Source organism: Brevibacterium limosum (assembly GCF_011617705.1).
In the GTDB taxonomy this organism is placed as follows: domain Bacteria; phylum Actinomycetota; class Actinomycetes; order Actinomycetales; family Brevibacteriaceae; genus Brevibacterium; species Brevibacterium limosum.
Map to the genome: position 1 here is coordinate 230,686 of NZ_CP050154.1, position 114,015 is coordinate 344,700.

At 65.5% G+C, this 114,015-nt stretch carries 99 protein-coding genes and 5 pseudogenes (2 of these 104 cut by a window edge); 54 read left to right on the plus strand and 50 right to left on the minus strand.

From position 1 onward, the window contains the following. On the plus strand, nt 1-601 hold the end of the coding sequence (locus tag GUY37_RS01010; RefSeq protein ID WP_166821103.1) for an N-acetylglucosamine-6-phosphate deacetylase. It extends 626 nt beyond the left edge of the window; only the last 601 of its 1,227 coding nucleotides appear in the window; its start codon lies beyond the left edge, outside the window; the stop codon is at nt 599-601. A gap of 173 nt (nt 602-774) precedes the next feature. On the opposite strand, the gene GUY37_RS01015 is transcribed toward GUY37_RS01010, so the two are convergent. After that, a complete protein-coding gene (locus GUY37_RS01015) occupies nt 775-2,487 on the minus strand; it encodes an HNH endonuclease signature motif containing protein (RefSeq protein WP_166821105.1) in 1,713 nt (570 codons plus the stop codon). A 309-nt stretch (nt 2,488-2,796) separates the two neighbouring features. On the opposite strand from GUY37_RS01015, the gene GUY37_RS01020 reads away from it, so the two are divergent. The 4 genes from GUY37_RS01020 (at nt 2,797) to GUY37_RS01035 (ending at nt 6,299) form a co-directional block, all read left to right on the plus strand. Then, nucleotides 2,797-3,390: a hypothetical protein gene (locus GUY37_RS01020; protein WP_166821108.1), complete on the plus strand. Its 594-nt coding sequence runs from the start codon at nt 2,797-2,799 to the stop codon at nt 3,388-3,390. A 67-nt stretch (nt 3,391-3,457) separates the two neighbouring features. Beyond that, nucleotides 3,458-4,153, plus strand: a complete 696-nt coding sequence (locus tag GUY37_RS01025; protein WP_166821111.1) for a hypothetical protein — start codon at nt 3,458-3,460, stop codon at nt 4,151-4,153. A 180-nt stretch (nt 4,154-4,333) separates the two neighbouring features. Continuing rightward, nucleotides 4,334-4,999: a copper chaperone PCu(A)C gene (locus tag GUY37_RS01030; RefSeq protein ID WP_166821114.1), complete on the plus strand. Its 666-nt coding sequence runs from the start codon at nt 4,334-4,336 to the stop codon at nt 4,997-4,999. Continuing rightward, the gene (locus tag GUY37_RS01035; RefSeq protein WP_166829104.1) at nt 4,953-6,299 is read left to right on the plus strand and encodes a Dyp-type peroxidase; all 1,347 of its coding nucleotides are present in this window, start codon (nt 4,953-4,955) and stop codon (nt 6,297-6,299) included. Before GUY37_RS01030 ends, GUY37_RS01035 begins: the two co-directional genes overlap by 47 nt. Nucleotides 6,300-6,414: 115 nt before the next feature. Here the strand turns inward: GUY37_RS01035 and GUY37_RS01040 are convergent, their stop codons facing one another. From GUY37_RS01040 to GUY37_RS19070, 4 genes and pseudogenes are all read right to left on the minus strand, one after another. Further along, nucleotides 6,415-6,657, minus strand: a complete 243-nt coding sequence (locus tag GUY37_RS01040) for a glycine betaine ABC transporter substrate-binding protein (protein ID WP_208094735.1) — start codon at nt 6,655-6,657, stop codon at nt 6,415-6,417. 85 nt (nt 6,658-6,742) lie between these two features. Then, nucleotides 6,743-7,504: an ATP-binding protein gene (locus GUY37_RS01045; RefSeq protein WP_166821117.1), complete on the minus strand. Its 762-nt coding sequence runs from the start codon at nt 7,502-7,504 to the stop codon at nt 6,743-6,745. After that, nucleotides 7,501-9,123: an IS21 family transposase gene (gene istA / locus GUY37_RS01050; protein WP_166821120.1), complete on the minus strand. Its 1,623-nt coding sequence runs from the start codon at nt 9,121-9,123 to the stop codon at nt 7,501-7,503. Before istA ends, GUY37_RS01045 begins: the two co-directional genes overlap by 4 nt. A 119-nt stretch (nt 9,124-9,242) precedes the next feature. Further along, nucleotides 9,243-9,446, minus strand: a pseudogene (locus GUY37_RS19070) (glycine betaine ABC transporter substrate-binding protein); the annotation flags it as partial. 343 nt (nt 9,447-9,789) lie between these two features. Here GUY37_RS19070 and GUY37_RS01060 point away from each other — a divergent pair. After that, a pseudogene (locus GUY37_RS01060) lies at nt 9,790-10,115 on the plus strand (transposase); the annotation flags it as partial. A 77-nt stretch (nt 10,116-10,192) separates the two neighbouring features. Here GUY37_RS01060 and GUY37_RS01065 read toward each other — a convergent pair. The 7 genes and pseudogenes from GUY37_RS01065 to GUY37_RS01095 form a co-directional block, all read right to left on the minus strand. Then, nucleotides 10,193-10,618: a hypothetical protein gene (locus GUY37_RS01065; protein ID WP_166821126.1), complete on the minus strand. Its 426-nt coding sequence runs from the start codon at nt 10,616-10,618 to the stop codon at nt 10,193-10,195. Nucleotides 10,619-11,922: 1,304 nt separating this feature from the next. Beyond that, a pseudogene (locus tag GUY37_RS01070) lies at nt 11,923-13,320 on the minus strand (IS1380 family transposase); the annotation flags it as partial. A 121-nt stretch (nt 13,321-13,441) separates the two neighbouring features. Continuing rightward, nucleotides 13,442-13,693 (minus strand): annotated as a pseudogene (locus GUY37_RS19075) (MGMT family protein); the annotation flags it as partial. A 512-nt stretch (nt 13,694-14,205) separates the two neighbouring features. Beyond that, nucleotides 14,206-15,126 (minus strand): glycine betaine ABC transporter substrate-binding protein, encoded by a 921-nt coding sequence (locus GUY37_RS01080; protein WP_166821129.1) that lies wholly within the window; start codon nt 15,124-15,126, stop codon nt 14,206-14,208. 53 nt (nt 15,127-15,179) lie between these two features. Next, complete coding sequence (locus GUY37_RS01085; RefSeq protein WP_166821132.1) at nt 15,180-16,082, minus strand: ABC transporter permease; 903 nt, start codon at nt 16,080-16,082, stop codon at nt 15,180-15,182. Continuing rightward, nucleotides 16,082-17,392, minus strand: a complete 1,311-nt coding sequence (locus GUY37_RS01090; RefSeq protein WP_166821135.1) for a quaternary amine ABC transporter ATP-binding protein — start codon at nt 17,390-17,392, stop codon at nt 16,082-16,084. Before GUY37_RS01090 ends, GUY37_RS01085 begins: the two co-directional genes overlap by 1 nt. Nucleotides 17,393-17,723: 331 nt before the next feature. Continuing rightward, entirely contained in the window at nt 17,724-18,524 is an 801-nt protein-coding gene (locus GUY37_RS01095; RefSeq protein ID WP_166829110.1) for an alpha/beta fold hydrolase, read from the minus strand. Nucleotides 18,525-18,581: 57 nt separating this feature from the next. Between GUY37_RS01095 and aroD the strand changes: the two genes are divergently transcribed. Then, the gene (gene aroD, locus GUY37_RS01100) at nt 18,582-19,373 is read left to right on the plus strand and encodes a type I 3-dehydroquinate dehydratase (RefSeq protein WP_166821138.1); all 792 of its coding nucleotides are present in this window, start codon (nt 18,582-18,584) and stop codon (nt 19,371-19,373) included. A gap of 245 nt (nt 19,374-19,618) precedes the next feature. Here the strand turns inward: aroD and GUY37_RS01105 are convergent, their stop codons facing one another. Further along, nucleotides 19,619-19,918, minus strand: a complete 300-nt coding sequence (locus GUY37_RS01105; RefSeq protein ID WP_101546637.1) for a DUF4235 domain-containing protein — start codon at nt 19,916-19,918, stop codon at nt 19,619-19,621. Between the two features lie 246 nt (nt 19,919-20,164). Between GUY37_RS01105 and GUY37_RS01110 the strand changes: the two genes are divergently transcribed. Continuing rightward, the gene (locus GUY37_RS01110; protein ID WP_166821141.1) at nt 20,165-20,365 is read left to right on the plus strand and encodes a hypothetical protein; all 201 of its coding nucleotides are present in this window, start codon (nt 20,165-20,167) and stop codon (nt 20,363-20,365) included. Between the two features lie 72 nt (nt 20,366-20,437). Here the strand turns inward: GUY37_RS01110 and GUY37_RS01115 are convergent, their stop codons facing one another. Together GUY37_RS01115 and GUY37_RS01120 are read right to left on the minus strand one after the other, a co-directional pair. Beyond that, a complete protein-coding gene (locus tag GUY37_RS01115) occupies nt 20,438-21,325 on the minus strand; it encodes an aminotransferase class IV (protein ID WP_166821144.1) in 888 nt (295 codons plus the stop codon). Continuing rightward, on the minus strand, nt 21,322-22,425 hold the full coding sequence (locus GUY37_RS01120) for a VIT1/CCC1 transporter family protein (protein WP_166821147.1): 1,104 nt from the start codon (nt 22,423-22,425) through the stop codon (nt 21,322-21,324). Before GUY37_RS01120 ends, GUY37_RS01115 begins: the two co-directional genes overlap by 4 nt. A 434-nt stretch (nt 22,426-22,859) precedes the next feature. Here GUY37_RS01120 and GUY37_RS01125 point away from each other — a divergent pair, with 434 nt between their 5' ends. From GUY37_RS01125 to GUY37_RS01150, 6 genes are all read left to right on the plus strand, one after another. Beyond that, nucleotides 22,860-24,950 carry a M28 family peptidase gene (locus GUY37_RS01125; protein ID WP_166821150.1) on the plus strand — a complete coding sequence of 697 codons (2,091 nt, stop codon included), beginning with the start codon at nt 22,860-22,862 and terminating at the stop codon, nt 24,948-24,950. Nucleotides 24,951-25,177: 227 nt separating this feature from the next. Beyond that, the gene (locus tag GUY37_RS01130) at nt 25,178-25,912 is read left to right on the plus strand and encodes an SDR family NAD(P)-dependent oxidoreductase (protein ID WP_166821153.1); all 735 of its coding nucleotides are present in this window, start codon (nt 25,178-25,180) and stop codon (nt 25,910-25,912) included. A 63-nt stretch (nt 25,913-25,975) separates the two neighbouring features. Further along, nucleotides 25,976-27,133 carry an alcohol dehydrogenase family protein gene (locus tag GUY37_RS01135; protein ID WP_166821155.1) on the plus strand — a complete coding sequence of 386 codons (1,158 nt, stop codon included), beginning with the start codon at nt 25,976-25,978 and terminating at the stop codon, nt 27,131-27,133. Between the two features lie 4 nt (nt 27,134-27,137). After that, complete coding sequence (locus GUY37_RS01140) at nt 27,138-27,599, plus strand: DUF3817 domain-containing protein (RefSeq protein ID WP_166821158.1); 462 nt, start codon at nt 27,138-27,140, stop codon at nt 27,597-27,599. A gap of 200 nt (nt 27,600-27,799) precedes the next feature. Beyond that, on the plus strand, nt 27,800-29,575 hold the full coding sequence (locus GUY37_RS01145) for a flotillin family protein (protein WP_166821161.1): 1,776 nt from the start codon (nt 27,800-27,802) through the stop codon (nt 29,573-29,575). Between the two features lie 171 nt (nt 29,576-29,746). Next, nucleotides 29,747-30,655, plus strand: a complete 909-nt coding sequence (locus GUY37_RS01150) for a cation diffusion facilitator family transporter (RefSeq protein ID WP_166821164.1) — start codon at nt 29,747-29,749, stop codon at nt 30,653-30,655. A gap of 6 nt (nt 30,656-30,661) precedes the next feature. Here GUY37_RS01150 and menC read toward each other — a convergent pair whose 3' ends face one another. Then, entirely contained in the window at nt 30,662-31,786 is a 1,125-nt protein-coding gene (gene menC, locus GUY37_RS01155) for an o-succinylbenzoate synthase (RefSeq protein WP_166821166.1), read from the minus strand. Between the two features lie 129 nt (nt 31,787-31,915). Between menC and GUY37_RS01160 the strand changes: the two genes are divergently transcribed. Continuing rightward, entirely contained in the window at nt 31,916-32,926 is a 1,011-nt protein-coding gene (locus GUY37_RS01160; protein ID WP_166821168.1) for an FkbM family methyltransferase, read from the plus strand. 176 nt (nt 32,927-33,102) lie between these two features. Here the strand turns inward: GUY37_RS01160 and GUY37_RS01165 are convergent, their stop codons facing one another. Further along, nucleotides 33,103-34,275: a M20 family metallopeptidase gene (locus GUY37_RS01165; protein WP_166821170.1), complete on the minus strand. Its 1,173-nt coding sequence runs from the start codon at nt 34,273-34,275 to the stop codon at nt 33,103-33,105. A gap of 103 nt (nt 34,276-34,378) precedes the next feature. Here GUY37_RS01165 and GUY37_RS01170 point away from each other — a divergent pair, with 103 nt between their 5' ends. Beyond that, on the plus strand, nt 34,379-35,860 hold the full coding sequence (locus GUY37_RS01170) for a glutamate--cysteine ligase (RefSeq protein ID WP_166821172.1): 1,482 nt from the start codon (nt 34,379-34,381) through the stop codon (nt 35,858-35,860). Between the two features lie 29 nt (nt 35,861-35,889). Here GUY37_RS01170 and GUY37_RS01175 read toward each other — a convergent pair whose 3' ends face one another. Next, complete coding sequence (locus GUY37_RS01175; protein WP_166821175.1) at nt 35,890-36,195, minus strand: cupin domain-containing protein; 306 nt, start codon at nt 36,193-36,195, stop codon at nt 35,890-35,892. Between the two features lie 218 nt (nt 36,196-36,413). Between GUY37_RS01175 and GUY37_RS01180 the strand changes: the two genes are divergently transcribed. The 3 genes from GUY37_RS01180 to GUY37_RS01190 are packed head-to-tail and all read left to right on the plus strand — an operon-like array spanning nt 36,414 to nt 39,146. Continuing rightward, nucleotides 36,414-36,986: a peroxidase-related enzyme gene (locus GUY37_RS01180; protein ID WP_208094736.1), complete on the plus strand. Its 573-nt coding sequence runs from the start codon at nt 36,414-36,416 to the stop codon at nt 36,984-36,986. 4 nt (nt 36,987-36,990) lie between these two features. Then, nucleotides 36,991-38,214, plus strand: a complete 1,224-nt coding sequence (locus tag GUY37_RS01185) for a pyridoxal phosphate-dependent aminotransferase (RefSeq protein WP_166821181.1) — start codon at nt 36,991-36,993, stop codon at nt 38,212-38,214. Then, entirely contained in the window at nt 38,211-39,146 is a 936-nt protein-coding gene (locus GUY37_RS01190; RefSeq protein WP_166821184.1) for a DMT family transporter, read from the plus strand. The genes GUY37_RS01185 and GUY37_RS01190 overlap by 4 nt, the downstream gene beginning before the upstream one ends. Before the next feature lie 96 nt (nt 39,147-39,242). On the opposite strand, the gene GUY37_RS01195 is transcribed toward GUY37_RS01190, so the two are convergent. Continuing rightward, the gene (locus GUY37_RS01195) at nt 39,243-39,602 is read right to left on the minus strand and encodes an ArsR/SmtB family transcription factor (protein ID WP_025777104.1); all 360 of its coding nucleotides are present in this window, start codon (nt 39,600-39,602) and stop codon (nt 39,243-39,245) included. Between the two features lie 35 nt (nt 39,603-39,637). Then, the gene (locus tag GUY37_RS01200; RefSeq protein WP_407645383.1) at nt 39,638-40,225 is read right to left on the minus strand and encodes a peptidoglycan-binding protein; all 588 of its coding nucleotides are present in this window, start codon (nt 40,223-40,225) and stop codon (nt 39,638-39,640) included. Between the two features lie 110 nt (nt 40,226-40,335). On the opposite strand from GUY37_RS01200, the gene GUY37_RS01205 reads away from it, so the two are divergent. The 5 genes from GUY37_RS01205 to GUY37_RS01225 all read left to right on the plus strand — a co-directional run bounded on the left by GUY37_RS01205 (nt 40,336) and on the right by GUY37_RS01225 (nt 44,845). Then, nucleotides 40,336-40,593 carry a hypothetical protein gene (locus GUY37_RS01205; protein WP_166821187.1) on the plus strand — a complete coding sequence of 86 codons (258 nt, stop codon included), beginning with the start codon at nt 40,336-40,338 and terminating at the stop codon, nt 40,591-40,593. A gap of 126 nt (nt 40,594-40,719) precedes the next feature. After that, a complete protein-coding gene (locus GUY37_RS01210) occupies nt 40,720-41,469 on the plus strand; it encodes a HEAT repeat domain-containing protein (protein WP_228278286.1) in 750 nt (249 codons plus the stop codon). Nucleotides 41,470-41,656: 187 nt separating this feature from the next. Next, nucleotides 41,657-42,751 carry a MerR family transcriptional regulator gene (locus tag GUY37_RS01215; protein ID WP_228278287.1) on the plus strand — a complete coding sequence of 365 codons (1,095 nt, stop codon included), beginning with the start codon at nt 41,657-41,659 and terminating at the stop codon, nt 42,749-42,751. An 84-nt stretch (nt 42,752-42,835) separates the two neighbouring features. Beyond that, a complete protein-coding gene (locus GUY37_RS01220) occupies nt 42,836-44,269 on the plus strand; it encodes an LssY C-terminal domain-containing protein (protein ID WP_166821189.1) in 1,434 nt (477 codons plus the stop codon). A gap of 90 nt (nt 44,270-44,359) precedes the next feature. Continuing rightward, complete coding sequence (locus GUY37_RS01225; protein WP_166821192.1) at nt 44,360-44,845, plus strand: SRPBCC family protein; 486 nt, start codon at nt 44,360-44,362, stop codon at nt 44,843-44,845. Between the two features lie 42 nt (nt 44,846-44,887). Here the strand turns inward: GUY37_RS01225 and GUY37_RS18960 are convergent, their stop codons facing one another. Next, complete coding sequence (locus GUY37_RS18960; RefSeq protein ID WP_208094737.1) at nt 44,888-45,457, minus strand: MarR family winged helix-turn-helix transcriptional regulator; 570 nt, start codon at nt 45,455-45,457, stop codon at nt 44,888-44,890. Nucleotides 45,458-45,542: 85 nt separating this feature from the next. On the opposite strand from GUY37_RS18960, the gene GUY37_RS01235 reads away from it, so the two are divergent. Further along, complete coding sequence (locus tag GUY37_RS01235; protein ID WP_166820664.1) at nt 45,543-46,481, plus strand: hypothetical protein; 939 nt, start codon at nt 45,543-45,545, stop codon at nt 46,479-46,481. A 243-nt stretch (nt 46,482-46,724) separates the two neighbouring features. Here the strand turns inward: GUY37_RS01235 and GUY37_RS01240 are convergent, their stop codons facing one another. Then, entirely contained in the window at nt 46,725-48,656 is a 1,932-nt protein-coding gene (locus GUY37_RS01240) for an acetate--CoA ligase (protein WP_166821194.1), read from the minus strand. Nucleotides 48,657-48,780: 124 nt separating this feature from the next. Here GUY37_RS01240 and GUY37_RS01245 point away from each other — a divergent pair, with 124 nt between their 5' ends. After that, nucleotides 48,781-50,076 carry a hypothetical protein gene (locus GUY37_RS01245; protein WP_166821197.1) on the plus strand — a complete coding sequence of 432 codons (1,296 nt, stop codon included), beginning with the start codon at nt 48,781-48,783 and terminating at the stop codon, nt 50,074-50,076. Nucleotides 50,077-50,107: 31 nt separating this feature from the next. On the opposite strand, the gene GUY37_RS01250 is transcribed toward GUY37_RS01245, so the two are convergent. From GUY37_RS01250 to GUY37_RS01265, 4 genes are all read right to left on the minus strand, one after another. Continuing rightward, nucleotides 50,108-51,073, minus strand: coding sequence for an NAD-dependent epimerase/dehydratase family protein (locus GUY37_RS01250; RefSeq protein ID WP_166821200.1), 966 nt, complete (start codon nt 51,071-51,073; stop codon nt 50,108-50,110). Nucleotides 51,074-51,082: 9 nt separating this feature from the next. Continuing rightward, entirely contained in the window at nt 51,083-53,869 is a 2,787-nt protein-coding gene (locus tag GUY37_RS01255; protein WP_166821203.1) for an alpha/beta fold hydrolase, read from the minus strand. A gap of 8 nt (nt 53,870-53,877) precedes the next feature. Continuing rightward, a complete protein-coding gene (locus GUY37_RS01260; protein WP_166821206.1) occupies nt 53,878-54,906 on the minus strand; it encodes a 3-oxoacyl-ACP synthase III in 1,029 nt (342 codons plus the stop codon). A 124-nt stretch (nt 54,907-55,030) separates the two neighbouring features. Beyond that, nucleotides 55,031-56,065, minus strand: coding sequence for a hypothetical protein (locus GUY37_RS01265; RefSeq protein WP_166821210.1), 1,035 nt, complete (start codon nt 56,063-56,065; stop codon nt 55,031-55,033). Between the two features lie 384 nt (nt 56,066-56,449). Here GUY37_RS01265 and GUY37_RS01270 point away from each other — a divergent pair, with 384 nt between their 5' ends. Continuing rightward, nucleotides 56,450-57,253: a 3-oxoacyl-ACP reductase gene (locus GUY37_RS01270; protein WP_166821213.1), complete on the plus strand. Its 804-nt coding sequence runs from the start codon at nt 56,450-56,452 to the stop codon at nt 57,251-57,253. A 99-nt stretch (nt 57,254-57,352) separates the two neighbouring features. Here the strand turns inward: GUY37_RS01270 and GUY37_RS01275 are convergent, their stop codons facing one another. The 3 genes from GUY37_RS01275 to GUY37_RS01285 all read right to left on the minus strand — a co-directional run bounded on the left by GUY37_RS01275 (nt 57,353) and on the right by GUY37_RS01285 (nt 60,131). Further along, nucleotides 57,353-57,922, minus strand: a complete 570-nt coding sequence (locus GUY37_RS01275) for a dienelactone hydrolase family protein (RefSeq protein WP_166821216.1) — start codon at nt 57,920-57,922, stop codon at nt 57,353-57,355. Between the two features lie 57 nt (nt 57,923-57,979). Beyond that, on the minus strand, nt 57,980-59,563 hold the full coding sequence (locus GUY37_RS01280) for an FMN-binding glutamate synthase family protein (protein ID WP_166821219.1): 1,584 nt from the start codon (nt 59,561-59,563) through the stop codon (nt 57,980-57,982). 100 nt (nt 59,564-59,663) lie between these two features. Further along, a complete protein-coding gene (locus GUY37_RS01285; protein WP_166821222.1) occupies nt 59,664-60,131 on the minus strand; it encodes a TM2 domain-containing protein in 468 nt (155 codons plus the stop codon). 228 nt (nt 60,132-60,359) lie between these two features. Here GUY37_RS01285 and GUY37_RS01290 point away from each other — a divergent pair, with 228 nt between their 5' ends. Both GUY37_RS01290 and GUY37_RS01295 read left to right on the plus strand, forming a co-directional pair. After that, nucleotides 60,360-61,661, plus strand: coding sequence for an MFS transporter (locus GUY37_RS01290; RefSeq protein ID WP_166821225.1), 1,302 nt, complete (start codon nt 60,360-60,362; stop codon nt 61,659-61,661). A gap of 106 nt (nt 61,662-61,767) precedes the next feature. Next, complete coding sequence (locus tag GUY37_RS01295) at nt 61,768-62,667, plus strand: enoyl-CoA hydratase-related protein (RefSeq protein ID WP_166821228.1); 900 nt, start codon at nt 61,768-61,770, stop codon at nt 62,665-62,667. Nucleotides 62,668-62,786: 119 nt separating this feature from the next. Here the strand turns inward: GUY37_RS01295 and GUY37_RS01300 are convergent, their stop codons facing one another. Continuing rightward, nucleotides 62,787-63,488 (minus strand): NUDIX hydrolase, encoded by a 702-nt coding sequence (locus GUY37_RS01300; protein ID WP_166821231.1) that lies wholly within the window; start codon nt 63,486-63,488, stop codon nt 62,787-62,789. A 225-nt stretch (nt 63,489-63,713) separates the two neighbouring features. Between GUY37_RS01300 and cls the strand changes: the two genes are divergently transcribed. Then, nucleotides 63,714-65,210, plus strand: coding sequence for a cardiolipin synthase (gene cls, locus GUY37_RS01305; RefSeq protein ID WP_166821234.1), 1,497 nt, complete (start codon nt 63,714-63,716; stop codon nt 65,208-65,210). A gap of 38 nt (nt 65,211-65,248) precedes the next feature. Here cls and GUY37_RS01310 read toward each other — a convergent pair whose 3' ends face one another. Together GUY37_RS01310 and GUY37_RS01315 are read right to left on the minus strand one after the other, a co-directional pair. Next, on the minus strand, nt 65,249-65,644 hold the full coding sequence (locus GUY37_RS01310; RefSeq protein ID WP_166821236.1) for a YtxH domain-containing protein: 396 nt from the start codon (nt 65,642-65,644) through the stop codon (nt 65,249-65,251). A gap of 152 nt (nt 65,645-65,796) precedes the next feature. Beyond that, complete coding sequence (locus GUY37_RS01315; protein WP_166821238.1) at nt 65,797-66,840, minus strand: agmatine deiminase family protein; 1,044 nt, start codon at nt 66,838-66,840, stop codon at nt 65,797-65,799. A 247-nt stretch (nt 66,841-67,087) separates the two neighbouring features. Here GUY37_RS01315 and GUY37_RS01320 point away from each other — a divergent pair, with 247 nt between their 5' ends. The 3 genes from GUY37_RS01320 to GUY37_RS01330 all read left to right on the plus strand — a co-directional run bounded on the left by GUY37_RS01320 (nt 67,088) and on the right by GUY37_RS01330 (nt 70,643). After that, a complete protein-coding gene (locus GUY37_RS01320; protein ID WP_228278288.1) occupies nt 67,088-68,320 on the plus strand; it encodes a CaiB/BaiF CoA transferase family protein in 1,233 nt (410 codons plus the stop codon). A 144-nt stretch (nt 68,321-68,464) separates the two neighbouring features. After that, nucleotides 68,465-69,253: a DUF5819 family protein gene (locus GUY37_RS01325; RefSeq protein WP_166821240.1), complete on the plus strand. Its 789-nt coding sequence runs from the start codon at nt 68,465-68,467 to the stop codon at nt 69,251-69,253. Beyond that, on the plus strand, nt 69,243-70,643 hold the full coding sequence (locus GUY37_RS01330) for an HTTM domain-containing protein (RefSeq protein ID WP_228278289.1): 1,401 nt from the start codon (nt 69,243-69,245) through the stop codon (nt 70,641-70,643). The genes GUY37_RS01325 and GUY37_RS01330 overlap by 11 nt, the downstream gene beginning before the upstream one ends. A 425-nt stretch (nt 70,644-71,068) precedes the next feature. Here GUY37_RS01330 and clpB read toward each other — a convergent pair whose 3' ends face one another. Further along, complete coding sequence (gene clpB / locus GUY37_RS01335) at nt 71,069-73,675, minus strand: ATP-dependent chaperone ClpB (protein ID WP_166821243.1); 2,607 nt, start codon at nt 73,673-73,675, stop codon at nt 71,069-71,071. A 212-nt stretch (nt 73,676-73,887) separates the two neighbouring features. Beyond that, entirely contained in the window at nt 73,888-75,465 is a 1,578-nt protein-coding gene (locus tag GUY37_RS01340) for a Na+/H+ antiporter (RefSeq protein ID WP_166821245.1), read from the minus strand. 108 nt (nt 75,466-75,573) lie between these two features. Here GUY37_RS01340 and GUY37_RS01345 point away from each other — a divergent pair, with 108 nt between their 5' ends. Further along, on the plus strand, nt 75,574-76,353 hold the full coding sequence (locus tag GUY37_RS01345; RefSeq protein WP_166821247.1) for an enoyl-CoA hydratase: 780 nt from the start codon (nt 75,574-75,576) through the stop codon (nt 76,351-76,353). Nucleotides 76,354-76,398: 45 nt separating this feature from the next. After that, a complete protein-coding gene (locus tag GUY37_RS01350; RefSeq protein ID WP_228278290.1) occupies nt 76,399-77,319 on the plus strand; it encodes an NAD-dependent epimerase/dehydratase family protein in 921 nt (306 codons plus the stop codon). A gap of 84 nt (nt 77,320-77,403) precedes the next feature. On the opposite strand, the gene GUY37_RS01355 is transcribed toward GUY37_RS01350, so the two are convergent. From GUY37_RS01355 to GUY37_RS01385, 7 genes are all read right to left on the minus strand, one after another. Further along, a complete protein-coding gene (locus tag GUY37_RS01355; protein ID WP_166821252.1) occupies nt 77,404-78,243 on the minus strand; it encodes an SDR family NAD(P)-dependent oxidoreductase in 840 nt (279 codons plus the stop codon). Continuing rightward, nucleotides 78,240-80,078 carry an FAD-binding dehydrogenase gene (locus GUY37_RS01360; protein WP_166821254.1) on the minus strand — a complete coding sequence of 613 codons (1,839 nt, stop codon included), beginning with the start codon at nt 80,076-80,078 and terminating at the stop codon, nt 78,240-78,242. Before GUY37_RS01360 ends, GUY37_RS01355 begins: the two co-directional genes overlap by 4 nt. Before the next feature lie 69 nt (nt 80,079-80,147). Continuing rightward, nucleotides 80,148-81,086 (minus strand): prephenate dehydratase, encoded by a 939-nt coding sequence (pheA, locus tag GUY37_RS01365; protein ID WP_166821257.1) that lies wholly within the window; start codon nt 81,084-81,086, stop codon nt 80,148-80,150. After that, nucleotides 81,083-81,901 (minus strand): glycosyltransferase family 2 protein, encoded by an 819-nt coding sequence (locus GUY37_RS01370; protein ID WP_166821259.1) that lies wholly within the window; start codon nt 81,899-81,901, stop codon nt 81,083-81,085. The genes pheA and GUY37_RS01370 overlap by 4 nt, the downstream gene beginning before the upstream one ends. A gap of 79 nt (nt 81,902-81,980) precedes the next feature. Next, nucleotides 81,981-82,859, minus strand: a complete 879-nt coding sequence (locus GUY37_RS01375; protein ID WP_166821262.1) for a DUF5926 family protein — start codon at nt 82,857-82,859, stop codon at nt 81,981-81,983. A gap of 118 nt (nt 82,860-82,977) precedes the next feature. After that, a complete protein-coding gene (locus tag GUY37_RS01380; RefSeq protein ID WP_166821264.1) occupies nt 82,978-83,892 on the minus strand; it encodes a GTP pyrophosphokinase in 915 nt (304 codons plus the stop codon). 110 nt (nt 83,893-84,002) lie between these two features. Beyond that, the gene (locus GUY37_RS01385; protein WP_166821267.1) at nt 84,003-84,797 is read right to left on the minus strand and encodes an exodeoxyribonuclease III; all 795 of its coding nucleotides are present in this window, start codon (nt 84,795-84,797) and stop codon (nt 84,003-84,005) included. A gap of 165 nt (nt 84,798-84,962) precedes the next feature. Between GUY37_RS01385 and GUY37_RS01390 the strand changes: the two genes are divergently transcribed. Together GUY37_RS01390 and GUY37_RS01395 are read left to right on the plus strand one after the other, a co-directional pair. Continuing rightward, nucleotides 84,963-85,787, plus strand: a complete 825-nt coding sequence (locus GUY37_RS01390; protein WP_166821269.1) for a thioesterase family protein — start codon at nt 84,963-84,965, stop codon at nt 85,785-85,787. Beyond that, nucleotides 85,784-86,560, plus strand: a complete 777-nt coding sequence (locus tag GUY37_RS01395; RefSeq protein ID WP_166821271.1) for an SDR family NAD(P)-dependent oxidoreductase — start codon at nt 85,784-85,786, stop codon at nt 86,558-86,560. The genes GUY37_RS01390 and GUY37_RS01395 overlap by 4 nt, the downstream gene beginning before the upstream one ends. A gap of 418 nt (nt 86,561-86,978) precedes the next feature. Here GUY37_RS01395 and GUY37_RS01400 read toward each other — a convergent pair whose 3' ends face one another. The 5 genes from GUY37_RS01400 to GUY37_RS01420 are packed head-to-tail and all read right to left on the minus strand — an operon-like array spanning nt 86,979 to nt 89,219. Further along, complete coding sequence (locus GUY37_RS01400) at nt 86,979-87,575, minus strand: alkaline shock response membrane anchor protein AmaP (RefSeq protein ID WP_166821274.1); 597 nt, start codon at nt 87,573-87,575, stop codon at nt 86,979-86,981. After that, complete coding sequence (locus tag GUY37_RS01405; protein WP_166821276.1) at nt 87,572-88,147, minus strand: DUF6286 domain-containing protein; 576 nt, start codon at nt 88,145-88,147, stop codon at nt 87,572-87,574. Before GUY37_RS01405 ends, GUY37_RS01400 begins: the two co-directional genes overlap by 4 nt. Continuing rightward, nucleotides 88,144-88,533 (minus strand): Asp23/Gls24 family envelope stress response protein, encoded by a 390-nt coding sequence (locus tag GUY37_RS01410; protein WP_166821278.1) that lies wholly within the window; start codon nt 88,531-88,533, stop codon nt 88,144-88,146. Before GUY37_RS01410 ends, GUY37_RS01405 begins: the two co-directional genes overlap by 4 nt. Before the next feature lie 4 nt (nt 88,534-88,537). After that, the gene (locus GUY37_RS01415) at nt 88,538-88,720 is read right to left on the minus strand and encodes a hypothetical protein (RefSeq protein WP_166821281.1); all 183 of its coding nucleotides are present in this window, start codon (nt 88,718-88,720) and stop codon (nt 88,538-88,540) included. A 37-nt stretch (nt 88,721-88,757) separates the two neighbouring features. Next, nucleotides 88,758-89,219: an Asp23/Gls24 family envelope stress response protein gene (locus tag GUY37_RS01420; RefSeq protein WP_166821283.1), complete on the minus strand. Its 462-nt coding sequence runs from the start codon at nt 89,217-89,219 to the stop codon at nt 88,758-88,760. 116 nt (nt 89,220-89,335) lie between these two features. Here GUY37_RS01420 and GUY37_RS01425 point away from each other — a divergent pair, with 116 nt between their 5' ends. The 3 genes from GUY37_RS01425 to GUY37_RS01435 are packed head-to-tail and all read left to right on the plus strand — an operon-like array spanning nt 89,336 to nt 90,748. Further along, complete coding sequence (locus GUY37_RS01425; protein WP_152347090.1) at nt 89,336-89,899, plus strand: RNA polymerase sigma factor; 564 nt, start codon at nt 89,336-89,338, stop codon at nt 89,897-89,899. After that, nucleotides 89,896-90,369 (plus strand): alkaline shock response membrane anchor protein AmaP, encoded by a 474-nt coding sequence (locus tag GUY37_RS01430; protein ID WP_228278291.1) that lies wholly within the window; start codon nt 89,896-89,898, stop codon nt 90,367-90,369. Before GUY37_RS01425 ends, GUY37_RS01430 begins: the two co-directional genes overlap by 4 nt. Continuing rightward, the gene (locus GUY37_RS01435) at nt 90,362-90,748 is read left to right on the plus strand and encodes a hypothetical protein (RefSeq protein ID WP_166821288.1); all 387 of its coding nucleotides are present in this window, start codon (nt 90,362-90,364) and stop codon (nt 90,746-90,748) included. Before GUY37_RS01430 ends, GUY37_RS01435 begins: the two co-directional genes overlap by 8 nt. 356 nt (nt 90,749-91,104) lie before the next feature. Here the strand turns inward: GUY37_RS01435 and GUY37_RS01440 are convergent, their stop codons facing one another. Beyond that, nucleotides 91,105-91,377 carry a GlsB/YeaQ/YmgE family stress response membrane protein gene (locus GUY37_RS01440; RefSeq protein WP_152347086.1) on the minus strand — a complete coding sequence of 91 codons (273 nt, stop codon included), beginning with the start codon at nt 91,375-91,377 and terminating at the stop codon, nt 91,105-91,107. A gap of 233 nt (nt 91,378-91,610) precedes the next feature. Between GUY37_RS01440 and pyrE the strand changes: the two genes are divergently transcribed. The 4 genes from pyrE to GUY37_RS01460 all read left to right on the plus strand — a co-directional run bounded on the left by pyrE (nt 91,611) and on the right by GUY37_RS01460 (nt 95,382). Continuing rightward, nucleotides 91,611-92,177, plus strand: coding sequence for an orotate phosphoribosyltransferase (gene pyrE / locus GUY37_RS01445; RefSeq protein ID WP_166821290.1), 567 nt, complete (start codon nt 91,611-91,613; stop codon nt 92,175-92,177). Nucleotides 92,178-92,348: 171 nt separating this feature from the next. Further along, nucleotides 92,349-93,224, plus strand: coding sequence for an ABC transporter ATP-binding protein (locus tag GUY37_RS01450; RefSeq protein ID WP_166821293.1), 876 nt, complete (start codon nt 92,349-92,351; stop codon nt 93,222-93,224). Then, nucleotides 93,224-94,756 (plus strand): ABC transporter permease, encoded by a 1,533-nt coding sequence (locus GUY37_RS01455; RefSeq protein ID WP_166821296.1) that lies wholly within the window; start codon nt 93,224-93,226, stop codon nt 94,754-94,756. Before GUY37_RS01450 ends, GUY37_RS01455 begins: the two co-directional genes overlap by 1 nt. Then, nucleotides 94,753-95,382 carry an RNA methyltransferase gene (locus GUY37_RS01460; protein WP_166821299.1) on the plus strand — a complete coding sequence of 210 codons (630 nt, stop codon included), beginning with the start codon at nt 94,753-94,755 and terminating at the stop codon, nt 95,380-95,382. Before GUY37_RS01455 ends, GUY37_RS01460 begins: the two co-directional genes overlap by 4 nt. A 221-nt stretch (nt 95,383-95,603) precedes the next feature. Here GUY37_RS01460 and GUY37_RS01465 read toward each other — a convergent pair whose 3' ends face one another. Both GUY37_RS01465 and GUY37_RS01470 read right to left on the minus strand, forming a co-directional pair. Further along, on the minus strand, nt 95,604-96,749 hold the full coding sequence (locus tag GUY37_RS01465; RefSeq protein WP_166821302.1) for an acyl-CoA dehydrogenase family protein: 1,146 nt from the start codon (nt 96,747-96,749) through the stop codon (nt 95,604-95,606). Nucleotides 96,750-96,787: 38 nt separating this feature from the next. Then, a complete protein-coding gene (locus GUY37_RS01470) occupies nt 96,788-97,981 on the minus strand; it encodes an acyl-CoA dehydrogenase family protein (protein ID WP_166821305.1) in 1,194 nt (397 codons plus the stop codon). 371 nt (nt 97,982-98,352) lie between these two features. On the opposite strand from GUY37_RS01470, the pseudogene GUY37_RS19440 reads away from it, so the two are divergent. From GUY37_RS19440 to GUY37_RS01500, 7 genes and pseudogenes are all read left to right on the plus strand, one after another. Then, nucleotides 98,353-98,721, plus strand: a pseudogene (locus GUY37_RS19440) (AAA family ATPase); the annotation flags it as partial. Nucleotides 98,722-100,419: 1,698 nt separating this feature from the next. Continuing rightward, nucleotides 100,420-100,830 carry a helix-turn-helix transcriptional regulator gene (locus tag GUY37_RS19445; RefSeq protein ID WP_407645415.1) on the plus strand — a complete coding sequence of 137 codons (411 nt, stop codon included), beginning with the start codon at nt 100,420-100,422 and terminating at the stop codon, nt 100,828-100,830. After that, nucleotides 100,815-103,394, plus strand: coding sequence for a helix-turn-helix transcriptional regulator (locus GUY37_RS01480; protein WP_166821311.1), 2,580 nt, complete (start codon nt 100,815-100,817; stop codon nt 103,392-103,394). Before GUY37_RS19445 ends, GUY37_RS01480 begins: the two co-directional genes overlap by 16 nt. Before the next feature lie 283 nt (nt 103,395-103,677). Next, nucleotides 103,678-106,365: a LuxR C-terminal-related transcriptional regulator gene (locus tag GUY37_RS01485; RefSeq protein WP_166821314.1), complete on the plus strand. Its 2,688-nt coding sequence runs from the start codon at nt 103,678-103,680 to the stop codon at nt 106,363-106,365. A gap of 213 nt (nt 106,366-106,578) precedes the next feature. Continuing rightward, nucleotides 106,579-108,525, plus strand: coding sequence for a nucleoside-diphosphate sugar epimerase/dehydratase (locus tag GUY37_RS01490; RefSeq protein WP_166821317.1), 1,947 nt, complete (start codon nt 106,579-106,581; stop codon nt 108,523-108,525). Then, nucleotides 108,522-109,742, plus strand: coding sequence for a DegT/DnrJ/EryC1/StrS family aminotransferase (locus GUY37_RS01495; RefSeq protein ID WP_166821320.1), 1,221 nt, complete (start codon nt 108,522-108,524; stop codon nt 109,740-109,742). The genes GUY37_RS01490 and GUY37_RS01495 overlap by 4 nt, the downstream gene beginning before the upstream one ends. A 92-nt stretch (nt 109,743-109,834) precedes the next feature. Further along, nucleotides 109,835-111,151, plus strand: coding sequence for a phenylacetate--CoA ligase family protein (locus GUY37_RS01500; RefSeq protein WP_166821323.1), 1,317 nt, complete (start codon nt 109,835-109,837; stop codon nt 111,149-111,151). Here GUY37_RS01500 and GUY37_RS01505 read toward each other — a convergent pair. Further along, nucleotides 111,140-112,207 (minus strand): ATP-grasp domain-containing protein, encoded by a 1,068-nt coding sequence (locus tag GUY37_RS01505; RefSeq protein WP_166821326.1) that lies wholly within the window; start codon nt 112,205-112,207, stop codon nt 111,140-111,142. The genes GUY37_RS01500 and GUY37_RS01505 overlap by 12 nt on opposite strands. A 457-nt stretch (nt 112,208-112,664) precedes the next feature. Between GUY37_RS01505 and GUY37_RS01510 the strand changes: the two genes are divergently transcribed. The 3 genes from GUY37_RS01510 to GUY37_RS01520 all read left to right on the plus strand — a co-directional run. After that, the gene (locus GUY37_RS01510; protein ID WP_166821330.1) at nt 112,665-113,282 is read left to right on the plus strand and encodes an arsenate reductase/protein-tyrosine-phosphatase family protein; all 618 of its coding nucleotides are present in this window, start codon (nt 112,665-112,667) and stop codon (nt 113,280-113,282) included. Between the two features lie 80 nt (nt 113,283-113,362). Further along, on the plus strand, nt 113,363-113,965 hold the full coding sequence (locus GUY37_RS01515) for a sugar transferase (protein ID WP_227492625.1): 603 nt from the start codon (nt 113,363-113,365) through the stop codon (nt 113,963-113,965). Continuing rightward, nucleotides 113,952-114,015, plus strand: partial view of a lipopolysaccharide biosynthesis protein gene (locus GUY37_RS01520; protein WP_166821333.1) — the start only. 1,298 nt of this gene lie beyond the right edge of the window; only the first 64 of its 1,362 coding nucleotides appear in the window; the start codon lies at nt 113,952-113,954; its stop codon lies off the right edge, out of view. Before GUY37_RS01515 ends, GUY37_RS01520 begins: the two co-directional genes overlap by 14 nt.

Sequence of the window (114,015 nt, forward strand, 5' to 3'; positions counted from 1 at the left end):
TCACACGGCCGCCGACTTCGAGCTGACCGCTGCGGCGTTCGAGGCCGGGGCGAGCATCCTCACCCACGCGTTCAATGCGATGCCGGGCATCCACCACCGTGCTCCGGGGCCGGTTCTTGCCGCGGCCGAGGCTGAGCATGTCACCGTCGAACTCATCAATGACGGCGTCCACGTCGCTGGCCCGGTCGCACGCATGCTCCACGAACTCGTGCCCGGACGCCTTGCGCTGATCACCGATGCCATGGCGGCAACCGGGCTGCACGACGGAAGCTATCACCTCGGTTCGCTCCCGGTCGAGGTCAAGGATTCGGTGGCTCGTCTGGTCACCCCGGACGGCTCTCCCGGTGCCATCGCCGGGTCCACGTTGACGATGGACGAGGCCGTGAAGCGGGCCGTCGCCGAGGTGGGGCTCAGTCCGTTCGACGCCGTGCAGGCCGCGAGCCTCACTCCACTGCGCGCGGTGGGCGGAGTGCTGGAGGCGGGTGATTCTCTGCATGCGGCGGGCGGTACTGTCGATGCCGGCAGCCTGTTGGCTCCCGGAATGCCGGCTGACCTCCTGCTCCTCAATGAGGACATGAGTATCCGATCAATGAGGACATGAACATCTGAGGTTCGCGGGCGGGTGATCCCGGACTCGACCGCACCCGGCCGGAAAATAGTCGGATCGGACCCGACCGAACTTGGGCGGCCGTCGGGCAGGACTTCACCGTGAAAGAGGCCGTACTCGGCTCTGCTCGGAAGATGGGCACAGCTGTCCCCTGAAAGCTGGGTCGGCTATTTGTCGAACAGAGAGTCGACGATGTCGTCCGCGATAAAGCGGGCGTGGAGGATCGGCTTACGAGCGGGGTCCTTTGCGGCGGGTGGGATGTAGGCCGGTCGGCCGTCGAAGAGCATCACCGTGTCCCAATCGGTGCGGTCGAGCAGGTGGTGGTGATAGCTGCAGAGCAGCGCGAGGTTGTTGATCTCCGTCCTGCCTCCGCGCGCCCACGGCCACACGTGGTTGGCGTCGCACCAACCGGGAGGGGCGTCACAGCCGGGGAAGGTGCAACCTCGGTCACGGGCGGTGATCACTGCCAGCTGCTTTCGATTGGCGAAGCGCTGTTCTGTGGCCACCTGCATCGTCTTGGCCTTGTCGCTCATGAGGTGGAAGAACAGTGAGCCGTTGAGGCCGTTTCTCATCAATTCCTTGATAGGAATGGGATTATCGGCGCCCGTGGTGCCGTGTCCCGTGCCGTTGGCCAGATCTTCGGCGGTGGCGTTTATGACGAGAGCATAAGGCGCTCCTGCCGCCGTCCGCTGCTTATCGATCGTGGTGACGAGGCCGGCGAATCGTTCGTAGATCCATTCGCGTGCCGAGGGCTGTTCGGCGCTGACGTCGACGAGACCGCCGTCCTCACGAATACCGACGCCGGGGACGGCCGCCGGACTCCCGGTCGTGCGAGCTGCGTCGAGATCGGGTTTCGGAACTCGCTTCGCGTCATACCGGTCGCCGGAGAGCACCGCATCGACGATCTCGAGCAGCTCTTTGTCGGCAAGCGGTGAGCTCGTTCCCTCAGGAGCAACGGTCGCGGTAGCGGTGGGATTCCCCGCGGCTGCGGAACCAAACGAGCCGGTCGCGGCAACGTCCCCGTCGGCTGCTGTTGATTCGGCACCAGCATTGTTGCAACTGGCGTTGTCGTCTTCCCCTGCCGCCTGGATCCGTGAGGTCAGCAGTCCGTTGAGAGTGCCCCCGGTGACAGGGTCGAGCAGTCCACGCAGCTCCCAGTCGCCGTTGGCCTTGGCTCGCATGGACATGTTGTAAGCCGAGCGGTCGGCCGAGTCCTTCGGCTCTGCACCGTCGGGGTCGATATAGCCCATGAGCTTGCCGAAGATCTCACGCAGGTCCTTGAGACGGACCTTGGGTGCGTTGCGGACCAGTCGCGACTCGACGTCGGTGCGGACCGCCTGACTGACCCAGGTGGGCAGCTTGCGCATGCAGTCTTCGATGACGGAGGCCTGCGCGGCGGAGATGGTACCGGCATGGAGCGCGTCCGCGACGACCGGGTAGAGAGGCGGCAGCGCCTGTCCGGCCATATCGACGCGTCCGCCGAGGTTCTTGGCCATATCGGTCCGGCGGTTCGCCTCCGCGCCGGTGAGGTTGAATCGGTTCTCGATGAGCGACTTAGTCGACTTGGCGCCGAAGTCACTGGGCGTCCCGACGCGTTCGCAGACGGAGAGTGCCAGCGTCGACAGGGCATCGTTGATGCGTGTGATCGCCTCGACCCCATCGGCGAGCATGATGGCCTGGTCCGGTCCCATGGGGCGATCGAACGCGCGCAACTCATCTTTGAGGCTCATCAGCTGAGTGATCGAAGAGGTGACCTCGGGCGCGAAGCGGCTGAGATCTGCCCACTCCTCGTCGGCCAGCAGCGGGTGACCGCTGGTCTGAGGTGAGCTGTCGGCATCCCGATCTGAATGATCGGAGCTGCGTTCGGGAGTGAGGGTCATGGGGATGGTTTCCGTTCACCAACATCGTTGTTGTTGATGTCCAGTGTACTCACCAGCGCAGAAAAACGCCATAGATAATCGAAAAATAGTTCGAACATGGATCATAAGTTCGTAGATGTACGATAAGTAGAGCAAGCTCGGTTGTGCCAAGATTGCCGGAGTGCCTGCCGGCGACCGGTGGGTCGGTGTTGTCGCATGGCTGCCGGAGAGCCTGCCGCCGGCCCGTGCCGCCGCCGGCCCGAGTCGCAGCGAACTCTGCCGCCGCTTCCCGGCTTCGAATGTGTCACCGGGTCGTGGCACGATTGGAGTATGGATGCCCTGCTCCTCATTGACACCGACGATGCCAGCTACCCCAGCGATGACGCCATGGAGACCCTCGGCGATATCGTCACCCGCACCCGCGCCGTGGGCGGCGTGCTCATCTTCGTTTCGACAAAGGCCGACCTCGCCGACACTCCCGACGAGGAGCTGAGCATCTTCGTTCCCGATGAGGAGGACCTCGTGCTCCGCTCCGAGAGCTCGGATGTGTTCGAAGGTGTCGACGATCTGGCCGCGGGCCTGCATGACCTGTCTGTCGACCGGATCGTCATCGCCGGCGCCGACGCCACCACAGGGGTGCCCGGTGCCGACGTCAGCACAGGGGCGCGCGGGGTCGGAACTGCCGACTCCGAGTCCGGGCCCGCCGCTCAGGCGGGAGGCGATGTCGACGCCAGCACCTCCTCGGCGAGCACCCCCGGAGCCGTCTATGCCTCGGCGATGGCGGGTCTTGTGTGCAACTTCGACGTCGTCGTTCTCTCCGACTCCACCACTGACCCTGATGGCAACCTCGTCACCTGGGGCGATGCCGCAGCGAAAGCCGGTGCCATGGTCAAAAAGACCGCCGATACCTGGCTGCGGATGTAGGCTCAGCCGCCTTCCCGAAAGTGTTCTACATTGAGTAGAATGTGGGAGCGACCTGAGAGGAGGGCCCATGACCGGATGGACGAAATCCGTACGCGCGCTCTTCGCCGCTCTCTTCACGACCCTTCTCGCCCTGCTCATGCACCTCGCCGCCGGTGGCGGAATCTCGGTTCCCGGCACTGTGGTCGTCTTCGTCCTCGTCCTCTGGGCGGCGATGATCGTCGCCGGCAGGCGCCTGGGCTACCTCACTCTGGCCGGTCTGCTCGGCCTCGGGCAGGTGCTCATGCACCTGACGATGAGCTGGTCCGCCCACGCCCTCGCCCATGCGGGGGCTCACGCCGGAGCCGCCCACACCGGAGCCACAAGTACCGGGACCTCAGGTACCGGATCCACCTCCGCCGAGGCGGCCCTCCACGCCCACGCCGGACACATCGTCCCGGCCCCGGGCTCCCTTGATCTCGGTCCGGCCGCATCCGCGCTCGGACATGCCAACCACGGTGCCACCTCGGTGGGGATGATCATCGCCCACCTCGTCGCCGTCCTCGTCACCGCCGTGATCCTCAAGCGCGGTGAGGACATCGTCCTCAGCATTCTGCAGCTGGCCCTGGGGCCGGTGATCGGTGCACTGCGTGCCCTCGCCGAGGCGGCCGGAGTCCTGGCCGACGAACCGTTCCGCAAGCTCTGCGCTTCGTTCCGGCTGCCGCAGCCGGTCACCTCGGCGGTCGTCGGTCCGAACTATCGGCGCGGACCGCCCGCACTCGTCTGACCTCCCATTCGGCGGTTGCACCGCCGACCCACACCCGATTTCCCGGGTGACCATCCATCTTCGGGCGACCGCCGAAACAGCGGCGGCTCGCCCCTCGGTGACAGTCGAACACGTCCGCGCAGACCGCGGCTCACGTCGACCCGTGCTCGACTGCACCTGAATGACGAAAGTGCAGACATCATGCGAAAGAACATCACCCTGGCCGTTGCCCTGCCCATCGCCGTCGCCATCGGCCTGGCGGGCTGCGGTCACGACGACAGCACGGCAGCCGGGTCGACACAGACCGAAGGCAGCAGCAGCTCCGCCTCAGCGGACAGTTCGGACAGCCAAGTCGACGCCGAGGCGCTCAGCCTCGACGGCGCCTGGGTCAAGGCTGCTGACGACGGAATGACCGCAGTCTTCGGCGAACTGAAGAACAACACCGACCAGGACATCAACCTCGTCGAAGCGAAGTACGCGGACGCGAAGATGGTCCAACTCCACGAAACCGAAGGCGACGGTTCCGGCGGAATGTCCATGCAGGAGAAGAAGGGCGGCTTCACCATCCCGGCCGGGGAGAGCCTCGACCTCGAGCCCGGGGGCGATCACATCATGATCATGGGCCTGAAGAAGGCCATCAAGCCGGGCGAGCAGATCAGCCTCGACCTCGTCACCGCCGACGGCGAGACCGTCGAGGTCACGGCCGTGGCGAAGGAGTACTCCGGAGCCCAGGAAGACTACGCGCCCGGTGAGGCCGAAGGCTCCAGCGACGGAGAGAATGCCGACCACGCCGACCACGGCCACGACGAAGACCACGGCGATGACGGTCACGAGGACTCCGACCAGGGAGACCACGGTGACCACTGAGCCCGGTCGCCCCGGCTTCAGCCGCCGAGGTCTCCTGACCTCGGCGGCCGCGGCCGGCGGCGTCGGAATCGTCGGTGCCACGGGCGGATTCGCGCTCGGTCGCGACTCCGGGGCGCAGGGCACGAGCGCCGGTGACGGAGGGCCGCCTCGACGAGATCTGGACGGGGCGAACGGGCCGCAGACCGAGCCGTTCTTCGGCACTCATCAATCCGGTGTCGAAACCCCGGCGCAGGCGTATGCGCACTTCATCGCGTTCACGCTGGGGCCCGGGATCACGGCCGCCGAGGCGGTGCGCTGGCTGCGGCTGCTCACCGCGGATGCGGCGGCACTGACGCAGGGGCAGGCGCCGTTGGCCGACTCCGAATCGGAACTCGCCGTCGACCCCGCCCGGCTGACGGTGACCTTCGGATTCGGGGCCGAACTGGTGGCATTGGCCGGAAGGGACCACGTCCCGGACTGGCTGAGGCCACTGGAGGCGTTCTCGATCGATCGCCTCGATCAGGACCGGTGCACGGGTGACCTGCTCCTGCAGATCTGCGGCGACGACCCGCTGACCTTGGCACATGCCAGGCGCATGCTGTTCAAGGACTCACGTTCATTCGCGAAGGTGGCCTGGCAGCGGGACGGATTCCGACGTGCCTACGGCAGCTCGGGGGAGGGGACGACCCAGCGGAACCTCTTCGGTCAGCTCGACGGCACGGCGAATCCGGGGCCCGGCTCCGAGGACTTCGCGCGGATCATCTGGGGCCAGGGCACCGAGACTGCGGACCCGGTGTTCTCCGCTCGCGGGGAGCCGCCGGCCGATCTCGGCGCGCATCTGCCTGTGTGGATGCGTGGGGGAACGACTCTGGTGCTGCGTGATATTGCGATGAACCTCGACACCTGGGACCAGGCCGACCGTCCGGCACGGGAGTTCGCGGTCGGGCGGACCATGGACACCGGGGCACCGCTGTCGGGCAAGGACGAGTTCGGCGTCCCGGACTTCACCGCCGTCGATGGGCGCGGGCTGACGAAGATCTCGCAGGTCGCGCATATCGCTCGTGCCCGCGACGGGCTGGGTCCGGAGGCGCAGATCCACCGGCGCACGTTCAACTATGAGACTGGTGCGGGTGGGGATTCGGGGCTGCTGTTCGCGTCGTTCCAGGCCGATATCGAGCGGCAGTTCCTGCCGATCCAACGCCGCCTCGCCGAGGTGGACCTGCTCAACGAATGGACGACCCCGATCGGGTCGACTGTGTGGGCGATACCGCCCGGAGCGGCCGAGGGCGGCTACGTCGGGCAGGAGCTGTTCGACGGGTGAGGAAGCGGCGCGGCCGCCGGGCCAACCGCCACGGCCGCATCCTCTTTGCACTGGCAGCGGCCGCCGTCCCCGCAGTCGCGGGTGCGGCGGCCGCATCGTGTGAGCGCCCGGATGCTCAGTCGGTGATCTCGGAGTCGAAGGCCTTCGGGTTGTCCTTGACCCACTGGTCGACGGCGTCACCTTCCTGACCCTCTTCGTATTCGTTGACGATGAGGTCTTCGAGCTCTCCGTACGTCTTGTCGTCGAGCTTGATTCCCTTGATGAGCTCGGACGCTTCGGGGAACTTGTCGCTGAAGCCGTCGGTGCCGAGGAAGTGCATCTTCTCCGGATCGCCCATGGCGTTGTAGGGAAGCGGCATTCGGTAGCACGCGTGGAACGAAGTGGTAGCAGGAGCGCGGGGATCCGGTAGCACCACTCCGGCACCCCGCGCTCCCAGCTTACGGTCACGCCGGACTATCGACCTCGGGTTGCTGTCGAGTCTTCTTCCGCATGTTCGGGCCATCGAGTTGGACGATCTCGCTGACAGATACCAGCCGGCTCAGGATTGACTCGGCGATGACGGCATCGTGGAGTGATTTGTACCAGTCTTCGGGGTCGAACTGGGATGTGACGATTGTGGCTCCGCGGCCTTCTCTGCTGGCAAGAATGTTCAGTATCTTCGCCGTCGTGTCCATCGAGATCGGAGTGGTCAGGAAGTCATCGAGGACGAGGACATCGCAGTTGCGCAGACTGTCGAGGAACCGCAATCCTCCAGGATCAGACGGTTGATAGACCGCTAACCGGTTCCCCAGATCATCAAGCCGCCAGTACGCGACGGTGTAGTCCTTCCGGCAGGCAGCGTTGACCAGAGCCTGGGCCAGATAGGACTTGCCGACACTGGTCTTGCCGAGGATGATCACGTTCGTCGCATTCTCAATCCAGGCACACGAGGCGAGCCGGTCAACAACGTCGCGAGTCAGCGTCCGGTCAGGTAGGTCTTCGACGCAGGCTGCAGGGTTCGGGGTGTGCGAGGCTTTGAGGAGTTTGTGGACGCGGCGTTCTGCCCGGGCAGCGAGCTCGATATCGAGAGCGTGGTGAATCTTGGCGGAGAACGTCCAGTCGTCGTAGTCGGAATCGTTGGCGATATCGACCACGGCTTGTCCGAACGCGGTCATGCGCAGTTGGGTGAACGTCGCCATGTCATCAGTGGTCAGGTGATTACTCATTGGTCGGAGCCTTTCTCATCGTTCGTCAGCGCCGTCAGCCGGAATTGGTCAACTCCAGTCAGGTGAGCACGGCTGGTATCCCGGGACATTGCAGGGACTGGGGCCGGTGATGGTGGTGGTGTGACTGCCGGTCGTTGCTTGGCCTGAGCCCGAACAGCTGTCAGCTGGTGTTTGACCGCGGTGTAGCTGATCGGTCGGCGTTCATCGGCGCACAATGTTTGGCAGGCCTGTTCCAGTAAGGGCCGGTTGTCGCCTTTGCCCAGGGAGAGGATGTTCATGCAGGCTCTGAACCCTTGGGCTTCGATCTTCTTGGCATCCAGCAGCCGCGTGAGTGCTTCGACTGTGTTCGGTCCCGTCTTCGCGGCTTGGCGGAGGAAGTAGCCGCGAGTCCACAACCCAGCAGTCTGGCCTTGAGAGGCTGGGGCGTGGTCGGCGTCGGTGACATATGAGTGCTTCTTCGTCGCCACTCGGTGGCTGGCGATGATGTCGCCGGCGGCGAGGATGTCGAGTCGGGTGCCGATGATGCGCACATCCACGGTGGTGCCGACGAAGGCGGCGGGCACGGAGTATTTGATGGTTTCGATCTGGATGTGCCAGTCGCGGGAGACTTTCGCCTTCTTCCAGGTCACGTCCTGCCAGGGCTGGTCGGGCAGGCTGAGCAGGTCGTTTGCTTCATCGTCGGTGAACCAGTCCCGCCGGGATCGCGGTTGGCTGCGGAACGGGGTGCGGTCGTTGATCCACTCGACTCGGTCGGCGACAGCCGCGTTGAGGTCGTCTATGTCGGCGAAGTGTCGGTCGGCGAGGTAGTGGATGACCCAGTTCGTGACGATCTTGACGCCGGATTCGACGTTGGCTTTCTCCTTCGGTTTATAGGCCCGAGTCGGCACAGCCGCCGTGTTGTAGTGCTCGAGGAATCCGGCGTAGGAGGCGTTGACGTCGCGGGTCTTGTCGTACTTGCTGATCTGGTTCGACGCTGTTGCAGCATTGTCGGGGATGATGACTTGAGCGACACCGCCGAAGTATTCGAAGGCCCGTCTGTGGGCATCGCACCAGGCAGAGAGTTTCTCATCGAGGCACCCGTAGGCGAAGATCATTCCCGAATAGGGCAGTGTGGCGACGAAGATCGAGACTTTTGTGGCCGCGCGGGTGATCGGGTCGGTGATCCACATCGGGGTTCCGGCCCAGTCGACTTGCATCGTATGCCCCGGGATGTGAGTGATCGGGCTGGTGAGGTCGTGGGTGCGGACGTGTTCGGCGATGATCTGGCAGAACCGTTCGTATCTGTAGTGGCGTGCCGTTGGGGTGGGTGCTGGGGTGTTGAGGTAGCGGGCCCACAGCACTTTCAATGGTGGCTTCTTCCGCCCGATGCGAGCGTTGATGACGGCATCGATATTGATCGGGACGAAGTCCTCGTCGGTGTTTTTGCGGCCGTCGGTGAAGAACCGGTCGAGGTCGTCGATGGTGAGGGCATCGACTTGCTCCCTTGTCGTCAATGACTGATTCTTGACGATCGTGTGGGCTTTCGCGATCGCGCGGTGCGAGCATTGCGCCATCGCTTCGATCTGGCGGTAGGAGTATCCCTGAACGATCAGGGAGAGAATGAGCCGGTAGTCGGCCATGAGCAGGATTCCTTTCACTGTTCACGACTTCACTGTCGTGGGTGAAAGCAATCCTGCTCTACTGCTACCGGGTACTTACATAGCTGCTACCACTTCGTTACACAGGTGCTACCGAATGCCGCTTCCGAACAGGCGTTCTTCGGGTCCTCGAGCTCCTTGACGTCGAAGGCGTTGTTCGCCCAGAACGGTCGCCACAGGGTGACGACGATGTCGTCCTTCGCATCGATGGCATTGCCCAGCTCGGTGAGCATCGCGGGAGTCGAGGAGGTGACGAGCTCGAAGTCCTTTTCCAGGTCGTACGCCGGCATCATCGAATCCTTCGTCACGGCATCAGAATCGGATCTGGCTGGCCAACGTTGCCCACGCCAGAGTGCTACAAGCCTGGAGCGGCCTGACAACTGACGCTCATGAAATTCGTCGATGGGAGCCGTAGAAGCTACGCATGCACAACTACACGGCGTCGGCGACGATTGCGAGGGGTGGTGCATGTGGAGAACACCGTCCGCTGGCCCGGGAACATTTTTGCTGGACTCAGCCAGTTACGCGCCGGACGGGCCTAGAACCTGGATAGATGTTCCGGTGACCGTGTTCACGCCGAGTTGAGGAAAGCTCGAGGGCTGGTTCCCCGCCGAGCCGTGGTGACACACGGTCGCCGCGTCATACCCGTTCCAAGACATTATTACTGCGTACCGCAACCCGGACCGATCCGCGGGGAGGAAATCGTTGCAGTTGACCATCGAGTCGATCTCGTAGGGGGTGCCTGCCGGTCTTGTTGAGCTGCGCCGGTTGGGCCGGACATTGAAGAAGCGCGCAGTGGATGTGCTGGCGTATTTCAATCGGCCGGGGACGCCGCACGGTCCGACGGAGGCGTTGAACGGCCGGCTGGAACACCTGAGTGGATCAGCGCTGGGGTTCCGGGACCTCACTCACTACATCACATCGTCCGGAACTTGCTCGAAGCTGGAGGATTAAAAGCCCGATTACACTCCTAGACAAGCAGAGCCCTTAAGAGAACAAAAGATTACTAGGAGGGTCCCAAGAATACGACCATCACGTGATGATCGCTACGCTAAAAGAATAGTTCTTGAGGGAGGTTGATACTATGTATTTTACCGTCATTTGTAAACAGGCAGCATGCCGCAAAAGAGCTTGCAGAGTTTATTAAAATATATTCCATAAGCTCACGAGATCTGCTTGATGAAATGTCCCGCTGGAAGTAGATCAACGACTTTTCGACGTATAGTTCTATATTTCCGGAAAGTTGCTCGGAGATCACTGATAATAGTTCCGCAGGTAGATAGGCATCATAGGCTAGGATTTCAATCCCTGCTAGATTTCCGGATTCAACATAGTCAACGTTTATTTGCGGGTCGCCTGGATTGGAAGCGTGCAAAGTAACTACTTCAATATCGCCATTCTTTTCAAGGTTGGTGGAAAAATATACAACTCTGTTGTCTTCGTCTGCCTTGTAGCTCAGCAGCAGATAGTCGGGCATGTCTTTCACAGGCGCTTTGCAGTTACACAGGCGCCGCCGTTATTCAATGATATGAGGACCGTTCTGTCCTGGTACTGCCAGGTCCCATGCTCTCTGTCCTTGTAGGCGCTTCTCCAGTTATTCTCTACAACAGACTCCGCGTGGCCCTTACTGATTTTCCGCTGTTTCAGTCGAAGTTCACAGTGGTCGGTGTAACCTGTTATGTACCGCGGCGCACTAGCTAGGACCTCGGCAGGCACATTAGCGTGCGCGCCCCCCGGGGTGCTGCCTGGCGACTTCGAAAGGCTGGCACTTGCTGCCGGGCCAGCCATGAGTGTCGTTGCTGCAAGGGTGATAGAAGCGCATGCAGCGGAGAGCCTATAGCGTGCTTTAAAATATTCTAGTTTCATCAGACTACCTTCCTTCGGTTTTACGACTGAAATATGTAGGCTTTCACAGTCTTTCCGGGCCCCCTTAGCTCAAACGATTTCTTACTATTTTTAGGACACGCGCGAGGCGAGAGTTTCGTCGTGCCGTCGTTCCAGGTAGCTTTTACCTGAATGCATTTACCGTCTGAACGCGTGTCTTTGACCCAACCATTTACTCCGGCATTCCCGTTAACGCAGTCGATAGTCCAGTGAGCCTCGCCGCCTGGAATTTTCGGGTTAAACGAACCTCCGCAGGTCCCCTGCGCCGGTACCTCAATTGTTCCGATCAACCCTTCATTACCGGATTTAACCGGTTCCGCCGATACGGGAGTTGAAATCATAATTAGCCCACACGCGAAGATTGCGGACAGACCAATGGTAGAACTCTTCGAAATTTTCATGATAGATCTTCTTGTTTGATTGGAAGCACACTATCACGACATCTGTACGACGTGAAGGGTCAATTCTTGGAACCGGGTCCATGGCCTCCCTGCGGTATGCCGCCCCAGGGGCAGGATTGGTAGACAGAGCGCGGGCTGGGATCGCAAAAGTAGCGTGACGCCTCTCCGGTCAACAACTCCCCAACCGCGACTACACTCTCAACTGCGAAGAGCCAGTTAACTTTCAAGCGGGTTTGAACCTGAGTTCCACAGCTTTTGTGTCCCGAAAATCACCCGTGCAGTAGCCCCGCTGCGATTTGTGGGGCCATTCCGGTGACCTCGGGGACTAACCTCGATTTTTCATGGGTAGCTGTTGCCCATGATTTCGGCTCCGTTGCCGCGTACTGACACTGATTCTGCCATTCGAGCATGACACGACCACCGTGTGTCGCCACGGTCCTGCGGGGATCCAACCCCAACCCTTTCCTCAACTCGAACGAACACTGCCACCACAGCTCTATCCAGGGGCCGGCCCCGGCAGACTCCGCAACCGGTCGAGGCCAGCAACGATGGATCCAGCCCAGCGGACAGTCTCCTTCATATGCACCACGGCCCGGCGCGCTGTTCTCGCGATCGTCGCCGGGACTGCGTACACGTGCATACGCAACTTCTTCGGCTCCCACCTGCGAATCTCGTCACCGGTAAACGCCAATAGGCCGCTCCAGGCCTGCAGATCCCCGGCAAGAGCGACGATGGACAACCAGATCCGATTCTGGTCGAACCCCTTGAGGGGGAAATTGGCCAACCCGGTGTCTTTGGCGCTGCGGATCCGATCCTCACATCTGGCTCGCGATCGGTGACGGACTTCCAGATCCGCCAACTGCCCGCCGTTCGTGTTCGTCGCGAACGCGGTCAGTCGGTATCCGTCGACATCGTCAAATCGCAGTTGGGCACCCGGGTGGGGACGTTCACTGCGGACGATGACTCGCACCCCGTCCGGCCAATCATCGAGGTCAAGGACACTGGTGAGTTCAGCGACATCGGCGCTATCACGGGGACAGCCGTTCGTGTCGTAGGCCGGCTCCCACGCTTTCATTTTCGTCAGCTGCCGGTAGAGGTCGGGCATCGACGCAGGCAGCATGAACCCGACCGAATACGACAGACGCCTCCTGGTGAGGAAATTCAGGAAAGCGTGGGTGCCGCCAGCAGTATCAGTGCGGATGAGCACCTTGTTCCCCGGACGAGGCTTCCCGCCGGGAAGACCGGCGAGGACATCCTTGACCAGTGTGATGTGGTCGGCGGCGGTATTCGAACCCGCATTACCGGGACGCAGCAGCCCAGCAACGGGTTCGCCACAGCCTGGTCTTCCGTGGTCGATGAACGCCAGCAGCGGATGGAACCCGAACTCCTTCTTGTAGGTGGGCTTCGCGTCTTCCTTCTCACTGTGAGCGGTGACCAAGGTGGCATCGATGTCAACGATCAACGGAGTCGAAGCATCTGTCTCGTAGTTGGGTGCCTGATCGCCGGCGAGTGCCCAAACCCGGGAACGGGCCGCCGCCCGAGCAGTGTTGATCGCAGCCAGTACTCGATCGGTGTCATCGGCGAGGGTGCGGATGAGGCGGGTGATCGTCGGGTTCGACGCCACTGGGCCGTAGAGGCCGGGTTCATCGCGGAGGACGGAGCTATCAGACATGGCGTCGCCGCCGAAGGCGAGGGTGATGGCGTTGTCGGTGAGAATCTTGCCGGGGTCGTGGATAGCGAAGGGTTTCTTCCATGCTGCCAGCGCCTGCTTCAACTGGTGGCCCAGCCCGCTGGTGTGCACGGTTTCGGTCAGCAGCAGTCCGCCGGCTTGCCCGAGGGCGTTGTTGGGCGTGGTATCGACGTGCAAGCGAGGATAGCTACGGGTAGGCTTGACTTTGAGAGTGCTCCTTTGATCTGGGTTCTGGTTGTTGTGGTAAACACCATGATCCCTGGTCAGGAGCACTTTTCTCTTACCCGTCCACTATCCGACCGGTCCTAATCATGAAATCCCGAGGCTAGGGCAGGGCGTCTTCGATTTCGAGCAATCGCCTCTTGGTCTCGAGTTGGTGACCGGGCAGACCGCCCGAATACCCGCCGAGTCCGCCACCGGCGACGATTCTGTGACAGGGGACGATGATCGGGATCGGATTGAGCCCCATGATCCCGCCGACGGCACGCGCGGGGATTCCGGTGCCGCTGCGTTCAGCAAGCTGACCGTAGTTGAGGGTTTCTCCGTGGGCGACGGAGTCTGCGAGTGTGGAGAGGACCGCACGTGCAACCTCGGAGAGCTAGCCGAAGTCGACCGGCAGGGCGAACTCATGAGGCTGCCATAGAAATGGACGTACATCTGGTGAAGCGCTCGGGACGACAGAGGATCCGTTGAATCGTCTGAGACAGATCCGCGGGAGGCGACCGCCGCTTCGGGGATGGGAAAGTGTGTCGCGAAGACCGCATCGGAGGTGGGTCCTCGGTCACGGGGACCCTCGGAGGGGATCTCGCGTACTCATGCGACCCGGGCGTTCGATCGCCCGCCGCTCGTGATCGACTGTGGGCGGACAGGGGACCATGGTCGCCGTTTCTCTCGACTCCTCCGTTCTCGCAGGGCAAAGCTAGCGCACAGCACGGACACGGTTGAGCTAGGCCGCCATGGTGGAGGCGAGTTTACCTTGACCGAGGAGTGAGCTCGGCTGTGAATGCGGAAGTCCCTTCACCCGCGCGGTTGCGGATGGAGGGACTTCCGGTGCTACAGAGAATGAGTGTCGAGTTCAGAGAGCTCGAATCACTTGTCCTCTTCGGCGAGCTCACCTTCGTAGGCGTCAGGGTTGGCCTTCAGCCACTCGGTGATGGCCGCTGGGGGATCATTCTTGCCGTCCTTGCCATACTCGTTGACGACCAGGTCCTCGAGCTCTCCGTACTGCTTGTCATCGAGCTTGATCTTGCCGATGTAGTCGGCGGCATCGGAGAACTCTTCACCGAAGCCCTTGGTGGCTGTGAAGTGGAGCTTCTCGGGATCACCCATCGCACCCTTCGGGTCCTCGAGGTCCTTGACCGGGTACTCGTTGTTGGCCCAGAACGGACGCCACAGGGTGACGACGATGTCCTTCTCCGCATCTGTCGCATTGCCGAGCTCGGTGAGCATGGCAGCTGTCGACGAGGTGACGAGCTCGTACTCGTCATCGAGACCGTATTCGGGAATCATCGCCTTGGTGGCCTTCGTCAGACCGGCACCGGGCTCGATGCCGATGATCTCGCCGCCGAAGTCCTTGCCCTTGCCCTTGAGGTCCTCGATCGAGTTGATGTCCTTCATGTACTTCGGGACGGCGATCGTGAGGACGGCGTTGTCGTAGTAGGCACCGAGGTCCTCGAGGTCATCACCGTATTCATCGATGTACTGCTTGTGTGTGACCTCGGGCCACGAGGACGGATACATGTCGATATCGCCGTTGGCGACACCGGCATACAGGACAGCGGCGTCGTTGAAGGTCTGGGTCTCGACGTTGTAGCCCATCTCGCCCAGCTGGTTCTCGAGCAGGAGCGAGATGCTCTGTCCGTCGGTCCAGCCGGTGACGTAGCCGAGCTTGATGTCGCCCTTGTCGCCGCCTCCGCCGTCGTCCTTCGCCGCTTCCTGCGAGCAACCGGTCAGAGCAAGGCCGAGAGCTGCGGCTGCAGCGACGATCGGGGTGAGGAATCTTTTCTTCATTGTGTGTTCCTTTTCTCTAGTGATCGACTATTCAGACTGTGTGGTCCAGCGATTCAGGCCGCTGCCGAAGCCGCCGCCTTGTTCTTCGCACCGCGACGGCGCATTCCCGCTACGAGCGAGCGCGGGTAGTCCTTCGCATTGCCCAGGGCCGCGGTGACGCGATCGAGGTAGACCGCGATGATCACCACGCCGAGTCCGGCTTCGACACCGAGCGGCAGGTTCTGAGTGGCGATCGCTTCGACGACGTTCTTTCCGAGTCCGTCGGCGCCGACCATGCCGGCGATGACGGCCATGGCCAGTGCGAGCATGATGACCTGGTTGATGCCGGCCATGATCGTCGGCGTGGCCAATGGCAGCTGGACTCCGCGCAGGATCTGGCCGGGAGTCGCACCGAAGGACTGTCCGGCTTCGACCGTCTCCGAGTCGACCCCGCGGATGCCGAGCTCCGTGAATCGCACGCCCGGGGGCAGGGCGAAGATCACGGTTGCCACGAGGCCGGGAACGACGCCGATTCCGAAGAAGGTGACAGCGGGGATGAGGTAGACGAATGCCGGCATCGTCTGCATGAAGTCGAGGATCGGTTTGATGACCGCTGAGGCTTTGTCATTGCGTGCGGCCAGAATGCCGACCGGGACGGCGATGATGATGGCGATGACGGCGGCGATGATGATCAGCGCCAGAGTCTGCATCGAGGCCACCCACTGGTCCATCGTCATGATGAAGAACAGGGTGATCAGGGTGCCCACGGCCATCTGCCACGATCGGAAGATCCAGCCGATGAGCGCAAGCAGAATGATGATGACGAGCGGGTGGAGGTCGACGAGCACGTCGGTGAGGACCTCGATGAGGAAGTTGAACAGCCAGGTGACTGCGTCGAAGAACCACGCGACGTTCTCTTTGAGCCAGTCGAATGCTGTGTCGACCCAGGCTCCGATCGGAATTCTGATGTTCTCCATCAGAGGCCACCCCTTTCGTTCGCAGCATCGGCTTGGGTCGTATCACCGGTTTCGGCGAGGACCTGATCGATGAGACCGGAATCGACGGGTTCCGGCCACTCCGGAGAAGCCTCTTCCTGGGGCGCCTCGTCGTTGCCGTTCTGATTGCCGAGGGCGGCCAGCAGAGTTGCGCGGGGGACCACGCCCACCAGCTGACCGTCTTCGTTGGTCACCGGCACTGGCAGGGGGGACTCCGAGGACGGCAGGAAGAGGTCGATGAGCAGATCGTCGGGGGAGGCCGTCTGGGCGGCAGGTTTGATGATGTCGTCCAGTGTCGTCCCACCCTTGCGGAGGTGGTCGATGCAGTCGCGGTCGTAGACCACGCCGAGGAACTTCCTGTGCCGGTCCATGACATAGATTGCGGAAGCATTGCTCTCGCGCATGCTGCGCAGGGCTACACGCGGACCGTTCTGGTTCGAGACGGTCTGCCGTGCCTTCTCCATGACGTTGTTGGCAGTCAGGACCCGCGCCCGATCGACGTCGTGGACGAACTGGGCGACGTAGTCATTGGCCGGGTCGGTGAGGATGTCCTCCGGGGTGCCGACCTGGACGATGCGTCCGTTGCGCATCACCGCGATCCGGTCGCCGAGGAACATCGCCTCATTGAGGTCGTGGGTGATGAAGATAATGGTCTTCTTCAGTTCCCGCTGCAGCTCGACGAGCTGTTCCTGCATCTCGCGGCGAATCAGCGGGTCGAGTGCGGAGAATGCTTCGTCCATGAGCAGGATGTCGGTCTCGGCCGCAAGCGCGCGTGCCAGGCCGACGCGCTGCTGCATGCCGCCGGAGAGCTGTTCGGGGAACTTGTCGCCCCAGCCTTCGAGACCGACGGCCCTGAGCCAGCGATCGGCAGCCTTGTCCCGCTCCGACTTCGCGACTCCGCGGATCTCCAGCGCATAGGCGGCATTGTCCCGGACCGTGCGGTGCGGGAGCAGTGCGAAGTGCTGGAACACCATCGAGATGTGTTCGCTGCGGACCTTGCGCAGGTCGGCCGAATCGATCTTCGCGATGTCGGTGCCCAGCACCTCGACGGATCCGGCCGTGGGCGCCCAGAGACCGTTGAGAGTGCGGATCAGGGTCGATTTGCCCGAACCCGACAGGCCCATGACGACGAAGATCTCGCCCTCTTGGACATCGAAGCTCGCGTCGATGACGGCGGCCGTACCGAGTTTCGTCAGATCATCACGGTCAGCGCCCTCTTCGAGTCGTTTGACGACTTCGTTCTCACGCTTTCCGAAAACTTTGTAGACGTGTGACGCTTTGACAACGCTCACGTGCTTCCTCCTTGCATTCTTGGCAGTCCGCAAGAACGAGAGGCTTCACCCCCGTTTGCACGGTTCGGTGCTCGCAGATCCGAATAGCTCACTTGCGCACGCGCCTCACCGCACACGGATATCTGATCCACCATTGTAGTTTTGTTCAGGGTTTTCGGTAGAGATCTTATCCGGATTATGCGGCGCGTCACCCTTGACTGGTGCTCTGACCTGGGCAAACAGATACTGGTGCGTTACTTGATTGTTATAATCATCGGTTGGGGCAGATAGATATGTCCTTAATGGATTTGTTACCGGATATGGGATTTTGATGCAGGAGGCGGCCCTGCTTTCAGAATTTCTGCAGAGATTCGGCGAGGAAGCGGATCACGGCAGGAGTGACCTCCTCGGCGAATTCTTCGAAGAATCCGTGCCGGCCCTCGGGCAGGATGAGCAGCTGTGATCCGGGGATGCGGTCGCGGAGGATGCGGGCGTTTCCGACCGGGTTCATCCGGTCCGCATCGCCGTGCATGATCAACGTCGGAGCGGTGATCTCCGGCAGCCGGTCCCACGCATCGTGGTTGGCGCTGACGCGCAGATGGGCGGATGACTCGACGGCCGTCATCGTGTCATCGCCGAGCATCTTGCTGTACTTCGCCGACACCGTCCACGCCGGGGTGTAGAAGAGGTCGAAGAGGTACTGGGTGTGCTCCTCGCCGCGCAGCCTCGCCAGTGCCTGGCCGACCTCGCGCGGACGCTTCACCGCATGCGGCCCGCCCGGAGACGTGCACGCGAGGACGATCGCGCTGACCCGCTCCGAGTGGTTGAGCGCCAGCATCTGCGTGATGCGCCCGCCCATGGACGTACCGTAGACCGCCGTCCGCTCCACGCCGAGGTGGTCGAGCACGTCCGCGGCATCGGCAGCGAAGCTCGAAGTCGACAGTTCGCCGAGCTCACCGCGGCTGCCGCCCGTTCCGCGATAGTCGAAAGTGATCGTGCGGAAGTCCGATTCGAAATCTCCGCGCAGATCGTCCCACCACTCGTGAGAATTCGCCTGGCCCTGCAGCAGGAGCAGTGCGGGAGCGTCATCCGGCCCGCTGACCTGGACTTCGAGGGGGAAGCCATCGCGTGCGCCGATCTTTCGCACCTGCATCGTCTCCACCCGTGTCCTCCTGCCCGCGCGCGCCGCGTCACCGCCTACGCTTGACCCATGAAACCATTGCCGTTCCTCAATCCTGCCGCAGGATCGCCCGCTGTGCGCAATCCCGGCCGACCGGCCGTCGTCGTGCCGACGCAGGCCGCCGCTGCCGAGGAGCTCACCGCCGAATGCGCCGCAGCCGCCGCGACCGAGATCGTCGACGCCATCGAATGGCGCATCGATCCGCTGCTCGCCGCCGCCCCCGGTTCCGTGCTCACCCGCATCGAGGCGGCCCTGCGTCTGCTTCCTCGTGCGCTCACAGCGGGCTTGCCGATCCTCCTGACCGTGCGCACCGGATTCGAAGGCGGGCACGTGGAGATCACGGAAGGCGACTACGCCGAGGCGGTGCGGGCGCTGATCGGCGGAGCCGGCGCATCGGGCGCTCCTGTCGCCGTCGACCTCGAGATCGACCGGGCGGAATCGCGCTCCCTCATCGCCTCGGCGCAGGAAGCCGGCGTTCCCGTCGTCGCCTCACACCACAATTTCGAAGCCACGGACTCCGCCGAACGCCTGCTCGCGACGTTCGCTGCGATGATTGAGGCCGGCGCGGATGTGGCCAAGGTGGCGATGATGCCGCAGACGCCTGCCGACGTTCTGCGTCTCCTGGAGGCGACTGCCACCGCGGATGCCTCGTCGCCGGTTTCCGTGCTCGGGATCTCGATGGGGCCATTGGGCCGGACGAGCCGGATCATGGGCGCCGACTTCGGCAGCTGCGCCACCTTCGCTCAGATCGGTCAGGGGTCGGCACCGGGGCAGATCGACGCCGTCGTCCTCGCCGAGATCCTCGATCGCGTCACCGGCTGAATCGCAGCCCGGGTGTTGGTGTGCATGAGCGGCTTCAAAGTTCATAGGTGGTGATCTTGATCAGTGCGTATGAATTTCGAACCCGCGAGTACTGACAGGCCGGGACCATACACGCTTTTTGGCCTATAGCCCGACCCGGATCCTCACCTCACGAGCCTGGCCGCGCAGAGGGAGGAGACAGAAGAATCGGCACGCCAAGCCAGTGCTTCGCGTGCCGATTCTTCTGCTGCAAGGTCAGCAGAGGATCAGTCGGTGGTCTCTTCGATCTGCTTGCGGAACTTCTTCGGCAGGGCTTCCTCGCCGAAGTTGTTGCGCACGGTGTTCGCGGCGATGCGCTGCACGACGAGCTGAGCCACGGCCACGCCGACACCGGAGACGATCGTCCAGGCCAGGGCCTCGGACATCGAGATCTCGTCATCGACGGGGTTCGACGGCGCCGGACGCTTCGTCGACTTCTCCCACGCGAAGGTCAGGGTCTTGCGAGCGACGAATGCGGCTGCGATGGGCGCTCCCACGCCGATGATCTGCCAAGCGAGCTTTCCCATGCTCGTGTCCTTTCCTCGAACCTCGGGTCCCACGACCCTCAAGCGCCGCGGGAACGTACTCCGTCGAAGACAACACTAACGCAGGACGATGCGCGCAAGGTCACCCGCGGTTGAACGAGTCGAAGAAAGTTCGCTCATTTCATACTTTTGGGGGATGTGCCGGGCAGATCGGCGGGGATAGCGTGAGAGCACGCTTCGGTCGGGCAAGGGAAGGTCCGAGTCGAAACGTGAAGAGAAAGGCACACGATGCTGAGGAAGTGGAAGACGCGGGTCGTCACCGGACTGTTCGTCTGTGGCGCTCTCGGATTCCTGCTTGCGCTGCTGCCGGGACTCTCCGGCGTCTTCTGGCCGGTGTGGCTGATCAGCTGCGCCGCCTGCATCCTCGGACTCGTTCTCGCCTTCACTCTCCCCTCGGCGAGACCCGCCGACGCTCTGCCCCGAGCCTGAGCGCTCGGGGCAGCGCATCCCCGCAGATCGGCTGCGGGCACATGAGCCGGTACGGACAGAGCCGCCGGGAGGTCACCGACCGCGGACGATCTCCTGGAACCGCTCGGTCAGCCTCTGATCAACAGATATCGCGTTCCCGTCGAGTTCGCGCAATGCAACCGCGGTGCGCATCGACGAGACGAACCAGGCCCCATCCGCATCCTTGACGTCTTGGAGGCGAAGATCGGCATATTCGGCCTGCAGCCCCAAAACCTCGGCATGATCGAAGATCAGGCGCTGCGTCGTTCCCGACAGCAGACCCGCGTCCGGATTCGGGGTGAGGAGGCGGTCGCCTCGGCGGATGAGGAGATTCGCGGTCGGGCCCTCGAGGACGATGCCGTCGTGGGAGACGAACAGCGCCTCATCGGCGTCGTTCGCCGCGGCATAGCGGCCGGCTGCCTGATTGACCGCATACGACAGAGTCTTCGCACCGATGAGCAGCCATGGCGCCTTGCTGCCTATATAGGCTTCGAAGCCGCGGTCGAGGCTGACGGCGGTGACCCCCTGCTCGCGGGCGCTGCGGATGTGATCATCCACGGTCACGGGGAAGGCCCACCCGCGGGGACGGAACTCACCGTCGGCACCCTGCTCCCCGCGGGAGAGGGCGTAGCGGATCCCGAACTCGACGATTCCGGGATCGGCGGCGGCCACCTCGGCGATGAGGGAATCGATGACCCGATCCCACAGCCCCTGGTCGGGGTCGGGCAGATCCAGCGCCGAGGCGGAGGCCCGGAACCGGGTGAAGTGCCGTTGTCTCGACACCACGGTGGCGCCGTGGGCACCCATGCTCACCAGCACGGTTTCGAAGATCCCGTCGCCACGATGAGCGGAGAGATCGGTGACCGGCAGCTGCGCGGCGGTCAGATCGGTGAGCTCGAACGTGGCCGCGGTGGGGTCGACGAGGATGAGCAGATCGGTCATGCGGTTCCTCCGAAGAGCAGGCCGAGGGCGTAGGTCACGGCGGCGGCGCCGAAGCCGATGCCGAGCTGACGCAGGGCTCGGGGGCCGGGCGATTTTCCTGAGAGCAGGCCGACGACTCCGCCGGTGAACAGCAGTGCGATGCCGACCAGACCGGCGGAGAGGAACACGGCGGGAAGTCCGGACATGCCGAAGATATAGGGCAGGATCGGGATGAGCGCGCCGGAGGAGAAGAAGCAGAAGCTCGACAGGGCGGCACCGATGCCGGTGCCCAGTTCGTCACGGTCGACTCCGGAGTCGATGGCCGGAAGCCTCGGAGCCTGTCTGTTCTTCGCCGCCGCAATCGTGCGGTTGGCGCGGGCCTCGGCTTCGCGGGCCTCCATTCCGCGGGCGCGGAACACCAGGGCGAGCTCATTGGCGTCGATGTTGAGATCGGCCAGGGCATGCCGGGACTCGGGATCCGGGGTGGAGGCGTCGAGCAGTTCGCGCTGGGAGCGCACTGAGATGTACTCACCGGCTCCCATCGACAGGGCGCCGGCGAGCAGCCCCGAGACGCCGGTGAGCAGGATGACCGTGTTCGAGACTCCCGCCGCTCCGACGCCGAGGACGAGGGCGAGGTTCGAGACCAAGCCGTCGTTGGCGCCGAAGACAGCGGCACGGAAGTTCCCCGACAGACGGGCGCGGGAACGGGCGGCCAGAGCGCGGACCACCTCGGCGTGGATGCGTTCGTCGGCGGCCATCTCCGCGGAGGCGGCTTCGTCTTCGTCGTAGGGCGAGCTCGTCTCGGACTGCTGAGCGAGAGCGAGGACGAACACGGAGCCGAACATGCCCCCGAGGAAGGCCAGGCAGCGGGTGAGGAGATCGGCGGAGCGGCGCTTGTGCGCATGTTCGCCGAGGAGGGTGATCCAATGCTCCTGATGACGGGATTCCGCGGCGGCGAGGCCGAGCAGGATCTCGCGGTCCTCGCCTCTGCGGCGTTCGGCGAGGTTGCGATACACCCGTTCTTCGAGCCGTTCGTTGGCGAGGTAGCGCTGCCAGCGGCGGATGGTTCGTCTGTCGGGGGAGGCCGGCGGGGCCCCTCCGGCGGAGTCGTTGGTCGTCACTGGTCCAAGTCTAATCCGGCGGTGCGGTTTCAGCACGGCGGCGGGCTTCGCGGGTGACGCTGGAATGCGGGTCGGATGCCGCTGGTCACAGGCGGATCAGCCGCAGTGATGCGCATGAGCACCGCACTCGGACCGCAGGCGCCCCGCAAGTGCGAAACCGATCAGTGACCGGTTGTTATCAATTCGTAATATTAAAGCCGACTGAGGTGCGTTAGATTAATGACCAATGTGAGTTGTGTCACCGTTTCGTTATAGAAGCATGTGATTCGTTACCTATGGCGGATCATAGCGAAACGTCAGAATCGAGCTTCCCCGCAAGTGCAGCCGTCAAGAGGCCGACACCGGAGTGGACAGCAGTCCTACCGTGGCGGTCACTTCCGGTGCGCCGTCATGTGCGATTCCTCAGACACAGACGAAGGAGCGAAAGGAACTCCATGAAGTTGCGCACGAAGAGCTGGCTGGCGGTCACCGCCACGGCCGGCCTGGTCCTCGGCGGGATGAGCCCGGCACTGGCGGCGGGCACCGCAGGACCGACAGAACACACGGATATGGGCGTCAACGGTGACGCCGTGATGGAGCATCTGCAGAAGATCTCCGACATCTCCACCTCGCACGCGGACGAAGGGTTCCGCGCGCTGGGCACGCCCGGCTACGAAGAAGCCGTGGAATACGTCGAATCCACCCTCGAGGCGACCGGCGCCTTCGATGTGAAGCGGCAGGCGTTCGACGTCGAGAGCCAGGACTTCGGCACCGTCGACGTCAAGGTCGACGGAGAGGCGGTCAAGGTCACGACCGCCGAATACACCGAGGGCACGACGGATCCGCTGACGGATCTGCCTGTGGTGCTGCCGGTCGATGACGACAACAGTGACTTCGCCGGCGGACAGCTCGGCTGCCAGGCCGGTGACTTCGATGACAGCGCCGAAGGGGCGCTCGTGCTCGTGTCCCGCGGCGAATGCGCCTTCGGCGACAAGACCAAGGCTGCCACCGACGCCGGTGCTGCGGCGGTCATCATCTACAACAACGACAAGGACAACCCCGACGAGGAGCTCAATGCCACTCTCGGCGGGCGCATGGAGGGAAGCGCGCCGACGGTGACGGTCACCTACAACGTCGGCACCGACCTCCTCGAGAAGGTCGAGGCTGCAGGCTCGCAAGCGGGCAGCCAGGCAGGACTCGGTCAGGGAACCGAAGAGGCCGACGAAGCCGCCGAAGACGATGTGGCGGCCGAAGCCGCGGCCCTGACCGCCGACTTCACGCTCGAGACCGAGTTCGTCACCGAGAAGACCTGGAACGTCATCGCCGAAACCAAGGCCGGCGATCACGACAACGTCCAGATGTTCGGTGCCCACCTCGACGGTGTCGAAGAGGGCCCCGGCGTCAACGACAACGGCTCCGGATCTGCCGCGCTCCTCGCCTCGGCCGAAGCGCTCGCCGAGCAGCCGACCGAGGTCGACAACGCCATCCGCTTCGGTTGGTGGGGTGCCGAAGAGGTCGGGCTCGTCGGTTCGACGGAGTACGTCGCGAGCCTCGACGATGCCGATCTGGGCAAGATCAAGTCGTACATGAACTTCGACATGATCGGCTCCGACAACTTCATCGTCGGCACGCTCGACTCCGACGGCTCCGATGTGCCGATCCCGGACGGCGTCAACGTGCCCGAAGGCTCGGCAGAACTCGAGAAGGTCTTCACGGACTACTTCGCCGATATCGACCAGCCCAATGTCGGCACCGACTTCTCCGGACGGTCGGACTACCAGGCGTTCATCGACAACGGCATCCCCGCCAGCGGCCTGTTCTCCGGAGCAGACGGCACGAAGACCGCTGAGGAAGCCGAGATGTTCGGCGGCACCGTCGGCGAGAAGCACGACACGAACTACCACCAGTCCACGGACACGATCGAGAACGTGAGCAAGAAGTCCGTCGACATCTTCGCTCCCGCCATCGGCTTCGCCGTCCACACGCTGGCCTATGAGCTCGCTGACGCGCCGACGGATCCGCCGACCGATCCGACGACTCCGCCCACGGATCCCACCGATCCGCCCACGGAGACGCCGACCGAGACTCCTGCCGAACGAACACTGAGCATCGATCCGAAGACGATCGAAGCTCCCGACTTCGTCAGTGAGAAGGGAGTCCAGGTCGCGGCCACCGGCTGCGCCGCCGACACCACGGCGACGATGACCGTCGACCCGCAGAACGGCGATATCGAGAAGTTCGAGCAGACCGCCGAGGTCGGCGAGGACACCGTCGCACGGTTCGGCGTCCGCGGACTCGACGCGTCGATGGTCGACAGCTATATCGGCACCTATGAGGTCTCTGTCGACTGCGAAGGCGGAGACCCGCTGACCGGATCCTTCGAGGTCGTCGCCGAGGGTGACGGGCCGGGAGCCGGTGACGGCGGCAACGGAGGCGGCGGAGATCTGCCGCGCACGGGCAATGAAGCCCTGCCGCTGGTCCTCTCGGCCGGTGCGCTCATCGTGCTCGGCATCGCGATGACGGTCGGCACGCGACGTCGCAGCTGAACGGAATGATCCCGCCGTCAGTCGGGGCTGCGTCGAGATTCGATCGGCGTTGATGCGCCGCCTCGGTGAGGGTTACGGGCCGACGCGGGGCGGAGACCGGAGAGGTCTCCGCCCCGCGTCGGTCTGTCGTTTGGAGGCCCGCGCGAGATCTGAGGAACTCTGCCAGACTGAGGCCGATCGTGACAGCGAGGTGTCCCGGGGCAGGCCTCGGAGAATTGGCGGAGTCTATGAATCGGTTCGACGGCAGGACAGCTCTCGTGACCGGCGGCAGGAGCGGGATCGGGCGCGCAGTGGCTCGTCGTCTGCGGGACGAGGGAGCCCAGATCTGCACCGCACAGCGGGGTGCAGATGAGGAGTTCCCCTCGGTCGCCGTCGATCTGTCCGATCCCGACAGCGCCGAGGCGGCGGTCACCGAGGTGGTCGAGCGATTCGGAGCCCTCGACGTCCTCGTCAACTGTGCCGGGATGATGCAGGAGGCGAGAGTCGAGGACATGTCCGTCGAGGACTGGCAGCGCAACCTCGCAGTCAACCTCACGGGCCCCTTCCTCATGATCAGGGCAGCTCTTCCCCGCCTGCGCGAGACGCGGGGCTCCATCGTCAACGTCGGATCGATCGAGGGGCTCGGCTCCAACCCCGGGCATGCGGCCTACTCCGCTTCGAAGGCAGGGCTGCATGGGCTGACTCGTGCGGTGGCCGTCGACCACGGTGGCGAGGGAATCCGGTGCAACGCGGTCGCCCCCGGGTGGATCGACACCGACCTCAACCTCGATTTCATCGACTCCCTGTCCGACCCCGAGACCTTCAGGCGTGAGATCGGCGGGATCCACCCTGTCGGTCGGTCCGGCCGGCCCGAGGAGGTGGCCGCCGTGGTCGCCTTCCTCGCCGCAGAGGAAGCCGGCTTCATCACCGGCCAGGTCTACGCCGTGGACGGAGGACGGATGACGCAGCTCAGCCTTCCTTGAGCTCACTGCCTTCGGCCCGCCTGGCCGACCCCATCAGAAAATGCTCCGACGAAAGGATCTTCGATGACTCTGCCTTCGACGATGGCCGCTGTGCTGCTCACCGGCCATGGCGGACTCGACAAGCTCGAGTATCGCACCGACGTGCCCGTGCCCGAACCGCGTCCCGATGAGGTGCTCATCAACGTCGCAGCCGCGGGTGTCAACAACACGGACATCAATACGCACATCGGCTGGTATTCGAAGTCCGTCAGCGGCGACACGAATACGACTGCTGCGGACGATGCGACACAGGCCGATGAGGGTGACGCGTCCTGGTCGGGTGTGCCGCTCACCTTTCCCCGCATCCAGGGTGGTGACGTCTACGGCGAGGTAGTCGCAGCGGGCAGTGCCGTGGACCCGGCGCGAATCGGCGACAAGGTGATCGTGCGCAATCTCATGCGTCACTATGTCGACCGCCGTCCCTTTGAGTGCTGGACCTACGGAAGCGACTGCGACGGGGGTTTCGCGCAGTTCGCGATCGCACCGTCGAGCGAGTCCTACACCGTCCATTCCGACCTCTCGCCGGTTGAGCTCGGCTCTTTCTCGATCGCCTATTCGACGGCCGAGGGGATGCTGCATCGAGCCGGGGTCGGTGAGGAGAAGGTCGTCGTCACCGGGGCTTCCGGCGGAGTCGGCCTCGCCGCGGTCAAGCTCGCGAAGCTGCGAGGCGCCGAGGTCACGGCCGTCTGCTCCGAATCGAAGGCCGATGTGGTGCTCGCGGCGGGAGCGGACCGCGTGGTTTCACGCCATGCGGATCCGACCGCGGAGATCGGTGCGCAATCGGTCGATGTCGTCGTCGACGTCGTCGGAGGAGACGGGGTGGCGCAGCTGCTGGGTCTGCTTCGCCGCGGGGGCCGCTTTGCGATCGCGGGCGCGATCGGAGGGCCCTTGACCGAACTCGATCTGCGCACGATCTACCTCAACGACCTGTCGTTGTTCGGGTGCACATTCCAGGAGGACGAGGTCTTCGAGAATCTCATCGGATACATCAACCAGGGGCGAATCCGTCCATTGGTGTCGAAGTCCTACCCGCTGAGCGAGATCCATCGGGCACAGGAGGACTTCATCGCGAAGAAGTTCCCGGGCAAACTCGTGCTCGTACCGCCGCCGGTGGACGATTCCGCGCCCGCGAGCGCCGCCGGCATCACTCAGCACTCGTCCACCTTGAGCAGGCACAATTGAGACCGTGACTCCCAAACGCTTCTTCACATTCTTCGCCATCGCTGAGACCATCACGTGGACTCTGCTGCTGATCGGCATGTTCCTCAAGTACGTCACCCACACCACCGAGGTGGGCGTGCGCATCGGCGGAGGCATCCACGGATTCATCTTCATCTGCTTCGTCATCGCCGTCGTCGGCGTCGGCACTTCGCAGCAGTGGAGCAAGCGCCGCATCGCCACCGGGCTTGGATCGGCGATCATCCCCTACGCCACCATCCCCTTCGAGCGCTCGGTCGAGAAGACCGGATCCCTCGAGGGCGACTGGGGGCTGGGCCGCAACGGCCGCACCCCGCAGGGCTGGTTCGAGGAGCTCACCTCCTGGTGCATCCGCTCACCCTGGCTGGCCATCGGTCTGGGGATCATCTTCGTCATCCTCGTCTTCTCGGGGCTGCTGCTGGCAGGTCCTCCCGGCGACTGGGTCAAGTGAGGAGCAGCGCCTCGGCGCGGTGACGGGCTCCTCGCTGAGGGGGCGGTGAGCGGGCACTGTGCTCGCCCTGGGAGGCGGGGGCAGCCTCGGCGGGGCCGATCTCTATGCCGGTTCGGTGAGCTCGCATAGGATGAGCACGACAGGGCCGGTGCTGCGCGCCGGTCGACCGTGCACCAGCTCAAACGATGAAAGGCCCACTGATGGACCTGCTCTTCGGCGTCGGAGGAATCGGCGTACTCGTTGTCATCATCCTGATCGCGCTGCTCGTGATCCTGCGCTCCTACAAGATCGCCTCGCCGTCGGAGGCGCTCATCATCACAGGCCGGAATGCCTCCGGGGCGTCGGGGACGGGGCGCATCGTCATCGGCGGGCGCTCGGTCGTCTACCCGATCGTGCAGAAGGCCTTCATCCTCTCGCTGTCCTCGCGGCAGATCTCCGTCGAGATCGACGGCATCTCCATCAACGGCATCGCGCTGCGTCTGCGCGGAGTCGCCCAGGTCAAGGTCGGCGGCACCGAGGATGACGTGCGCAAGGCCGCGCAGCGCTTCCTCGACCAGCAGGATCAGATCGACCACTACTCGAAGGAGATCCTCTCCGGCACCCTGCGCGCCGTGGTCGGCACGCTCACCGTCGAGCAGATCATCCAGGACCGCGCTTCCTTCGCCGCTCAGGTGCAGGAGGAATCCGCGCACTCGATGAACAACCAGGGCCTCATCATCGACACTTTCCAGATCTCGGCGGTCGAGGACGAAGGCAGCTACCTGCGCGACTGGGGCCGCCCGCAGGCCGCCGAGGTGGCCAAGAACGCCGCCATCGCCGAGGCGAACGCCGGCCGTGCATCGGCCGTCGAGGAAGCCCAGCAGAACGAGGAGACCCAGAAGCAGCAGGCGCTGACCGATCAGGCCATCGCCGAACAGCAGCAGCAGCTGGCTCTGCGACGGGCCGCCCTGAAGGAAGAGGCCGACCAGCGGCAGGCTTCCGCGGACAACGCCGGCCCTCTGGCCGCTGCGGCCGAGAAGCAGAAGCTGCTCGAGAAAGACCGCGTCGTGGCCAAGGAAGCCGCGGAGCTGCGTGCCGAACAGCTCGATGCCGAGGTCAGGCGCCCTGCCGATGCCGAACGCTACCGGCAGCAGGCCTCCGCCGATGCGCGGGCGTATGAGATCGAGGCGCAGGGCCGGGCCGAGGCGGCCGCCGACCTGCACCGTCGGTCGAAAGACGCCGAAGCGATCCGGCTCGAGGGTGAAGCCGAAGCCGATGCGATCAGGGCGCGCGGCGAGGCCGAAGCCGAAGCGCTGCGCGCACAGGCCGAGGCCTACAAGCAGTTCAACGATGCGGCAGTGCTGTCGAAGGTGCTTGAGGTGCTGCCGACCGTGGCCGGAGAGCTGGTGGCGCCGTACGCGAACATCAAGGACCTCTCGATCGTGTCCACCGATGGTGAGTCGAAGCTAGCGAACTCCGTGTCGAACAACCTCTCCCAGGTCCTCGAAGTGGTGCGCGGAACGACCGGAGTCGACCTCACCGACCTCGTGGCCAAGGCGAAGGGCGCCGGGGGAGCCGACTCGGCCGGGCCGAGCGGGTCCGGAGGACCGGAAGGACCTGAAGGGTCCGGCGGATCCGAGAGTGGGGGACCGACCGGTTCCTCTTCTGCGGGGGAGAACCCGGACGACGTCGTCGACGGGATCGTCGCAGACGGCGCGTCTGCCGGAGAGCGTGCGAACCGCGCCGGCTTCGACCCGAAGGCATTCCTCGATGACAGCGGTGTCGACCTCGATCGGATCGGCGATGAGGTGAAGAAGGCCACCGGCTTCGATGTGCAGGCCTATATCGACGAGGCGAAGCGCCGCCTCGACGAGCGTGGTGCCGGCACGGCCGGGACGGACGCGGATTCGGGCTCAGGCGAAGACGGGCGCTCGGCCGCCGGCGATGAACCGGGCGACGATCAGGACGGCGACGGCGGTAAGGGCTCCCAGGGCTGACCTTGACGGGCAGGCTCGGAGGCAGCGGGCGCACACAGCGGGCATCGATCGGAGACATCGGTCGGTGTCCGCTGGCGTCGGAGGCCTCTCTCTGCTGGTGAGAAGAGTCACTTCAGGATCCATATATAAAAAAATGTGCATATGTTAATATTTTGAGTCGAGGAGGTAAACATGGCTCATGATCATGCGCATGGTTCAGGCTCGTGGCGGCAGCTGAGGATCGTCTTCGGCATCGTAGCGGCGATCTTCGTCTTCCAGCTCATCGGCTCCGTCGTCACGGGCAGTCTTGCGCTGCTCATCGACACCGGCCACAATGCCGTCGACCTCATCGGCATCGGCATCGCGCTCTTCGCCGCGACACTGGTCACCAAGCCGACGGGTGGGCAGAAGACCTGGGGATTCCGCCGGGCAGAAGTGCTCGCAGCCGGAGCCCAGGCGACGCTGCTGCTGGGTCTCGGCGTCTACAGCCTCATCGAAGGCATTCGTCGATTCTTCGTCCCGCCGGAGGTGCCCGGTCCGGGCCTGCTGATCTTCGGCGCCATCGGCCTCGTGGGCAATCTCGTCTCCATCGTCATCCTCAGCTCGTCGAAGGAAGACTCACTCAACCTCAAGGCGGCGTTCCTCGAGGTCATCGCCGATGCCCTCGGCTCTGTGGCCGTGATCCTCGCAGCTCTGGCGATCTGGCTCTTCGGTTGGGACCGTGCCGACGCGGTGGCCGCCCTGGTCATCGCGGCGCTCATCGTTCCCAGGGCGTTCGCGATTCTGCGCGAGACCGGGTCGATCCTGCTCGAAGCGGCACCGAAGGAGCTCGACCTGGACAAGGTCCGCGAGCATCTCGAGGCGGTCGAGCATGTGCAGGAGGTCCACGATCTCCACGTCACCCGCATCGACTCGAACCTGCCGGTGCTCACCGCACACGTGGTCCTCGCCGATGAGTGCTTCTACGACGGACACGCCCCGCGCATCCTCAAGGCTCTGCAGGAATGCCTGACCGAGCACCACAAGATCGCGATCGAGCACTCGACCTTCCAATTCGACCGAGCAGAGGACGCCGCCGAGGAGACCCACACCCACGACTGACGCGGGTCACTGCCCGGGCAGGATCTCCACTGAATCGGTGCGGAAGCGTTCGAGCTTCCCCGGGTCGATCGAGACGCCGAAGCCGACGCCGGTGGGCACATCGACCTTGCCGTCGTGCATCACGATCTCCTCGGTGATGTCCTCGTGGAAAAACCGGTTCGATCCGGAGATGTCGCCGGGCAGGGTGAAGCCCGGCAGCGATGCCAGCGCCGCATTCGCCGCCCGTCCCAGGCCGGTTTCGACCATTCCGCCGTGCCAGACGGCGACGCCGTGGGCAGCGGCCAGATCATGGATCTTCTTCGCCTCGATGAAACCGCCGACACGTCCGGGCTTGATGTTGATCACCGAGGTGGCTCTCAGCATGATCGCATCGGCTGCCGCCTCGGCGGAGACGATCGACTCGTCCAGACACATCGGGGTGTCCATGAGCTTGGCAAGCTCGGCATGCTGGCGGATATCGGCCTCGCCGAGAGGCTGTTCGATGAGCAGGAGACCATAGTCGTCGAGGCGGCGCAGGTGTGCGGCATCGACGAGGGTGTAGGCGGCGTTCGCGTCGACCTGGAAGCCGAAATCGTCGCCGAAGGCCTTGCGCACGGCGGCCACCGGGGCGATGTCCTTGCCCGGCTTGATCTTCAGCTTGATCCGGGCGTACCCCTCGTCGAGGTAGCCGCCGATGACCTTCACTGTCTCCTCGACGGAATCCTGGATGCCCACCGACACGCCTGAGGGCACGGAGTCGACGACTCCGCCCAAATAGTCCTTGAACGACTGGTTGTGCATCTTCAGCTGAGCCTCGATGACGGCCATCTCCAGCGCCGACTTCGCCATCGGGTGGCCGATGACGTGACGCAGGTGCCACGACACCGTCTCCGCGCTGAGGTCGTCGACCTCGAAGAGCAGCGGCGCCAGCCAACGGCGAGTGACATCGATCCCGGCAGCCACGTACTCGGCCGAGTACAGCGGAGAGATCATCGCCACGGACTCACCCCACCCGGTGATCTCACCCTGCGGGGTGTCGAACACGGCCTCGACGAGGTAGCAGTCCTTCTCGGTCTCCTTCATGAACGATGTCTCGAAAGGAGTGACCAGCGGGATCGACACCTGATGGAGAGTGACTGACTTCAGCTTCATGAGCCTGGCTCCTTCTGCGCAGTGCGGCGGATGCTTTCTTCTCCTCAGCTTAGGCCAGAACCCTGGAGCGGCGGGCCGAGCATTGATAGTGTGAACAAAAGTCTTCCTGTCAGCAAGGGGGCCACCGTCGTGAACGATCACCTGCGCACATTCGCCGCGCGCAGACAGTCCTGGTTCGGTCTCAAGCTGCCGGTCAAAATCGCTCTCGCCCAACCGGCACTCCACCCTCTGCTGCGAACGATCGCGCCCCGGATCAAGGGGCTGAAGATCGGTCGCCTGCCCGCACCGATCGAACTCACCGAAATCCGCGGCAGGGCGGGCGGATCAGAGTTCATCCTCGTCGAACCCTTCCGCTGCGAAATCGCCAAGGAGTTCTACTGGGGGAAGGGCCGACGCACCGAACCCGAAGACGCGTTCGCCCTCGACCTCATGGTCGCGCTCAGCGCCGACGCCGACGTCTTCCTCGACATCGGCGCCTACACCGGGGTCTTCACCATGGCCGTCCTGGCCGCGAATGAGGAGGTGCACGCCCACGTCTTCGAGATCATCCCCGCAGTGGTCGCGGGCGTGGAGAAGAACATCGACCGCAACGGCTTCAACAGACGCGTCACCGTCCACCCGACCGGAGTGGGCAGCCCCGACACCTGGATGAAAGTGCCTATCGGGGACGGCGGATCCGCGCTGCCCTCGTTCTACTCCTCAGATATGCAGTTCGACTCCGACGCCGAGGTGCGCTTCACCTCCCTCGACGCCCTCCTGCCCGAGGTGATGGCCGAGGTGTCGAGGCGAGACACGCAGCCGCTGCCAGGGGAAGGGCTCCCCGATGCCTCAGGTCGAGGCGAGGAGCCGCGTGTGACGGTGAAGATCGACGTCGAAGGCGGGGAGAACGACGTCTTCGCCCACGGGCGGGAATTCCTCGCGGCAATCCACCCGGACATTCTGTGCGAAGTGCTCGAAGACCGCGCGAATCCACGAGAACTCATGGGCCACCTCGGCGAGCACGGCTACCACTTCTACCTCGTCGGCGAAGATCGACTGTACGCGCGGACGACGATCCGGCCCGATGTGCACCTGCGCGACTGGCTCTTCACGCTCAGATCACCCGACGAGATGCGGGCAGCGGGCTATCCGGTCGGCTAGCTGCCGAGCGCGACCGCGGCTGCCGCCGATCAAGTGGGTTGAGAATGCACAGATTCGAATCTGGCAAGCTGAACCCACTTAACTGGTGAAGTCCCTGGCCCCGGCGACGTGGGCGCAGAGACCGGCGCCGGAACCGCCACCGGCTGCCCCGTCGACTGAGCAGCCGGCGCGGGCCCTCAGCTCTGCAGCTGGTCGGTGATGAGGGCGGCCAGCAGAGCGGTGCGCGGAGCGATCTCGTCGATGACGGCGTGCTCGTGTTCGGCATGCGCCCCATCGCCGACGGCGCCCAGGCCGTCGAGAGTGGCGATGCCGTCTCCGGCGGTGAAGTTCCCGTCAGAGGCACCGCCCACGGACACTCCCTGCGGTGCGGGCAGCCCGAGCTCACCCGCAAGAGCGGTCGCCCGGTCGAAGAGCCCAGCCGACTGCTCCCGTTCGAACGGGGGCCGGTTGATCCCGCCGAGGACCTCCATCGTCGAGCCCGCCACCTGCGGGTTCACGGTCAGCTCACGGATCTGCGCATCCACGCGTTCGAGTTCGGCCGCAGTGCGGGCGCGCACATCGATGTCCACCCGGGCTTCGGCCGGAACGGTGTTCGACGTCGTGCCCGCGCTGATCACGGTCGGCACCACCGTCGTCCCGGCCTCCGCGTCGTCGAGGTCGGCCACCAGCGGCAGGGTGAGGGCCAGGGCCATGCCCGCGTTGATCCCCTTCTCCGGTTCGAGCCCGGCGTGCGAGGCCTTGCCGGTGAACCTGAGGACGTAGTTGCTCGTGCCCTTGCGCTCGAGTTTGAGCGCGCCGCCGGCGCTCGCCTCCATGACGAACACGGCTTTGGCAACGGCGGCCTCGGCGCGGATGAGATCCGACGAGGACAGCGAGCCGATCTCCTCATCGCCGGTGACGAGGATCGACAGGCCGTCCAGTCCGCCCTCGCCGAGGTGGTCGGCCACCATCGCGGTCGCGTGCACGCTCATGATCGCCCCGGTGAGCATGTCGAAGCTGCTGGGACCGCGGAGGATGCCGTCCTCGGTGGAGAAGGGGAGACGCTCGAGTGTGCCGTGCGGCCACACGGTGTCCTGATGGTTGAGCAGGACGACGCGGGCGGGACCGGTGCCGAAGCGCAGGCGCAGGTGGGCGGTGCCGTCGATGTCGAGCAGCTCCGCCTCTGCGCCGAGGCGGTCCCTCAGGAGCGCGGCGAAGTCCCGTGCTCCGGCGGCCACGGCCGCCGTGTCGTGTGAGGGGGTCTCGATGGAGATGACCCGTTCGATGTCGGCGAGCATGTCGGGCAGGCGTCTCCTCGCCTGTTCGACGAAGTCAGCGGGCTGGGACGCAGGTGATGTGGTCGAAGACATAGGGTGAGTCTACGGAAGGTCGATTGTCGGCGTCGGGGGTGTCCGGATGGTGCAGCGGACGGCGGTCGCGCACAGACCCGGCCGTCTGTGGTTTGCTAGTCCTATGGGTGAGGCAGTCAGCTCGAAGCGGTACACGCCGGAGGAACGCACACTGTATCGGGAGAAGCTCGCGGAGAATCTCGAGCTCTTCGATACCTACCTTCGTCATGCGGATTTCAAATCGGCGGGCACGATCGGCCTCGAACTCGAGCTCAACCTCGTCGGCGAGGGCAATCAGCCGAGCCTGCGCAACAAGGAGGTGCTCTCCCGACTCGACGACGACTATCAGTCTGAGATCGGCGCCTTCAACCTCGAACTCAACCATCCGGTGCTCCAGGTGGCCGGGCGCGGTCTGAAGACCCTCGAAGCCGGTGTCGCCGACCGCTTGGGGAAAGCGCAGAAGGCCGCCGAGGAGGAGGGCCTCAAGGTGGTGTCGATCGGCACGCTGCCGACCCTGACCACCGAGTTCCTCACCGACGAGAAGTGGATGACCGAGGAGAACCGCTATGAGGCGCTGAGCAACTCGGTCATCGATGCCCGCGGCGAGTATGTCCGCATCGAGCTCGGCCGTGAAGAGCGGTACAAGGCGGAGTTCGCCGATATCGCCCCGGAGTCCTCCTGCACGTCGATGCAGCTGCACCTGCAGGTGGCGCCGAACCGGTTCGCCGATGCGTGGAACGCCTCGCAGGCGATCGCAGGGGCGCAGGTGGCGATGGCGGCGAACTCGCCGCTGTTCGTCGGCCGCAAGCTGTGGCACGAATCCCGGATCCCGATCTTCGCGCAGTCCATCGACACGCGTACACCCGAACTGGTCAACCAGGGTGTGCGGCCCCGCGTGTGGTTCGGCGAACGGTGGATCACCAGCGTCTTCGACCTCTTCGAGGAGAACGTCCGCTACTTCCCGCCGCTGCTGCCCGAGATCAAGGACTTCGTCGAATTCCGCGCCGCCGACGCCCCGAAGCTCTTCGAGCTCAACCTGCACAACGGCACCGTCTGGCGCTGGAACCGGCCCATCTACAACTCCGGGGACGGCGGCGCACACATCCGTGTCGAGAACCGGCTGCTGCCGGCCGGGCCGACTCCGGTCGACATGGTCGCCGACGCCGCCTTCTACTACGGGCTGGCCGAGTTCCTCGTCGGAGAGAACCGCCCCGTGTGGTCGCGGATGTCATTCGCCGAGGCGGAGGAGAACTTCAATGCCTGCGCCAAGGACGGGATCGAGGCGCGAGTGACGTGGCCGAAGATCGGACGCATCGGCGTGGCCGACCTCGTCACCGATGTGCTCGCACCTCAGGCCAGGCGGGGGCTCTCACGACTGAACATCGACAAGGACGTCATCGACGAATTCATGTCGATCATCGAAGGCCGGGCGGAGAGCCGCGTCAACGGCGCGACCTGGCAGCTGCGGGCACTCGAGAGCCTCGCCCCCGGCAGCCGACAGGACTCACCCGAACGCGCCGAGGGCATCGAGGCGATGTTGGACGCCTACCTTGCGAACCAGGCGACCGGGAAGCCCGTCCACACGTGGGAGATCCCCACTCGCTGACCTATTCTCTGAGGTCGACGGCAGGAGTCTCAGAGGCGTTCGATCTCGACGAAGACGACGTCGGCGCTGCCTCCGGGGTTCGAGACCTCGTGCTCGGACCCTGCCGGACGTGTGTAGGAGACACCGGCTTCGAGTTCGGCACGGATCTCGGTGTCGTCGGAATTGCGCACGAGCATCGTGTCGGTGACCATCGGCACGACGACGTACTCGTAGTCATGCTTGTGCATCGGGATGACGCCGTCGGGGCGGATCGTCCACTTCGTCACTCGGAAGACTCCGTTGTCGAGCTGGACCTCGCCGGTCGAACCGGTGTCTGCTGCATTGTCTGCGGTCATAGTGATCTCCTTCGACGCATGTGCGGATGCCTTAGCGGACCTGACGCCCTCACTGTATCGCTCTCGAAGCGCTGCGCACACCGCGCGCATCGCCCTGCGCGGCCGCTCAGGCACGCACTGTGCTGACGCGCACCGCTCAAGCGCTGCCCGCAACCGACCCCAGCCGCACCGTGAACGGGCTCGACCCGAACCGATCCACCCGGGCTAGCATGAGGGGTATGCGATACCCACTTGCTGACATCGACGACGTCGACGATGACATCCGCACCCAGATCCTCGAAGTGGCTGAGAAGTCGGGCTTCGTGCCCAACGTCTTCCTCGCCCTGGCCCGCCGACCGGACGAATTCCGCGCCTTCTTCGCCTACTATGACGCGCTGATGGAGAAGGAGACGGGGAACCTGACCAAGGCCGATCGGGAGATGATCGTCGTGGCCACCTCAGCGATCAATCACTGTCTCTACTGCGTCGTCGCCCACGGGGCGATGCTGCGGATCTTCCAGAAGGACGCCCTCATCGCCGACGTCGTCGCCACGAACTATCGTCAGGCCGATATCAGCCCACGTCAGATGGTCATGCTCGACTTCGCCGTCAAGGTCTGCGAGGAACCGTGGGCAGTCGACGATGCCGACCACGCCACGCTCGCCGAACACGGATTCGACGACGAGGACGCCTGGGACATCGCCGCGATCACGGGCTTCTTCGGTCTGTCCAACCGCATGGCCCACATCTCCGGGATGCTCCCGAATCCGGAGTTCTACACCCTCGGCCGCCTCCCGCGTGAGAAGAAGTGAACCGATGACCTCATCCATCCCCGCCGAGGCGGCCCCCACCACCCGTGCCTCCGCCGTTTCCGCCCGTTCGAGACTCGTCAAGCCGTTCGCGGCGATGGGCATCGTCGCCACGGTCGGGCAGATGCAGCGCGCCGGCCGCGACACCATCGCCATGTGCCTGGGCGAACCGACTCAGGGCGCGCCCAGCCCCGTACTGTCCCGCGCCGCCGAGGTCGCTCGCGACGGCACGGGACTCGGATACTCGCCGATCTTCGGCATTCCCGAACTGCGCGAGGCCATCGCCTCCCACTACCGCGACTGGTACGGTCTCGACATCGCACCCGAACGCATCGCCGTGACCACCGGATCCTCGGGCGCCTTCCAGACGACCTTCCTCACCTGCTTCGACGTCGGCGATCGGGTGGCCCTGGCTCGGCCCGGCTACGGTGCGTACAAGAACATCCTCGCCGCCTTGGGCTGCGACGTCGTCGAACTCGACTGCGGCGCCGACGAAGGGTTCCAACCCAGCGTCGACCTGCTGGCCGCCGCCCACGCGGAGGCGCCGCTCAAGGGACTCATGCTCGCCTCCCCGGCGAACCCGACGGGCACGATGATCGGCCCCGAAGCCCTCGGTGAACTCGTCGACTGGTGTCGAGACAACGGGGTGCAGGTGATCTCCGACGAGATCTACCACGGCATCAGCTATATCGGCACCCGTGGCGAGTGCGCGCTCGCCCACGACGACTCAGCGATCGTCATCTCCTCGTTCTCCAAATACTGGGGCATGACCGGGTGGCGACTCGGCTGGGCGATCCTGCCCGAAGCCCTCGTCACCCCTGCGCAGAACGTCACGGGCAACCTGTCGCTGTGCGCGCCTGTGCCGGCACAGTACGCGGCGGTTGCGGCTTTCACGGAACAGTCCTATGCCGAATGCGAGGCAGCTGTGGCCTCGTTCGCCGGCGCCCGCGACCATGTGCTGGGCGCTCGCGCCGACCTGGGCTTCGGCGAGATGGCCCCACCCGACGGCGCGTTCTACATGTACGCCCGCGTCGACGACATCCTCGACCGCGCGAGGCTTGACACCGCCGGCCAGTGGTGTGAGCAGGTGCTCGAGGCCACCGGCGTCGCGCTCGCTCCCGGTGATGACTTCGATTCCGTCGACGGCCCCCGCTCGGTGCGCCTGTCGCTGGCTGTCGGAGCCGACCGGACGGCCGAGGCCATCGACCGCATCCTCGACTTCATGGGATGAGCTCTCAGGAGACGCGGGCGGGAGGGCCGCCTCCTGCGCCGAAGGCCCTGCCGGTGCTCGGCGTCATCCTGGCCGCGGTCCTGCTCGGATCGGCCGGTCTGTTCGTCATCCTCGCCGAGGCGACCGCCCCCACCGCCGCCTTCCTGCGGTGTTGGATCGCCGTCGTCGTGCTCGCGCCGCTGGCCGTGCTCGAGCTGCGCCGGCACGGACGGTTCCCGCGGAAGGCGATCCTCATCGCCGCGGTCTCCGGCGGGGCGCTGGGGATCGACTATGTGCTGTGGGCCCAGAGCGTCCTCGACGCCGGTCTGGGTGTGTCCACGGTGCTCATCAGCGTTCAGGTGATCGTCTTCCCGGCACTGGTCTGGGCATTCGGCGGTTCCCGGCCCGGGTGGCTGTTCATCGGCTGCGTGCCGATCATGATCATCGGCATGCTGCTGACCGGGGGAGTGTTCGGCGCCGACGAGACGGCGGCGAACCCGACGCGGGGAGCGATCTTCGGAGTGCTGTCCGGTGTGCTCTACGGCGTGTACATCTTCGGCATCCACCACAGCCGGAAGGTCGCCGGAGACTTCGTCGTCGCCCCGGTCCAGGTGGGCACGATCGCGGCCGGGGTGATGACCGCGGTGGCCGGGCTGACCCTCGGCGGGCTCGACTTCGACCTCGGCTGGGGCGGGTGGGGATGGATGATCGCCCTGGCCGTCTGCGGCCAAGCGCTGTCATGGGTGCTGTTGAGCATCTCGAGTCCGCTGGTGCCCGTGCCGATGACCGCGGCGCTCATGCTGCTGCAGCCGCTGTCGGCGGTGGTGCTCGGATCCCTCATCGCCGGGGAGCAGCTGCAGACCGGGCAGTGGATCGGTGCCGTGCTCGTGGCTCTGATCGTGTGGGTCGTCGGCGGGGGCCCGGAGGCGCTGACGCGTCGTCGAAGACAGTAGCGCCGGACCAGCCCCGGCACCGCGGGCCACCGCGGTGAATCGGGCAGCGGTGGGCCGCCTCGGCGAGGAAATCGGGGCCAGCGCCCGGGATGCGGCTCAGTGTTCGTGGGCCTCGATCGTGTGGGCGATGGCGTCGACGATGATGTGGGCGACGTGATCGTCCTTGAGCGAATAGTAGGCTTCGCGGCCGATCCGATTGACACCGACGAGGTGGAGTCCGCGGAGGAACTTCAGGTGCTGGGACACCAGGGGCTGGGACAGTCCGGTCGCCTCGACGATGTGCGTGACCGTGGCCTCACCGTGGGTGAGGACGAGCAGCATCTTCAGCCGGGAGGGGGTGGCGAGTGCCTTGAAGAGGTCGGCGGTCTCGGTGATGGCTTCGAGATGGTCCTCGGGGTTGAGCAGGAGCTGCTCGACCTCGTCATTGACGGGAACGGAATCGGGAATGGAAGCCATGAGTGCAGATTACCGGACAACCGGCGTGGTCAGCGTCAGTCGAGGGCTTCGACGTCGGCCTGCGAGCCGAGGAGGTCATCGGCCAAGGTCTCCCACTGCCCGTAGGCATCGGGAAGCGCCGACCGCTGCACGGACTGTGCGGCTTCGGTCGGGGACATCGAATCCCAGCCCTCGATCTGGTCGAGGCCCGGGTTCTCGACCTCGGGGTTGATCCCGTAGAAGGCCTTGGCCGCGTAGACGGGGTCGGTGAGCTGATGCGGTTCGCCCCATCCCTGCGAAGGGCGCTGCTGGAACAGACCGACCGAATCGCGGTCGCCGGAATCCAGATTGCGCAGCGAGGACTCCTGCAGAGCCGTCATGAGGGCGATGCGGATCGCATGGTCGCCGAAGTCGCCGCCGCGGCCGACGCCGATGATGAGCCGAGCATTGTCGATCTGCTGTTCGCTGAGCTGATTGACCGAAGCCATCTGCATCTGCCTGATCTTCGTGGAGCCGAAGGAGACGGGTGAATTGATGATGACGACGGCACCCACGATCAGCGCCATCACCGCTGCCCCGAGCCCGATCAGGGCACCGGTGAGCACGGACCGGCGGCCCTTGCGTGATGATGTCGGACGAGGCATGAATATAACGATAATGCAACAAACTTAAGAGCGCATGGGACCGTACCGAGGTTTTTGTCACAGCAAGGTCACGACGGAGTGGGATGAGTGCCGCACATTAGGCTTGGTCCATGGTGAGAATCGTTCGGCGCAATAATCGCCCGCCCCTGATGACCTGCCTCATCGTGGTCTTCGCATTCGCTGCCGTCGGCATCATGATCATCGCCGGCATCGTCATCGCCCTCGTCTTCGTCTCCGCGGACTCGTCAGGCTCATCGCCGACCGAGGTCTCCTCGTCGGTCGGGTCGTCCTCATCGAGCGCCGACGCCGACGGCGGATCTGGAGTCACCACCTCCCCGGCCGGCGGAGGCTGGTCGAGCGGAGGCTGAAGCTCCTCCGTGGCATCGATCGTGTCCATACGCGGCTCCGCTCTCGAGGTGGGATGGATCGAGTCGCATCCGCTTGACCTTGACACCATGTCAAGGTCTTCACTGGGTGACAAGGAGGTGGAGATCATGACGAACCCACTCAACAGCCACCAGGCTCGCGAACCGGAACTCCTGCGCGAGACAGACAGCAGGAGCGACACCAGCGACCGCATGCGTGACGCGCTGAGGGCATCGAACCCGCAGCGGCGCCTGCAGGCGGCGATGGCGATCGGCACACGTGCCGAGCCCCGGGACCTCGACGTGCTCATCGCCCGGTGCCGAGTCGAACCGGACTTCTTCGTCCGCGACATGCTCACCTGGGCGCTGACCCGTCTGCCCGCCGATGTCACCGTCGAACCTCTCATCGCCGAACTCGACTCGACCCTGCCGCAGGCGATCAGCCAATCCCTGCACACCCTGTCGAAGATCGGCGACATCCGCGCCTGGCCGCCCATGGATCCGGCCCGGATCGGCACGGCCCTCATCGCCCATTCCGACGCCGAGGCGGCCCGCAGTGCGTGGAGAGCCGCCGTTGCCCTGGTGCCCGGTGAGAGTCGTGAAGAACTGGCATCGGCCCTGGTGACACAGCTGGGTCGCGGAGGAGTCGAGATGCAGAAGAGCCTCAGCCGGGCGATCGTGGCCCTTGGCGACGATCTCGTGTCAGTGGTCGATGAGAGGCTTCACGCAGAGGACGACACAGTGCGGGCTCACGCCATGGCGACCCGGGACATGTTCGATGACCCGGATGCCGGCTTCGCCCACGCCTTGGACGCAGCCAAGCGTGTGGTCGCACTGGGATCCGAGGCCACGGTCCAGATCGGCACAGGGAAGGTCTGATCGTGCGTGCGCCGGCGGGCGGGGCAAGCCCGCCGGCACACGGCCGGGGTCTCGGTCCCCTTCCTCCGGCGCATGGGTCCAGTACCTGTGCGGAGTCCGCCTGCGACCCTTGAGCGAAGTCCGAAAGGGCCCAGATCCCGAAGAGTTTCGGGCCGGCTCTCCCAGCAGGAGGTGACTGCGGCATAGAGTGGCTGACAGCAGAGAAGAGGTGGCAATGCTCATCGGCGAAGTGGCTCGGCGCTCCGGCGTGAGCGCACGCATGCTGCGTCACTACGAATCACTTGGGCTTGTGGCACCCGGCCAGCGGACGCCCGGCGGCTACCGGGAGTATTCCGATGCCGATATCGGCCGCATCTTCCATATCGAGGGCCTGCGGAGACTCGGCATGTCCCTGACCGAAGTCGGTCGGGCGCTGTCCGATGCGGACTTCGAACCGGGCCGCGTGCTCGGAGACCTCATCGACCAGGCTCGAGCTCGGATCGCGGCAGAACAACGTCTGCTCGACCACCTCCAGTCCGTCGCCCGACTCGGCCGAGCCGATGGTGAATCGCTCCTGTACACCATCGACCTCATGCGCTCCCTCGAATCCGAGGACGTCATCCAACGGCACAAAGCCGCACTCGGCAGCGGAGTCGACGGAGGAATGCCGATCGAGACTCTGGTGCAAGCGGTTCTGCACGAATCTGTGCTCAACGCGGCAGGAGCAATGCGATGGGCACTCGCCCAGGCCGGCGCCGAGGCCGTGCCTCATGTGGCGAAGGGCATGGAGGACGAATCTGCCCTGGTGCGCCGCAACGCTCTGCTCGCCCTCGACGAGATCCGCCGAACCACCCCAGCTGAGAAGCTCGGCTCATGTGTACGGTCGATGATCCGGCAGGCGCTGCGTCGCGGCCTCGACGATGCCGATCCCGACATCCGCAGCAGCGCCGCGCTCACCCTCGGCCACTCCGGCGATGCGAAGGCCGTGCCCATGCTGCTCGACATGGCCATGAACGGGCCGAAGGACATCGAAGCGGCAGAGACTCTCGCCGCCTTCGTCGCGACTGGATCGCACGCCGACATCGGCGACCAGATCGTCACCGAGCTGCACCGGCACGCAGACTCCGACGATACGACGATACGGTTCCGGGTGCTCCAGGTCCTCGTCGAAATCCCCGGAGAGTGCAGCGACGACTTCATCGCCGAACTCAGCGGAGACGACAGTCCGGAACTCGCGGCCACCGCCCTCGCCGCCCTCGACCGCCGCCGTCGGGAACAGCCGCCGCGCAGGGGGCGAACCTGACCGCCTCCGGTCGGGCCGCCTCGGTGAAGGGAGGCAGGGAATCCTCATTCCGGGCGCTGGAGGCGGTTGGCTAAACTGGCGCCCATGACTGTGAGCGGTGAGCAGAAACGGCGGCTGAGGCAGCCGTTCGTCTATCGGCGACACCACTTCACACCCACCGGGGTGCTCGACTACCTGTTCTTCCTCTTCGCCGGTGCGGCCTCGACCTGGCTGGCGCTGCTGATTCTGCTCAAAGGGTTCAGCCTCGGCTGGTGGCAGGTGCTGACGCTGCTCGTCTTCTGGGGAGTCGTGTCCTATCTCGCCCTGCCCAGGCTGCATCGCATCCTGACCCAGATCTATGTGCCGAACTACTTCATCGGTCGCACCCGCACCTCCGACGGTCTGCTCGGTGATCCGGTCAACCTCGCCTGGCGCGGCGAGGAAGCGCAGATCCACCACGCGATGCGGGAAGCCGGGTGGATCCTCGCCGACAGCATCACACCCGCATCGACGTGGGAGATCATCCGGTCGACGGTGACGAAGCGCAGCTACCCGCAGGCTCCGGTGTCCCCGCTGCTGCTGTTCGGCAGACGCCAGGACTTCGCCTACCAGCAGGAGATCGACGGCGATCCGGGGCAGCGTCACCACGTGCGGTTCTGGAAATGCCCGCACGGATGGCTGCTGCCCGGCGGACACCAAGCCGATTGGCTGGCCGCGGGAACCTACGACAAAGCCGTCGGCATCTCCCTGTTCACTCTCCAGTTCACCCACAAGATCGAAGAGAACACCGATGTCGAACGCGACCACATCGTCGCCACCGTCACCGGCGTCGACGAAGCGATCTCGGTCGATCGGATCAAGGACTTCTCCACCGGGTACCACTCCCGCAACGGCGGCGGCGATTCGATCATCACCGATGGGCACCTGCCGATCGTCGACGTCACCGAGGTGGTCGCGAACGACGCCGACCACCCCGAACGCCTGGAGCTGGCCCTCGACGCCACTCGCATCTACTCCGAATCGCGAACCGTGTCCGAGGTGACGAAGACACTGTGGCGCCGACGCCCGCTGCAGACCGTGGTCGGGGCGGCGCTCGTCCTCGTCCTCCTGATCTTCCAGGCATGGGATGTCATCAGTATGCTCCTCGACTGGAACGGACTGCGGACCGAAGTCGTCGGCTACAGCTCGGACATCGCCGTACTCAGCGACGACACGGCCACACGCATCGTCGCGGGTGTGCTCATCGGGGTCAGCCTCATCATCGGGTGTCTCCAGGTCATCGCCTCGGCGTCGGTGTTCCGCGGCAGCAACCGGGCCAGACTGTGGATCCTCACTCTCTCGACGATCTCCGTGATCGTGTCGATGACGAACTACTTCACGGGGGACCGCGGCCTGGCGACGAACATGTATGCGCTGATGACGATCGCCATGCAGGTGGCAGTGCTGCTGGCACTGTCGAGCGACTCCTCTCGGATGTTCACCCGCTTCAGTACCGCCGCACTCCGCGCAGAACGGCAGGACCGAGCACTCGAGGACTGATGCGGCGGACCCGTGTATTCTGGCCGTGTCCGATCCACTCCGCACTCCAGCTCGACGCCGAGGCTGGAACACTCACGAAGGCAGGACTCCATGACCGACCAGAACCCCGATGCCTCCGCCTTCGATGCGGTCGACCCGGTTCTCAAAGTCGTCACCGCCGAGATCGAAATCTCAGCTCCCGCCGAAGCGGTGTTCGAACTCATCGCCGATCCGCAGCGACAACCGGAGTGGGACGGCAATGACAACCTCGGCTCGGCCGTCGAGGGTCAGCGAATGCATGGGACCGGCGGCTCCTTCATCACGACCCTGACCAAGGGCGTGGACCGGGAGAACCACATCGTCGACTTCGAAGAGGGGCGGCGCATCGCGTGGAAGCCCTCCGAAGTCGCGGGAGAGCCGTTCGGGCAGAAGTGGGTGTGGGAGATCGAACCGGTCGGGGACGATTCGGTCCTGGTTCGTCATATCTATGACTGGACCGAGCTGCGCGACCCGCAGCGCCTGTCTCGGGCGCAGTCGACGACGGCGGCGAATCTGCTCGCCTCACTCAAAAGGCTCAAACAGCTCGCCGAGAGCTGAGCCGCAGCCGGGGCCCCACCGTCGAAGAGCCGATCGGTCGGGTCACTTCGGCCAGGCGTCGGCCAAGCGCGTGAGCAGTGAGGCCAGCTGCGCCCGCTCGTCCTCTGTGAATGTGCTCAGTGCCTCATCGACGTTCTCACGCTGGGCGCCGCGGAACCTGTTGGTGATCGCACGCCCCTTGTCCGTCAAGGCGATGAGGGTCCGCCGGGCATCATCCGGGTCGGCCTCGCGACGCAGAAAACCGAGCTCGACGCCTTGGGACACAAGTCGGGACGCGCGAGGCTGGTCGACGCCGATGGCATCGCCGAGAGCGCTGACCCCCAAGGCCGTGCCCGCCTGGACGAGGGAGATGAGCAGACGGATGAGCGCACGCCCGCGACCGTGAGCGGCGAACGGTCCGCCGGGATGACGTTTGCCGCCGAAAGGGAAGTCCTCCGGGTGTCGCCCGCCTCCGAAGCCTCCGCGTTCGCCGAAGCCCCCGCGCTCACCGGGGCCGCCGTGCTCACCGAAACCACCGAAAGGTCCGAAACCTCGGGGGCCGCCGGGCCCGCGCCGCCACTGCAGGCGGGTGAGCGCCTCGGCGATCGCCTGAATGTCATCGTTCGTGCTCATGATTCGATTTTACATGTTACTTGACATGCAATCGAATTGCATGTCATTCTGCATGTACATGTCAGATGACAACTAAGGAGATGAGATGACTGCCAACAATGACTTCAACGATGGCCATGACGACTCCACTGCTCCGTCCGACGGCGCGGCAGGTGCGGACAACCAGGAGGACTCACTGAACACTGACGACAACACCGGCACAGGCGATGCCTCGCGCCTCGACGCCGATCGCGATCACGGCGCGGGGGCGGATCAGGCCGATGCGACGGAGAGCGACACGGCCGCAGGCGGAGAGCCCACGAGCGACGCCGACGCTCGCGGCGGCAAGGACGATGACTCCGATGCCGATCTGCCGCAGCTGCTGCGCGAGTTCAGCCACGTGCTGCGCCGCGAATTCCGTTCAGCCGCCGCCGACTCCGGCTTCGACCCTCGCGATTTCGGACGCATGCGGCGAGGACGTCGCCGCTGGGACGCCGAGGACGTGGTCGCCGACGGCGCCGCCTACCCGGACGAACCGGTGACCTACGGCCCGCCGCGCGGCCGGGGCGGAGGGGGGCCATCGAAGAACATCGACCCCGAGCAGCTGCGCCGGCGCTTCCGCGATATGCGCGACGGAGTCGGTGACCGCATCGAAGAGGTGCTCACCTCCGAGGAGTTCGAGAACCTCAAGGCCTCGCTGTCGAAGATCGTCGAGAACTTCGGCCCCGAACGCTGCGGAGACGACTCGGACCGGCACGACGGGCCGCACGAGCACTCTCACGATCATGACCATGCGCACCGAGGCGGCCCTGACCGCCACGAGGCTCACGGGCCACACGGAGGGCGCGGCGATCGTGATGGACGCCGCGGGGGAGGCCGCGGACGCCGCGGGTTCGGCCCGAACTTCGGTCCCGGCTTCGGTCCGGGCCGACGAGGATTCGACCCCTTCGGTTGGGCCGATGAGCGCCGCAGCCGCGAGCAGGAGGTCCAAGAGGCCTTCGAGCGCGGATTCGCCGCAGGCTTCGACCAGGGACGCAGCTCATAGCGGAATCGGCCGGGCCGACTGCTGTCTTCGCAGGGTGCGGCTCCGACCACCCGTGAACGCGATGCCGACCCGCACATCCGCGCTGTCCATCAACAGAACGGCACCGTGAAACATCGACGCGATCCGGCCGAACCTCCAGTTTCGACCGGATCGCGTCTGCGCGCGGAGACCTCCCGCCGGGCGGCGGTTCCGCGGCCGTCGCGGCTGCTGAGACAACGGCTGGGTGCCGGAGCCTCGGTGCGCTCAGCTGCGGGAGAGCACCGCCCCGAGGTCATCGAGCACAGCGCGATCTTCGATCGTCGACGGCACAGCCGGGTCGTCGACGCCATCGGCTATCTGCCGCATCGTCTTGCGCAGGATCTTGCCCGACCGTGTCTTCGGCAGACCCGCGACGATGTCGACGCGTCTGAACGCGGCGACCGGCCCGATCTCCTTGCGCACGAGCGCCACGAGTTCGTCGATGACGGTGTCCGGGTCGATCCCCTCAGCGGAGTCCCCGAGCACGACGAGGGCACGCGGGATCTGTCCTTTCATGTCATCGTGGACGCCGATGACGGCGGCCTCGGCCACGGCCGGGTGGGAGGCGACGACCGCCTCGATGATGCCGGTGGACAGGCGGTGCCCGGCGACGTTGATGACATCGTCGGTGCGACCCATGACGAAGACGTAGCCGTCCTCATCGAGGTAGCCGGAGTCGCCGGTGAGGTAATAGCCGTCGAAGGCGGCGAGGTAGGAGGAGATGAACCGCTCGTCATCGCCCCACACCGTGGCCATGGTGCCCGGTGGCAGCGGCAGCCTGATGACGATGAGTCCTTCCGCTCCGGCAGGAACGGGCCGACCGCCGGGGTCGACGACCTCGACGTGGAAGCCGGGAGTCGGTTTCGTCGAGGATCCCGCCTTGAGGGGGAACCGGGTCAGACCCAAGGGATTGGCAGTGATCGGCCAGCCGGTCTCCGTCTGCCACCAATTGTCGACGACGGGGATGTCGCGCCCGGTCGCCTCGGCGAGGATCTTCGTCGTCCAGTCGTAGGTGTCGGGGTCGAGCCGTTCTCCGGCGAGGAATTCCGCACGCAGGCTCGAGAGATCGTACTTCTTCATCAACTCGCCGTTCGGGTCCTCCTTGCGCACGACGCGCATGGCCGTCGGGGCGGTGAAGTGGACGTTGACCTTGTGCTCTTCGATGGCGCGGAAGAACGCACCCGCGTCCGGGGTGCCCACGGGCTTGCCCTCATAGAGCACCGAGGTGACGCCGGCCAGCAGCGGCGCGTAGATGATGTACGTGTGCCCGACGACCCACCCGACGTCGGAGGCGGTGAACATCGTGTCTCCCGGGTTGAGGCCGAAGACCGTCGGCATCGAGAAGGCCCCGGCCACCGCATATCCGCCGGAATCGCGGACGATCCCCTTCGGCTTGCCGGTGGTGCCCGAGGTGTAGAGGACGTAGAGCTCGTCGGTGGCCTTCACGGTCACCGGGTCGATGCCCTCGGGGGTCTGGCCGAGCAGTTCGGCGTAGTCGAAGTCGTTCTCGCCGAGTTCGCAGCGATGTTCGTCGCGTTGGACGATGACGGTGAAGTCCGGTCTGTTCTCCGCGATGTCGATGGCCTCATCGAGCATCGGCTTGTATTCGAGGACTCGGCTCTTCTCGACCCCGCAGGAGGTCGAGATGACGGCCTTCGGGGCGGTGTCGTCGATGCGCACGGCCAGCTCGTTCGGGGCGAAGCCGCCGAAGACGACGGAGTGGATCGCGCCGAGGCGGGCGCAGGCGAGCATGGCCACTGCCGCCTCGGGGATCATCGGCATGTAGATGACGACGCGGTCGCCCTCGGTCACGCCCTTGTCCGACAGGGCGCGGGCGAAGCGGGAGACTTCATCGAGGAGTTCGGAGTACGTGATCGAGCGGACGGTGTCAGTCACGGGCGAATCGTAGATGAGCGCGGCCTGATCGCCGCGGCCGTTCGCAACATGCCGGTCGATCGCGTTGTAGCAGACGTTGAGCTCGCCGTCGGGGAACCAGCGGTAGATCGGCGCATTCGAATCGTCGACGGCTTTCGTCGGTTCGGTGACCCAGTCGATGTGTTTCCGGGCCTGCTCGAGCCAGAACCCTTCGGGGTCCTCGGCGATGCGGGTCACGACGTCTTCGTAGTCGGCTGCGTGGTTCTCGGTGGTGGTGTCCATGATCCTATTGTGACTCATGGCACAGTCTCGTGCCGAGGTGGGGGCACATCCTCGGTGGAGTGGGGCCGGCACGAAAGTGGACCCGTTTCCCTGCACTCGGACCAGGAGAAGGCACAATGGGGATATGAGATTCCTGGTTGCACTGATCCTCGGCCTGGCCGTGATGTTCGGCCTCAACGCCGTCTTCGACTTCTTCGCGATGGCGCGACCGTGGGGTTCGATCCTCATGGGTGTCATCGTCGGACTGACCATGCTCATCGTCCTGCTCATCTGGGAGGCCGTGCGCCCGACCCACCCGAAGGGCGAATCGGCGAAGGCCAAGCAGAAGGCGCAGAAGAGCGAAGACGAGCGGGCCCGTGCCCGTGCCGAACGGCGTGCCCGACTGGCCGCCGAGGCGGGAGTGAGCCTCGAAGGCATCGACGGCGCCCTGCCGGGATCGACCGCTCAGTCCGCTGAGGGCGAGTCTTCCGAGGGTGAGCCCGCTGAGGCGGCTGCCTCCGAGGCCGAGCCTTCTGAGGGTGAGTCCGCTGAGGTGGCCGCCTCCGGGGGCGAGTCTTCTGAGGGTGAGTCTTACGGGGATGAGCCCGCCAAGGGTGAGTCTTCCGGGGGCGAGTCTTCCGACAGGAAGGACTCGGCTGAGACTGCGGCGACGACGGATTCCGAAGCCGTTGGGCAAGCCTCGGGGCTGGAGGAATCTGACGAGTCGGAAACGACCGAGGATGCGGAATCCGCTCGAGGGAAAGCTCCTGAGACAGACGCGACCGAGGATTCGACCGAGCAGAACGGGGACACGGAATCATCCCTGGAAGCGGACGGAACCGAAGGCGACGACACATCGCAGGATCCGGGGCAGACCGCCGAGGCAGTGCAGCCCGACGCAGCGCAGCCCGACCCGGCGAAGTCCGCCCAGTCGGCGGAGCCCGAAAGTGCTGAAGCTGTCGAAGGCGAAACCTCCACGACCGATGAGAAGCCGGCCGCGCCGACATCGGAATCGTCCGAACTGCCACCGCCTCCGCCGATGCCGCCGTCGTTGCCTGCCCGGCCCACCTCCGCCCCGCAGGCCGGTGCCGCTGATGCGAGGACCGACGACGTCACAGCGGTGCCGTCGCCGCACAAGGGCGAGGCCCGAGACTCCGGGCCCGCTTCGGCGTCCGACCAGGGACTCGAAGAAGCGGCAGACGATCCGGCGACGCTCGACCCGGAGGAATTCGACGAATCCGCCAGTGGCTCCTCGCTCGAGGCGCCGCCGACCGGGGAACCCGGAATGTCGGCAGACGCGCTCGCCGGCAAGCTGCCGGAAGAGGGCGACGAGTCCGCAGACTCGGCAGAAGAAGCGCCTGCCGATGACGAAGCCGAGGACGCTCAGGCCCCTGAACGCAATGGTCCCTCAGCGGAGGAGAACAACCAGTACCGGCTCTGAGTCAGCGCCGGTTCCGCGTCTGCGAGCCGGCTCAGGCGTAGTGGTCGGCGAGGATCTTCAGGCCCTCTTCGATGCTGACGCGGGGAGTCCAGTCGAGGACTTCCTGTGTCCGCCGCTGATCGAACCAATGCGCGGTCGACAGCTGTTCGGCGAGGAACCTGGTCAGCGGGGGCTCGTCATCATGCTCGCCGAGCTCCCACACTTTCTCGACTACGGTTCCCGCAGCCAGCGCCGGAGCCACCGGAATGCGCAGCTTCGGCTCCGCGGCGCCGCCGGCGATCGCGATGCGTGACATCAGCTCACCGATGGGGCGCGGCTGACCGTTCGTCACCACCAGCGCCTCACCATGAGTGGAATCGACCGCGGTCACCGCCGCAGCGATCGCCTCAACGGCATTGTCGACGAACAGGGTGTCGACGAGGGCGGCTCCCGATCCGAGCACCGGCATCCGACCCGCACGGGCGCGGTCGATGACCCGTTCCGTGAGCTGAGTGTCGCCCGGACCCCACATGAGATGGGGGCGCAGGACCAGCACCCGGAAGTCGGGCGAATCCGCACCCAGGGCAATCCGCTCACCGGCCCCCTTCGTCCGCGCATACTCACCGCGCGCGAACTCCGGAGACGCCGGTTCGGCACCGTCGCCGATGATCGAATCACCGGTATGTGCCACCGACGGCGATGAGATATGGACCAGACGCTGCACGCCGGCGGCACGAGCCGCATCGACGAGAGTGCGAGTGCCGCCGATGTTCACGGCCTCGAAATCCTTGGGATCCCCCATCATGGAGACCTTCGCGGCCAAGTGCACGACCGCCTCGGCGTCGGTGACCGCCTGCTCGACGGCAGCCGCATCGGTCACCGAACCCAACACATCGTTGGCACCGTCGACCCCGGAGGGACGACGCTGCAGGGTCGTGACCTCGTGGCCGGCGGTGACGAGCGCGCGGGCGACGGACGAACCGAGCAGCCCGGAGGCTCCGGTGACGCTGATTCTCACTTAAGCTCCTCAGACGCTTCCTCGCACCGGCCCACCAGCCAGGACACTGTCGGCCCAGGCGGCGAGGCGGGAACGGTCGATCTTCGAATTGTGGCGGATGTCGGTGGGGAACTCGGGTGCCACGAGCACCGCTGTCAGGTCATGACCGCCGACCTCGGCGACCTTCTCCCGCAGACGTGCCGTCAGACCCAAGGGTGCCAGACCGGGTGCGAGCGAAGTGCCCTCGGCATCGAGCACCGCGACGAGAGCCTGGGTGCCTGCGGGCCCGATTCCGACCACGGAGCTGCGGCTGACTTGTGCGTCGGCGTCGATGAGCGCCTCGAGCCCGCCGGGCCCGACCGGTCCGCGCGCAGTCGTGACGACATGCTGCAGCCGTCCCTCGAGCCACACCCGACCGTTCTCGTCGATATGGCCGATGTCGTTCGTCCGGTGCCAGTGCAGACCGTGCAGATCATCGCGGGCCGAATCCGCGGTGGTGCGCCACAGGTTGTCATAGCCGGACTTGATGTGGGCGGCACTGACGACGAATTCGCCGAGGCGGCCCTGCGCGGCCTCGCCCTGCAGCAGCTCATCGGCCGATCGGCCGGACTCGTCGATGGCGGCCAGAGCGAGTTCGACGCCGTCGATCGGCTGCCCCACGCACACCCCGAGACCACCGGTGGCATCGGCGGCGGCCACACCGTTACGGTCGATGTCGGTGAGCAGCAGCCCTTCGGTCATTCCGTAGGGGGAGTGGATGGACGCGTTCGGGAAGACCTCGGCGATGGCGTCCATGAGCTCCAGCGGCACGGGCGCACCAGCCGAGAGCACGAGCTCGACCCCGGCGCACGCGGCCCGCTGCTGGCCATCGAGCTCCGAGGCGGTCGCGGCGACGTTCGCGTACGCCGCCGGTGAGGCGAAGACCATGGTCGCCCGCCCGGCGATGATCGCATCGGCGATCGCGCTCGCCGTGAGCGTCTTCGGTTTCGTCACCGACATGTCCGGTGTCACCGAGGTGGCCCCGATGGCCGGCCCCAACAGGGCGAACGGTGGGAAGCCGGCCACCAGGCCAGTGCCCTCCGTGACGTCGAAGGTCGTGGTGAGCACGGCCGCCAGTGCGGAGATGTTCGCATGCGTATAGCGCACGCCCTTCGCCGGTCCGGTCGAACCGGAGGTGAAGAGGATCGCCGCATCGGCATCCGGTGCCGGGGACGGCAGCTCGTGCCGGTGCGGTGTGCGGGAGAGTTCGGTCAGGCTCGTCTCGGCCTTGAACAGGCGGGAGCGCACGGGCCCGAGCGGGCTGACGGAGATCCGTCTCCCCGGCCACCCGAAGGCACGTGCCAGGGTGAGTCCGGGCAGTTCGCCGATGATCCACTGCGGATCCGCCGAGGTGATCGCCCGGGTCATCCCCTTCGGGCCGAGTCCGGCATCGGCGACGACGGCGACCGCACCGATCTTCAGGCACGCGTAGAGTGCGGCGGTGAGATTGTTGCCCGGCGGGACGAGCATCGACACCCGGTCCCCGGGCTTCACGCCGAGGTCGAGCAGCCCGTTCGCGATCGACGTGGTGACGTGCCACAGGTGGCGCCACGTGATCTGCTGCGCCGGATTCTGCGCGAAGTCGACCGACGCGATCGTCTCGTCGTCACGGCGGGCATCGAGGATCGCCGTCACCGCGCGGATGTCCGCGGCGTCGGAATCCCGCACCGAGGCAGGGTCGGCGCCGAAGGTCGATCCCTTCGCCGAGGCGGCCGTGCCTGACCGCTCGGACGATCCCTTCGCGAGGGCCGCCTCGGTGGGGGAGCTCGCGGTGTCAGGCGCATCGAACCGGGCGCTCAGCCAGTCGAGGACGAGACCGGGAACATCATGGTCTTCGCTGACGAGGTGGGAGGCCGTTTCGAAGCGGTGCACGTCGGCCTGTGGCAGGCGCCCACGCAGGTCCCGCAGATAGCGTTCGAGGAACACCGGATCCTTCGGGCCCCACACGAGCAGGGCCGGCTTGTCGAAGGCAGCGATGTCATCGCCGATGCGCTGGAGCTCGGGGTCCGAGGGATGATCGGCATCGACGGGGATATCGGCGACGAAGTTGCCGATCGCCCACCGGTCCGCAGGCGTACGATACGGGGCGTGGAATGCGTCCTTGGTCTCGGCATCGAGGTCGCCGAGTCCCATGGTCACGCGCAGGAACCAGTCGGTGAGCACGGTGGCCGTCGGCAGCATGGGCCCGGCCAGAGCGGCGCGCAGCGGTGCGGGCAGCGGGGCGTCCTCGGGCTGGTGGACGGCGGTGTTGAGGCTGATGGCCGCGGCGACGAGGTCCGTGTTGCGGGCGGCCCAGCCGAGCGAGAGGACTCCGCCCCAGTCGTGGCCGATCGTCACGATCGGGTGGGCGGCAGATCCGGTGTCGGCCACCTCGGCGATCAGGGTCGTGACGACGGCGTCGAAATCGTTGATGCGATCGGTGATCCGGCGCACCTCGGCGGATTTCGGGGTCGGCATCGCCGAATGGGGCAGCCGTTCGGAGAAGCCCATCTCGAGCTGATCGGGGGCGATGAGCCGCCAGGCGCGGCCGCCGGACTGGGCGGCCTCGACGGTGGCGCGGGCCAGCCGACGCCACAGATACGACCACGTCGGGTTGCCGTGCAGGGCGACGATCGTGCCCGCCGGCTCCACACCGGCCGCGGTCAGGGCGGGCAGGGTGTCGAGCACGTGGAACGCATGCGTCCCATCGGCGGTGCTCGCCTCGACGATTCGGGACCAGGCGGGGTCCCACTCGGGCAGCTGCGGGGGAATCGTGGCCGGCCGTGCAGGAAATCTCATGAAGGTCTCTACCACTCGATCTCGGTCATGGCGGTGTTGAGGCCGGAGCCGACGCCCATGCACAGGATGCGGTCGCCGGGCCTGAGGTTCTCGGCCTCACGGGACAGGGTGATGGGCAGGGAGGCGGGGCCGACGTTGCCCAGTTCCGGGTAGCTCACGGGGATCCGGTCGGGGTCGAGGTTCGCGGCCTTCGTGATCGAATTCGTGTGCACATCGGAGACCTGATGCATGACGTAGCGGTCCATCTCCCGCCAGTCCCAGCCGGTTTCGTGGGCTTCCTCCCATGCGGCGACGACGAGTTCCATGCCGCCGGAGAGCAGTCCCTTCGTGTCGGTGAACATTCCGTTGTGGTCGCCGACGCACAGTTCGTGATGCTGGGTGGCCGCACGGGTGATGCCGCCGAGGATGCGGTGGCCGTCCGGATGTCTGTCGGCCGGTCCGAGGACGGCGGCGGCAGCGCCGGAGCCCAGGGTCAGAGATGCGAATTCGTTGAGGTATTCCTCCCGGGTGATGTCCGGACGGTTGAGGCGGCGCAGCGTCGCCTCCTGAACGCGGGAGGCGTCTTCGCCGGCGACGATGAGGGCGTATTCGATCTGCCCGGCGTCGATCATGTTCGCGGCCAAGGTCATGCCGTTGACGAAGCCGAGGCAGGCGTTGGCGATGTCGAAGTTCATCGCCTGCGGGCCGAGTCCGATGCCGGCGTGGACACCGACGGCCACGGACGGTTCCAGGTGTTCACGGGTCACGGAGGTGTTGACCATCAGTCCGATGGCGTCGGGAGGGATCCCTGCCTCGGCGAGGGCCTGCTTCCCGGCCGCGATCGCACCGTCGGCGAACTGGTGGGGCTCATCCCAGTTGCGGCGGGCGTACACGCCGGCGACGCGCTGGAGCAGACCCTGCGGCAGGTTGAGGGATGACAGCGTATCGGCGAGGCGCTCGTCGAATTCCTGGGAGGTCACTTCGTTCGGGGCCAGGGTCTCGGTCAGGCCGAGCAGGGCCACGTTCGAGTGCCGAAATGTTGCGTTGCCATTCGCCAATTGAGGTACTCATCCCTTTTCGGGTCGTTCGTCGGTGTCGATATCGGCCGCAGAGGCGCGCGCGTGACGCGTCACGACGGGGGAATTCCGGACCTATCTTACCGCCCGGTTTCTGAGATGTTCATCAGCGCGTGAACCAGGTGAAGCCGTCGTAGAGCAATCCCGTGGCGGCGAGCACGGCGATGACCGCAAGAACGAACGAGGTCACGGTGTGTGAGACCTTCGACGTCTGGAAGCGCACGGCACGCGAATACGACATGGGGCGATCGGTGACGTTATGGCCGAACTGGGCGAAGATCCGCCAGTCCATGACGTCGATGAGCGACTTCGCGGCGAGGGTGAATACGATGATGCAGCCGATGCCCATGAACAGCAGGAACACGAAGCCGAAGAAGCCGAAGTCCTTGAAGAATGTCACGACCCGGTCGCCGATGGCCACGGCGAACGCAGAGAAGCCGTCGCTGAAGGGCAGGGCATCGAACGAGTCGGTGATCGTGGACAGGCTGATGTTGTCGCGAACCGTCTGCACGGATCCGATGTACATGAAGATCGAGGCGGCCAGGGCGACGAGCAGGTTGATGATCGAGATCGTCGCATTGTCCGGCCAGAAGTCCAGGTGCTTGAGCGTATAGGTCGCCGAGAGAGCGACGCAGATGATCGCGCCGGTCAGCGCACCGATGGTGGCCGGCAGCAGCAGATTGTTGAAGAACACGAAGGCGACGACGGCGATGAGCGCGGCACCGAGGATGTAGGTGAACACTGCGACGGTGTCGCCGTTGGCCGCGGTGGCGGCCCGCCGGTTCGCTTCGATCATCTGTCCGGAATGCTGGATGTTGGCGGCGAGGTCGTTCTTCGTGGCCCGCGGCAGATCGCCGTCCCCGTCGTCATAGCCCTGGGCGTTGCCGGGAAGCACACGGGTCTCATCCTCGCTGCTCCACGGGCGGCCGGACTGGGTGTAGCCCGACTGGCCGTAGCCGGACTGTCCGTAGGGGTTGTGGCCGTAGCCGCCCGGAGTCTGCGGGTAGCCGCCCTGAGCACCCGACCCGCCTGTCGGGTTCCGGGGCTGCCATCGTCCGAGCTTCGCTCCGATGAAGTAGATGGCGAAGACGACGAGAGCCGCGAGGACTCCGATGGAGATGCCGGCGCCGAGCTCGTTCATAAGGATGACTTCCTGGGATGGACAACGGTGGTCGTCATTTCAGTCTATGGACTCATGCCCCTCAGAGCACGCTCTGTCCCGCATGTGCGCGCGTTTCGGCGCGATCTGCTGGTCGATCCACGGCGCTCAGGACGTCGAAACGACCTGGATCGACCAGGAAATCGCTCCGGCGGTTCACTCCTGCCTGAGAGGGGTGCGGACGCGGCTGTCGCACGATTGTTGGGTCGATCCACGGTGTTCTGAGCCGCGATATCACCGTGGATCGACCCAACAATCGCCGCGCTGCAGACCGTCTCGCGTCACTCGGCCTCGGTGCTGGCGGTTCCTGAGTATGGTGGGGTCAGGTCTGCGCGATCCGCCACCGACGTCCGAAGGAGACACGCGATGAGCAACCCACAGGCATTCACCTCCGAGGCCCTGCCTCTCGATGAGCAGGTTGTGCTCGTCACCGGAGCCGGACGCGGCCTGGGCGCTGCGATCGCGAAGGCGTTCGCCCCGGAGGGTTCGGCGCTGGTCATCAATTACCGGTACTCGGCCCAGGCCGCCGAAGAGCTCGCCGAGGCGGTCCGCGCTCGCGGTGGACGCGCCATGGCCATCGAGGCCGATGTCACCGATTCCCGAGCCGTCGACGCCATGGTCGAAGCGGCGGCCGCCGAGTTCGGGGCGCCCGTGTCCACAGTGGTCAACAATGCGTTCGCAGACTTCTCGTTCAACGGCGATGAGCGCCAGCCGGCCGATGAGATCGACTATTCGGATTTCGCCGATCAGTTCCGCGGTTCTGTCGAAGGCGCGGTCAACACGATCCAGGCTGCGATGCACGGCTTCCGTGAGATCGGTTCCGGCCGGGTCATCAACATCGGCACCAACCTGTTCCAGGACCCGGTCGTCCCCTATCACGACTACACGGCCGGTAAGGCGGCGCTGCTGTCGCTGACCCGGACCTTTGCGAAGGATCTCGGGCCGGCCGGGGTGCGGGTGAACATGGTCTCCGGTGGACTGCTGCGCACTACGGATGCCTCCTCGGCGACACCGGAAGCGGTCTTCGACCAGATCGCGGCCGCCAGTGCGCTGCGACGGGTGACCACTCCGGAGGACTTCGCCTCGGCGGTGGTGTTCTTCGCCTCTCCCGCTTCGCGTGCGGTGACCGGTCAGAACCTCATCGTCGACAACGGTCTCGTCATGGGCTGAGGCGGCCGACCTTGAGATGGGCGGGCCTCGCCCGCCAGCTTCGACGAGGGTGAGCGGCGGGCGGCCTGCAAGGGTGGCCCCGGAGTCGGGGAGAGGGCTTCAGAAGCGATCGAGGAAGGCCAAGGCCCTCTCGTAGAGCAGTTCGGCGCTGGCCTCGCGGTAGTCCGGGGTCGTCGGGTCGCTGAACAAGTGGGAATCGCCGGGGTAGAGGAAGTACTCGGCCTGCGCACCCGCCTTCGCCGCGGATTCCATCAGAGTCTCGATCGTGCCCGGGCTGCGCCAGGAGTCATCGACGGCGAAATGCGCCTGCACCGGCACCTCTGCCTGCCAGCGGGTCGGCTTCGGGAAGCCGCCGCCGTGGAAGAGCAGGACGCCGTCGGCTCGCGGATCGTTCTTGCCCATCTGCTGTGCCAGCGCGGCTCCCAGCGAGAATCCGCCGAAGACGAGATCGTCACCGAGGTCCTCGCACGCTTCCTTCGTCCGGTCCACGAGGGTTGAGAACCCGACCTCCTGGGAGTGGGCGACTCCCGTTTCGGCGGTGTCGAACGTCTTGCCCCCGTAGACGTCGGGGGTGTGGACGGCGTGTCCGGCCAGGGCGAAGCGTTCGGCGATGGCGTCCATTCCGGACGTCCGCCCCAGTGCCGAGTGGAGGAGAACGAGAGTGGTCATGAGCAATCCTTTCGAAAGGGACATCGGGGCCGGCACCTGAGTGGTCGGCTCGGCGAGTCAGCGGCTGTGACCGCGAGGAATGGTGAAGGTGTCGGCGCGGGCGGTGGCCCAGTCGTCGGCCCACTCTTCGGGGGCGTCATCGAGGAGCTCGCCGGGCTTGAGCCAGTCGTAGAGACGGGCATAGGACCAGGACTCGGAGGCCGAGACATTGCGTCGCAGCATCGTCGGTTCTAGCTCGTCCGGTGCGGCCGCACCCATCGACGCCATGAGGCGGACCGCCTCGGCGACGACTCCGTCGTGGTAGTTGCGCACCCGATCGGCCTTGGTGGGCACATCGATGGCCCGCGTTCGCCGCGGATCCTGAGTGGCGACGCCGACGGGGCACTTGCCCGTGTGGCAGACCTGGGCCTGGATGCAGCCGACGGCCATCATCATCGCCCGGGCCGAGTTCGTGAAGTCCGCACCCTGGATGAGTCGTTTGACGATGTCGGTGCCGGTGGCGATCTTGCCCGATGCGCCGACCTTGATCTTCTTGCGCAGCCCCGCGCCGACGAGCGCATTGTGCACGATCATCAGCCCCTGGGTCAGCGGCAGCCCCACATTGTCTTCGAACTCCAGCGGCGCCGCACCGGTGCCGCCTTCTGAACCGTCGACGATGATGAAGTCCGGCAGGATGTTCGTCTCGACCATGGCCTTGACCATTCCGAGGAACTCCGTGCGCGAACCCACGCACAGCTTGAAGCCGGCAGGCTTGCCGCCGGAGAGCTCACGCATCGTCCGGATGAACTCCAGCAGCTCGATCGGAGTCGAGAACACATTGTGTCCGGGAGGGCTGATGCAGGTCTGTCCGACGGGGATGCCGCGGATCTGTGAGATCTCCTCGGTGACCTTCGGTCCCGGCAGCACACCGCCGATGCCGGGCTTCGCGCCCTGGGAGAGTTTGAGCGAGGTCATCTTCACCTGCGGGTCCTGCGCCTTCTCGGCGAAGGTCTCGGGATCGAATTCTCCGTCGGAGGTGCGGGCACCGAAGTAGCCGGTGCCGAGTTCCCAGATGAGGTCGCCGCCGTGTTCACGGTGATACGGCGAAATGGATCCTTCGCCGGTGTCGTGGGCGAATCCGCCCATCGCGGCACCCTTGTTCAGTGCCCGGACGGCGTTGTCGCTCAGGGAGCCGAAGCTCATCGCCGAGACGTTGAGCAGCGAGATGTCGTATGGCTGCGTGCATTCGTCACCGCCGATGTGCACGCGCGGCGGACGCGGCGGATTGGGGATCGGCATATTCGAGTGCATGAGAGCCTCGTAGCCGGTGCGGTCGACATCGCGTTCGGTGCCGAACGCGTGCTCGGAGTGGGTGCCCTTGGCGCGTTCGTAGATGGTGGTGCGGGTGTCGCGGCTGAAGGGGCGCCCGTCCCAGTTGCGTTCGATGAAGTACTGCTGGATCTCCGGCCGGATCGACTCCAGCAGGAACCGTGCGTGTCCGGCGACCGGATAGTTGCGCAGGATCGAGTGCTTCTTCTGCGTGAGATCCCATGCGGCGAGTGCGCCGAGCCCGATCGCCGAGGCGGCCGCCGCCACTCCGGCGAACTGCTTGCCTGCCGAGTCGCCGGTGACCATCCGGACAACGGGGAATTGCCGTTTCATTGTGCCTCCTTGAACTGTCCTGACCTCGAGCCTAGACCGGGAGGGCGCGGATTTCAGGAAAGGCAGACCTGAGAAGGCGGCGGACTGCTGGGAAGCAGACTCAGAACAGCCCGCTGAGCAGCTCGTCGACCTGCAGCGAGTAGGCGACGATGAGGGTGAGCCCGGTGGCGATCCACGCGATCTCCTTGTCCTGGGCGAAACCGCGCAGCGGGCCCCGCCCGCAACGCAGACCGCCCGCCAGGACGATGCCGAGATCGATGATCCACCAGATCCCCAACCCGCCGAGGCTGACCAGCTTGAGCACGCCCGTGCGGTATCTGCGGGTGTAGAACCGATCCAGACCGAGGAAGCCGAAGAGCAGGGACAGCAGCCACGTGATGACGAAGGAGCGGTTGCCGAGGCCGTCCGGGTCGGGGTCGTCGAGCGGGGCGAGGGATTCGAGGGACGAGGCGGAGACACCAGGGGAGGGCACTGCCGGATTGTGCTCCGCAGCGGACGAGGCGGAGGGCGCGGCAACACTGTTCGCGGCAGCTTCGCCGGGTGCGGGGATCTCGTCGGTCGCCGTCATCGCTGTGGTCGTCCATTCACTGCTCGTCGAACTTATGGTCTCACCCTATGAAGCGGCGGGCCGCCTCGGCGATGGGGTTATCCTCCGCATCCGCGGAACCGCAAGACCGCACGACCGCGCGTTCGCGCATCAGCTCCGCATCCGCGGACCCCGCGGTGTCCGGTCTCACACGGTCCGGGACTCGGAATCGTTTGAGCCGGTGCTCCTGGCGGGCATAGCGTGGGGACCATGAGCACAGGTGAGCCGAGTCCGACGAGCACTCGGCGCACCGTCGCGGCGGTGTTCCTCGCGGGGGTCTCCGTCTTCCTCGTCCTCTACGAGACCCAGGGCCTGCTGCCGGCGATCCGGGACGCCTACGGAATCGACGGTCCGACCGCGAGCCTGACCGTCTCCGCGACGAACGTGGCCATGGCCTGCTTCCTCATCCCGTTCTCCATGCTCGCCCCGCGCATCGGCCATGCCCGGCAGATCGGTGCGGGAGTGATCGTCGCGGCGATCCTCGCTCTCGTCCTGCCCTTCACACCGACCCCGGAGCTGCTCATCGCCGTCCGGTTCCTCCAGGGCCTGGCGATCGCCTCGGTGCCGGCCACGGCCATGGCCTACCTGTCCCTGCGGCTGCCGCCCGCCGCCCTGCCCGGAGCGATCGGTGTCTACATCGCCGGCAACACGATCGGCGGACTCTGCTCGAGGCTGCTCACCGGGCTGGCCTCCGAATTCCTCGGCTGGCACGGCGGACTCGCGTTCACCGCGGCCGTGTCACTGATCTTCGGCCTCATCGTCGTCTGGCTGCTGCGCCACGACCTCTTCTCCACCGCCCGCAGCCGCGCCGTCCTCGACACGGATCCCGGCGAGCCCGATCCGACCGAGGCCGATTCCACCATCACCGAGGCGGCCGACCGTGACGCTGTCACCGCAGTCGGGGAGGTCGACGAGGCCGGGAGCGCACCACCGCCTCGGCGGGCGATTCCGCTGAGCGGGGGACTGTGGCGGATCTACCTCACCGGGTTCCTGTGCATGATCGTCTTCGGCGGATCATTCACGATGCTGGGCACCCGCCTGCAGCAGGACCCGTGGCATCTGAGCGAGGGCGCGGTCGCCCTGTTCTTCCTCATCTATCTCGTCGGCACCGTCGTCACCACGTACTACGGGCGCCTGGCCACGAAGTACCCGCGCACCCGGATCACCCTGGCCGGAATGGTCATCGCGCTCGTCGGCGCGGGACTGACGCTCGTCGAATCGCTCGTGGTGATCATCCTCGGCATGTCGCTGCTCACCGCCGGATTCTTCCTCGGACACACGGGTGCCTCCGCGGCTGCCAGCGCCGCCCGCCCGGGAGTCGACTCGACCCGATCGTCGGCCATCTACCTCACCGTGTACTACCTCGGCACGAGCCTCGGCGCCTGGCTCTCGGCGGTCCTCTTCGCCGACTTCGCCTGGCCCGGCGTCGTCGGCATGTGCGCGGCGTCCCTGATCGCCGTGTTGGTCTTGACGCTGACGGGAGCTCCGATAGGGTTCAGGAAACGCAACTGATCGCTCGTTCAGGGTCACCGGTGCCTGCGCCGGCGTCCTGCGGTCGGAACGTGTCCCGCCTTCGCCGGCTGCTGCTGCACCGGCTCCGCCTTCGAAAGGTCAGCTCATGCCCGAGACCACCGACTCGACCATCGTCTACTCGATCACCGACGGGGTCGCCCATGTCGAGATCGACCGTGCCGAGAAGCTCAATTCGCTCACCCGAGAGGTCTTCGAGGACCTCGTCGAGGCGGGGCTCGCGCTCAAGGACTCGACCGAGGTCAAGGCCGTGGTCCTGTCCGGTCGCGGTCGTGCCTTCAGCGCGGGCCTCGACTTCACCGAACTCGCGCGGATCGCCGAGGCGGGAACCGCGACCCGTTCGTCGGCTGAGGAAGCGGCCGCTGAGAAGGCCGCCGAGGACACCCCCGGTACCGGTGAGTCGGGTGCTGCGGACTCCGTGGCCGCCGCCGTCGATGTCGGAGAGCGACTCGGTTCGGCCCGGGCCCTGGCACAGAAGGCCGTGCACGTGTGGTCCCTCGTCGAGGTTCCGGTCATCGCGGCCGTGCGCGGGGCGGCGCTCGGCGGCGGGCTGCAGATCGCCCTGGGTGCGGACATGCGCGTGGCCGGCCCCGATGCGAAGCTCTCGCTCATGGAGCTCAACTGGGGAATCATCCCCGATATGTGCGGCACCCAGCTGCTGCCGCGCCTCGTGGGACCGGCGCAGGCGAAGAAGCTCATCGTCACCGCCGATACGATCGGTGCCGAAGAAGCGCTGCGCATCGGCCTCGTCGACGAGATCGCCGAGGATCCGCTCGCCCGGACACTCGAACTGGCCGGGCAGATCGCCGGACAGTCAAGGCCGGCGCTGGTGTGGGCGAAGCGCCTCGTCGACCTCTCGTACGACTCAGATCTGACCACCGGACTCGACGCCGAGCAGGAAGCGCTGGCCGAGCTGCTGGGAACCGACGAGCAGAAGCAGGTCGTAGCCGCACGCCTGGCCGCGATGAAGGCCCGGGCGAAGGGCTGAGGTCGTCCTCGCCCGCGCAAAGGGCTGAGGTCGGCTTCGCCCGCGCGAAGGGCTGAGGTCGTCCTCGCCCGTGTCCTGCTGCGAACAGCCGGGCGCGCGGATCGAACGACGGGCCGGACTCAGGAACCGCGCTTGGAGGGGAACTCCGGGCGGACGGGGTCGATGATCCGGTCTGCGGCGACCGCCTCGGCGACGGTGGAGAATTCGGAGAGCTCACGCAGCAGGACGAATGTCGGACGCATGAGCTTCAGCCGCCCGGCTCCTTCATCGGCGAGGATGCCGGTCACCGAACGCCACTCGCTCGTGTGCGCCTCCGTCGTCTGATGGTGAGCGCCGACGAGCTCGGTGGCCGCGATCGTATAGAAATACGTGTCGAAGCGCTTGGGCCGTCCCAGGGGAGTCACCCAATTCGCCCACGGCAGGAGCCCGGCCGGGTCGAGGATCGCGCCCGTCTCCTCCTCGACCTCACGCACGGCGGTGGCGAGCAGGACGCGCCACCCCTCGGCATCCTCGGCGATGGTCGATCGGGACCATGCGGAGGTGTGCACCTGCGGATCGGGGACGATGATGGTCGGAGCGGTCGTGGAATCGACGGGGTCGACGCGACCGCCGGGGAAGACGACGACACCGGCGGCGAAATCCATCGTCGACACACGGTGCTGGACGAAGACCTCGAGCCCCTCGTCCCCGTCGCGAAGCATGAGCACGCTGACGGCGGGCCTGATCGGCACCGCCTCGGGGTCGGTGATATCGGGACCGCGGCTCGCGCTGTCGGCCGTATCCGAACGGTCGGAGCCCTCGGGGTTGATATCTCGAATCACGGTCAGCACCTTCGCTCTCAGCAATTGATGTCGCCTTCCAGTATGCCCGCGCACCCTCGCCGAGGCGGAGCCGGGGTGCCCGGACGGGTGATGCCCGTGGTCAGAGGGGATGCGCCGGTCCGTGCGCGAACCCGGTCAGGATACGATGGTGGGCGATGCAGAACCTCGAACTGAGGTGCAAGACCCAACCGGTGACGATCAAGGGCGGGACTGAACGGGCAAGTTATGAGCAGCTTCGGGATCTATCCGTTCATCGACATCGATTCGGCATGGCCGAATTGGGTGATCATCACCCTTCTGCTGATCGATCTCATCATCCGCATCGTCGCGCTCGGCTGGATTCCGCACAACCGCAAGCCGTCGGTCGCACTCGGGTGGCTGCTCGCGATCTTCCTCATCCCCTATGTGGGCATCGCGGCGTTCCTGCTGCTCGGTTCGGCGAAGCTCCCGAAGCGGCGGAGGGACAAACAGTCGCAGATCAACGACCTCATCCGTGATCAGATCCGGAATCGGCCGATCATCGGGCAGAAGGACCATATGCCCGAACCGCTGAGCACCGCCGCACAGCTCAATTTCGACCTCGGCGCCCTGCCGATGACCCACGGCAACGACTTCGAACTCCACGTCGACAACCACGCCTGCATGGACGCGATGGCCGACGCCGTCGACGAGGCGAAGCGGTTCGTGCACTTCGAGTTCTACATCGTCGCCATCGATGACACGACGAGGCGGCTGCTCGATTCGCTCCTGGCCGCGCACGAGCGCGGGGTGAGCGTGCGCATCCTCATCGACCATGTCGGGTCACTCGGCTATCCGGGGTATTCGGAACTCGTCAAGAGGCTCGACTCCTCGGGCGTGAGCTGGCGTCGGGCGCTGCCTATCCGGCCGTGGCGGGGCGAGTATCAGCGTCCGGATCTGCGCAATCACCGCAAGATCCTCGTCGTCGACGGTGACGTCGCGTTCACCGGTTCCCAGAACATCATCGACCGCTCCTACAACAAGGCGCGCAATCGGCGGAAGGGCTTCCAGTGGAAGGACCTCTCGCTCGAATGTCGTGGACCGGTCGTCGAAGAGCTCGATGCGGTGTTCATCACCGACTGGTATTCGGAGACCGACGAAATCGTCGACGAACCCGACAGCTTCGAACTCGATGCCCCCGAATCCGGCGGGATCCAGGCCCAGGTCGTGCCCTCGGGGCCGGGGTTCGAAGACGAGAACAACCTGCGGCTGTTCAACCACCTCATCTACAACGCGAACCGCAGCATCGTCGTGTGCTCACCGTACTTCGTGCCCGACGAATCGCTGCTGCACGCGCTGACGACCGAAGCGCGCTCGGGTGTCGATGTGCGCCTCTACGTCGGGGAGACGAGCGACCATTCGCTGACTCACAAAGCACAGCAGTCCTACTACGATGACCTCGTGCGGGCCGGCGTTCGGATCTTCATGTACCACGCGCCCACGGTGCTGCATTCGAAGTTCCTCATCATCGACGACGACGTCTCGATCATCGGTTCCTCGAACATGGACGAACGGTCGTTTGCCATGAACCTCGAAGTCACGATGTTCATCGTCAACGAGGAGTTCGCCCAGCGCATGTACGAGCTCGAAGCCGAACACTACGCCCCGAACTCCGTCGAACTCGACGCCGACGAGTGGGCGAGCCGGCCGCTGCTGAAGAAGTATCTGGAGAACGTCGCCCGACTGACGAGCTCGCTGCTGTAGACGCCGACCAGGTCGCTGCGTCAGTCTGCCGGCGACGTTCAGTCGTCGTCGGCGACTCCGGCCGGTCCCTCATCGTCGAGGTGACGTTCGGGATCGGCGATCGAGTCGTGGGCCTTCGGCGACGACGCGTGCTTGTCAGCACCGCCCGCTGCCTTCGCAGCAGCCGAATCCTCGTCGCCGTCGAATTCGGAGACGGGAGCGTTCGTGGCAGCTGCGGCATTGACCTTGTCGGCCGCGGTCTGGACGGCATCGGCGACAGCAGGCGACTTCTCGCGGATCGACTGGTTGGCCTTCTCGACGGTGTCCTGGACGCGCGGGTCGGTCCACAGATCCTGAGCCTGAGCCTTCAGCCGCTCGTAGCTCTGACGCCCGGTGCGTGATCCCAGAATGAATCCGACTCCGAGACCGGCTAGGAGAATCAATCTCTTCTTCATGGTCTTGCTCCTCTTCGCAACTAGACGTCACCGCATTCGGCTCTGCTGTGCGACACAGGTCCGGGCAACGATGTGGCAGCGCACGGGCACTGTGTCCTCGGCATCCAGCTTATACCGAGTCGGGCCCGTAGGGGTATGGATTCGCGCAGTCCTCAGCGGGGCTCGCCGACGCTCGGCTGCTGCTGGGTGATGCAGTGGATTCCACCGCCGCGAGCATAGAGTGCGCGCGCATCGACGCCGACGACCTTCCGCCCCGGATAGACGCGCTCGAGCACGGCGACCGCCTCGGCGTCCAGCGGATCGTCGAAGGTGCACGCGATGACCCCGCCGTTGGTGACGAGATGATTGACATACGAGTAGTCGACCCACCCCTCCTCGTCGCGCAGCACTTCGGGGGCGGGGATCGGCACCACCTCGAAAGGAGTGCCGTCGGCAGTGGTCTCAGCCGCGAACTGGTCCTTGAGCGCGCGACTGAATTCGAAGTCCGGGTGTTCGGGATTGCGCTGATCGTGGACGAGGACGACCCCGGGGCTGGGCATCGTGGCGACGATGTCGACGTGTCCCCGAGTGCCGAAGGTCTGATTGTCCCGGTGCAGTCCGCGGTCGAGCCAGATGACCTTCTTCGCCCCGATCGTGCGGGCGAATTCCGCTTCGACCTCGGCCTCGATCAGCCCCGGATTGCGGCCCGGGTCGAGCTGAACGCTGCGGGTGGCGAGCACCGTGCCCTCGCCGTCGACGTGGAATCCGCCGCCTTCGTTGCGCAGGTCCGAGGACACCACGGGAGTTCCGGCGAGATCCGCGACGAACTGCCCGATGTGCTCATCGTGGTCCCACCTCGCCCACTCCTGCGCACCCCATCCGTTGAACACCCAGTCCACCGCGCGCAGCGCCCCCGCCTCGTCGACGACGAAGCTCGGCCCGATATCGCGCATCCACGCATCGTCGAGTTCGGCATTGACCACGGTGATCTCATGGTTGATCCCCTCGCCGAGGTGGGCCCGAGCATGCTCGGCCTGTGCACTTGTCACCACGACCGTGACAGGGGTGAATTCGCTTGTGGCGCGGGCAACGGCGGCCCAGGTGGCGCGTGCTGCCTCGGCCTCGGTCTCCGTGTCGCCGAGGGCGTAGCCCGACGACGGGAACGCCATCCAGACTCGGTCCTGGGCGCCGGTCTCCGCCGGCATGTGCAACGTCATCGTTCGTCCCTTCGCTTGGCCGGTCACTGAGCCCGAGTGTAGCCAGAATGTCGCCGCGGTGATCGACGGATTTCGCAGCTCCCTCGCCGCATCTGCGCTCCGTCCGGCCTGAGGAGTCCACGTAGTCATCTGGGACAGTGGCCGGTCGCGGGAGTCCGTATAGTCTGGCAGGGAGTCAGAGAGCTGGCCGGGACACCGGAGCCCGGACACGGAGCCAGCGTTCGAACGTGTGCGAAGGAGGCAGGAAGTGGAAGACCAGGATCTGCAGGAGATGTTCGGCAGGCGGGGGACAGGGCCTCTGGCCGGAACCATCGTGGCCGACTTCTCCCGAGTCCTCGCCGGTCCCTACGCGACGATGATGCTGGCGGATCTCGGTGCCACGGTCATCAAGGTGGAGGGGAAGACCGGGGACGACACACGTCACTGGGCGCCGCCTCGGCGAGGGGACGATGCGACGTACTTCCTCACGGCGAACCGGAACAAGCACTCCGTCGTCCTCGATTTCAAGGACTCCGACGACCTCGCCTTCGCCCAGCAGCTGGCCGCGCGTGCCGACGTGCTCGTGGAGAACTTCAAGGCCGGGGGACTGGCGAAGTACGGTCTCGACTATGAGACGGTCAGCGCGGTCAATCCCGGAATCGTCTACGCTTCGGTGACCGGTTTCGGTCGGGGCAACCCGCAGCCGGGCTACGATCTGCTCATCCAGGGCCTGTCCGGATTCATGTCGGTGACCGGCTCCGAGGATTCGGGCCCTGTCAAGGCCGGTGTGGCCGTCGTCGACGTGATCACGGGACTGCACACGGCGGTGGGCGTCCTCGGTGCGCTCACCCACCGCACGGACACCGGAGTGGGGCAGCTCGTCGAGACGAACCTGCTGTCCTCGGCCCTGTCCGGGCTGGCGAATCAGACCTCGGCGTACGTGGCCGGCGGGGTCGTGCCGCAGGCGATGGGCAACAAGCACCCGAGCCTCTACCCGTACCAGCCGATGCCCACCGCCGAGGGGCAGATCATCATCGCGTGCGGCAACGACAAGCAGTTCGCCCGCCTCGCCGAGGTGCTCGGCCACCCCGAATGGGCGGCCGATGAACGGTTCGCGAACTTCGCCGATCGCAATGTCCACCGGGATGAGCTCGAGCCCGAACTCATCGCCGCACTGAGTGAGAAGACGAACCAGGAATGGTTCGACATCCTCACCGAGGCGGGCCTGCCCTGTGCCCCGATCAACTCGATCGCCCAAGGCGTGGACGTGGCTTCGTCGCTGGGACTCGAGCCCGTCGCCGAGGCGGGGGCCGGCGACCGCGTCATCCCCACCGTTCGCAACCCGATCCGGCTGTCCGAGACCCCGCCCAGCTACGAATTGGCTCCGCCGACGCTCGGCGATTCCACGGAAGCGGTCAAGGCCTGGCTGCGGGCGGTGGAGCAGACCGCGTCCGTGCGCAGCGTATCGGCGAGCCATCGGCCGTTCTGTGACCGCGAATGATTCCGCCGACATCCGGGCGGGCACTGCCACAGCTGAAGTACCCTAGTCACTGTGCGTTGTCACCGAGGGATCAGCAGAGCGGCCGACGAGTCGCGGAACCCGTGGTGACGGCAGTCGTATTCCCAAGAGAATTCCGGAACCGAGATGGACAATGAGCCGACCGAGGTCGCACCTCGGCGACGATCGGCGGTGAAACGGACCCTGATGGTCATCGCAATGGCGATCACGGGATTCCATATCTTCGCCAGCTTCCTGTGGATCGCCCCTGCTTCGACGATGCGGGAGGTGATTCCCGGCGACCTGCTCTCCAAATACATGATCCCGCTGTGGGGGCAGTCGTGGAGCGTGTTCGCCCCCGAGCCGATCAACGGCGACTACTACTTCGACGTGCGGGCGGTGATCAAGACCGACAGCGGCGAGGAGATCACCCAATGGGTGCGGGCCACCGATGTCGAACTCGACCACTCCACCTACAAGCTGTTCCCACCGCGATCGGCGGGACTGGGCATCGGCGTGGCCTCGGACATCAAGGGCTCCTGGGAGGATCTGCCCGACGATCAGAAGGCCATCGTCAAACTCGACTACTTCAAGGGAGACGATTCCGTCGACCGTCTGGAGACGAAGCTGGAGGAGTACGACGACCCGGAGAACGCGATTCCGGCATACCTGGAGAGCGAACACCTGGCCACGGCGTATGCGACGCAGGTGGCGAAGGCCATCTGGGGCGACGATGCCCAGCGCGTCCAGTACCAAGCCGCCCGTCAGAACGTCGTGCCCTTCGCCGAACGCAACGACAAGAGCGCGAAACGTCCGAACATCCAGCCCGTCCCCGTGGGATGGCGCGCACTCGTGGTGGAGGACCATCAGTCCCAGGAGGAGTTCACGAAGTACTTCTGCGCCTCCGATGAAGTGAGGTGCGTCGGTGAACAGTGACGACACGACCCGCCAGGACGGGGACGATCGCGAGGTCACGGACCAGCGGTCCGGCACGACCGCCTCGGCGAAGGACCGGGCGAAGGACTCCGCTGGCCGCCAGAACGACGGGGCCGCCTCGGCGAAGGATTCCGCACCCGAATTCGGACTCGTTCCGGTGACGACCCTGGTGCGGACGAAACTCGCGCAGGGGTGGAACTGGCTCGAGGAGATGCTCACCGGTCGGTATCACGCGACCTACGGACTGGCGGTGACGCGGATCCTCATCGGATTCACCGGGCTCGGCCTCATACTCACGAACTTCAGCGCTCGGCACTACGCCTTCGGTGTGGGGTCGGCCTGGAACGGGGAGATCGCCGAACCCAAGAGCGACTTCCCGAACATCTGGCTCTTCTCCCTCTTCCACCAGGCGGTGACGACCCCGCCGCTGTTCACGGCGATGATGATCGGGCTCGCTCTGCTGGCGATCGTCATCATCCTCGGCTGGCGCACGCGGATCGTCCTGCCGGTCTACCTCGTGCTGTGGGTGAGCTTCATCGAGCTCAACGACGGTGCCGGCGATCAGGGCGACAACGCGTACCGGATGTTCATGATCGCGATGCTCTTCGCCGATACGACCCGCAGATGGTCCCTCGACGCCAGGCGGCGGGCGCGGAACCCGGAGTTCCCGGACCACGACGGCGGGCAGTGGCGCTGGGCGCTCATCATGGCCAACAACCTCGCGATCGGCGTGCTCGCCTTCCAGGTGTGCGCGATCTACATGTCCGGCGGACTGTACAAGGCCGACGGCTCGGCCTGGCAGCACGGCTTCGCCGTCTACAACCCGCTGCACACTCAGCAGTTCGGCACCTGGCCGGTGCTGTCCGACCTGATGACGGCATGGGGGCCGATGGTCGTGGCGATCTCGTGGGGATCGATCCTCTTCCAGTGCGCCTTCCCGTTCATGCTCTTCAACCGCTACACCCGCATCATCGCGCTGCTGGGCATCCTGTCCTTCCACTTGGGCATCGCGCTGCTCATGGGCCTGCCGTGGTTCTCGCTGACCATGATCGCCGTCGATGCGATCTTCATCCGCGACCGCTCGTTCGCAAAGCTCAGCGCCTACCTGCGGCACTGGTGGACGTCGTCGGCGCCGCGGGCGGCCGGCGGGACCGCGATAGGTGTTGGCGCTGGTGGTGCAGCGAGAGATGCTGCCGCTGGTGGTGCCGCGAGAGGTGCTGCAGCTGGTGGTGCCGGGGCGAAGGCCGGTTCGAGGTCTGTCGGCGGCAGGTCCAAGCGCGACGCTGCGAAGTCCGGTTCGAAGTCCAGTTCGAAGTCAGGTTCGAAGGCTGATGCGAAGCCCGGTGCGAAGACTGGTTCGAAGGCCACCGCCGGCTCCCGCAAGAAGTAGCCTGCGCACAACTGTCGGAGGGGCATCACATTTCGGGCAGACCGGAGCGTGACAACGTCTTCGTGTGCCGACAGATGCCGAATGGGACACGTTTCTCTGAAATGCTCACTGAAGGAAGTGGGCGAATCAGAAGAACGTGTCCCATTCGGCTCTGGGCCACTTGAGAGGACTGCCGCCGAAGGTGCCCGTGGGCAGCAAAGACCGCCGCCGCACCCGGCGGAACAGCCCAGTCTGAGGTGAACAGCACAGGTTCAAACATGAGCTATCCACCTCAAGCTGGGCTGAATCCGCGAGGCGTGCCCGCGAGTCGTGCACTCGCCGCCCCGTGCCCGCGCGGAGCCGCAGCGCACGCTTCATAACGCGCGCTCGCCGCTCCGCGCCCCGGGGAGCGTTACCGCCCCGGGAGGCTTACCGCCCCGGGAGCGTTACCGCTTCGGGCGCAGCTCCAGGCCGGTGGCCTCGGGGTCCTCGGGCAGGTCGACGACCACAGTGTCCCCGTCGACGATGTCGCCGGCCAGCAGAGCGCGGGCCAGTTTGTCGCCGATCTCGCGCTGAACCAGCCTGCGCAGCGGTCGGGCACCGAACGCAGGGTCGTAGCCTTCGAGGGCCAACCAGTCCTCGGCACCCTGAGTGACCTCGAGCGAAACCCGACGATCCGAGAGCCTGCGCGACATGTGCGCGATCTGCAGGTCGACGATCGACGCGAGCTCGGTCTGGCTCAGCGCGTCGAAGAGCACGATGTCATCGAGACGGTTGAGGAATTCGGGTTTGAACGTCGAATGCACGACATCGAGCACCTTGGACCTCTGCTCCTCGGTCGAGAGGCTGTTGTCCACGAGGAACTGCGAGCCGAGGTTCGAAGTCAGGATCAGGATGGTGTTCCTGAAGTCGACCGTGCGTCCCTGACCATCGGTGAGCCGACCGTCGTCGAGTACCTGCAGCAGGATGTCGAACACGGACGGGTGCGCCTTCTCCACTTCGTCGAGCAGAACCACGGAGTACGGGCGACGGCGGACCGCCTCGGTGAGTTGGCCGCCCTCGTCGTATCCGACGTAGCCGGGAGGAGCACCGACGAGGCGGGACACGGTGTGCTTCTCACCGTACTCGCTCATGTCGATCCTGATCAGGGCCTTCTCGTCGTCGAAGAGGAAGTCCGCAAGCGACTTCGCGAGCTCCGTCTTGCCGACACCCGTGGGGCCGAGGAACAGGAACGAACCGGTCGGACGATCCGGATCGGCGACACCGGCACGCGACCGGCGGATGGCGTCGGAGACCGCGGCGACGGCGTTCTTCTGCCCGATGAGCCGCTGACCGAGGATGTTCTCCGCCCCGAGCAGCTTCTCGACCTCACCCTGGACGAGGCGTCCGGCGGGGATGCCCGTCCACGAGGAGACCACCTCGGCGATGTCGTTGCTCGAGACTTTGTCCGAGACCATCTGATCAGAATTCGGTCCCGCTTCGGCCTGGGCTTCGGCGGCTTCGGCCTCGGCGATCTCCTTCTGCACGGCCGGGATCTCGCCGTAGAGCAGACGGGACGCGGTCTCGAGATCCGTATCGCGCTGAGCCTTTTCCGCAGCCGAGCGCAGCTCGTCGAGCTTCGTCTTCAGCTCACCGACCCGGTTGAGGCCGGCACGCTGGGACTCCCATGTCGCCTCGAGGCCGCGCAGCTCCTCCTCCTTGTCGGCGAGATCGGCGCGCAGGGCGCTCAGACGCTCGATCGACGCGGAGTCGGTCTCCTTCGCCAGAGCCATGTCCTCCATCTTCAGGCGGTCCACGGCACGGCGGAGCTCATCGATCTCGACCGGGGCCGAGTCGATCTCCATCCGCAGGCGGGAAGCCGCCTCGTCGACGAGGTCGATGGCCTTGTCCGGCAGCTGTCGACCGGTGATGTACCGGTTCGACATCGTGGCCGCCGCGACCAGGGCACCGTCGTTGATGGTGACCTTGTGGTGGGCTTCGTAGCGTTCCCTGAGTCCGCGCAGGATCGCGATCGTGTCCTCGACGCTGGGCTCACCGACGAACACCTGCTGGAACCGGCGCTCCAGGGCAGGATCCTTCTCGATGTTCTCGCGGTACTCGTCCAGGGTCGTGGCACCGATCATGCGCAGCTCACCGCGGGCGAGCATGGGCTTCAGCATATTGCCCGCGTCCATCGAGGAGTCCCCGCCGGAGCCGGCGCCGACGATCGTGTGGAGCTCGTCGATGAAGGTGATGATCCGGCCGTCGGCGTTCTTGATCTCCTCGAGTACGGCCTTGAGCCGCTCCTCGAATTCGCCGCGGTACTTCGCACCGGCGACCATCGCGGAGAGGTCGAGGCTGATGAGGGTCTTGTCGCGCAGTGATTCGGGCACGTCTCCGGCCACGATCCGCTGGGCCAGGCCCTCGACGACGGAGGTCTTGCCGACGCCGGGCTCACCGATGAGGACGGGGTTGTTCTTCGTCCTGCGGGAGAGCACCTGCACGACGCGGCGCACCTCCTTGTCGCGGCCGATCACCGGGTCGAGTTTGCCCTCACGGGCGACGGCGGTGAGGTCGATGCCGTACTTCTCCAGCGACTGCATCGTCTCCTCGGGGTTCTCCGAGGTGACCTTCTTGCCGGCACGCAGTTCGGGCAACGCCGCGAGCAGCGCGTCCCGGTTCGCCCCGTTCGAGCGCAGCGCCTCACCGGTGCCGTCCTTGCCGGCCGCGGCGGCCAGCAGCAGGTGCTCGGTCGAGACGAACTGATCGCCGAGGGCGGTCATCTCCTCCTGAGCGAGGTTCATCATCTCCAGCCCGGCCCGGGACAGTCCCGGCTGGCTGACGGTGGAACCGCTGACGGTCGGGAATCCGCCGATCACGGATTCGATGGACCGCAGCACGGTCTGCGGATCGGCGCCGACCTTCGTCAGCAGGGTCGCGGCCAGCGAATCGGGCTGGCCGAGCAGGGCGGCGACGAGGTGGGCCGGTTCGATCTGGTTGTTCTTCCGGGCGACGACGTCGTTGACCGCAGTCTGCAGCGCCTCCCGGGATTTCGTTGTCATCTGTGCGTCCATGCGCATCTCCTTCATGAAAATCTGTGCTGATCTCAGCTCTCGAAAGGATCAACACCGACAAAGTTGAGTCTATTCCGCTCAACCTTGGATTTCGAGGAAGAGCATCGCCGAGGCGGCCCGCCCGGAACCGTGTCCGCGTCCGGCCGCGACCGGCCCGCCCGGAACCGCGCCCTGCCGACCCGGGCCTGTGGTGCCGGAGCTGCGCTCCGCCCTTACCGGGCGATGACCGACTGGAGGTCGAAGCGGTGGAGCACCCGGTCGGCGATCTCGGGGTCGGTGCCGCGCTCACGACGAGCCTTGAGCACTTCGGCGCGAGCGGACTGCATGGCCTTCTTCTGCACCTGCAGCATCTGCTCGCGGTGCTCCTTGAACGCCATCACCTGCTCCGAGCTCGCCTGCTCGTCGGTGGTGCCGCTGAGCTGGTCGTGGAGGACTCTGAATCGAGCCCGCAGCGGTTCGATGACGTCGTCGGGCAGGCTGTCATCGTTCTTGATCTCGCGCATCGCCGCCTTGTAGGCGCGCAGAGCGATGTCCCTCGTCGCCTGGTGCTCCTTCTCCGCTTCGTCGTCGATGCCGAGGATGCCGACGATGGTCGGGAAGCTCAGACCGGCCAGCACAAGAGTGACCAGCAGGACCACTGCGGCCGCGACGACGATATAGGACCGGCCGGGGAACGGGGCTCCGGAGCTCGTGGCGGCCGGGATCGACAGGGCCAGGGCGACGGTGGCCAGGCCGCGCATCCCGCCCCAGGTCATCAGGGTCGCATCGCGGATGCTCAGAGGTGCCGCATCGGGATCCTCCTCGCGTCTCTTGCGTTCGATGACAGTGCCCAGCAGCAGCCAGACGAAACGCACGGCGACGACGACAACGGCGATGAGCCCGCCGACGAGCAGCGCCCGCCCGAGGTCGGCATGTTCGGATTCGACGATGAGGCGCAGATCGAGTCCGATGAGTCCGAAGGCGATTCCGGTGATGAGCATCTCGAGGACCTGCCACGTCGAATTCTGCGTCACCCGCTCCGCCGAGTTGCCCTCGACATCGCGGCGACGGACTTCGAGGGCGGCGACGACGACGGCGATGACTCCGCTGGCGTGGAAGTGCTCGGCCACGAGGTAGACGCCGAAGGGCAGAACGAGCATGAGCGAGGACCGAGCGATCGTATGGTCGATCTTCTCCATCACCCACCATGCGGCGAAGGACAGGACCAGGCCGACGATGATCGCCACGACGGCGGAGACGATGAATGACACGGCCAGATCTGCGTAGTCCACCTCGGTGTCGGCGAGGACCGCGGCCATCGCGGTCTGGAAGATGACGAGGGAGGCGGCATCGTTGAACAGACCCTCGCTCTGCAGGGTCGACATGATGCGGCGCGGGATCGACACGGTGCTGGCCACGGCCTCGACGGCGACCGGGTCGGGCGGGGCGAGCATGGCACCGAGCGCAATGGCAGCGGCGATCGTGATTCCGGGGATGAGGAAGACCGCGGACCCGGCGACGGCGGCCACGGTCACCCCGACCAGGGCCACGGACATGCCGAGGATCGTGCGCCACCGGATCGCGAACAGTGCCCACGACGTCTTCTGCGCGGCGGCGAAGAGCAGGGGCGGCAGGAATAGGGGGAGGACGAGCTCGGGATCGATGGCCACCTCGGCGAACGTGGGAATGAACGCGCCGGCGACGCCGATGAGGACCATGAGCGCCGGCCACGGAAGCTTGAGCCTCTGCCCCAATCCGACCACCACCGAGGTGGCGGCACCGAATCCGATGATCATCAGCAGCGTGGTCATGGCAGTCCCTCCGAACCGCTCCCACCGGGGCGGATGTGTCCGGAGGCGGGCGGAAAATAGTGGCGCAGATTCCGCGCCGGGCCCGGCGACCTTTGGCAGAATGAGGCTATGTCGGAATCAATTGTATTCGCGCCGCTCGACGACGGAGTCGCGTCCGTGACGATCGATCGGCCCTCCACGCGCAACGCGCTGTCGCTCGAGGTGATGGAATCCCTCATCGACACCCTCGCCGAGGTGGCCGACCGCACCGATGTGCGCGCAGTCATCCTCATCACCGCCGGCCATGTGTTCAGTTCCGGGCATGACCTCACCGAGATCCGCGGGGCGGATCATGAGGCGCAGCAGGCCACTTTCGATGCCTGTGCACGGCTGATGCAGCTCATCCAGCGCATTCCGCAGCCGGTCATCGCACAGGTGCAGGGCGTGGCCACGGCGGCCGGCTGCCAGCTGGTGGCGACCTGCGATCTGGCCGTCGCCGCCGAGTCCGCACGGTTCGCGACTCCCGGGGTGAAGATCGGTCTGTTCTGCTCGACTCCGATGGTGGCGCTGTCGCGTGCGGTGCCGGCGAAGCAGGCGATGCGGATGCTGCTGACCGGCGATTTCGTGACCGCTGCGGATGCGCTGAAGTACGGTCTCGTCTCCGATGTCGTCGCCGACGCCGAGCTGGAGTCCGCCACCTTGGAATTGGCTCTCAAGGTCGCGTCCGCCTCGTCGGCTACAGTTGCCCTAGGAAAGGCCGCGTTCTACGAACAGCGAGAACTGCCTGTGGCCGACGCCTACGCGCGGATGTCTCAGGTGATGGCGGACAACGCCGTCGCGGCCGATGCGCAGGAGGGGATCGACGCCTTCCTGACGAAGAGGGAACCGCAGTGGCAGCACCGCCGCTGAGGCGGTGGGTGTGACGATGAGAAGGGGACCGTCGTGGCGGTGATAGTGACCGGAGCCAGTGGCTTCATCGGCGGTGCCATTGCACGGGCGCTCGCCGAACGGGATGAGACGGTCTATGCCCTGTGCCGGAGAGACCCGGAGATTCCCGGGGTGAACTTCCAGCACTGGGACATCACGGAACCCGCACCTTCGTCGGTGACCTCGTTGGCCAAGAACGCGACAGCGGTCTTCCACTGTGCCGGGATCTCGACGGTCAGCGCCGATGACGACACTCTCTACGACGTGAAGGTCACGGGCACTCGCAATGTCCTCGATGCCTTCCCTCAGGCGCGCGCCGTCCACCTGTCGTCGACGACGGTGTATTCGGAGACCGGACCCCATGTCGAGCTGTGGGAGGAGGCCGGGCCGAAGGATCCCAGCGAATTCTCCGACGCGTACTCTCGCACTCATGCGCTCGCCGAGCAGCTCGTGACCAGGATCCGCCCCGATGCTGCGATCCTGCGGCCCGCGGCGGTCTATGGCCCGGGTGAGACGATGCTCATGCCGTTGCTCGCGCGACTGTCGAAGAAGGGTGTGCTGCGGCTGCCCGGCGGCGGTCGGCAGAAGCTCACCCTGACCCATGTCGACAACGTGGTGCGGGCCGCGCTCGCCTGCCTCGACGTGCCGTCGGCGGCGGGACCATTCAATATCGGAGACCCGATTCCCTACCGCCTCAAGGACGCCGTGGTCACTCACTTTGCGCGGATGGGCTATGACCAGGTCGTCATCGAGGGTGTGGCGAAGGACAAGGCGCTGGTGTCGGCGAAGCTCGGCCTCAAGATCAAGAGCATGTTCAAACGCGGGGACCAGACGAAGCTCTTTCTCGTCAAGTACCTGCAATCTGACCGGACCTACAACCTGTCTCGACAGCAGCGGGTGCTCGGCATCTCGACCACCCAGCATCTCATCCCGTCGCGCCTGCAGTGATGGGGCGGCGGCGAAGCGACCGAGGCTCAGCGCTTGAGCCTGACGTCAGATGCGCAGACGGCCGCCGCGGTCCGGCAAATGCTGTCACCGCTTCAGCCCGTGCTGAGCCGCAACGATCTTCGACACCAGCGACCGCGGAAGCGCGCGCTTGAGGATGAACGGCAGCGGCGCCCTGCTGCCGACGGCGTAGAACTCCCGCGGCCTCGGCACGATGATGGCATCGACGATCGTGGAAGCGACCTTCTCTGCCGGAATGCCGCCGCGCTCATTGGCGTCGAGATGCTCGAGCATCGTCGTGACGTCCGTCGAATAGGGCGAATCCTCGTCGAGGTACTTCGTCCGGCGCTGTCCGATGCCCGTGGCGATCGATCCCGGTTCGACCGTGCTCACCCACACGCCGAACGGTGAGAGCTCCTGTCGGGCGGCCGTGGCGAAAGCGCGCAGAGCCGCCTTCGCCGCCGAATACGAGCTGCGATGAGCCAGGGGGAAGCTGGCGAGCATGGACCCGACCATGATGATGCGTCCCCGGCTGCGCGCACGCATTCCGGGCAGAACGAGCTGGCTCAACCGAACGGGTCCGAACACGTTCGTGCGGAAGAGTCGTTCGACGGCATCGGTCGGCAGCTCTTCGAACGGACCCGACTGACTCTCACCGGCGTTGTTGATGAGCACCTCGATGTCGTCGAGCAGGCCGATGTCGTCGAGTTCTCCGGCCAACCGGTCCGGACCATCGGGGTCGGCCAGGTCGAGTCGCAGATAGCGGACACCCGGGGTTCGATCGGCAGGTGAGAGGCGGTCGGGATTCCGACTGGTCGCCAGCACCGTGCAGCCCTTCGCGGCCAGTGCCTCCGCGACGGCTCTGCCGATTCCGGAGGTGCCCCCGGTGACGAGGACGATGAGATCTGCCTGCGCGGCGCCGGTCATTCCTGCTCTCCTCCGCCGATCGGGGCCCTGCTGCCGGGCTGACCGGATGCGCTGCGGGCGGACTGCTCCGCGACCGCACGCCCGGCGCGCAGACCCGAGAAGATGCACCCGCCGAGGAACGTTCCCTCGAGCGCGTTGTACCCGTGCATTCCACCGCCTCCGAATCCGGTGACCTCGCCGGCTGCATAGAGGCCAGGAATCGGCGTGCCGCGGTCCTCGGCGCCCCGGACGCCCACACTGTCGGCGGCAGCGGACCCACCGTCTCGTGCGGCGCCGGATCTCGCAGCGTCGGTGCCGGACACGGCCAGGACCTGTCCGTCGAGGTTCGTCTCCAGCCCGCCGAGGGTCTTGCGTGAAAGCAGGCTCAGACGCACAGCAATGAGCGGACCGTGCGTCGGATCGAGGATCTTGTGCGGTTTGACTGCACGCACGATCTTGTCGCCCAGGTAGGACCGCGCATTGTGGATGGCCTGGACCTGCGCATCCTTCGAGAACGCATGCTCGGTCTGCCGATCCCGCTGCCGGATCTGCTCAACGAGGTGGTCGTGATCGATGATCGGTCCGCGGGAGCGTTCGTTCATCCCCGCCACGAGCTCCTCGGTCGTGTCTGCCACGACGAAGTCGGAGCCGTACTTCTTGAACGCTTCGATCGGTCCCGGAGCATCCGAGGACCGGACCCGGTCGAGAGTGATCCGGATGTCCTTCTCCGTGAGGTCCGGGTTCTGCTCCGAACCGGACAGGGCGAACTCCTTGCGGATGATCGACTCGTTGAGCACGAACCACGAATAGTCGTGCCCGGTGTCCAGGATCGTGCGCATCGTCCGATTCGTATCGAATCCGGGATAGTTCGGCGCCGGGAATCGATTGCCCTCGGCGTCGAACCACAGCGACGACGGTCCCGGAATGATGCGGATCCCGTGCCCCGGCCAGATCGGGTTCCAGTTCTCGATGCCCTCCGTGTACGCCCAGATCCGGTCCCGGTTGATCAGGCTCGCTCCGGCATCCTCGGCGATCTGGAGCATCTGCCCGTCCACGTGCGCGGGCACGCCCGCAAGCATCGTGTCCGGGAACTCGCCGAGGCGGTCGGTCGGCCAGTACTTCTTCATGAGCTCGAAATTGTGCCCGATTCCGCCGGTGGTGACGATGACGGCGGGAGCGCGGTGCTCGAAGTCGGCGACCTCGTCGCGGTTCGACTCGACTCCGCGGGCCGTGTGGCTGGGGGACAGTGTGCGTCCGCGGACGCCGACGACGGCACCGTCTGAGGTGATGAGTTCGTCGACGCGGTGCCGGAAGGCGAACTCGACGAGTCCGGTGGCCTCCGCGGATTCGACGGGTTCGCGGAAGACCCGGACCACCTCGGGGCCGGTGCCCCAGGTGAGGTGGAAGCGGGGCACGGAATTGCCGTGCTCGCCCGCCCCGGACCCTCCTCGTTCGGCCCAGCCGACGATCGGTGTCAGGCGCAGGCCCAGGTCACGCAGGTACCGGCGCTTCTCCCCGGCCGCGAACTCGAGGTACGCCTCCGCCCACTTCCGCGGCCAGTGATCGTCGTCGCGGTCGAAGCCCGCCGAGGTGGCCCAGTCATCCTTGGCGAGCTCGAGCGAATCGTGGATACGCAGTCGCCGCTGTTCGGGGGAGTCGATGAGGAAGAGCCCGCCGAGGGACCAGAACGCCTGACCGCCGAGGTTGGCCCGGTTCTCCTGATCGAGGATGAGCACGCGCTTGCCGGCCCGAGTGAGTTCATGGGCGGCGACGAGCCCGGCGAGTCCGGCACCGACGATGATCGCATCGGGCGAGCGGTCTCTGCTGTCTGGGTCTGTGCTGCCGAAAGAACTCATCGTCGACTCCTCTGTCGCTTACCTGCCAGTAGGAATCAGTATCGCAGACTCTCCCGGTGAGGGAGATAGTCAGCCGCCCAGCGTGGACTCCAGCCAGTCGGCGGCTGCGGCGAAGGACTCATCGGACGTCGTCGGGTCGATCGGCACCACGGCTCCGTCCGAGCTCGGGTAGCTGCCGAGGAAGTGCAGCTTGAGCGCCGCCCGATGCACGCCCTGCAGAGCTTCGGCCATCCGGGCCTCGTGGATGTGTCCGAGCAGGTCGATCGAGAACTGGTAGAGGCCCAGTCCGTCCCCGGTCGGCCGCGATTCGATGCGGGACATATTGACCCCGCGGCTGGAGAACTGTTCGAGCAGTTCGAGCAGCGAGCCCGCGCGGTCCGAACGCAGGGCCGCGACGATGGTCGTCTTGTCCGCACCGGTCGGTGTGGGCAGAGGGCCAGGGCGGGTGACGACGACGAATCGGGTGACGGCGTCCAAGCGGTCGCCGATGTCCTCGGCGACGATCTCGAGGCCGTAGCGCTGTGCGGCCAGGGCCGGGCAGACCGCGGCCATATGGTCACCGGCGTCGTTGGCCAGATCCCGGGCGGCCGCGGCGGTCGAGGAGGTCGGCAGATAGACGGCTTCGGGGAAGTTCTCGTTCATGAATGTCCGCACCTGCGCCTCACCGTGCGGGTGCGAACCGAAGGAGGAGATCTCTTCCCTGGTGGTGCCCGGCTTCACGGCGAGGACGAAGCGGACGGGCACGACCACCTCGGCGATGATCTGGAGACGTCCGTTCTCGGTCAGCGCATCGATCGTGGCGGGCACTCCGCCTTCGAGGGAGTTCTCGATCGGCACGACTGCGGCATCGCAGTCGCCCTCGAGCACCGCATCGAGTGCCGAGGGCGCATTGCGCATCGGGTGCGTCGAGGCGTCGGCGCGCAGGTTGCGGGAGTCGAGGAAGCTCAGCAGCGCCGCCTCGGTGAAGGTGGCCTCGGGGCCGAGGTATGCGAAACGGTTCAGGCTCACTGGCCGGTCTCCTTGTGGTCATCGGAGGGGTTCTGCGCAGCATCGGCGGGCCCGGCGTGTGCCCCGTCGCTTCGCTTCGCTCGCAGGCGGCGGACGAGGATGGCACGGGCGACGTCGCGGTACTGGGCGGCACGGTGCAGCTGCGCTTTCAGGTCACGACCGGTGACGCGGTGGTGGAGGTCGCATTCGACCTCTTCCACGCGCAGTCCGGCGTTGACGACGTCGATGGTCATGGCCGCTTCGACACCCCAGCCGGCGGCGAAGGGCAGGGCCGCGTCGAAGGCTTCACGGGACAGACAGCGCATTCCCGACAGGGGCTGGGTGGCTTCGAAGCCGGAGAGCTCGGCGATGCCCTTCTTCGCCAGTCCCACGACGAAGCCGAAGCCCCCGCCCTTGCGCTTCTGCGCGGGCAGGATAGCGATCGTCATGTCCGCCCGACCGGCGAGCACGGGTGCGGCCAGGGGAGCGGTGCCCGCCGCGGAGTCCTCGAGGTCGCCGTCGATGAACAGCAGCGCTCGGTGGTGCGGGTCGACGCCCGGGTCGGCGTCGGAGATCTCCCGATTGCGCAGAGCGAAGGCCCCGGTCATCATGGCCGCTGCCTTGCCCTTGTTCTTCGGGTGGGTGATCACCTCGGCGCCGGCCCGACGGGCCCGGGTCCCCGTGTCATCAGCAGATCCGTCGTCGACGACGAGGACGATGTCGACCCCGGGGATCTGCTTGGCCGCGGTGACGGTGGCACCGATCCGCTGGGATTCGTTCATCGCGGGGATGATGGCGGCGACCGCCTCGGGGGCAGAGTGCGGCTGTGTGCTCATGGGGGTTCTCCTGTCCGTCACCGGCACCGAGGCGGGGCACCGTTTCCGGGCCCCGCCTCGGTAATGGTGGTGCCGGATGTCAGTGGATGGTCAGCTGGCGGGACACGATGCCGGAGCGGACGCGGCGGGCCTCGGTGCTCATCGGCTCGGTCGTGTTCAGCGCCTCGTCGAGACGTTTGCCGAACGCGGCGATGGGCTCTTCGACGTCGTCGACCTGGGTGCCGAACTCGAGTTCCCAGACGGGGACGATGATCCCGTGCGCGCGGAAGTAGCCGAGGAAGGTGCCGATTCCGCCGAGGTCGTTGGCACTCTCGGCCTGCAGGCGGGCCATCGCATCGACGACGCGGTCCTCACCTTCGGGTCGGGCCCAGCGCACGTAGGTGCGGCCGGACATCTCGGTCCAGTAGGCGGAGTCGACGGAGGCGAGCTTCTCGGTCGGGGCCACGGAGTCGTTGGCCTGCTGAAGGGCGGCGGCGACGTCGGGGTCGTTCTCTGCCTCGGGCAGGGCCCAATAGTCGAAGTTCTCGAGCACCCGGACGTCGAAGGGGTGCGAGGTGTCGAGGATGTCCTGCAGGCGGGGGCCCTCACCGGGTTCGGTCGTCGCTTCGATCGATGTTCCGGGTTCGGCGTCGACGGCGGCGAGGAGGCCGCGGGCGACGTCGCGGGAGGCGTCGGTCGAGGACACGGGCACCTGCATTCCGGCCAGGATCTCACCGTCGTCGCGGCGCCAGGCCTGCCATGCGGCGGGCAGCAGGGACGCGATGGTCACCTCGTGGCCGCCGTATTCGTCGGTCAGCTTCGCGGTCGCGGTGGCCGCGGGCACGAGTTCGCGCAGGCAGATGAGGTCAGATTCGAACGGCAGGTCCGCGAACGGACGGGCGACGAATGCCGTGGCCTGCGCCCTGGCGAGGCGTTTGGCGATGAGTTCTTCCTTGGAGCGCTTCGACTTCTTTCCCATGGGACGCAAGTCTAGTCGGTGGAGCGGAGACCGGGTTCACGGGTCCGCAGGCGTGTGCGACTGTGGGGTTCGGTGTTGCGCGTGAGCCGAGCTCGGGGCCCGACGAACCCACATGCGTCTAACTCTCCCTGCCGACGGGAATGAAGTAGCGAGTGGTGTTCGACTCGTCCATCCGCACTTGCAGCTTGTCGCCGGGATGGGGGAAAGCCGAGCGTTCCGGATTGTCGGGGGTCAGCCCGAGCGTCTCCAGACGGATGATGCCGTGGCGTCCCACCTCGTCGGCGGCGAGTACATAGGAGTGGTTGAGTTCGCGGATCGTGACCTCGATGGCCGGATCGGTCGGTTCGTCCGCCTCGGCGAAGGCACGGGGCTGAGCGGAATTGCCCAGACCCAAGTAGGCGCCCACGTCATCGGCGATATAGCCGGCCACGGAATCGGCCTGCGCCATGAGCCCGGCGAGGATGACGGACAGCCGTTCCTGCTGCGAGTCGGACTTCAGTGCCTGGCCGGGTTTGAACAGGTGCTCCTCGGCCAGGACGCACCACGCGTCCTGCATGATCGTGCGCAGCTGGAGTTCGACGAGGACGGAGGGCTCGGAATCGAAGGGAACCTCGACGATGAGGTGGCGGCCGCGGTATCCCGACGGTTTCGGGGTTGCGGAGTAGTCGCGCACCTCGGCGATCGAGAGGTTCGTATCGTCGCCCGCCGCCGTGAGCAGATCCCACAGGGCGGACTGCTCCCGTTCGGTGCGGCACACGACGCGGGCGCCGACGACATCGATGACCTGGTTCTCGACCTCGACGGATTCGTGGATCTCGTCATTGGCATCGGCGAGTTTGCGGCGCAGCTTCTCCCCCGTGCGCATCCGATCCTTGATCCGACCGTCGACGACGCGCACTCGATCCCCGGAGAGCAGGGCAGTAGGGGCGCGGACGGACTCGACCCAGTCGTTGACCGTCTCGAGGGCGGCCCTCCAGGTGGACTCACGCCGGTCGTAGGCTTCGTCGACCAATTCGCGGACAGTTGCTGACATCCTCGTCACCTTCCTAGCTCCTGATTCAACTTCACCAGAAGAGAGAGGAGATGTCTATGGCTTCGACGCTGAAGTTGCGCGGGGGTGCCGAAAGGTGAGACGAAGGCGCCTCAGACGTCGTAGTCGACGATGACCGGGGCGTGGTCGGACGCGCCCTTGCCCTTGCGTTCCTCACGGTCGATCTCGCCGGCGGTCGCGGTCTGCGCCAGCGCCTGAGAAGCGAGCTGGAAGTCGATGCGCATGCCCTGCTTCTTCGGGAACCGCAGCTTCTGGTAGTCCCAGAAGGTGAAGACGCCGGGTCCGGGAGTGAACTGCCGAGTGACCTCGGACAGGCCCGCACCGAGCAGCTCGTCGAAGGCGGCGCGCTCGGCATCCGAGACGTGGGTGGCGCCGTCGAACTCGGTCATATCCCAGACGTCCTCGTCGAGCGGGGCGACGTTGAAGTCACCGCAGAGGACGAGCTTCTTCTCTCGTTCGCCGCTCAGCTGAGCGGCGATATCGGCCGTCAGCGCCTTGAACCAGTCCAGCTTGTAGCCGTAGTGGGGGTGATCGAGTTCGCGGCCGTTGGGCACATAGAGCGAATAGACGCGCACGTCGTTGCAGGTCGCCGACAGGGCTCGGGCTTCGACGACGGGTTCTTCCGAGCCGAAGGCCGGGATGTCCTTGAAGCCGATCTCGGTGTCGGCCAGTCCGACGCGCGAAGCGATGGCCACGCCGTTCCACTGATTGAGGCCGTGATAGCTGACCTCGTAGCCGCGCTCGGTGAACAGTTCCTCAGGGAACTGCGAGTCCTTGCACTTGAGTTCCTGGATGGCCAGGACATCGACATCCGAACGATCCAGCCAGGCCCCGATGCGGTCGTGGCGGGCGCGGATCGAGTTCACATTCCACGTAGCGATTCTCACCCTCCCACCCTAAGCCGTCCGCGCCGGAGGTGAAAGCGAGGTGCCGACCCCCGCGGCGGGCCGCCTCGGCGGGAATGTGCCGAAGGCACAGGGAAGGCACTCAGGGAGGGAGCGTGCACGGCCCCTGCGACGAACTGATCGGTGAGGGCTCGATAGGCTGGGACCATGCCTCAAGCTCCCAATGAACACCTCGGCCACGACGGTGCCGCCTACCCGGACTCCTACTATGTGCGCCTGTCCGAGGATCGCCTCCACTCGACTCTGCACAGCCAGGGTGCCTGGCAGCCCGGCGAGCAGCACCTGGCTCCTGCCGCGGGGATGGTGCTCGCCGAGATCGAACGTCGGCTGCCCAGCGACAAGCTCATCTCCCGGGTGACCTTCGACGTCCTCGGCGTCATCCACTCCGGTGAGTTCACCATCGACGTCGACGTCGTCCGCCCCGGTCGCACCATCGAACTCGTCGAGGCGCATATGCGCCACGGTGAGCGCACGAGCGTGACCGCGCGGGTATGGCGGCTGCAGGCCTCGGACACCGAGGAGGTCGCCGGCGACGAATGGTCCGCGCTGCCGCCCGTGTCCGAGATGCCCGAGATCCCGTTCACCAATCGTTGGGGCGGCGGCTACATCGCCTCGCTCGAGGGCCATCAGGGGGCGGATGCCCATCCCGGTTACGCGCAGTCCTGGCTGCGCAGCCCCTACCCGCTCGTCGACGGTGAGACCGACCCGCCGACCGCGGCCTTCGTCAAGTACGTCGACACCGCCAACGGACTGGCCGTCCGCGAGGACCCGAAGACGACCTTCTTCCCGAACGTCGACCTCTCCATCCACCTCAACCGCGTTCCCGTTGCCGGGTGGATCGGCTTCGACACCCGGGTCGCATTCGGGCCGACCGGCCTGGGACAGACGACGAGCGTGCTCAGCGACGCCGGCGGCCCCGTCGGCACCGCGGTGCAGTCCCTGACCGTGCGCAGAGGCCGCGGAGCGGTATGAGCCGGCGGCCGCGTGCCCTCATCACCGGGGCGAGCTCCGGCCTGGGGAGCGGCTATGCCCGGACCCTGGCCGCCGAGGGCTACGACCTCGTCCTGGTCGCCCGCCGGGAAGCCCGGTTGGAGGAGCTGGCCGAGCAGCTGAGGACCACGCAGAACATCCTCGCCGAGGTGGCCGTGGCCGATCTGTCGACCCGTGACGGCATCGACGCCGTCGTCGAGATCATCGCGACGCAGCCGATCGATGTGCTCATCAACAATGCCGGCTATGGTCTGCGCGGCACCCTGTTGGGCACCAGTGCCGCCGAACTCAACGATCAGGATCGGGTGCTCACCGGGGCGGTGAGGGACCTGTCGCTGGCTGCCGCTCGACGCATGCAGGCCCGCGGCCGCGGCGGAATCGTCAATGTCTCCTCGCTGGCGGCGGTGACGACGATGGGACAGTACGCAGCGTCGAAGGCCTCGACGCTGGTGTTCACCGAGGCCCTCGCCGGCGAGCTCAAGGACGGGCCGGTGACGGTCACGGCCGTTCTGCCCGGTTTCATCCGGACGGAATTCCACAGCCGCCTCGGCGTGGAGCGTCCCGGACCCGGTCTGATCTGGCTCGACGTCGATCAGGTGGTGCGGGAATCGCTGCGTGATGCGCGTGCGGGAAAGGTCGTCTCGGTGCCGGGGTGGGGGTACCGCTTGGCCGCACTCGTAGCTCCCGTGGTGCCGCGTCCGCTCATGCGCTGGGGGTCGACCGGGTTCTCCTTCGCCCGCACCCGCAGGCAGTGACCTGCGGGTCAGACGTCGGCTGCAGAATGTGACCTATATGCAGTTTCTCGCATGCTCGGCAAAACTGAGTTGAGGTTTGAACTACCTGTGCATGAGGCTGTGACCAGGGGTTTTATTCTGATGGCTTCTGTGCTATAGAGCCTGATGGGATTCAAGACGGTGCGTGAGATTCTTTACAAGCGACACGAAAGTGTGGTCAAATTATGATGTTCGCCCGGTGGGGATCGGGCGGACATAACGGACGTATGGGGATGCGTCCGGGTACTCGAGGGGAGTGCTGCGAGGACCCCGGGATGTCGCGATTACGCGCCCCGGGGTTCTTGTCATTCACAGCCGGTATTCGCATCCGCGGGTCAGAAGTGTGTACGCAGTGATCTGGATTCAGCACGTATGAACTTTCGACCCGCTGATGTGCGGGCTATTGGACGTTGACGGTGCGCTGGCGGCGCGAGCGGGTGCGGGCGATGCCGATCTCGAGTGCCACCGCTCTCAGCGGGGCGCCGAGTGCCAGGGACGCATTGCCCACGGCACGGTGTGCGGTCTCGACGATGATCGCATCGATGTCAGCCCTCTCATCGGCATCGACGTGGATGAGCAGCTCAGGGCGGCGCGCTGTGCCTCGCAGAATCACCTGGGCATCGGAGACCCCATCGGTGGATTCGAGGTCGCCGGCGACCGCCTCGGCGATGACTTCCGCATTGACCGTCGTCAGTCCCGTCCTGGCGTCGGCCTGCATCCGGAAGGGCTTCGCGAAGTCCTTCCGCGGCACCTGCGCACTCAGCCAGCGCAGTCCGATGACGGCGAGGACGAGTGCTGCGAGTACGGCGATGAGCGCCGAGTAGGGCAGTGCGAGCACCGAGGCGACCGGACCGAGATCGGCACCCGCCTCCAGGGCAGGGTCGATCGAAGCGGTGAGACCGAAGCCGATGGCGAGCACCGTCAGCCCGAGAGCCCCGGCGATGAGGCCGAGGATGATCAGCCCCGTGCGGTTCGCGGCGGCAGCCGTGCGTCTCATGACTGGCTCCTTCTGGCTTGGACCTTCACCGCGGGGGTGCGGTCGAACGAGATCGCGGCGAAGCGGTCCTTGACAGCGGCCTCGACCTCGGCGCGGATCGGCTCGAAGTCACGGATCGGGGTCGAGAACGTCACGATCGTCGACTTCGCGTTCGACGAGGCCTTGACCCCGCTGACGCCATCGACCCCGTCGGCGGCAGCGGCCGCGATCTGCGACAGCGCCGAGGTGGGCATGGCGACCTCGAAATCACCGATGTGTTCGGAGCCGTCGGCCCTCACACCCAGGATCCGGCGAGCTCCGGGGGAGAGGCCGAGGATGAGGGAGATGAGTCCGAGCAGAGCGAGGACCACCCCCACGGCGATGACGAGGGCCGAGTTCCAGTGCAGGTTCCCGGCCGCCTCGGCGGCGGAGGTGCCGGAGGTCCCGGTCAGCGGGGCGACGACGGATCCGGTGGCGACGAAAGCGGCGATGCCGACCCAGCCGAGTGCCACGGCCAAGGCCAGCAGCACGATCGCTGAGAGCGTGGCCGGCCCGATGCGAGAGGGCCGGTTGCGCAGCAGGCGTGTGCTCATTGCAGTCGATTCCTTCCTCGATTCGCACCGGCGGAATCCGGGGCGAGCCACCGCACGCTGATGTCGACCTGACGGACGGTGACGCCGGTGAGACGTTCGACTTCGGCGCTCAGGGTTGTGCGCAGTCGTTCGGTCGCCTCGGCGATGGGGGTGGGGTAGGCCAGGCCGAGCCGGACGGCGAGCGTGCAGCTGCGTCCGGACAGGGTGACATCCACGGACGGGCGGGTGTCCAGGCCGGAGCTCGCCCCGATTCCGAAGAGGCCCGAGCTCGTGCCGCCGACACCGGGTAGGTCTTTGAGGACCTGCCCGGCGGTGCGCTCCACGACCTTGTCCGCGATCGTCAGGCCGCCTCGGCGCGCGAGAGCGTCGTCGAGTGTGGGGGCCACGGCGCTACCTCCGCGTCGTCGAGCGCGAGCTCAGCGCGGAGAGGTCGAGGCGCCCGTCGAGGACGATGCCGACGACCAGACCGAGTCCGCCGCAGATGGCGACGACGAGGAACGCGAGGAAGCCGCCGAAGTAGGCGACGATTCCCAGCGTCAGGCCGACGAGGAGTCCGATGAGAGTTTTCGACATGGCATTCCTTCTGCCGAGGTGGTGCTGCGGATGAGGGTCAGTTGAGTTCCGGCGAATCCTTGGCCGGGGCCTCTTCGTCGTCCTCGGGCAGGTGGACGTCGGTGACGTCGATGTTGACCTCGACGACCTGGAGCCCGGTGCCCTGTTCGACGGCGCGGATGACGTTGCGGCGGATCGCCTCGGCGACCTCGACGATGGAGGTGCCGTAATCGACGACGATGGTGAGGTCGATGGCGGTCTGCTTCTCACCCTTCTCCACGGACACTCCGCCGGAGACGTTGGTCTGCGAACCGGGGATGCGGTCGGTGAGCGTATCGAAGGCGCGGCGTGCGGCAGTGCCCATTCCGTAGACGCCGGGAACCTCGCGAGCGGCGATTCCGGTGAGCTTGGCGACGACGTTCTCGGCGATCGTGGTGGTGCCCATCTCGGTGACGAGCGGGCTGCGCACGGTGTCTTCGACCGGGGTCTGATTCGACGGTGACTGCTTTGCTTCTGGCATTGCCTCTTCCTTTTCGTCGTTGCTTTCAGAGCTGCTGACATAGGTACAGACGCAGCCTCGCAGGAATCCTCACGTGGATTTCGCAGAAATTTTTCTCCGTGGCATACGATGTGGATATGACAAGGGGAGATGATCGTATCGACATCGTCACCCTGGTCGTGCGCGCTCGTGAGGGCGACATCGCCTCCTTCGAGGCTCTCGTCGACGAATACGAGCGGAAGCTGCTGCGTTTCGCCTGGCGTACGCTCGGGGATCGACAGGATGCCGAGGACGTCGTTCAGGACACACTCGTCCAGGCGTGGAAGTCGCTGGACGCCCTGGCCGAGCCCGCGGCCTTCGGCACGTGGATCTATCGGATGGCCTCGAACCGCTGCACCGATGTGCTGCGCCGCCGCACATCCAGGCCCGCCGACGCTTCGGATCCAGAGGATCTGGGCCATCATGTCGACGGCGCCGCTTCGGTCGAACGGTCCGTCGAAGCGCGCACGGCACTCGAGCATTTCTCCGAGATTCTGCAGACTCTGTCATCGGAGCAGCGTGTAACGTGGGTGCTCCATCGGATGGAAGGTCTCAGCTACGCCGAGGTCGCCGAGACCTTGGGAATCAGTGAAGGCAGCGTGCGCGGACGCATCCACCGCGCCCGGACTGCCATCGCCGAGGGCATGGAAGGATGGGTATGAGCGACGAGTCCGTCAGCGCCACGGACGCCCACCTGCGCGGCATCATCGACGAATACATGGGGGCCTTCGAACCCGACCCCGGGGAGTCCGTCGGCCTGCGCGAGCGCATCTTCCAGATCGTGCGCGAGGACGCGGCCCTGGCGCCGACCACGAAGCTGACGACCGAACGCGGAAACCCCTTCCGGATCACGACGGCCGAGGTGCGCGGAATCGTCCGCGACGCCGTCGACGCGGTGCCCGGAATCCGCGCCCGCAGCGTCACCGCGACCCCCACCGGCGATCCCGAGGGCAGCGCCGTCGACATCACCCTGACCGTGGCGATTCGTGCGGGGACGGCTTCTGTTCCAGCCGCCGAGGAGGTCCGCCGCAGCGTCGCCGGTGCCCTGACCGCTCAGCTGGGAATCCCCGCGAAGCAGATCGACATCACCGTCGAGGACGTATTCGTCGCCGAGGAGGCCGCCGATGGCTGAGAAACCGATGGCTGAGAAACCGATCGCTGAGAACGAGACCCCCCGCGGGTTCGATGAGGCGGAGGTCTCGGCCCGCCTGACCGACTCCGTCACCGGAGTCGACGGCGTCACCGGTCTGGCGCCGGGGCTGCGCGACATGGTCGCCAGCGCTGCCGCACGAGTGATGCGCCGATCCGGGTCCGAGCCGCTGCGGGTCGAGGTGTGGCGAGCAGACGAGGACTTCAGCGTCCGTGTCGATGCGCACCTCGACGACAGTCGACCCGTGACCGAGATCGTCGATGAGCTCTTCGCCGTCATCGCTTTCGACCTGCGAGCCGCGGTCGACGGGGCCGTCGGGGACATCGACATCGACGTCCGCGTCGTCAGCCGCAGGCGCTGAGCCCGGTCCGCCGGCGGGACAGCCACCCGAAAACAGCGGATTCCACTTTCGGTACACCTTGCTCTGAATTGCCCACTGAGGAAACTGTGCACTTCAGAGAAGGGTGTACCACAAACCCGCTTCAGCCGTGACTGGTGCGGGCCAACTTGCTTTCGCCACAGAAAAAGGCGAATAGCCCAAGTTCGAAACTGGACTATTCGCCTTTTTCTGTGCCGCGAACGGGCTGTGCCGCGAATCGGCCGTGTTGCGAACCGGCTGTGCCGCGAACGGGCTGTGCCGCGAATCGGCCGTGTTGCGAACCGGCCGTGCCGCGAACCGGCTCTCCGGAGGAGCGGCTCTCCCGGAGGAGCGGCGGCTCAGGCGGTCTTGCTCTTCGACCGTCCGGTGATGAGGCCCCAGACGATGAGCACGATCAGCGAACCGCCGATTGCGCACAGCCAGGACGACAGCGAGAAGAACGAATTCATCTCCGCGCCGAAGATCGCGCCGCCGAGCCAGCCGCCGAGCATGGCACCGATGACGCCGAGGATGAGGGTGGCGAAGATGCCGCCGCCCTGTTTGCCGGGCAGGATCGCCTTGGCGATCGCTCCGGCGATGAGTCCGAGGATGAGATATGCGATGAAACCCATGTTGCTCACGTCCCTTCTGAGACAGTTGACCGGCTGGGTTGCACGGTGCTGTTGCCACTGTACAACCGAAGCCCACCGTCAGTGCCAAGCCTCGTTGATTCTTTATGACATCTATACGGACGCAGGACCAACCGGATCCTCACGCACGATTGCAGTCGGTCGCACAGAAGTGCGCCCGGTCACTGAGACGGTGCTGAACGGTCGCGGGCCGACTGCCCAGTAGACTGGAGACCATGACCGACAGCGCTGACACTCGCCGACAACTGCTCGACCTCATCGACGATCTCGCCGTGGTGCGCGGCAGAGTGACCCTCTCCTCCGGCAAGGAGGCCGACTACTACCTCGATCTGCGTCGGGTCACCCTCGATCACCGCTCGGCACCGCTCGTCGGCGACGTCGTCCTCGACCTCCTCGAGTCTCATGATCTGCTCGACAAGGTCGACGCCGTCGGCGGCCTGACCATGGGCGCCGACCCGGTCGGCACCGCGGTCATGCACCGGTCGGTGGTGCGCGGCACACCGCTCGACTCCTTCGTCGTGCGCAAGGAGGCGAAGAAGCACGGCATGTCCCGCCGGGTCGAAGGGCCCGACGTCGAGGGCAAGCGCGTCATCGCCGTCGAGGACACCTCGACGACGGGCGGTTCCGTGCTCACCGCCGTCGAAGCGCTCAAGGAGGCCGGCGCCGAGGTGGTCGCCGTGGCCGTGGTCATGGACCGTGACACGGGCGCCAAGGAGCGGGTCGAAGCCGCGGGAATTCCGTACCTGATCGCGCTGACGACCGCGGATCTCGGACTCGACTGAGCCCCGTCTCGGCGAGGTGCGGCGAAACGGTGCCCCCTCGGCTCACCGATCACGACCTGGGACTCGACTGGCAATTCTGTCGAAATCGAGGACGTGGTTTGAAACAAGTCTCTTATTTCAACACGATAGATGAGACACTCCCCAAGAACTGTTTGATGTAAAGGATGACGCGTGCTCACACTGAAAGAGGTTTCCCTGCGCAAAGGGAAGCGGACATATCTGGACGAGGTGAGTTTCACCGCCGAGGCGGGCCGGATCACCGCAATCGTGGGAACCCGCTCGGCGGGCCGCACCGAACTGGTGCGCATCATCATGGGCCTCATCGCCGCTGATGAGGGCACCATCGAACTCGAGGACTTCGAACTCGACTTCGGTGACCGGCAGAACTTCGGCTATCTGCCCGCCGAACGCGGCGGATACCCGAACATGCGTGTGCTCGACCAGATCGTCTACCTCGCCCGCCTGCACGGGATCACCCTGGGTGCGGCCGAACGGAATGCGCTGACCCTGTTGGGCCACCTCGAGCTCGCCGACCGCGGATACGCTCCGCTGAAGAACCTCTCCGGAGCCGAGGTCGCACGCGTCGACATCGCCGCGACCCTGGCCGCCGACCCGGACGTCGTCGTCATCGACGATGCTTTCGCCGGCCTCGACGCGGCCTCGCTGCGACTGGTCACGTCTCTGCTGCGGGCCCACGCGTCATCGGGAGTGCCCGTCATTCTGGCCACCGACGACTGGGAAGCCGCACAGAGCTTCGCCGACGACGTCATCGTCCTGGGCCAGGGCAAGGTGACCGTCTCGGGCAGCGTCGAGAAGCTGCTCGGTGACCCGCGCTACCGGATCGAGACGACCGACACCGAGGCGGTCGCCTCCGCGCTGAGATCCCGGACGGGAATCAGCGACGTGAAGACCGCCGGTCGCGAAGGCGTGAGCTTCCGCGCCAATGATGCGAAGACAGCCGCCGCTGCCGTGGCCGAGCTGAAGAGTGTGAAGAACTTCGAAAGTGTCCGCCCGACACTGGCCGAGCAGTACAAGGAGGCTCTGTAATGGCGCGCAAGGACAAGGGTGCGAATGACGAGCCCCAGGAACCGCTCGTCTCGAAGGGCACTGCCGGTGAAGGGATCGACGACCTCGGCCTCCCGGGTGATGACGATGTGATCGAAGACGAGACCACCGCTGACGAAGCCGAGTCGGACGATGCCACCGTTGGTGGGACCAAGGGTGCGGCCGCCTCGGCGAAGGATTCTGCGGCGAAGGAATCGGACGATTCCGGCGCCACCGCCGGCCTCGATGACGTTCCCTTCGAACTCGCCGAGGACACCCCCGGCCCCGACGAGCTGCCGGAGACCGGACTGGTCTCGGAGTTCGTCGACGTCGGCAACCGCCAGGCCGCGTGGCTCGTGTCGAACCGTGAGAGCACCACTGCCATGCGCAGTCCGTACTTCCTGGTCACCTCCGCTGTGATCATCCTCGGTGTGCTGGCTGCGATCATCTCCGGAATCGTCGCCGGCGTGCAGAAGGATTCGGGCACCCCGACCATGGCGATGGTCGGAGTCGGCGAGCAGGCTCAGATGTACGAACAGCAGCTGGGTGTGGAGATCACCGATGCCGAGGACGCGCAGGCAGCCGAGAAGCTCGTGCGTGAGGGCAAGGTCGACGCCGCATTTATCCAGGATCCGAGCGGTCAGGGTCAGCCGACGATCATCGCCCTCGACAAGCAGCCCGATGCCCTGCTCGAAAAGCTCGCGCCGAAGACCGAGGCGACGCTGCTCGAGACCCCGGCGGTCGACAGCGCCGTGGCCACCCCGCTGCTGTGGGGAATGGTCGCGCTGGCGCTCCTCGTCGTCGCCACTCTGGGCACTGCGCTGTATCAGAATCTGCGCTTGGAGAAGCGCAACCGGATCACCGAGATCATCGCCGCCACGATTCCGCCGCGTGCCTCGGCCTCGGGTCGGATCACGGGCATGTTGTCCCTGGTCGTCGTCCACCTCGTTGCGGCCGCTGTCGTCACCGAGCTCGGACTCTCGCTGTCGGGCAAGACATCGCTGGCGTTCGCCATGCTGCCGGGCCTCGGCTGGTTCGCACTGACCCTGCTGCTCACCGCCTGGTCGGTGTTCGCGCTGCTGGTCTGGGCATCGACCGTCGTCGGCTCCAAGGCCCGCGCCACGTTCGTCACGATCATCGGCGTCATCACCGTGGCAGGTTTCTTCGCCCCGGTCATCATCGGTCCCTCAGGCACCGTTGCGAAGGTGCTGTCGTGGACGCCGTTCACCTCGCCGCTGGGCATCGCCGGACGCTCCTTCGCCGGTCAGACCGAGTGGTGGGAGGGGCTCGTCGCCGCCGGCATCGCTCTGGTGCTCGCCGTCATCCTCCACGCTCTGGCCTCGGGTGCGTACGTGCGCTCCGTGCTTGCCGGAGGCGGACGCAGCGGCAAGACCGTGAAGATGAGCAAGCGCGCGCAGAAGGTCGGCGCCGTCGCCTCGGCGAAGGAATCCGGCGCGAAGAAGTCGGACGAGAAGTCCGGCGCGACAGACGAAAAGGACGCGAAGTCGGCGGATGATTCCCGCGACGACAAGTGACCGAAAGCGCTGAACCGCAGGTGGGGGTCGGTCCGTGGACCGGCCCCTGGCCTGTGGGGGAGCACTTCGACCCGGAGTTGCTGAGTGAGGGCGATCGACGCAATGTCGTCGACAAGTATCGCTACTGGAAGCACGATGCGATCGTGGCCGACCTCGATGCTTCGCGGCACGACTTCCACGTCGGTGTCGAGAACTGGCAGCATGACCTCAACATCGGTTCGGTCGTGCGCACCGCCAACGCCTTCAACGCCGCAGCCGTGCACATCGTCGGCAAACGCCGCTGGAACCGGCGCGGGGCGATGGTCACCGACAGATACCAGCACGTCATCCACCATCCGAGTGTGGACGACCTGCTCAGCTGGTGCGTCGAGAACGACTTGCCGCTGCTGGGCATCGACAACTTCCCGGACTCCGTCCCGCTGGAGACCTACGACCTGCCTCGGCGCTGCCTGCTTCTGTTCGGTCAGGAAGGGCCGGGTCTGAGCGAAGAGGCGCACCAGGCGAGTCGGGACGTGCTCTCGATCGCGCAGTACGGTTCGACGCGGTCGATGAACGCCGCCGCAGCCGCCGCGATCACCATGCACTCGTGGATCCGCCGCCACGTGTACAGCCAGCCCGTGAACTGAGTTCGCTGCCGGCAGCGGAGGTCTCAGCAGCAGGGTCTGTGGGAAACCGGCCGGGACGTCATGTCTCCTGCGGGCTGATCCGCCTCGAGTTCGGACGACATTTCGCGGTGGATCGACCCGTAGGAGACACGGACGCTGCGAAGCTTCCCCGTCAATGAAGAAGCGCCGAGGCGGCGCGACTGACGTCGTGCCGCCTCGGCGCTTCTATGCTGCCGGCTGCCTCAGCTGAGGTCGGCGGCGTGGGGTTCGATGAGTCCGCCGAGTTCGGCGAGCTCCGCGGTCAGCGAATCCGCGTCGTCGAAGGTGCGGGTCATGACCGTCAGGCGCTTGGCGTAGTGACCGATGGGATACTCCATGGTCATGCCGATGCCGCCGTGCATCTGGATCGACTCCTGGCTGATGTTGCGAGCAGCCCGGTCGACGATGATCTTCGCGGCGATGACGTCGCGGTGGCGGTCTTTCTCGGCGCCAGGGACCTCGGAGGTCACGGCCAGGCGCGAGTACAGAGCCATGCTGCGCGCGTACTCGAGTTCGGCGTAGAGGTCTGCGGCGCGGTGCTGCAGGGCCTGGTTCGCCCCGATCGGTGCACCGAACTGTTCACGGGTCTTCAGGTACTCGGCGGTCATCGTCAGCGAGGCTTCGAGCGAACCGACGGCCTCAGCCATGATCGCGGCATTGCCCAGGTCGAGGACCTCGGAGAGGACGGCGTTGGCGTCGGCGGCGTCGAGGCGCTGAGCGGCGACTCCGTCGAGCTTGAGGTTCGCGCTGCCCAGACCATCGGCCTGACGCTGAGCGACGCGGGACAGACCCTGGGCATCGGCGGCGACGAGGTAGAGGCCCAGTTCGCCGTTCTGCGTGGCGGTGACGATGAAGTGGTCGGCGACGTCTCCGCCGAGCACGTTGTTCTTCTCACCGGTGAGGGTGAAGCCGCCGTCGGATCCCGAAGCATGAGTCTGCGGAGCGTCGACGGCGTATCGCAGTCCTGGCTCGAGCGCGGCGAGGGCGAGGAACGTCCGGCCTTCTGCGACACCGGGCAGGATGGCCTGCTTCTGCTCTTCGCTGCCGCCGAGCAGGACGGCGTTGGCGCCGAGAACTGCGGTAGCCAGGAACGGTTCGAGCACGAGTGAACGACCGAACGCCTCGGCGACCACGGCCACCTCGTTGAAGGTCATATCCGCGCCGCCGTAGGACTCGGGGATCGCGAGACCGAGCAGGCCCATCTCGGCGAAGGCCTGCCACTTCTCACGGGAGATGCCCTCTTCGCTGCGAAGGATCTCTTCGCGCTGGGCGGTGTCGTACTCGGTGCGCAGGTACTTATTCAGGGTGCTGGCGAGTTCTTGCTGAATGTCGTTGAGTTCAAGATCCATTGTTGTCCTTCTTCAGAGATCGTGTGAGCGTCGGTATCTCAGAGACCGAGCAGTGCCTTCGAGATGATTCCGCGCTGCACCTCGGACGAACCGCCGTAGATGGTGACCTTGCGGGTGTTGAAGTAAGCGGGCAGGGCATCCACGGCGCCGTGGGGCAGGTCGGACAGATCTTGGCCCTGCACGCGGTCGGAGACGAAGTCGAGACCCTGCGGACCGAGCACATCGACGAGGAGTTCGGAGATGTCTTCCTGCAGCTGGGAGCCCTTGAGCTTGAGCACCGAGGAGCGCGGATCCGGCTTGTCGGACCCGGCGGCCTGGGTCGAGAGGATCCGCAGCTGGGTCATCTCGAGCGCGGTGAGTTCGGCTTCGATCTTCGTCAGACGAGCGGAGAACAGGGGGTCATCGAGCAGAGTGCCGCGCGCGGTCTTCGTCACCGCGGCATAGGCCTTGGCACGGGCGAGGTTGACCTTCGACCCGCCGATGCGGGCGATTCCGGTGCGCTCGTTGCCGAGGAGGAACTTCGCGTAGGTCCAGCCCTTGTTCTCTTCGCCGACGAGGTTTTCGACGGGCACCTCGACGTTGTCGAAGAAGACCTCGTTGACCTCGTGGCCGCCGTCGATGAGCTGGATCGGACGGACGGTGACGCCGGGGGTCTTCATGTCGATGAGCAGGAAGGAGATGCCGGCCTGCTTCTTCACATCCGGATCGGTGCGGACGAGGTTGAAGATCCAATCGCCGTACTGGCCCAGAGTCGTCCAGGTCTTCTGCCCGTTGACGATGTACTTGTCGCCCTGGCGCACTGCCGTGGTTTTGAGCGAAGCGAGGTCGGAGCCGGCGTTGGGTTCGGAGAATCCCTGCGACCACCAGATGTCGATGTTCGCGGTGGCGGGCAGGAAGCGTTCCTTGATCTCCTGCGAACCGAAGGTCGCGATGACGGGTCCGACCATGGAGACGTTGAACGGCAGCGGCTGGGGGACGCAGGCCAGCTGCATCTCTTCGAGCCAGATGTGGCGCTGCACCGGAGTCCAGTCCTGGCCGCCCCATTCGACCGGCCAGTTCGGAACTGCGTAGCCGTGCTGGTTGAGGATCTGCTGCGAGGTGACCATGTCGTCCTTGCTCAGCTCCTGGCCGGTGGCGACCTTGAAGCGGAGCTCCTCGGGGATCTCCGTGCGGTAGAACTGACGCATCTGCTGCGCGAAATCGCGCTCTTCAGCACTCAGTAGGGTGTCCATGCGAACTCCTTATAGATCGTTCAGTAACTTGATTCCAATGGTACGGTCCGGTGTTCGGGCTCACAAGTGGGTGAGGCCGAGATCCTCGCCGAGGCGGCCCTGCCGTGCGATCGGATGTTCATGTCACAATCGGCTAACTTTGTTTCAAAAATGTATTACTACACCTATCGCGAGTGTTAAGACTAACTCAGGAATTTCATTGTTGAATCCGAAATGAGAGCGCATCCGGAGTGAACCCCGTGCCGATGGGCTCCGCATTCCCCGCCGCAGAACATCCCCAGGGGTACGGAAAGCTGAGTGACGTGTCAGGTCGGACTACACGCATCCCCCCGGTCGCACCGTCGCGCCGACTCTTCGGATATGGGTCCGAGATGTCGACGGTCGTCGATGCGATCGCCGGTGAGAAGCATCTGGGAGCGCTCATCATCGGCGCGGCGGGCGTCGGGAAGACCGCGTTGGTCAACGCCGCACTCTCACGCCTCGACGTCGATCTGTCGGTCACCCGCCTGCGCGGATCGGGCAGCGCTCGAGTCCGAAATCTCGGAATCTTCGAAATACTCCTCTCTCGCGAAGGCCTCGGCACCGACCTTCCGCCCGGTCGAGCGCTGTCGGTGATCGGCGATCTCTTCGAGCGCAGATCAACGGGAGGACGCCCTCTCGTCGTCGTCGACAATGCTGACCTCGTCGACGATCATTCTCTGGCCGTGCTGGCGCAGCTGACGGACGCGCGTCGGATCAAGGTCGTCATCGCCGCCGAATCCGCGCGGCCCCCGGTCGATCTCATCGCCGGGCTGTGGCTGACCGGAAGCGTCGTCAGGGTCGATCTGGACGGAATCGACGAGGCAGATGCGATTGCGATGATCAACAGCGTCGGACTCATGGAGGCAGAGACGAGATCGGTCTCGGAACTGAGCGCTCTTGCCCATGGCAATCCGCGGCTGCTCGAGAGACTGCTCTTCGGGCGCAGCCGGACCAGTGGAGTCGAGACCGCGATCGCCCGTGCCGATCAGCCCAGCCGAGAGGTCATCGAAACCGTCTCGCTCATCGAAGCAGTGCCCTATGAGGTGCTCGTCGGACTGACCAGTCCCCGGATCATCGATTCTCTGGCCGAGGATGGGCTCCTGGCGATTTCGAAGGGGAGAGGCGGGGAGGTGAGCATGCATGAACCAGTCACGGCCGAGAACGTCCGCGCTGCGGTCCCGCCCTCTCGCAGCCTCGAACTGCTCACCCGGTTCGATACCGCAGTCGACCATTCGGCTCTCCACGGAAGGGCGCTCTTCGGTTATGCAGCATGGTCGATCTCCTTGGGGCGGGTGCCGACTCCCAAGCAGGTGTTGGACGCCGCCACCTGGGGAAACTCACGCGGCAGGTACCTCGGAGCCGCGGAGATCATCCGCACCAGCGGCTACCGGGGGCCCGAGCTCGACCTCGAACTCTCCCGTTGCGAATGGGGCGCCGGCCGACTCCGACAAGCCAGGGAGATCATCGGCCCGCTCGTCTCCGAGGCCTGCCTGAACCCAGAGTCTGGGGCAGAGGAGTACCTGTCTCGGCTCGCCTCGATGGAGTTGCGGCTGACGGACCCGCGCGCCCCTGAACGACTGCAGTTGGCATGGGTCCGTGACCGGCTGGCCTCGCCTGCTGATCTCGGCCGGCTCGACGCCACTCGGGCCCGATTCGAACTCAAAGGAGGTCGGATCGCCGCTGCCTGCTCTCTGGCCGAAAGCGTCTATCTCAACCATGCCAGTCTGGTGCGCCACCGCCTGCGGGCATGTGCGTTCCTCGGCGTTGCCGAAGTGTTGGCCGGCCGGATCGAACTGGGATTGAGCTATATTGCCCAAGCCCGGCTGATGTTCGAACTTCCAGGGCCCGAATCTTTCGAACGGGAAGACGCCGTTCCACAGTTCTTCGTGGCGAACTTCGTGGCCGGAGACTGGGCCGATGCGCGAACCGCCATGGACGAACTGACCTCCAGCCGGCGCCTGACCAGATTGACGAACGCGCTCATCGACCTGCGCACCGGAAATGTGGCGAATGCCCACCGCACCCTCAGCGCACTCAATCTCGTCGCCGACCCATCCGACATCGTCGATATAGCGGGAATGGCGAGATCGGCGCAGAGTCTCTCTGCCGTGCTGACACACCAGCGGACCGACGTCATCTCAATCGCTGTCGACGAGGAGGCCGAAGCCAGCCGGCATTCGTGGTGGGCTTCATTCGAAGCCAGACTCTTCGATCTTCAAGCACTGGCGCAGGCTTCGCCGGTGCCCGCGGCTCCTCAGCTGAATGATCTCGGAACGTGGGCCGAAGAACACGGCGCGCACACTCTTGCCTGCCTCGCGTGGCTCGAAGCCGGTCGACTCGGGCATGAACAGGCCATCTGCCGCTTGTCCGCGTCGGCAGGCAGAATCGATGGCGCACTCGGTCGCCTGCTGCGTGCCATGGCTCATGCCTTCAGCACAGACGATCTGCAGGCCCTCATCGGTGCGGCGCGTGAGGCACTTCTGTTCGGCGCCGTCGTGCTCTGTGCCCAGCTGTCCGGCGAGGCCCGGAAGCGCGCTGTTGCCGCAGGCGATGCCGCAGCCGCCAAAGAAGCCCGGGCACTCCTGGGGAGGAGCCGACGTGTGCTCGACTTCGACGCCGACGGGAAGCGATTCGCAGAGAGCCTGAGCGAACTCGAGCACTCGATCATCACCGGCGTCGTCGAAGGCCGGACGAGCGCAGAGATCGGAGAGGAGCTGCATCTGTCGGCCAGAACCGTCGAATGGCACCTCGGTCGTCTCTACCGCCGGACGCATGTGGTCAATCGGCACGAGCTGCGAGAGGTGGTGGCGGAATGGCTGAGGAAGTGAGCATTGCATCGGCCGCGAGCACCCAGACCGGGACGAAGATCTTCGGTCGCACGGCCGAACTCGACCTGATCCATGAGTCTCTGCGCTGCTCGGAATGCTCGGGCATCCTCATCGAAGGCGAGATCGGCGTCGGCAAGACCTTCCTGGCGCGAACGGTCTTCGACGACACGGGCGACGCGATCTGGATCCGCGGAGACCGGGTCCATCAGAACGTCGAATTCGGTGTCTTCGGTCTGCTCGTGGATCTCGACGGAGACCCGTCCACGCTCCTTGGGCGTATCGTGTCCCGACTCACCTCGACCCGAGCCCCGCGGGCGGTGTTCGTCGATGATGCCCATCTGCTCGATTCCCGTTCGCAGGAGATCCTGACGGACCTGGCCAGCGTCGGATCGATCCGGCTCGTCGCGATGTCGCGCACCAACACCGACGATGGGCTGATTCCGTTCTCGGCCCTGGTCGAGGACCATGTGCTCCAGCATCTCGTCCTCGGCCCTCTGCCGCGCGAAGCCTATCGGTCGATGATCGAACACCGCCTCGGCCATATCGTGTCCCAAGCCGTGGTCGACATCGTCGACTTCCATTCGAAGCGCAACCCCGGAAGGCTGATCGAACTGCTCGAGTACACCGGAAGGCGTTCGCGTTTCCTCATGCGTCGAGGAGTGTGGATTCTCGACGGTCTCGACATCGACTACGATGCGCGTGCCCGCGACTATGCACGGATCGGTCTCGCCGACCATTCGCCGAAAGAGGCCGAAGCCCTCGAACTGGTCGTCCTCGCAGGAGAGGTGGAGCTTGCGACACTGCTCGAGGCTGGACTCGGGGAAGCCGCAGACGAGCTCGTGGCCGCCGGAGAGCTGAAGACCGATCCGAGGAGGCCTCATATCTACGAGGCGGTGGAGAACCACACCTCGGACACGATCAGGTACACAACGCCGACCGGTCGGAGCCGAGAGCGGTTCGATTTCATCGATGCGTGTGGAGATGCGCCTTCGGAGTGGGCACAGATGGTCAGGGCCGAATGGGGACTGATCTGCGGGGCAGAGATCAGCGAGTCACGGACCATCGAAGCGGCACTGATCGCTGCCCGCCTCGGGGATTGGCATCGGGCCATGCGGCTGATCGCGGAGATCCCGACGGAGCGGATGGGTCCGCACGACCTGTTCGCGGTCGCGCTGCTCTATTGCGGATGCAATAAGATTCCGCTCGGCCTCGACCTCGTGGCCCACGGTGTTCGCACCGCCTGCTGTGCTCAGCTCGTCGTCGACTCCCTCGTGGTCTGGATGAACCGTGCCTTCAGCACGATGTCTCCCGCTCTGCGGCTTGCGGATTTCCGCACCGCTCTGGAACGGCTTCAACTCGATGGTGACGGGCATCCCGGAGCGGGAGTGGATGCAGAATTCGGGCTCAGGCTGCTCGACCGAGTCGCTGCAGTCGTGGCTGAAGGCCGACCGCTCACCGTCGATGTCTTCGCAGGGCTCTCCCACGAGACTGCGGCGCCGGGCAACTTCCACCTCCTCGATACCATGCTGCATGCAACGGACATGCTCGACTCGGGCCTCACCTTGGAAGCGCTCGCCCTCCTCGAATCCGCTCAGACCGAATTCCACTTCGAAAGCACAGGGGTGCTTCACCTGATCATGCTGCGGGGGCGCACGCTGCTGCAGTTGGGACGTATCGCCGAAGCGAAAGAGCTGATGACAACATTGCCGACGCATGACATCGCATATCTGTCAGCCCGTTCGGGTCCGGTCGATCTGCTGTGGGCGCAGACCCACCTGCTTGAGGGCAACCTCCCGGGGGCGATGAAGGCACTCCGTGCGGCGATCGAATCGCTCACCTATTGGAACCAGGGCACTCAGCTCGCCATCGCCTTGGCCGAGGCCGAATATGCGGTTTCACGTGTCGGAACCCCGGCTGAGGCCGATGACCTGCACGCCCGCTTCGACGAGCTGCCCGTCACGGCTCCCTACCACGAATACCGCCGGGCACTCGTGCTGCGAACCACCGCACGAGCGATCCGAACAGGAGAGCCCCGGTACGAGCACGAGCTGCGACGGAGGCTGAGAGAAGCCGAAGCCGATGGGGCCGCAGCGATCGTCGTGCTCATCCGGCTGCACCTCTTCCTGCACTTCGACGAGATCGCGCCGGAGGCGATGTGCGAAGCGGCCACGCACGGAACCGGGCGGGAGTTCGATATCGTCGGCCGCCTCGGCGCAGCTCTGCGGAACGCTGATCGGGCAGCGCTGACGGCTCTCGCGGAAGAATACGGACCGTCGATGCCCGACCTGGCCGGCAAGTGCATGGCACTGGCTGCGCGATTCGGCGCTCACGGAGTTCAGAATCGCGGCTCGGGCGGTCGGCTCGCGGAGCTGACTGCACGAGAGAAGCAGATCAGCGCACTCATCGTCGCAGGCCGATCGAATGCGGAGATCGCGTCGGAACTGGGGGTGCGGGTACGCACGGTCGAGGGTCACACCTATCGACTGTTCCGCAAACTCGGTGTCGAGCGCAGAGAACAGGTCGCCGAGGCGATGCGGAATTCCGAAGGTCGAATGCGGGCCTGAGCCGGAAGCGAGTATCCGCAACTGCGGGATTTCGGCCACGAGTGAGTACTCGATGCGATGGTCCAGTGGTGACCCGGTGGTGACTGAGTAGTTACCCGTTGGGGACTCCCGTGTCGGCCACCTGGTTGCGGAGAGCTCCCGGCGAGCACCATCGGTGTATGGACATCAACCTTCAGCCTCCTCTGCGAACCGTTCCCCGCGCTGCACGAACGACAGCGTCCGTCCCCGGACCGGGAATCATTCTCCGAATGATCTCCCCGGACTCCCTGACCGGAGGTGGATCATGCGTCAGGTGATTCGTCGCAAAGAAGTCGGCGACCTCCGCTCCCTCCTCTCCCGGCACCGCTCCGCAGCTCTCACCGGCGGCTTCGGGACCGGCAGGCGGTCGATCCTGCGCGCACTCGAATCGGAGTGGGAGGGGACAGTCATCAGGGTGGCATCGAGCCCGTTCGACGAGGACACCCCCTTCTCCGGGATCGGCGGTCTGCTCGCCGCCGTCAGCGCATCCGCCGACGGACCCTCGGATCCGGCGGAGCTCGCCGCCGATGAGATCGTGCCGAGCATCATGACGGCCCTCCGATCGATCCCGGGAGAGGAGGACACGCTCATCCTCGTACCCAATGCCGACGAGATGGACATGGACTCGCAGCGGATGCTCGGGCAGGTCCTCCGCCGTCTGAAGGCCGGACGCCTGCATATCGTCATCACCTCACGGTCGATCGACGATGACGGTCCGTTCGCCTCGGTGCCGGAGATCGAACTTGCGGAGCTGACCATTGCCGAACTCATCGAGCTTGCCCGCGACCTCGCGCTCGCCCGCTTCGGACACACGAGGATCGCCGAGGAGGCGGCCCAGATCGCCGCCCACGCCGCGTCGGGCCGGCCCTTGGCGGTCAGCCACATCCTCGAGGAGATGGCGCCGAGTGAGATGCGCGGTGAGATCGCATTGACGATCCCGGTGCGAGTGGGACCGGTCAGCCGTCCGATGATCGCCGACTATGTCGAGGGGCTGACGCCCGATGCCGATGCGCTGCTCAGGTGCCTGTCCCTGTCCCCGCTGACTCCTCTGCGGCCCCTGGCCAGGAGGATGTCCGGGTTCTGGGAAGCTGTCGACGAGTTGGAGTCGCGCGGGACGATCGAACGCCGGGGAGCTTTTCTGCGGATACCGCACGGATTCGTCCGCGCCATGGTGCAGCAGTCGATGGGGGCGAGCGAGCGCCGCAGAACCCATCTCGCACTGGTCGAGGACTGTGCCGACACCTGGCCGCAGGTCGAGGCGTGGCATGTCTCGTTCGTCGACCCGGGGGAGGAGACCGCGCAGCATCTGGCGGCGCACGCTCTCGGACTGGTCCGACGCGAACTCACCGCCGGCGGCGTCGAATTCGCCGAACGAGCCATCCGGGTCTGCAGCGATCTCGAAGAGCTGCGAGGTCAGCTGGTCGAGATCGCCGAGACATTGTCCGATCACGGGCAGTTCGCCTTCTCCCGTCGCTATGTGCGGATCGCCTCCCGATCGAACCGGGCAGCGGTTGTCGTCCGCGCTCGGGCTCTCGAAGTCCGCAACGTCTTCCTTGAGACGCAGACACTGCCTTCCTCACTGTTCACGTCGTGGAGCAGGGACGAATCGGAGCAGGCGCCCGCCGAAGTGGCGCGCCTGCAGCTGACTCTGGCGCTCTGCCACTGTGAACGAGGAGAATTCTCCCGAGCGCAGGAGCTCCTGGCGCTCGCCGAAACCACCAGCGAGCACTTTCGCGCAGGAGAGCAGCAGCTTGCGCAGGCGGTTCGCATCCTGCTCGACAGCAACAGCGGACAAGACGGATCGGCACTCGCCGGATTCGCGAGCCTGCAGGAACACCAGGATTCGATCAGACCGAGCTTCGGACTCGCCGTTGCCACCGGGCTGATGCTCACCGAACACTACGAAGCCGCCGCAGCTGTGCTCGACCACATCGGTGAGACGAGCGCTGTGAACCGAGTCTGGAAGCGACAGGTTGACTGCGTCCGCGCAGATCTGGAAGTGCGCCTCGGCCGTGTCAGCCAAGCCGTCGACATCATCGACAGGATCATCGGAGAATCGGCCGCCGACAAGAGCAGAGGACTCGCTGTCGTCCGTCGGGACCGGACTCTGCTGCTGCACGCCTGGAAGCTGCTGCTGACCGGACGCGTCGGAGAAGCGGGGCCGGTCGAAGAACAGACCGCAGCGCTGGCTTCGGCGACGAACAACCACCGCCTGCTGGCCGAACTCAATGCGCTTCAGGGCAGATACCTGCTGCGCACCGACTGTCCGGCCGAAGCCCTCGGACACCTTCGGCGCTGCGAACAGCTCTCCGCGGCTGTGACCAATGCGAACGTGCGTCGTTTCGAAGGCGATCTCATCGAGGCGCTGGTGAGTGTCGGCAGAAGGGAACATGCGACTCTTCTGCTGCAGAAGCTGCGCGGCCGCGCGAAGACATGCCCTTCTCAGTGGACCGAACTGGTCGTCGGCCGGAGTGAAGCACTCCTGGCCGCCGGGGATACCGCCACCGATCTCTTCGGGCGAGCACTGCGACAGGCCAGCTCCTCCGAATTCGTCTTCGAGAAGGCAGTCACCCATGCTGCTTTCGCATCGAGGCTCACCGACAACGGCTCGAAGCTGAGGGCGCGCGAACAGAGGCTCGCGGCTGCGGCACTGCTTCGCGAAATCGGGGCCGGTCGACTGGCCGAACACCTCCGCACCGGGCAGATCGTCGAAGAGCCTCAGGCACCGGCAAGGCCTGAGCTGCCGCGCCTCGGCGAACTCAGCGATGAGGAGCTCAAGGTCGTCGAGCTGGTCCGTGCGGGATTGAAGAACCGGGAGATCTCCGAACGGATCTTCGTCTCGCTGCGCACCGTCGAACTCCGACTCACCGCTGTCTACCGCAAGCTCGACGTCGGTTCGCGAACCGAACTCGTGTCCCGCTTGGCGGGCAACCCGAGTCTCGCCGCCGTCTGAGCACCGGCGGAGGAGGAACCCTCTGAGCGGCATACCGCACGGCCGTCGCGGTTGACCGCAGTCCCTCCTCCGCAAGCGGGGGAGCAGCCACCGAACCCCCATAGCGTGAAGTCGACGCATTCCGCAGTTGGAATCGCTGCATCGCCGGCTCTCACCGACGATGCCCGGCTACCACAACGACTGGGCCGGATCAGTCGAGCATGGGAGATCACGATGACTGTGTCAGAACATCCGAATCCACTCACCCGCACGGGAACTGTGGGCGCGGCACCACCGGCCCCGGTGACCTCCGGTGCGTCGTGGCCGGCGCGACTGGTGACGCGGATCTGGAGGCGCAAGACCAGATTCCAGCTGGTCTTCGACATCGCGGCTTGGGCCATTGCCGGACTGCTCGCATCGGCCGTCATGGGCACAGGCGTCGTCAGCGGAGTCGAACTCGGTTCCGCGCTCACGGCCGCGCCGGTCTTGCAGCTGCTCCTCGGCCTGCTCATCGGTCTCTACCGCAGCCGCTACCATTACGGCAGCTTCGCCGAATACGGCGGCATCGCCATCATCGCCCTGATCATCGCTTGCGGACTGATGGCTGTCACCCTGGGGGATTCCCCGTTCGTTCTGCTCACCGTGTTCTCCGCAGTCATCTTCATGACCGGCAGCCGTTACCTCATCCGTTGGTCCCACCAGATCGCAACGCGCCCTCTGCAGGGTGAGCGAGTGCTCGTCGTCGGCGCCGGTACCGCAGCCGAGTCCCTCATTCGGCAGATGCTCTCTGATTCGGATGGCGCATATCTTCCCGTCGGGCTCATCGACGATGACCCCCACAAACGTCATCTGAGTATCCACGGGGTCCGTGTCCGCGGGACGAGTGAGGACATCGCCGAGGTGGCCGGCTGGCTCAATGTCTCCGGCGTCATCGTCGCGATCGCCGATTCGGAAGCGGAATTCCTGCAGACCTGCCGTGATCGTCTGCAGCCGACAGGGAAATGGCTCAGGACGATCCCACCGCTGGCAGAGATGGTCAATCGAAGGGTCGAGATCGGCGATATCCGCGATATCAAGGTCGAGGACCTCATCGGCCGTGCCCCGGTGCACACCGATCTGGCAGAGATCGCCGAGAAGGTGGCCGGCAAACGGGTGCTCGTGACCGGGGCAGGGGGATCGATCGGCAGTGAACTCTGCCGGCAGCTCTTCGCTCTCCACCCCGAGAGCCTCGTCATGCTCGATCGGGATGAGACCGCGCTGCACGGAGTCGAACTCACGCTCTACGGCTCGGCGCTGCTGATGTCGCCGAACACCGTGCTCGCTGATATCCGCGACCGGAGCGCCCTTGACCAGATCTTCGCTGAAGCGAAACCGCAGATCGTCTTTCACGCGGCGGCACTCAAACATCTGCCCATGCTGCAGCGGTTCCCTGAGGAGGCCTGGAAGACGAACGTCCATGGCACTCTCAACGTCCTCGAAGCCGCGCACGCTGTCGGAGTCGAAACCTTCGTCAACATCTCGACGGACAAGGCCGCCGCACCGACGAGTGAACTGGGCCGGAGCAAGAGGATCGCCGAACGACTGGTCAGCGGATTCGCTGCGAAGTCTCCAGGCACCTATCTCTCGGTCCGCTTCGGCAACGTCCTCGGTTCGCGCGGATCGGTGCTCCTGTCGTTCCAGGAGCAGATCAGACAGGGCGGTCCGATCACGGTCACCGATCCGGAGGTCCGACGCTTCTTCATGACGATCCCGGAGGCCTGTCAGCTGGTGCTGCAGGCGGCGACGATCGGCGAAGACGGCTACGTCATGGTCCTCGATATGGGCGAACCGGTGCGCATCGTCGACATCGCCCGCAGCCTGGTTGCGATGTCGAATCAGGACACCGAGATCGTCTACACCGGGTTGCGCGAAGGCGAGAAGCTCGATGAGGAGCTCTTCGGCGACTACGAAGGCACGGTCATTCGCATCCACGACAAGATCAGCAGAGTGGAGGCGCCGAAGCTCTCACCCGCTGAGCTGCCGGTCGTGATGGCCGAGCGAGGCGTCATCGACGAGTTCTGTGACCGCAGCTGCCGTCCCCAACCGGAACTCGGTCATCAAGTGGACCGCCGAGAACCCGCCGGCGGAGCTGTCCACCTGCCGGTGCCGACCACATTGATTTCGGACGAGGTCAGGCCATGACGATCTCGGACGCGGCACCGACGAAGCCGCAGACCGCACCGGAGCCTCAGCCTGTCCCGGCCGCCAGCCGGATCCTCCTGTCGGGCCCCGACGTCGGGGAGCTCGAAGAGGAATTCCTGTTGCGCGCGTTTCGCAGCGGCTGGATAGCACCTGTCGGTCCGGACCTCGAAGCGTTCGAGACCGAGCTTGCGGCAAAAGTCGGAGTCTCTTATGCAGTTGGGCTCTCATCCGGCACGGCGGCTCTCCACCTCGGCCTTCTCGGTCTCGGAGTGCGGCCGGGAGACCTGGTGATCACGTCGACGATGACTTTCGCCGCAACGGCGAACGCCATCACCTATTGCGGAGCCGAACCTGTATTCGTCGACTGCTCCTCGGACGGAAACATGGATCCGGCACAGCTGCACCGGGCTTTGAAGAACTCGATCCGAGGTAAGAAGAAGCCGGCGGCAATCGTCCCGGTCGACCTGCTCGGACGGCCCGCCGACTACGACCGGATCTTGCCGATCGCGGCCGAATTCGAAGTCCCCGTCCTCGTCGACGCCGCCGAATCGCTGGGATCCCGCTATGGAGCTGTCGCCTGCGGCAGCTTCGGCGACGCCGCGGTCGTGTCATTCAACGGCAACAAGATCATGACCACCTCGGGCGGTGGAGCACTGCTCACCGACGATTCCCGACTGGCAGAGTACGCCCGTTTCCTGTCGACCCAGGCCCGGGAGCCGGTGGCCCACTACGAACACCGGGAGATCGGGTTCAACTATCGGCTGAGCAATCTGCTCGCCGCTCTCGGACGGGCGCAGCTGACCCGGCTCGACGCGATGGTCGATCGTCGCCGGGAGATCCGTCGACGCTACAGCGACACAATCGCCTCGGTGCAGGGGGTTTCTGTGTTCGGCAACGACAACGACCACCGCGACAATGGCTGGCTCACTGCGATCCTCGTGGACGAGCGTCGGACCGGATTCAGTGCGGCCGAGTTGGGAGCCTGGCTGGCTGAACACGATATCGAAACCCGACCGCTGTGGAAGCCGATGCACTTGCAACCGGTCTTCGCCGAGGCGCCGATATACGGCGGAGAGGTCTCCGAACGCATCTTCGCCACCGGCCTCAACCTGCCGAGCGGATCGAAGATGACCGATGCCGACATCGATCATGTCATTGTCATTGCGACTGCGTACTTCGAGCTTCGAGGCGCAGCCGTCGATGGAGCTGCACAGTGACCCAGTCCCATGGCAGACGGCCCCATACTCGAATTCCCCAGCGCGCCAACGCAACCTGACACAGATACTCGGAAGAGGAGAAGGGAAACCTCATGTTGTCCACAGCCCGCCGATTCGCGGCTCAGATGCTGCCGAACGGAGTCTCACCGTCAGTCGTCGAAGAGGTCTATTCGACTCTGAACAACCCCACATCCCGTTCTTCCTCTGCCGCATTGGAACAGATCGCGCAACATGCTCGCACTCATGTGCCCTTCTACCAGAACTTGAAGGGCGAGGGTTTCGAGTCGCTGCCGGTGGTCACAAAACCGATGATGGTGGCGGACCGTTCGCAGTTCTTCGATGAGCGGGTGAATTCTGACAACCTTGCCAGCCGTTATTCGTCCGGGACTTCTGGTGTACTCTACGATTCCTACTTCGACGCCAACCGGATCTCTCATCACAGAGCCGAAATGGTGGCTGCTTTTCGATTCCTCGGCGCCGACCCGTTTGCCCCGACCCTCCATGGCACGACATGGTTCGACGTTTCGGCCAAATCCAAGCTGGTGTATTTCCTACAAGGCAAGCGGATGTACAGCGGAGAGCACGATGAGCAGAGTATTCGGGCGATCGCTCGATGGCTGAGGCGCCGACGCGGGACCATCGTCGTTGCGCTGTGCTCCTATCTGGATGCGCTCTTCGAGGGCTTTCGCAGGTACGACATCGAGTTCGCAGAAGGAGTCATCGGTGCAGTGCTTGGAATCGGTGAGCCTGCTACCAGCTCATTGAACGAACTCATCCGGTCCCAAGCAGGAGTTGATCTCGCTATGAGGTACTCCAATACCGAGAATGGGATCTTCGGAATCTCGGACGGCGCGCTGACCCGTTATAGGCTCAACACTGCGACCTTCCATTTCGAGATCCTGGACCTGGACTCGGACCGCCCAGCTCCGCCGGGTGGAATCGGACGAATTGTGGTCACAGACCTGTTCAATCGCGCATCGCCCTATATCCGATATGACACAGGGGACGTCGGGCGGTTCGGTGTCGACGACGCCGGTGCGACGATTCCCGGCATATTGCAGGAGCTCAGTGGGCGCAACCGGGATTTCTGCATCGGCGGTACCGCAGAGGTGCCTCAGAGGATACTGCATATGGGAATGATGGAACTTGCTGACCAGCTCCAGGAGATCCGACAGTTCCAGCTTCGTCAGAACGATATTGGGAAGTTCACTTGGGTGCTCAACGCGCCCCGATCCGCAGCCCTCGAGCTCCGTCTTCGCAGTATCCTCGACGACTGCGTCGGGGACATCGTGCGCTGTGACTTCACCTATGATTCGCAGCAACTCGTCGTCGGGTCCGGTAAACGTCAGAGCTTCGTCAACGAGATTCCCAATCCAGAGAGTCTGTTCAGGTCCCGATCACTCAACTGAACTGGTAGGAGTCACCGGCACCCTTCCGGCGACTCGAATGCTTTCGTATTTCGCGGAGACAACGCCGGGCTCATAACGACTCCACTCGAACCCGTTGTCTCTGCCCATGGCCTGGGCCAGATAGTACAGCGGGACATCGGCTCCCGCGAGATGCACGAATGGATATCCGCCGCCGAAGCGCGGATTGATGTCGATGACAGTGCTGCGTCCCTCCCCGTCGAGGAACATGTCGACATCGATGAGTCCGGTGAGCCCAGCCGCTTTCGCGATGAGAGCCGAATTCGCAACGAACGGGGCAGGATCCACGGTAACCGCTTTGTCCGTCTCGCCCGCTCGCATCCGCAGCTTGCGTCGGGCAAGGACAGCGGCGAGGTCACCGGGGGCATGAAGTGCACCGACGATATCGACACCGTGTTCGGTGCCGGAGAGTTTGGGTTGGACCACGACATCGTCGGCAGTCGGCTCACCGCCCGATTGCGCAGGTGCGGAGAGCAGCGATTCGGCCACAGCTTCTTCTGCCCGGGCAGCGGACACGATTGCGAGACCCGACGAACCGCTGCCGAACCGGTGTTTGACGACGACGTCATCGGTATACGCTGCAAGTGCCGACAGGCCTGCACCGTCTCCGCCGGTGACTGTCGGCGCAGTTCGCACGCCGATCGCGGTGAGCATCTGCGCCATCCGTAACTTGTCGACGCAGCCGCGTTGCCATTCGGCGGACACACCGGGGACGAGCACTCCCAACTGTCGCATTCGGTCCGCGAGGTCCGTATTCACATGGAGATGAAGGAGCTCATAGTCGTTGACGGAGATGAACAGCTGCGGTTGAAGCTCGTCAACGAGGTCCAGCAGGGCAGCTTCGTAAGCAGGATCCGAGTATTTCGGCATGATCCTGGCCAGGTCGCCATAAGACGCGGCCGAACTCGTCTCGTCGTTCTCGGTGACGACTACGCGCCCCTCGACGCCGAGAGTCTTGAAGGCCCTGCGGAACCAGTCGATGAGATACAGGCGTCGACCGGCTGAACCGATCACGACTGTGGCTGGAATCGACGTCATGTGGTCCTCCTGCAATCACTCAGCGTAGTGCGAGCTATGGGCGTATGTTTCCTCGGCGCGAAGAAGGCTGACACCTTTGAACGACCGTCGTCGGCCTGTTACTCAGAAGCTTATCCGCCTCTGAGACGACGAACCAGGATTCGCTCTGCTCCAGACCCGTTCGAGCGGGTCACCGCAGGGTCACTGCGGGTCACCGCAGGCTCATGTGGAGACCCGGTCCAGGCTCCTTCCGCGCCGGTAGCGTGAACCCCGAAACGCCGAGCTCTCCGAGCCGGTCAGAACGGTGCAGAAGAGTCTTTGAGAGCTCGCCGGTGTCGTCGGTCGCAATCATCGACAGCAGTCCTGCGCGCAATGGTTCCGCAGTGTGAAAGGACACGTTCATGGGCAAGTTCGAAGTGGATCCGCTGTCGGCGGTTGCTGTCGACGCAAAGGTGACGATGCAGAGTACGGAGGAGCAGTGACACCTCAGACGTTCCATGTGCTCGCTGTCTGCACCGGCAACATCTGCCGGTCGCGCATCGCAGAGCTGGCGCTCGCAAAGAGGTTCGCCGACGTATCCGAGATCCGTCTGCGTTCGGCCGGGACACGGGCCGCGTCGGGGTGGCTGATTCCGGAGGAGGTGCGAGAGATCGGCGGTTACATGGGCGTCGAGGAAATCCGTACCCGTCGCACGAAGCAGGTGAGCGAGCAGACTCTCGGCGATGCCGACCTCGTCCTCGTGATGACACGGGACCACAGGCGGGAAGTGGTCGAACTCAATCCGCGAATCATCCGCAGAACCTTCACGATCCGTGAACTCGCCAGCCTCGCCGCGGTGACCCGCGACGCCGACATCATAAGCGAAGGCGGCGGGCCATCAGCAGACCGGGCCGCGCGCCTGCGCGCCGCAGTCGGAGCAGCCGCACGGCGACGCAGCCGGCGGCGGTCCCCGAAACAGGTCACAGTCGACGATGTCATCGATCCTTACGGCTGCGATCGTGACACCTACGCCCGCTCGGCGCTTCAGCTGGCTCCCGCGGTCGAAGGGGTCGCGGCTCTGTTCCAAAGGGCGCTCAACCTCGGGGAGGGAGAATGATGGGCGAGTTCGATCCGAAGACGCCGAGACGGCCGCGAGGTCATCCGACCGTGGTACGCCGGAGGCAGCCGTATGACACGGTGAAGCGGACGATCGATGTCTGTGCCAGCGCGCTCGGAATCATTGTGACGGCACCGGTGCAAGCGGGAGTCGCTGTGATCGTCCTCGCCGTGCACGGCCGGCCGGTGATCTTCCGCCAGCCTCGTCCGGGGCGAGGGGAGGAGATCTTCGAGATCCTCAAGTTCCGGACCATGCTCCATCCCGACGACAAACATGTCACCGACGGCCAGCGCCTGACCCCGCTCGGACGGTTTCTGCGGGCTTCGAGTCTCGATGAGCTGCCCTCGCTGTGGAACGTCCTCAGGGGCGATATGAGCCTCGTCGGACCGCGGCCGCTGCGGGTCGAATACCTCGAGCGCTATACGCCGGAGCAATCGCGACGGCACGAGACTCTGCCGGGAATCACCGGTCTGGCACAGGTGCGAGGCCGCAATGAGCTCGACTGGGATGACAAGTTCCGCCTCGATGTGGAATACGTCGACCGCCGGTGCCTGCGTCTCGACCTGCACATTCTGCTGCAGACGGTGCAGACCGTGCTGGGCAGACAGGGCATCAACAAAGGCGGATTCGATACGATGCCGACGTTCACCCGAGAGAAGGACCCCGGCGATGAACGTACGTGACCGCTTCGGCGGCGCCAAGCTCGCCGCCGCGGTGCTGGTCGCTTCGCAGG

What these genes read in the sequence shown, in the direction of transcription:
- GUY37_RS01015 (WP_166821105.1), bottom strand. Translation starts at nt 2,487, where the DNA reads ATGACCCTCACTCCCGAACGCAGCTCCGATCATTCAGATCGGGATGCC.
- GUY37_RS01020 (WP_166821108.1), top strand. Translation starts at nt 2,797, where the DNA reads ATGGATGCCCTGCTCCTCATTGACACCGACGATGCCAGCTACCCCAGC.
- GUY37_RS01025 (WP_166821111.1), top strand. Translation starts at nt 3,458, where the DNA reads ATGACCGGATGGACGAAATCCGTACGCGCGCTCTTCGCCGCTCTCTTC.
- GUY37_RS01030 (WP_166821114.1), top strand. Translation starts at nt 4,334, where the DNA reads ATGCGAAAGAACATCACCCTGGCCGTTGCCCTGCCCATCGCCGTCGCC.
- GUY37_RS01035 (WP_166829104.1), top strand. Translation starts at nt 4,953, where the DNA reads ATGACGGTCACGAGGACTCCGACCAGGGAGACCACGGTGACCACTGAG.
- GUY37_RS01040 (WP_208094735.1), bottom strand. Translation starts at nt 6,657, where the DNA reads ATGCCGCTTCCCTACAACGCCATGGGCGATCCGGAGAAGATGCACTTC.
- GUY37_RS01045 (WP_166821117.1), bottom strand. Translation starts at nt 7,504, where the DNA reads ATGAGTAATCACCTGACCACTGATGACATGGCGACGTTCACCCAACTG.
- istA (WP_166821120.1), bottom strand. Translation starts at nt 9,123, where the DNA reads ATGGCCGACTACCGGCTCATTCTCTCCCTGATCGTTCAGGGATACTCC.
- GUY37_RS01065 (WP_166821126.1), bottom strand. Translation starts at nt 10,618, where the DNA reads ATGCCCGACTATCTGCTGCTGAGCTACAAGGCAGACGAAGACAACAGA.
- GUY37_RS01080 (WP_166821129.1), bottom strand. Translation starts at nt 15,126, where the DNA reads ATGAAGAAAAGATTCCTCACCCCGATCGTCGCTGCAGCCGCAGCTCTC.
- GUY37_RS01085 (WP_166821132.1), bottom strand. Translation starts at nt 16,082, where the DNA reads ATGGAGAACATCAGAATTCCGATCGGAGCCTGGGTCGACACAGCATTC.
- GUY37_RS01095 (WP_166829110.1), bottom strand. Translation starts at nt 18,524, where the DNA reads ATGCAGGTGCGAAAGATCGGCGCACGCGATGGCTTCCCCCTCGAAGTC.
- aroD (WP_166821138.1), top strand. Translation starts at nt 18,582, where the DNA reads ATGAAACCATTGCCGTTCCTCAATCCTGCCGCAGGATCGCCCGCTGTG.
- GUY37_RS01105 (WP_101546637.1), bottom strand. Translation starts at nt 19,918, where the DNA reads ATGGGAAAGCTCGCTTGGCAGATCATCGGCGTGGGAGCGCCCATCGCA.
- GUY37_RS01110 (WP_166821141.1), top strand. Translation starts at nt 20,165, where the DNA reads ATGCTGAGGAAGTGGAAGACGCGGGTCGTCACCGGACTGTTCGTCTGT.
- GUY37_RS01115 (WP_166821144.1), bottom strand. Translation starts at nt 21,325, where the DNA reads ATGACCGATCTGCTCATCCTCGTCGACCCCACCGCGGCCACGTTCGAG.
- GUY37_RS01125 (WP_166821150.1), top strand. Translation starts at nt 22,860, where the DNA reads ATGAAGTTGCGCACGAAGAGCTGGCTGGCGGTCACCGCCACGGCCGGC.
- GUY37_RS01130 (WP_166821153.1), top strand. Translation starts at nt 25,178, where the DNA reads ATGAATCGGTTCGACGGCAGGACAGCTCTCGTGACCGGCGGCAGGAGC.
- GUY37_RS01135 (WP_166821155.1), top strand. Translation starts at nt 25,976, where the DNA reads ATGACTCTGCCTTCGACGATGGCCGCTGTGCTGCTCACCGGCCATGGC.
- GUY37_RS01145 (WP_166821161.1), top strand. Translation starts at nt 27,800, where the DNA reads ATGGACCTGCTCTTCGGCGTCGGAGGAATCGGCGTACTCGTTGTCATC.
- GUY37_RS01150 (WP_166821164.1), top strand. Translation starts at nt 29,747, where the DNA reads ATGGCTCATGATCATGCGCATGGTTCAGGCTCGTGGCGGCAGCTGAGG.
- menC (WP_166821166.1), bottom strand. Translation starts at nt 31,786, where the DNA reads ATGAAGCTGAAGTCAGTCACTCTCCATCAGGTGTCGATCCCGCTGGTC.
- GUY37_RS01165 (WP_166821170.1), bottom strand. Translation starts at nt 34,275, where the DNA reads ATGTCTTCGACCACATCACCTGCGTCCCAGCCCGCTGACTTCGTCGAA.
- GUY37_RS01170 (WP_166821172.1), top strand. Translation starts at nt 34,379, where the DNA reads ATGGGTGAGGCAGTCAGCTCGAAGCGGTACACGCCGGAGGAACGCACA.
- GUY37_RS01175 (WP_166821175.1), bottom strand. Translation starts at nt 36,195, where the DNA reads ATGACCGCAGACAATGCAGCAGACACCGGTTCGACCGGCGAGGTCCAG.
- GUY37_RS01180 (WP_208094736.1), top strand. Translation starts at nt 36,414, where the DNA reads ATGCGATACCCACTTGCTGACATCGACGACGTCGACGATGACATCCGC.
- GUY37_RS01185 (WP_166821181.1), top strand. Translation starts at nt 36,991, where the DNA reads ATGACCTCATCCATCCCCGCCGAGGCGGCCCCCACCACCCGTGCCTCC.
- GUY37_RS01190 (WP_166821184.1), top strand. Translation starts at nt 38,211, where the DNA reads ATGAGCTCTCAGGAGACGCGGGCGGGAGGGCCGCCTCCTGCGCCGAAG.
- GUY37_RS01195 (WP_025777104.1), bottom strand. Translation starts at nt 39,602, where the DNA reads ATGGCTTCCATTCCCGATTCCGTTCCCGTCAATGACGAGGTCGAGCAG.
- GUY37_RS01200 (WP_407645383.1), bottom strand. Translation starts at nt 40,225, where the DNA reads ATGCCTCGTCCGACATCATCACGCAAGGGCCGCCGGTCCGTGCTCACC.
- GUY37_RS01205 (WP_166821187.1), top strand. Translation starts at nt 40,336, where the DNA reads ATGGTGAGAATCGTTCGGCGCAATAATCGCCCGCCCCTGATGACCTGC.
- GUY37_RS01210 (WP_228278286.1), top strand. Translation starts at nt 40,720, where the DNA reads ATGACGAACCCACTCAACAGCCACCAGGCTCGCGAACCGGAACTCCTG.
- GUY37_RS01220 (WP_166821189.1), top strand. Translation starts at nt 42,836, where the DNA reads ATGACTGTGAGCGGTGAGCAGAAACGGCGGCTGAGGCAGCCGTTCGTC.
- GUY37_RS01225 (WP_166821192.1), top strand. Translation starts at nt 44,360, where the DNA reads ATGACCGACCAGAACCCCGATGCCTCCGCCTTCGATGCGGTCGACCCG.
- GUY37_RS18960 (WP_208094737.1), bottom strand. Translation starts at nt 45,457, where the DNA reads ATGAGCACGAACGATGACATTCAGGCGATCGCCGAGGCGCTCACCCGC.
- GUY37_RS01235 (WP_166820664.1), top strand. Translation starts at nt 45,543, where the DNA reads ATGACTGCCAACAATGACTTCAACGATGGCCATGACGACTCCACTGCT.
- GUY37_RS01240 (WP_166821194.1), bottom strand. Translation starts at nt 48,656, where the DNA reads ATGGACACCACCACCGAGAACCACGCAGCCGACTACGAAGACGTCGTG.
- GUY37_RS01245 (WP_166821197.1), top strand. Translation starts at nt 48,781, where the DNA reads ATGAGATTCCTGGTTGCACTGATCCTCGGCCTGGCCGTGATGTTCGGC.
- GUY37_RS01255 (WP_166821203.1), bottom strand. Translation starts at nt 53,869, where the DNA reads ATGAGATTTCCTGCACGGCCGGCCACGATTCCCCCGCAGCTGCCCGAG.
- GUY37_RS01265 (WP_166821210.1), bottom strand. Translation starts at nt 56,065, where the DNA reads ATGAACGAGCTCGGCGCCGGCATCTCCATCGGAGTCCTCGCGGCTCTC.
- GUY37_RS01270 (WP_166821213.1), top strand. Translation starts at nt 56,450, where the DNA reads ATGAGCAACCCACAGGCATTCACCTCCGAGGCCCTGCCTCTCGATGAG.
- GUY37_RS01275 (WP_166821216.1), bottom strand. Translation starts at nt 57,922, where the DNA reads ATGACCACTCTCGTTCTCCTCCACTCGGCACTGGGGCGGACGTCCGGA.
- GUY37_RS01280 (WP_166821219.1), bottom strand. Translation starts at nt 59,563, where the DNA reads ATGAAACGGCAATTCCCCGTTGTCCGGATGGTCACCGGCGACTCGGCA.
- GUY37_RS01285 (WP_166821222.1), bottom strand. Translation starts at nt 60,131, where the DNA reads ATGACGGCGACCGACGAGATCCCCGCACCCGGCGAAGCTGCCGCGAAC.
- GUY37_RS01290 (WP_166821225.1), top strand. Translation starts at nt 60,360, where the DNA reads ATGAGCACAGGTGAGCCGAGTCCGACGAGCACTCGGCGCACCGTCGCG.
- GUY37_RS01295 (WP_166821228.1), top strand. Translation starts at nt 61,768, where the DNA reads ATGCCCGAGACCACCGACTCGACCATCGTCTACTCGATCACCGACGGG.
- cls (WP_166821234.1), top strand. Translation starts at nt 63,714, where the DNA reads ATGAGCAGCTTCGGGATCTATCCGTTCATCGACATCGATTCGGCATGG.
- GUY37_RS01310 (WP_166821236.1), bottom strand. Translation starts at nt 65,644, where the DNA reads ATGAAGAAGAGATTGATTCTCCTAGCCGGTCTCGGAGTCGGATTCATT.
- GUY37_RS01315 (WP_166821238.1), bottom strand. Translation starts at nt 66,840, where the DNA reads ATGACGTTGCACATGCCGGCGGAGACCGGCGCCCAGGACCGAGTCTGG.
- GUY37_RS01325 (WP_166821240.1), top strand. Translation starts at nt 68,465, where the DNA reads ATGGACAATGAGCCGACCGAGGTCGCACCTCGGCGACGATCGGCGGTG.
- clpB (WP_166821243.1), bottom strand. Translation starts at nt 73,675, where the DNA reads ATGGACGCACAGATGACAACGAAATCCCGGGAGGCGCTGCAGACTGCG.
- GUY37_RS01340 (WP_166821245.1), bottom strand. Translation starts at nt 75,465, where the DNA reads ATGACCACGCTGCTGATGATCATCGGATTCGGTGCCGCCACCTCGGTG.
- GUY37_RS01345 (WP_166821247.1), top strand. Translation starts at nt 75,574, where the DNA reads ATGTCGGAATCAATTGTATTCGCGCCGCTCGACGACGGAGTCGCGTCC.
- GUY37_RS01355 (WP_166821252.1), bottom strand. Translation starts at nt 78,243, where the DNA reads ATGACCGGCGCCGCGCAGGCAGATCTCATCGTCCTCGTCACCGGGGGC.
- GUY37_RS01360 (WP_166821254.1), bottom strand. Translation starts at nt 80,078, where the DNA reads ATGAGTTCTTTCGGCAGCACAGACCCAGACAGCAGAGACCGCTCGCCC.
- GUY37_RS01370 (WP_166821259.1), bottom strand. Translation starts at nt 81,901, where the DNA reads ATGAGCACACAGCCGCACTCTGCCCCCGAGGCGGTCGCCGCCATCATC.
- GUY37_RS01375 (WP_166821262.1), bottom strand. Translation starts at nt 82,859, where the DNA reads ATGGGAAAGAAGTCGAAGCGCTCCAAGGAAGAACTCATCGCCAAACGC.
- GUY37_RS01380 (WP_166821264.1), bottom strand. Translation starts at nt 83,892, where the DNA reads ATGTCAGCAACTGTCCGCGAATTGGTCGACGAAGCCTACGACCGGCGT.
- GUY37_RS01390 (WP_166821269.1), top strand. Translation starts at nt 84,963, where the DNA reads ATGCCTCAAGCTCCCAATGAACACCTCGGCCACGACGGTGCCGCCTAC.
- GUY37_RS01395 (WP_166821271.1), top strand. Translation starts at nt 85,784, where the DNA reads ATGAGCCGGCGGCCGCGTGCCCTCATCACCGGGGCGAGCTCCGGCCTG.
- GUY37_RS01400 (WP_166821274.1), bottom strand. Translation starts at nt 87,575, where the DNA reads ATGAGACGCACGGCTGCCGCCGCGAACCGCACGGGGCTGATCATCCTC.
- GUY37_RS01405 (WP_166821276.1), bottom strand. Translation starts at nt 88,147, where the DNA reads ATGAGCACACGCCTGCTGCGCAACCGGCCCTCTCGCATCGGGCCGGCC.
- GUY37_RS01415 (WP_166821281.1), bottom strand. Translation starts at nt 88,720, where the DNA reads ATGTCGAAAACTCTCATCGGACTCCTCGTCGGCCTGACGCTGGGAATC.
- GUY37_RS01420 (WP_166821283.1), bottom strand. Translation starts at nt 89,219, where the DNA reads ATGCCAGAAGCAAAGCAGTCACCGTCGAATCAGACCCCGGTCGAAGAC.
- GUY37_RS01425 (WP_152347090.1), top strand. Translation starts at nt 89,336, where the DNA reads ATGACAAGGGGAGATGATCGTATCGACATCGTCACCCTGGTCGTGCGC.
- GUY37_RS01430 (WP_228278291.1), top strand. Translation starts at nt 89,896, where the DNA reads ATGAGCGACGAGTCCGTCAGCGCCACGGACGCCCACCTGCGCGGCATC.
- GUY37_RS01435 (WP_166821288.1), top strand. Translation starts at nt 90,362, where the DNA reads ATGGCTGAGAAACCGATGGCTGAGAAACCGATCGCTGAGAACGAGACC.
- GUY37_RS01440 (WP_152347086.1), bottom strand. Translation starts at nt 91,377, where the DNA reads ATGGGTTTCATCGCATATCTCATCCTCGGACTCATCGCCGGAGCGATC.
- pyrE (WP_166821290.1), top strand. Translation starts at nt 91,611, where the DNA reads ATGACCGACAGCGCTGACACTCGCCGACAACTGCTCGACCTCATCGAC.
- GUY37_RS01455 (WP_166821296.1), top strand. Translation starts at nt 93,224, where the DNA reads ATGGCGCGCAAGGACAAGGGTGCGAATGACGAGCCCCAGGAACCGCTC.
- GUY37_RS01465 (WP_166821302.1), bottom strand. Translation starts at nt 96,749, where the DNA reads ATGGATCTTGAACTCAACGACATTCAGCAAGAACTCGCCAGCACCCTG.
- GUY37_RS01470 (WP_166821305.1), bottom strand. Translation starts at nt 97,981, where the DNA reads ATGGACACCCTACTGAGTGCTGAAGAGCGCGATTTCGCGCAGCAGATG.
- GUY37_RS19445 (WP_407645415.1), top strand. Translation starts at nt 100,420, where the DNA reads ATGGCTCATGCCTTCAGCACAGACGATCTGCAGGCCCTCATCGGTGCG.
- GUY37_RS01480 (WP_166821311.1), top strand. Translation starts at nt 100,815, where the DNA reads ATGGCTGAGGAAGTGAGCATTGCATCGGCCGCGAGCACCCAGACCGGG.
- GUY37_RS01485 (WP_166821314.1), top strand. Translation starts at nt 103,678, where the DNA reads ATGCGTCAGGTGATTCGTCGCAAAGAAGTCGGCGACCTCCGCTCCCTC.
- GUY37_RS01490 (WP_166821317.1), top strand. Translation starts at nt 106,579, where the DNA reads ATGACTGTGTCAGAACATCCGAATCCACTCACCCGCACGGGAACTGTG.
- GUY37_RS01495 (WP_166821320.1), top strand. Translation starts at nt 108,522, where the DNA reads ATGACGATCTCGGACGCGGCACCGACGAAGCCGCAGACCGCACCGGAG.
- GUY37_RS01500 (WP_166821323.1), top strand. Translation starts at nt 109,835, where the DNA reads ATGTTGTCCACAGCCCGCCGATTCGCGGCTCAGATGCTGCCGAACGGA.
- GUY37_RS01505 (WP_166821326.1), bottom strand. Translation starts at nt 112,207, where the DNA reads ATGACGTCGATTCCAGCCACAGTCGTGATCGGTTCAGCCGGTCGACGC.